The sequence below is a fragment of the Microbacterium meiriae genome (assembly GCF_040702565.1).
Classification (GTDB): Bacteria; Actinomycetota; Actinomycetes; order Actinomycetales; family Microbacteriaceae; genus Microbacterium; species Microbacterium meiriae.
The window spans coordinates 1,015,436-1,129,545 of record NZ_JBFBLJ010000002.1 but is presented as its reverse complement, the minus strand read 5'-3'; the positions used below and the strand labels follow the sequence as shown (position 1 = coordinate 1,129,545).

Sequence of the window (114,110 nt, the reverse complement as noted above, 5' to 3'; positions counted from 1 at the left end):
AGTGGGTGATGAAGGGTCGGGCGGATGCGCCGCCATGCTGCACCTGCAACATGGGAGTCTCCACCTCGAGGTAGCCGTGCGCGGCGAACGTGGACCTCAGGCTGGCGTTCACCGCGGCGCGTGCGCGCACGGTCGTCCGCGCCTGTTCCCGCACGATGAGGTCGAGGTAGCGGCTCCGCACCCGGCCCTCTTCGCTGAGCTCGGCGTAGGCGTTGGGGAGCGGCAGGATCGCCTTCGAGGCGATGGCCCAATCATCCGCCATGATCGACAGCTCACCGCGGCGGCTGGAGATGACCTCGCCGTGCACGAAGACGTGGTCCCCGAGGTCGACGAACTCCTTCCACTCGGCGAGCGACTCCTCGCCGACGTTGGCCAGCGAGACCATCGCCTGGATCCGGGTGCCGTCCCCGGCCTGGAGGGTGGCGAAGCAGAGCTTGCCGGTGTTGCGGCTGAAGACCACGCGGCCGGCGACGCCGACGATCACACCGGTCTCGGCTCCGGGCTCGAGGTCGCCGTACTCCGCCCGCAGGGCGGGGATGCTGTGCGTCACCGGCACGGCGACCGGGAACGCCCCGCCGCCCGCGTCCGCGCGCTTCTCGATCAGGCGCTCGCGCTTGGCGAGGCGGACGGCCTTCTGCTCGTGGATGTCCTCTTCGGCGGAAGAGGCGGCCGAGGCCGTTTCGGGCGCGGCGGGCGCGTCAGTCATGTGCGGGGCTCCTTGGAAGTCGTACCCAGTTTACCGAGATGGCGCGGCGGACTCCGGCCGGTCGGGCGGAGACCGACGGCGGGCGTTCTTCCCGCGGCGCGGGGCTCGGTAGCCTCGAACCATGGCCCCCACCCGGATCCTCCGCGCCAGCGCCGTCCTCGCCCTCGCCGTCATCCCGGTCCTCGCCCCCTCGGTCGCCATGGCCGTGGAACGCCCGGCGACGACGGTCGCTGCGGCCGCCGATGTCGACGACTTCTCGTACGCATCCTGGGATGCGGTCTACGACGTCGGACTCGACGACGATGGCCGGGCGCGCATGCAGGTGACGGAGACGGTGGTCGCCCGCTTCCCCGACGCCGACCAGAACCGCGGCATCGTGCGGGGCCTGGCGACGACGTACAAGGGCGCCGGCATCGACACCCGGGTCATCGCGGTCACCGACGAGGACGGGACCGCGGTCCCGTACGAGACCGAGGAGGACGACGGGACCCTCTTCGTCCTCACCGGGGACGACGACTTCGTCCATGGCCTCACCACCTATGTCATCGAATACGAGATGCGCGACGTCATCGTCGGGAGCGCACCCGACGCGTCCGGTTCCCGCGCCGCGGACGAGTTCTACTGGGACCTCCTCCCCCTCGACAGCACGCAGCCGATCGAGGCGTTCCGGGCCGACATCCGATTCGATGCAGCCCTGAGCAGCCATCTCACCGGGGCGACGAAGTGCTACATCGGTCCTTCCGGTTCCACGGAGCCCTGCGACCTCGAGGGACCGGTCGCAGACGGAGAGGCCACGACTTTCCGCGTCGAGGCCGGACCGCTGCCAGCGGCGGACGGGGTGACGGTGGCCGTCGGCTTCGACCCCGGCACGGTGGTCCAGCCATCCGCGCGGACCCCCGACCCCGTCGCCGATGTCGGGCCGGTGGTCGCCGCCGTCGGCGCCGTGGGTCTCGCGGCGACCGGCTGGGTGGCGACCGTGGCCGCCGACCGACGTCGACGCCGCGCCACCGGGATCATCGTGGCGCAGTACGACGTCCCCGATGACCAGCCGCCCCTGCTCGCCGCGGCGCTCATCCCCGGCGCGAAGGACGTCGTCCCGGCGGAGATCGTCCACCTCGCCGTCCGCGGCACGCTGCGCATCGAGGAAGGGGCGTCGGACGAAGCGCCCCGGCTGCGACGACAGCCCCAGGGCAGCGCGCCGAGTCCCCTCGACCAGGCTGCGCTCGACGCGCTCTTCCCCCACGCGGATGCGGACGGCGTCGTGGACCTGCCGGCCGAGAGCGAGGCCTTCGCGACGCGGATGACCGCGCTGACGACGAAGGGCCAGGAGGAGGCCTCCCGCCGGGGCTTGACGACCAGGGCGCGGAGCCGCGCTGCCGTCATCCTGCAGTCCGTGGCCATCGCCGTCGCGGTGGTGGGTCTCGTCGTCGCCATCGTCGCCGTGGCATCCGGTCGCCTGTCTGCGGGACCCGCGCTTCTGGCCATCTCCGTCGGGACGCTGCTCGTCGCGGCTTCGAGCTTCTTCACCTTCTCTCGGCACACGGTCCTCACTCCGGAGGGAGCGCAGGCGTACGAGCACCTGCAGGGGGTGCGCGAGTTCATCCGCGTCGCGGAGGAGGATCGGTTACGGATGCTGCAGTCCTACACCGGCGCGGAACGGCGCACGGAGGAGGGCGCGGACGTCATCCATGTGTACGAGCGCCTCCTCCCCTACGCGATGCTGTTCGGCATGGAGGATGAGTGGGGCCGGGTGCTCGAGACGGCGTACAGCCGGGAGGCGCACGGCCCGACGTGGATCGGCGACCCCACGTCCTTCGCTCTCCGCACGTCGCTCGTGGCGTTCATGAGCTCCTCCACGGCGGCCGCGACCTACTCGGCCCCGTCCACCGGCACGTCGTCCGGCACCGGCGGCTCGTTCGGCGGAGGCTTCTCCGGGGGCGGCGGTGGCGGCGGCTTCTCCGGCGGACGCTGAGCCGGGGTCACGGCGCGGGCGCGTGATCAGACGAGAGGTGGCGGGTCCGAGGCGTCGCGCAACGCCCGCTCGACGGTCGACTGCACCAAGGCCGACAGGAAGCCGCCCGGATTCTCGACCCCGATCTCCCGGAGCCGCGAGGTCGACTGTCCGATGATCGAACGGGAGAACTCCGTGGCCGTGGCGATCGCGTCGGCATAGGCGGCACGGTCGGCCTCCGCGATGACGACCGGTTCGCACCCCATCTCGACGGCCAGCGCCTGGGCGATCGGAAGCACGGCGGCGGGAGCGGTGACCGCCGCGAATCCTGCCTGCAACTGCCGGAGATCGATCGAGGTCCCGGTGAACGTGATCGCCGGATGCACCGCCAACGGGATGGCGCCGCGCTCCGCCGCCGGGCGCAGGACCTCGATGCCCTGTGCCGGATCGGTGTGGAGGACGAGCTGGCCGATCTGCCACCCGCCGAGCTCGGCGATGCCCGAGACCAGGGCCGACAGCTCAGCGGAAGGGACCGCGAGGATCACCAGTTCGGACCGCCGCACCACCTCCTGCGTCTCCAGCACCGGGACGCCGGGGAGCACCGCCGACGCACGCTCGTCGTCCGACCCGCTGGTGATCCCGACGATCGCGTGCCCGGCCCCGGCCAGCGCCGCGCCGATGACCGGTCCGACCCGCCCCGCGCCGATGATGCCGACGCCGAGACGGCCGTCGCGCACCACGCTCACTCCTCGCGCGGCGCGTCGGTTCGCGCCGGCGGCGCGGGCGGCGCGGTCGGCGCCGGCGGGGCCGAAGGCGCGGTCGTCTGCGGCGCCGGCGGAGCAGGTGGGGGTGCGACCGGGGGCGCCGTGACGGGAGGGGCCGGAGGCGGTGCGACCGGGGGCGCGGTCACCGGAGGCGCCGGCGGCGGCGTCACCGCAGGAGTCCGCACCGGCGGAGCAGGTGGGGCCGCCGAGCCCGGGGATGCGGAGGGCGGCGCGACCGGGGGCGCGGGTGCCACGGACGGGACTGATGCCGGGCCGCCGAACACGGGAGGCGCGGGAGGCATCGGAGCGGCAGGACCGCCGAACTGCGGCGGAGCGGGCGGCGCGACGGGAGCCGCGGCGTGCTCGCTCCACCGGTGGGTGTGGTCGCGGGATGCCGCTTCGGCGGCGGCGATGCTGACCTCGTCGAGCAATGCGAGGGCATCTGCCCGCTCGAGACCCGACAGGAGGCCGGTGATCGGTCCGGGCACGGTGTGCACCTGGGCTCCGGAGACCGCCTGAGCCCGGTCGATCGGCCCCTGACTGAGCGACACACCCTGGAGACGCGCCAGCGGGAAGACCGCGAGCTTGCGCCACACGATGCCGCGGCGCAGCAGCAGTCCGTCCGTCGTCAGCGTGTATCCGTGGCGCTTCCAGGAGACCGGCCGCCGCCACCACGCCCGGCGCGGCATCGTCCGGTAGGGGTCGTTCTCGGCCGGACCGACGACGCCCTGATCCCACAGCGCGGGGATGCTCTCCGCCGGGACGTCGGGCAGCACGAGCGACAGCACGCGCTCGACGTCCGCGCGCTTGCCGACGGGCAGCACGACGTTGAACTGCTGACCGCTGCTCGACGACTGCTGGGCGGCGCTCTTGCCGCTCATCCGGTTGATCTTGATGGTCCACCAGCCGAACGGCCGCCAGAGCAGGGACTGCGACACCTCGACCGCGAAGATACGGCCGGGCGGGAGGGTCTCGGTGACGGTGGTGAGCAGTCCGTAGGTGATGCGCACGCCGTCGGGGGTGGGCGCGATGGAGTACCGCAGCGACTTCGAGATCTGCGCCCAGGTGATACCGACGACCGCGATGAGCATCGGGACGCCCATGCCGAGACCGATGCCGAGGAGGACGATCCCGCCGTCGGGATCCCCGTCGATGAGGACGCCGATCAGGGTGCTGCCGATCGCGATGGCGAAGATCACGCCGAAGAACACCAGCCACAGCAGCCCGGAGATGAGCTGCGAGCCGATCAGTCGGCCGGCGGGGATCTTGACGACGCTCTCGGGCACGACGTCCTGCAGGTCCACTCCGGCGAGCAAGCCGTTGACGCCCTCGTTCATCGAGCCGACGAGCTGTGCGCGCGCGGAGGTCGGAGCGGACCCGTCGGGCGTCGCTGCGCCCTGAGGGTCGAGGGCGGCGTGCCGTGCGGCGCGCGCGCCCGAGGCGAGTCGGAGGATCTCGGCGCGCACCCCCTCGGCCCGCGGCGTCGCCAGGTACTCCAGCGCGACGTTCGCATCCGTGCCCGCGCCTACGACCTCGAGCTTCGCGAGGCCGATGATGCGTGCGGGGAACGGCCGCGTGAGGTTCACGCCCTGCACGCGGTCGAGGGGCGCGCGGCGATGGGAGCGGAAGATGATGCCCTTGCGCACCTCGACGTGGTCGCCGGTGATGCGGAACTGCTGGAAGCGCCAGACGAACCAGAAGACCGCCACGAGCACCACGACGAGCGCCAGGACACCCAGCAGCGCAATCAGGGCGAAGTTGTTCGCGAGCACCCAGTCCACCGGGTCGCCCCCGGTGTAGTCGTCGTAGTGCGCCTCCTCCGGCGCGAACTGCCCGACGAGCCAGGCGATGACCCGGTCGCGCATGTTCGCGATCACGATGCCGCCCACGATGATGAGCGCCAGGCCGCCCTTGAACAGCGGCGTCAGCGGATGCATCCGATGCCATTCGCCGTCCGCGAGGTGCGTCGACGGCGTGCCCGCGGAGGTCTGCCCCGGCGCGGCGGTGGGAAGCTGCGACTCGCTCACAGGCCGGTCCGGCGGGTCTCGGCGACCTGGATCAGCGTGTCGCGCAGCGCCTCGGCCGCCGCCTGGGTGAGGCCGGGGATCTGCACACCGGTGGTCGCCGCCGCGGTGACCATCTTGAGCTGGGAGATGCCGAACGCCCGGTCGAGCGGCCCCTGGGTGATGTCGACGAGCTGCATGCGCCCGTAGGGCACCGCGATCATGCGCTGCCACAGGATGCCCTTGCGGAACACGATGTCGTCCGCCCGCAGCATGTAGCCGATCGCCCGCGCCTGTCGCGGGAGGATGATCAGCGTCACGAGCGTGATGAGGATGATGACCCCGGCCGGGATCCACACCCAGTCCTGCTCGAGCACGATGTTCAGCACGATCGCGGCGGCCACGACGATGGCCAGGAAGATGACGTTCTGCACGATCTGCGACACGACGTAGCGCGGCGAGATCTGGTGCCAGGTGCCGTCGAGCTCGAGGCGGGACTCGTTGCGTGCCGTGCGCAGCCGCGTGTACGTGCCCTGGTCGAGGGCGTCGAGGTCAGTGCCCTCCGCCGGGTTCAGGGGCGCGGTCTCTGGGTTCTGAGTCATCAGGATCCTTCGGCAGGGTGCAGAACTGTTCGGCGACGAGAGCGGCGACGACGAGCACGACCGCACTCGCGATCAGCGCCACCATGGCCACAGTCGACCCTATCGGGGGATCGATGGGGCGCGTGAGGAGGAAGGCCAGCAGCCCGGCGCCGAAGCCGGCCAGGATCGCGCCCAGCAGGCTGGACGCCCGGGCGAGGGTCGCGGCCCGCAGGGCACGGAACGGGTCGATGCGCACCCCGGACCGGACGCTGCGCCGCACCGGCCAGGCCACCCCGAGCGATGCGCCGGCGATGAGGACGAGCAGCACCGGGAGGAACAGGGACGGCGTGAACGTGGCTCGACCGGTCGCCGTGAGCATCTGGTCGAGGATGAACCCCGCACCGGCGCCGACGAGCCCGAGGACGGCGAGCAGCCCGGCAGAGGTGCGCTTCATCCCTCGCCTCGCGCGCGGAGGTCCGCCGCCAGATCAGCGACGCGGCGCCCCGCGAGCTCGGCGTCGGGGGCGACGTCGAGCCAGGGCTCCAGGACGAACAGCCGCTCCGCCGCCCGCGGATGGGGCAACTGGATCCGGGGGTCGTCCGAGACGACGTCGCCGTAGGCGATGAGGTCGAGGTCCAGAGTGCGGTCACCCCATCGCTCGCCGCGGACGCGACCGTTCTCGTCCTCGATGGCGTGCAGCATGCCGAGGAGGATCTCCGGAGCGAGGCGCGTGGTCACCAGAGCCACTGCGTTCACATAGCCGGGGGCGTCGGGATCGGGGCCGTCCACGCGGAGCGCCACCGTCTCGAACAGGCGCGACAGGCGCACGTCGGAGACGAGCGGAAGACGCCCGATTCGTGCCGCCGCAGCGCGGATCGTGTCCTCGCGGTCGCCGAGGTTGGCGCCGAGCGCCACGACCGCCACCGTCTCCGGGCGTGGCGGCCGGGGGCCTGGCACCTCCGGCGGGCGCGTGAGGTTGCGGCTCATGTCGTGATGTCCTCCAGCGACTCCGGCGCCCGCGTCCGGTGCACCGTCACGGCCACGTCACCGAAGGTCAGCGCGATCGGCGCCTGCGGCTTGTGCACCGTCACGGTCACCTGCTGCACGCGGCGGTCGCCGAGGGCGACGTCCGCGATCCGCTCGGCCAGGGTCTCGATGAGGTTCACCGGCTCACCCGACACGACCGCGGCCACGCGCTCCGCGAGCTCGCCGTAGTGGACCGTGTCGGCCACGTCGTCGGAGGCGGCGGCCTGTTCGAGGGAGAGCCGCAGCCGGAGGTCGACCGTGAACTCCTGCCCGTTCTCCCGCTCGTGCGGGTAGACGCCGTGGTGGCCGAATACGGTCAGCCCTGTCAGCACGATCTCGTCGAGGAAGTCCATGCCTCTAGGGTACGGTGACGCTCCGACTCCGCAATCAGCCTTCCCAGGCGCGGGTGATCGCAAGGGCGTCGCGGGTCGCCGCGACGTCGTGCACGCGCACCGCCCAGGCGCCGGCGCGCATCGCGAGCGCACTCGTCACCGCGGTGGCGAGGTCCCGGCGCTCCTCGGAGACGCCGTCACTGCCCGGCGCCGCCGACTGCAGCACGTCGGCGAGGAAGCGCTTGCGCGACGTCCCGACCAGCACGCGGAAGCCGAGGCCCACGATCTCGTCGAGGCCCCGCAGCACATCCCAGTTCTGGCCGCCCGCCTTGGCGAACCCGATACCCGGGTCGACGATCACGCGGGACGGCGCGATGCCGGCGGCCGCCGCCTCCCCGATCCGCTCGCGCAGCTCGCCGGCCACCTCCCGGGCGACACGGCGATAGTCGGCGTTCGCGTACATGTCGGCGGAGAAGCCCCGCCAGTGCCCGATCGCGAAGTCGGCTCCCGACTCCGCCACCGCGGCGCGCATGTCGGGGTCGGCGAGCCCACCGGAGACGTCGTTGACGATGCGCGCCCCCGCACGGACGGCCGCCGCCGCGGTCGACGCGTTGAGGGTGTCGATGCTGACGACGACGCCGGCCGCCGCGAGCTGCTCGACGACGGGAAGGACGCGGCGCTGCTCCTCCTCCACCCCGACGCGCTCCGCGCCCGGCCGGGTCGACTCTCCCCCGACGTCGAGGACGGACGCCCCTTCGGCTCGCAGGCGAAGGCCGTGGGCGACCGCCCGGTCCGCGTCGAGGTAGCGCCCGCCGTCGCTGAACGAGTCGGGCGTGACGTTGACGATGCCCCAGATCCCGGTCATGCGCGCGACGTCCCGCCCCCTGGCACGGTCATGCCGATCAGGGTCACCAGTTCCGCACGTGCCACCGGATCGGTGTAGACCCCGCGCGCCGCGATGGTCAGCGTCGAGGCCTCGGTCTGCCGTCCACCTCGCATCGTCACGCAGCCGTGGCTGGCATCGAGCACGACGAGCACGCCACGGGCATCGAGGTTCTCGGCGATCGTGTCGGCGATCTGCTCGCCCAGCCGCTCCTGCACCTGCGGCCGCGCGGCGAGGATCTCGACGACGCGCACGAGCGCACCGAGACCGACGACCTGCTCGCCCGGAAGGTAGGCGATGTGCGCATGCCCCGCGAAGGGCAGCAGGTGGTGTTCGCACACCGAGCGGAAGCGGATGTCGCGCAGGAGCACCGCGCCGGAGGGCAGGGTGTCCGGCGCCGGCCCGCGGGTCACGCTGATCGTGTGCGCGAGCGGCTCGGCGGGATCCTCCCCCACCCCGGCGAAGAACTCCGCGTACAGCTCGGCCATCCGGGAGGGAGTCTGCTTGATCCCCGGGCGATCGGGGTCCTCGCCGATCGCCTCCAGGAGTTCCCTGGTGAGCCGTTCGACGCGTCCCTTGTCGACGGTCACGTCACGCCGTCGCGGGACGAGGGCTGCCCGCTCCGGCGGAGCCCTGCTGCGGGCGCGGCGGGGTCGTCGGCGCCTCGACGGAGGCGGCGAGCGAGACGTCCTTCTTCGGGACCTCGATCGGCGGCCGCTCCGAGACCGGGCGGTCCTCACTCGACAGCCACAGCGGACGCTCCGGGAGCTTCTTCACCTCGGTGAAGATCTCGGCGATGCGGTTGTGGTCGAGGGTCTCCTCCTCGAGGAGGGCCAGAGCGAGACGGTCGAGGATGTCGCGGTTCTCGCTGAGCACCGCGTACGCCTCGTTGTGCGCCTGCTCGATGAGCGCCCGCACCTCGGCGTCGACGCGCTCCGCGACCTTCTCCGAGTACTCGCGGCCGCGGCCCATGTCGCGGGCGACGAACATGTCGCCGCCCTCGGTGCCGAGCTTGACGGGGCCGACCTGCGTCGTCATGCCGTACTCGATGACCATCTTGCGGGCGATCGAGGTCGCCTTCTCGATGTCGTTCGAGGCACCGGTGGTGGGGTCGTGGAAGACGATCTCCTCGGCGACGCGGCCGCCCATGGCGTAGGTGAGCTGATCCTGCAGCTCGTTCCGGGTCACGGAGTACTTGTCGTCCAGCGGCAACACCATCGTGTAGCCGAGCGCCTTGCCGCGGGGCAGGATCGTGATCTTCGTCACGGGATCTGTGTAGTTCATCGCCGCCGCCGCAAGTGCGTGTCCGCCCTCGTGGTACGCCGTGATGAGCTTCTCCTTGTCCTTCATCACGCGCGTGCGACGCTGCGGACCCGCGATCACACGGTCGATGGCCTCGTCGAGGGCGCGGTTGTCGATGAGCTGCGCGTTCGAGCGGGCCGTGAGCAGCGCGGCCTCGTTGAGCACGTTCGCCAGGTCGGCGCCGGTGAATCCGGGGGTCTTGCGGGCGACGACCTCGAGGTCGACGTTCTTCGAGAGCGGCTTGCCCTTGCTGTGCACCTCGAGGATCTTCTGGCGACCCTTGAGGTCGGGGGCGTCGACGCCGATCTGGCGGTCGAAACGTCCCGGGCGCAGGAGCGCGGGGTCGAGGATGTCGGGACGGTTGGTGGCCGCGATCACGATGACGTTCGCGTTCGGGTCGAAGCCGTCCATCTCGACGAGCATCTGGTTCAGCGTCTGCTCGCGCTCGTCGTTTCCGCCGCCCATGCCGGCGCCGCGGTGGCGACCGACGGCGTCGATCTCGTCGATGAAGATGATGGCCGGAGCGTTCTCCTTGGCCTGGCTGAAGAGGTCGCGCACGCGGGAGGCACCGACGCCGACGAACATCTCGACGAAGTCGGAACCGGAGATCGAGTAGAACGGGGCGCCGGCCTCGCCGGCGACGGCGCGGGCGAGGAGGGTCTTTCCGGTTCCGGGAGGGCCGTACAGCAGCACGCCCTTCGGGATGCGGGCGCCGATGGCCTGGAACTTCGCCGGATCCTGCAGGAACTCCTTGATCTCGTGGAGTTCCTCGATGGCCTCGTCTGCTCCGGCGACGTCCGCGAAGGTGACCGTCGGGGTCTCCTTGTTGACGAGCTTGGCCTTGGACTTGCCGAACTGCATGACCTTGCCGCCGCCGCCCTGCATGGACGACAGGAGCCACCAGAACAGCAGGCCGAGCAGCACGAGGGGAAGCAGCAGCGAGAGGAAGCCGTCGAACCAGGTCGCGCGCGGCACGGCGTCGTTGAAGCCGTCCTTCGGAGCGGCCGCGTCGATCGCGGAGACCACCTCGTCGGCGCGGGCCTCGACGTAGTAGAACTGGACGTTCTCGGAGCCCTCGAACGGCTTCGACAGCGTCATGTCCACGCGCTGATCGCCATCGGTGGTGACGACCTCGGTCACGGTCTTGCCGGAGAGCAGCTCGAGCCCCTCCTGCGTCGTGATCTGCTTCGGCGCGCCGAGGTTGGAGATCAGCAGGAATCCGCCGAAGAGCAGCACGCCGATCAGAGCGACGTAGATCAGCGGATTGCGGGTGAGCTTCTTCACATCCATGGTCGGATCAGCGTATCGCCTCCGTGCTAGGGGGCCGCTGTGCGTTCACCCACGGCGCAACGCTCCCGCAGCTGTCGAAGCGTGAGTCGCTGAGCCTGTCGAAGCGTGGGTCGCTGAGCTTGCCGAAGCGTGGGTCGCTGAGCCTGTCGAAGCGTGGGTCGCTGAGCCTGTCGAAGCGTCAGCTGTACACGTGGGGCGCCAGCACCGCGACGTCCCGGAGGTTGCGGTAGCGCTCGGCGTAGTCGAGCCCGTAGCCGACGACGAATTCCACGGGGATGTCGAAGCCGACGTACTTGCAGTCGATCTCGACCTTCGCGGCCTCCGGTTTGCGCAGCAGCGCGAGCACCTCGATCGACTCCGCACCGCGGGACCCGAAGTTCTCCAGCAGCCAGCTCAGCGTGAGGCCGGAGTCGATGATGTCCTCGACGATGAGCACGTGCTTGCCGTGCAGGTCGGTGTCGAGGTCCTTCCGGATCTGCACGACACCGCTCGACTTCGTACTGGCGCCGTAGCTCGACACCGCCATCCAGTCCATCGGCGCGTGGAACGGCAGTGCGCGTGCGAAGTCGGCCATGACCATGACCGCGCCCTTCAGCACACCGACGAGGAGGAGGTCCTTGCCCTCGTAGTCCTTCGCGACCTGCGCCGCGAGCTCTTCGAGCTTGGCGTTGATCTCCTCCTCGGTGACGAGGATCTGTGCAAGGTCGTCCTGGATCTCCGCGGCGCGCATGGATCGATTTTAGGCGACGCGGCGGTGTGCTCCGGTCGCAGGCGCGTACCCTCCCCTGCGCGACGACACCGCACTACTCTGACGGTGACGCGGGCGCACGCCCCGACGGAAGGAGATCCCCATGGCGACTCACGACATCCTCAGCCAGGTGCCCCTCGACGACATCGCGCAGAAGCTCGGAGTGTCGCGTGACGAGGCCAAGGTCGCGGTCGAGCAGGGCGGCGCCGTGCTCCTCGGCGGACTCGCGAAGAACGCGGAGAGCACCGAGGGATCGGCGGCCATCGAGAAGGCCCTGGGCAAGCACCGCGGTGCGTCGAGCCCGGCGACGGTCGACGACATCGACCAGGAGGACGGCGAGAAGATCGTCTCCCACATCCTCGGCGGGAAGGAGAAGGAGGTCACCAAGGAGCTGACCGAGTCGAAGGCGACCCCGGGCATCGACTTCGGGAAGCTCCTCCCCATCCTCGCGCCGATCGTGATGGGTCTCATCGCCAACGCGACCAAGGACAAGACGGCGAAGGCGGATGCGGGCACGGAGGGCTCCGGCGGGATCGGCGACGTCATCGGCGGCATCCTCGGCGGCGGCGACTCCGGCTCCGGCGGCGGGTTGGGTGACGTGCTGGGTGGCCTCCTCGGCGGCAGCAAGAGCGGCTCCGGGGGCGGCATCGACCTCGGCGGCATCCTCGGCGGCCTCTTCGGCGGCAAGAAGTAGGACGTGACGCCGCTGCGGCCCGCGATTCAGCGGGTCGCAGCGGTGAACACGATTCGGCCGCCCTGGCGCACGGCGGCGCACCCCGGCAGGTCGATCGGCCCTTGACCCGACCAGTCGGTCACGAGGCGGGCGACCTCGATCGTCTGCGCACGGCTCAGGCTCGCCCCGAACTCGCTGTCGACCACGAGACGGATGATGCGGTTGCGCAACGCGGCGGGGTTGGCGGCGAGCGCGGCGACGCTCACGGAGATCCCGGCCTCGGCATGCTCGACGATGTCCTCGATCGTCTCGTGGATCATCTCGTCGAACGCCTCCGCGTCCTCCCGGAGCTGCTCGGCGGTGCGAGCCAGCGCCTCGGCGATGCCCGGGCCGAGCTGCGTCTCCAGCACGGGGAGCACGTGGTGACGCACCCGCACCCGCGTATAGCGGTCGTCGGTGTTGTGGGGGTCTTCCCACGGCTGCAGCTCCGTCGCGGCGCAGAAGGCGCGGGTGGTCTCGCGGCGCACGCCGAGCAGAGGGCGCAGCCAGCGGAGGCCGTGGTCGTCCTCCCGATCCGGCGCCATCCCCTGCAGGCTCGTCGCCCCGGAGCCGCGGGCGAGCCCGAGGAGGACGGTCTCCGCCTGATCGTCGAGGGTGTGGCCGAGCAGGACCGCCCGCGCGCCGATATCACCCGCCGCGTCCCGGAGCACGCGGTACCGCGCATCCCGCGCGGCCGCCTCCGGACCGCCGTCGCCGTCGACCTCGACACGGACGACGAGCGCCTCGAGCCCGAGCTGTCCGGCGATGCGTGCCGTCTCGGCGGCGACCTCGGCGGATCCCTGCTGCAGACCGTGGTCGACGGTGACCGCGGTCGCACGCACCCCGCGTTTCGCGGCCTCGAACGCGGTGGCCGCCGCCAGCGCGAGCGAATCGGCGCCGCCGGAGACCCCGACGACGACGGTCGAGCCCTCGGGCAGATCGGCGAGCGCGGTGCGCACGGCGAGGCGGATCTCGGCGACGGCGGGGGCGAGGGAAGGCATCCCTCCACGCTAGGGCACCGTCTCGTCCGTCACGGTCGAATCCGCGGCCCCCGAGTAGGCTGGTCCGCGGCATCCAACCGATCTTCCTGAGGAGCACACGCATGGGCGCACACGACGCCGTCATCGAGATCCCGCGCGGCAGCCGCGTGAAGTACGAGGTCGACCACGAGACCGGGCGAGTGCACCTCGACCGCGTGCTCTACACGACCTTCGGCTACCCGGCCGACTACGGCTACTTCGACAACACGCTCGGCGAGGACGGCGACCCGCTCGACGTGCTCGTGCTGCTGGACCACGCCATCTACCCGGGCGTCGTCGTCGAGGTCCGCCCCGTCGCGGTGCTGAAGATGAGCGACGAGGCCGGCGGAGACGACAAGCTCGTCGCCGTGCTCTCGAAGGACCCGCGCTGGGCCCACATCCAGGACATCGACGACATCGCCGAGTACACGAAGAAGGAGATCGCACACTTCTTCGAGCACTACAAGGACCTCGAGCCCAACAAGTGGGTCAAGGTCGACGAGTGGGGCAACGCCGCCGAGGCGCAGCGCATCCTCGACGAGGCGATCGTCCGCTTCGGCGAGCAGGGCCACTGACCCCAGATCGCCGACCTCACCTGGGTCCCTGACCTCATGGGTCACTGACCTTCACTGGGTCGCTGACCTTCACTGGTCGCTGACCTCATATGGGTCGCTGAGCCTGTCGAAGCGAAGACCCCCGGACGCCATGCGTCCGGGGGTCTTCCGCTGTCCAGCCGTCCGTCAGACGGAGATGCCCTTGCCCGCCATGAAGTCGATGGGGTTCGTGTAGCGGCCGTTGATGTAGACCTCGAAGTGCAGGTGGCAGCCGAAGGAACCGCCGGTGTTGCCCGCATACGCGATGACCTGGCCGGCCCGCACCCACTGGCCGTTCCGGACGGCGAAGCCGCCGGGCTTGATATGCGCGTATCCGGTGGCGATGCCGCCGCCGTGCTGGATCCGGACGTAGTTGCCGTACCCGCCGTTGTAGAAGGCCGCGTCCACCGTGCCCGAGTGCGCCGCGTAGATCGCCGCGCCGCAGCCGTTGGCGTTGCACTGCTGCGAGCGGGGGCCGTAGCCGGAGCTGCGGTAGCCGCCGTGCGGACGCACCCAGCCCCCGCTCCCCGGCGTCCCGCCGCCGCCGCTGTTGCCGCCGGCGTTCGCGGCGGCCTCGGCGGCTTCGCGGCGCTTGCGCTCCTTCTCGCGCTCCTCGACACCCTTCTGGTAGCCGGCGACGGTGGTCGCGGTGGTGTCCTTCAGCGCGGCGAGCTGCGCCTGCATGGTGGCGAGGTTCGAGGACTGCTCGTCGAGCGCGGCCTGCGCGGCGTCGGCGGCCTGCTGCGCCGCGACCATCTTCTCTTCGGCGATCTTCTGCAGGCGGTCGCGCTCGTCACGCGCGACGACGGCCTGATCGCTGAGGGATTGCGCGGAGTTCCGCGCGGCGACCGCGTCGTTGTAGACGGTCTTGTTGTATTCGAGGAGCTTGTCCATGGAGCCGAGGCGGGCGAGGAGTTCGTCAGCGTTGGCGGCGGAATCCGCGAAGAACAGCTCCAGCGAGGTGTCGTCACCGCCGTTGCGGTAGAGCTGGGCGGCGACCTGGCCGGCCTTGCGCGCGGACTCGTCGGCGACGGCGGCCTGCGCGTCCGCCTTCTCCTGCAGGGAGTCGGCCTCGGCGATCGCGGCGAAGTAGGCCTGCTGCGCGTTGTAGAACTCGGTCGAGGCGACCTCGGCGGCGGCCTGCGTCTCGGAGACCTTCTGCGTGAGCGACTGGATCAGCCCCTCGATGCGCTTCACCTCTGCGGCTTTGGAGGCCTCGTTCTGCTTGGCCTTCTGCACGTCGTCCCAGCTCGGATACGACGCGGCGTGCGCGGCCGTGACACCGGACGAGATGCCGAACGCGCTGAGGGCGACGACGCTGAGCGCGCCGAGTCCGAGAGCGCCGCGGCGGCTGATCCCGTCGCGGAAGAGGGTACGGCGCTCCGTCGGGGTGGGCGCACACCCGCAGTCCGCGGATGCCGCGAGTGCCGCATCCTGCGTGGTCTTCTCGTTCACACGGCCCCTTCCGCCGGTTTCACAGATGCCACAGTAACAACAACTTTCACACCAGCACCAGACTCCTGGAACGGCTCGAACGGCATCCCCGACTCCACCATCGTCCCGCTCGAACACGCCCGGGGGAAGCGGGTTCCGGCCTCGATTCGCGATTTGCCCGGATGATCCCTTATGCTTGAGCGTCGGCAAGGAAGTCCCCCGGGACTGACTCGGCCCCATCGTTTAGCGGCCTAGGACGCCGCCCTTTCACGGCGGTAGCACGGGTTCGAATCCCGTTGGGGTCACTCCATCCGATACAATTGAAAACACCAGTATGGCCCTGTAGCGCAGTTGGTTAGCGTGCCGCCCTGTCACGGCGGAGGTCGCGGGTTCAAGTCCCGTCAGGGTCGCTCCGTGCGACGAGCTCTTTCTTCGGAGAGGGCTCTTCGTCTAGGACGCGGCAGCATCATCGCCGCGCGGCTCTGTAGCTCAGTTGGTAGAGCGTTCGACTGAAAATCGAAAGGTCACCGGATCGATGCCGGTCGGAGCCACACGGCTGATCATTACAATCAGCCCAGAAACCCTCGCCTAGCTTCTACATGGCGGGGGTTTTGCTTTCCCCCGCGGCGACCGCGTGCGGCAGCGCGTGGGTCACGAGGCTCACGAGGAATTTCCCCGGCTCCTCGAACATGCACAGGTGTGCGGAGTTCTCGAACCAGACGACGTGCGTCGCGGGCGCCGTCACGGTCTCCAGCCAGCGGGCCACCGGTCCGGTGGGCGTCGTCCAGTCGTGTCGTCCGAGGAACTGGAGCATCGGCACCTCGAACGCCGTCTGATCGCGGGCGTCGAAGCCGAGCAGGGCCGGCAGCACCTCGGGCATGGTCGCGCGCTGCCCGACACCGATGAGGCTCAGGTCGGCGTCCGTGTAATACGGGGACAGCTCCTGCGAGTCGGTGAAGTAGGCGAAGTCGGAGCGATACGCCGAGAGGCCGCCGTAGTACTGCGCCCACCTCCGGCAGGTCACGATGCGTTCGACGGTCAACGGCTCCTCACCGGGGTACTCCCCGAGCGCCTGCAACTCGGAGATCGCCTGCTCGTTCCGGTCCGCGACAGCACTCTGCATCGCGTGGCGGAAGCTCGCCACCTCGTTCTCGGGTCTGGAGATGACCTGCCCGACGCCGATATACGCCCACAGCAGGTCGGGGCACCGCTGGGCCAGAGTGAGACCGAGGACCGTCCCCCAGCTGTGCCCGAGGACTCCGACCTTGTGCACGCCGAGCTCCCGCTGGAGCCACGCGATCAGCTCCGCGAGATCGTCGACGTACCGGTCGACGCTGAGGTCCATGCCTTCGGATACTGCGCTCGCGGACTTGCCGCTCGCGCGCTGGTCGTAGTTGACGACCGTGAAGTACTCCTCCACGCCTCGTTGCCAGATCCACGACGAGGGCAGCGACGGCAGGGCCGGGCCGCCATGGCAGACGACGAGCACGGGGTTCCGTGTGCTGCGCCCGCGGATCGAGACGAACTGGGAGACACCGCCGAGGTCGACGTACGCCGTCCTGTCGATCGACTCCGGGTTCGGGATCCGGCAGAGATCCGCGATCACTGCGCGGCCGAGGTCGTCACTCATATCGATCACCATAGGAGAATCACACCGGCGGAACGTCACCCGAGCGCGCGCTGCCACACATCCCGATGCGCGGTGACGTAGTCGAGCACCGCCTTCCAGTGCGCCCCGTGACCCGTGCGGTACATCGTCCCCCACGGCTCGCGTCCCGCCTCCGCGGACGAGCGCAGCAGATCGAGCATCGCCTGCGTGCGCTGGCGCATCATGTCCGGAAGCTCCGCGCGCAGCTCCTCGTCGGCACCGTATCCGTCGACGAAGGCCGCCAGGTCGTCGGCGGAGCGCTGCGGGTCGCGGGCCGGATCCGGAAGCGCGAACGTCTGCGCGGAGAAGGCGAGGTCCCAGGACCGGGTGCTCGGGGCGGCGCCGTCCCAGTCGATGAAGACCCAGCGGTCGCCGAGCATCAGGTTCCACGGCGCCAGGTCGTTGTGGCAGATGAGCTCCTGCGCCGGCGCTGACAGGGGAGGTTCCCAGACCGCATCGGTGGCGGGGACATGGCGCGCCGACACGTCATGGATCCGCCGGACCATCCCGCCCACGCGGCCGAGCTCGGCGGCGGAGAGCGGTGCGGAGTCCATCGCGAGCGTGCCGGGGACGAACTCGATGATCTGCCGCCCCTGCGCGTCTCTACCGCGCGGCTCGGGCGCATCCACTTCGCGGTCCCGCATCGCCTGCACATAGGCGATCACGTGCGGAGTCGCGGCCGTCCACGCCTTCCGGACGGTGTCCCCGACCCGCACGACGGGTCCGCTCGCGTTGCCGCCCTCGAGGACTTCCTCCCGCATCCTCCGAGGCTATCGGAGGCACCTCCGGGAGAGATCACTCCCGATGATGACGAGGGATACCTCCCCCGACGGACGCCGTTCGCCGCGCCCGTGAGCAGAGTGGAATCATGACACGACGCACCCTCCTCCCCGCTGCCGCCCTGCTCCTCGGTGGCACCCTGCTGCTCGGCGGATGCGCCGCCGTGGAGGGTCTCGTGCACAAGCAGTCGACCAGGACGTTCGATGACGTCGACGCCTTCCGCGCGGACGCGCCGGTCGATGCGGACTGGGTTCCGGAAGACGCGACCACGCTCACGCTCCGGACGTCGACGATCGAGGACGCCGACGACGCCGTCCTCCTGTTGGCGAGCACGGCCAAACTGCCGGAGGACTGCGTGGAGACGGAGCGCACCTCTGCCCCGACCTGGACTCTGGACGATGCCCCCTCCGCGTACGAGGCGAGCACCGTCTTCGTCTGCGGCGACTGGAGCGTCATCCCGTCCGACGACGGCTGGTTCGGATGGACGCCGAACTCCGACGAGGAGAAGACCGCCGCCCGAAGCTGACGCTCAGAGGCCGTCGAGGGCCTCGCGCGCTGCCTGCACGGCCTTGGCAGCGGTGTCCTTCTTCTCCACGGCCACGGTGCGCCTCTTCTCCGCGGCGGGACGGTCGCGGTCGACGCGGTCGGCCTCCTGACGCAGCTGCTCCAGCTGCGCTTCCAGCTCGGCGATTCCGTCGGCCAGCTCCTCGGCGCGGTCGTGCAGCGCCTGCACCGCCTCGTCCTCCTTCGCGAGGGCGCGCTCCGCCGCCGCGAGGTCCTTCTCCGCAGCAGCCACCCGACGTTCCGCGTCCCGACGTTTCCGGCGCTCCTGCAGTTCGTCCGGTGGACGCGGGGGTTGGGGCTGCAGTGCGGGGAGCGTTCCGGCCACCGCGTCGCGGATGTCGTCCGCCGTGCCCGAAGGTTCCAACGTCCGCACGAGACGTCCGGACGCCACGGCGGCCGCCGCGTCCGGGTCGAAGAACGCCGCGGAGATCGTCTGCTCGACCGCATCCCGCGTCGCCGCCGTCACTCGTTCTCCGCGGGAGCCCGCGAGGTCCGCGGCGGTCTCGGCGAGCCGCCGGGTCAGCGCGCGCCGCTCCCGGCCGAGCTTCGCCAACGCCGCAGCGTCCAGATCCGCCTGCGCCTCGCGCAGCTCCGCCGCCAGCGCCAGGGCCTCCCCGAGCTGCGCGGCACGCTCCTGCGCGAAGACGTTGACGACCCAAGCAGCCACTGCCGGCTTGCGCAGCGCCTTCACCTCCGCGGCGAGCGCACGATCGTCGAGGTCTTTCGCCCGCGCATTCCGGGCGGCGGTGAACTCCTCGGGCGGCCCGGCGTAGAGCGCCGCCGCGATGTCATCGAGGGTCGGAGCGGCCATGCGCCCACGATACGCGTCGGCGGGGGACGTTCACGCGACGGGGCTATTCGATCGCGAGGTAGTCCGCCGCATCCGAGGCCATGAGGATCCTGGTACCGAACCCTCCGGCGCCGTTTCCCGGATAGAGATAGAGCTGTCCTGCGGCCGTGCGCGCGACGAGGTCTGCACGGCCGTCCCCGTTGTAGTCCGCGCCGCCGGTGACCTCGGTGATCTCCTGCCACCCAGTCCCGGCCTGACGCCAGGTACGCAGGCCGGACGCGCCGGTGTAGAGCCTCAGCACGCCATCACCGGCGACCCCGATGAGGTCACCCCGTCCGTCGCCGTCGAAGTCTCCGGCGACGAGGTAGTGGAAACCCTCCCAGCCGTTGCCCACGGTGACGTTCGGAGTGCGGAAGCCGCCCGTCCCGTTGCCGGGGAAGATCACGAGGGTCCCGGTCGGGGACACCCCGATGACGTCCTGCCGTCCATCCCCGGTGAAATCCGCACCGGATGTGACGTGACGCATTCCGTACCACCCGGCTCCCGGGGTGGTCGCTGCGCGGAAGCCGCCGGCACCGTTCCCGGCGTAGAACTCCAGGGCGCCGTCGGAGCGCGCCACGAGGATGTCCGCATGGCCGTCTCCGTTGAAGTCCGAGTGGGTGATGTGCCGTCGGGAGTTCCCCCACCCGCCTCCGAACAGCGTGGTCGGGCCGGCGAGGCCGCTGCGCCCGTTCCCCGTCCGCAGCCGGAGGTCCCCGTTGCCTGCGACGACGAGAAGATCGGCCTTTCCGTTACCGGTGAAGTCAGCGGTGTCGATCCCCGCCGAATCGCTGGCTCCGAGACCGGGGAAGAACAGCGGGATCGTCCCACCTCGCGTGACGTTCGACAGGCAGGTGAAACCCTGGTTGATCTGGGAGTAGACCTTGCCGTTCAGCCACACCTCGAAGTGCAGGTGGTAGGCGGCGGAGTTGCCGGTGTTCCCGACGACGCCGATCTGCTGCCCGCGCAGGACCTTCGTGCCCGGTGCGTACCAGCCGGATGCCGCCATGTGGGCGTACCGGGTGACGTAGCCGCCCGGGTGCTGCACATCGACGTAGTTGCCGTAGCCGCCGTTCGACGTGCGGCTCTTGATCACACCGTCGTACGCCGCCAGGATCGGTGTCCCGCCGTTCCGGGAGATGTCGATGCCGTCGTGCGCGCGATAGTTGCCGAGGCAGCCGTCTCCGACCTTCGACTGGATGTTGCCCGAGGCCGGATAGACCATGTAGCCGTCGGAAGCGGCGACCGCGGAGCCGGTCGTGGTGAGGGCCGGCACCAGGGATCCCAGCACGATCGCGAGCACGGCGACGATCCCGATGCGACCAAGACGCAAGCGGGACGTGCGCTTCATCTCGAGGTTCTCTCTTGCTCGGCGGCCCCAGGGGACGTGGTGTCCTCCGCGGTCACCGTACCAAGGGCGGGCGTCCGGCGACGCGAACGCCACCCCCTTCGCTCCCGTTCCGCTGCTCTCGCGCCCCGGACGGGGTGAGACCCCGGAGGGGTGTACCGTCAGCATCATGGGAAGACTCCGGTACGACGGGCACTCGGATCCGATCCTCATCGACGATGAGACGCTCGCGCATCTGAAGATCGTCATCGCCACGAAGCTGCGCCGACAGGAGAGCTTCATGATGACGTGGCGGCCTCTCGAGGGCGGCATCGACCGGCGGGCGAGCGTGTGGATCCACCCCGCCATCCCCCTGCAGTTCGGCTTCGACGACGCGGAGCCGCCGACGGTGGACCCGCACCGCATCCAGCAGATCGTGCAGGCTCTCAACGCCTCCGGCGATCTTCACCTGGACCACCTCACCGACCCGCGCTGACGCGCTCCGACGTCCGGTACGGAAGGGGCGCTGCCCGTGGACACCGCAGTGATCCCGGCTCTCTTCGTGATCATCCTCGGCCTCATCGTCGGAGCGGCGTTCCTGCGGGGGTGGGTGCGGCGCAGCGCGTCGTCCGCGGGACAGCGTGCGGGCGATCGGTACACCGCCGCCCGCACGGAGGAGATCCTCGCCGATCTCGGCGCCACGCTGGTCGTCCGCGACTCCCCCGCAGCCGCGGCCGAGATCGTGCGCACGGTCATCGCGGACCGCGGCACGACCTCTCTCTGCTCCCCGACGACGTATTGGGCATCCGCTTCGTGGAACCGGACGACACGGTCGCGCGACTGGTTCCGAGTCCCGAGGGAACGCTGTTGCGCGTCGAGACCTTCCGCGAGTACCTCGGCTTCCCGCAGACCGCGCCGCTGTGGCGGGAGCTGCGGGCCCTGGTGGCCGCGGAGGCCGCTACCCGTCAGATCAAGGTGGCCGACGGACCCGTCTCCGTGTTCGAGCGGGGCTCGGTGCTCGACGACCGCAACGCGCGCTGGTTCCGCCAGGCCTGATCAGCGTTCACCGGCCCCCGCAGATGGGGGTCACGATTCTCAGGCGACGCAATTAGGCTAGACGCGCGCCGCGCCCCGCGGGGACTCGGATGACGACCCGGTCGTGGCGCATGCCGGAGGCCTCCTCCTCCGTGCTTGCGATCCCGTCCACGGAAACGAAGTCCGCTTCGTGTCGCGGACACGCCAGAAAGGCTTGAACCCATGAGCGAATCCTCGGGCACTCCCCGCGACGACGAGCGGTCGCCGGACTTCTTCGATCAGCTGATCGAGACGAATCCCCGCGACACGTCGCCCTCATCCTCGGCCGCATTCACCATCGGATTCCGCGGCTACGACAAGGGCGAGGTCGACGCCGCGCTCGCATCGATGCGGGCCCAGCTCCAGCAGGCGGCCGACGAGGTGGCCGAGGCGAAGGCCCGCGAGGCCGAGTCCGTCGACGCGGTCAAGGCGGAGGAGCGAGAGGCACGGGAGGCCCTCGAGGCCGAGCTCGCCGCGGCGAACGCCAAGGCCTCGGACGCGGAGCAGCAGGTGGCGACGCTCACCTCCGAGCTCGTCGACATGCCGCAGGCCGACGGTGAGGAAGCGCCGTCTCGCCAGCAGTTCGAGGCGATCCTGCGGGTGGCCGAGGAGCAGGCGAACGTCCTCATCCAGAACGCCGCCGTGCAGGCCGACCGCCTGATGACCTCTGCCCGCGAAGAAGTCGCCGCGCAGCGCGCCGAGGCCGAGGCGGATGCCGAGCGCATCATCTCCCAGGCTCAGCGCGACGCCGACCAGGTGCGACTGAAGATGGAGACCGAGTACACGGCCCATGAGGCGCGCATCGAGCGCGAGGCCGCACACGCCGCGGAGAAGGTCAGCCAGGCGTCGCAGGAGGCCACGGCGATCCGCACCGAGGCCGAGAAGGGGGCCGCCGCGCTGCGTTCCCTCGTCACGCGCGAGACCACCCAGCTGCGGGCCGACGCCGAGCGCGAGGTACGCGAGATGAACGCCCGCGTGCTGGAGTTCGAGGAGACCCTCACCCGCCGGCAGGACGACGCGCAGCAGGAGTTCCTGGTCCTCCACAACCAGGCCGTCGCCCACGCCGAGCGCATCACGACCGACGCCAACGAGCAGGTGACGGCCTCGCTGGAGCACGCCCAGCGCATCTCCGCGAAGGCCGACGGCTACGAGAAGCTCATGCGCTCGCAGGCGCAGGCGATCGAGGCCGACGCACAGGTCCGTGCGCGGGACATCCTCGAGCGTGCCCGCGTGAAGTCGCAGAAGATCGTCGATGCGGTGACCGGCCACACCTCCACCGTCCTCCGCGACGCCGAGGACCGAGCCCGTCAGCTGCGGTGGCAGCAGCAGCAGCTCACCAGCTTCATGGCCGAGGTGCGCGAGCTCATCCGGCCCGACGGCATCTTCAGCGACGACAGCCTCCCCACGGAGATCGCGGTGACCGAGGCCACGATCGACGAGGACGACGAGAACGAGGACGACGTCGAGGCGTCCGTCGAGAGCTTCCGCGGAGACGAGGTCCTCGACGACGAGCTCGACGACGACCGTCCGCTGGAGAAGATCACGATCGACGTCGTCGAGACGGACGACTCGAAGCGCTGATCCGCGCGGATACGACGAAGGGGCGAGCAGCTGTCTGCTCGCCCCTTCGTCGTCTCCGTGTGCGTCAGGCGCGACGGAGCTGTGCCGCCGCGGGGCAGTCGAACGGGTCGCGCGCCGCCAGGCCCACCCGGTTCAGGTAGGCGATGACGATCGCGTACGAGCGCCCGAGACTCGTCTCCGTGTACGGGATGCCGTGGGCGGCGCAGTAGTCGCGCACGATGCCGCGAGCCTTCGACAGGTGCAGCCGCGACATGTTCGGGAAGAGGTGGTGCTCCACCTGGTGATTGAGGCCGCCCATGAGCCCGGTGACCCACCATCCGCCGCGGATGTTGCGCGACGTGCGCACCTGCTTCGAGAAGAAGTCGAGCTTGGCGTCGGGCGCGATGACCGGCATGCCCTTGTGGTTGGGGGCGAAGGATGCGCCCATGTAGACGCCGAAGACCGCGAGCTGCACACCCAGGAACGCGAAGGCCATGCCGACGGGCAGCAGGAGGAACAGCGGCACGAGGAGGACGGCGAACCGCAGCACGATGAGTCCGAGCTCGATCCAGCGACCCTTCACGTTCTTGCGCGTCATCAGGTGCTTCAGACCCAGGAAGTGCAGGTTGAGCCCCTCCAGCGTCAGAAGGGGGAAGAAGAGCCAGCCCTGCTTCCGCGTGATGAGCCGGACGATGCCACGCGACTGTGCCGCATCCTCCTCCAGGAAGGAGATGGTGTCGACCTGGATGTCAGGGTCCTTGCCGACCTGGTTCGGGTTGCCGTGGTGGCGGGTGTGCTTGGAATCCCACCAGTGGTAGCTCATGCCGATGATGCCGGCGAGCACGCGGGCCAGGCGGAAGTTCGCCGGTCCTGTGGAGAGGATCTGGCGGTGCGCGGCCTCATGGGCGAGGAACGCGACCTGCGTGAAGACGATGCCCAGGGCGGCGGCGATGAGCAGCTGGAACCAGCTGTCACCGAGGAGCAGGAATCCGGCGACGCAACCGGCGAAGGCGACGACCAGCGCGGCGCCGACGAGCGAGTAGAACACGGGCGTCCGCTGCAGGAGCCCGGTCTCCTTCACGACCTGCTGCACGTCCCGGTAGGCCCGGGCGAGCGGCGGGAAGTCCGCGTTGCCGGCATAGGTCTGACGGACGGGCCCCAGAGTGGCGGTGACGGACGGGGAGGGTGAAAGGGAGATGATGCTCTCCTGCCGATCGGGAGCCCTTGAGCTGAGGTAGCCAAGGGCGGATGCCGATCGCTGTGGCCACACTAACCGCGCCCGCATACGCGAGCCGGCATACGAGTCAGGCTCGCGCCCGCCGCATGCGCCGACGGCGGGGGCGCGGGCGAGTCGGCGACGCCGCGGCGCGCTTCGGCTCGTTCGCCTCGGCGAGCGCACGGAAGGCGTCGTCGAGGGAGGGGAAGGATCCGAGATCGGTGCCACGCTCGTCGCGCAGTCGGTGCGCGGATCCGTCGAACTCGACGAATCCGGCGAATTCGCCGTTCCGGGTGGCGACGTGCACGTCGACGTCGGCCTGCTTCCAGGTGAGAGGGGTGGACGGAGGGATGGTGGTGGTGCTCATGCTCATGCTCATTGCTGTGGGGCGGGCGCGCTGTCGCGCTCCGCACGTGAAGAGACCGAGGGCGGATTCCGCGCGCGTCGATGTGCGTGGTCCGTGGATGGCCCTGATCAGTGGCGACGAGGCGGCCGAGAGGGGGCGAAACGCACACGTTGCACGATCAGTCTAGCAGATCCACGGAACCACGCTCCGACGACCTCAACTTCCCGGCGGGCGTCCGCTCCCGCTCCCGCCCGGTGCGGAACCGGCGCTCGGGGCGGTCGTGGTGTCGACGCCGATCACGAGCGTCGCCGTGTAGCCGCCGGCGACGCTCCCCGTCGTCGTCGCGAGTTGCGATGCCCCGCCGTCGTCGCTGAAGACGTTGTCGGAGGTCAGCGTGATCCGTGCCAGGTTGTCCGCCGATCCGGCGTATGCCGTCTCCGCGTAGACCGCTCCGCAGGCGTCTTCGGGCAGCGCGAGCTGGGATGTCGCGATCGCGTTCGATGCTTCGGTGATCGATGCCGCGTCCGGGTAGACCTCGAAGTGGATGTGGGGCCACCGCCCCGAATAGCACCCGGGGAACACGGACGTGAAGGAGACCCTGCCGTCGCCGTCAGCGACCTGCACCCCTCGGAGATAGGAGACGTCCTCGAGCCCCGACGAGTAGAGCGAGTACTCCCCCTGGGCGTTGCAGTGCCAGGCGTACACGGCGACGCCCGCGAACGGCACCCCTCCGTTCGCGAGGTCGAGGATCTGCAACTCGAACGAGAGCGGGACCCCGTCCGCGGTGGCACCGCCGTCGATGGACGAGCGGATGTCCTGGCGGATGATCCCCGCCTCGTCGAGGACGTCGGGACCGTTCGAGCCGTCGCCCGGGTAGGGGCCGGCGGTCTCATCCGGGATCTCCGTGATCGCGGAGTCCGATGCGGTGGCGCCGGCGCTGGGCGTGGGCGTGGCGGTCGTCGACGACGAGCCGGTGGCTGTCGGAGCGCAGGCGGCGAGGACGACGGCGCCGAGGCCGAGGCCGCCGCCGATCAGGAGCCCGCGGCGGCTCATCAGCGTCCGGAGATCGAAGGCGACGCCCTGGTCGACCACCTCTTCGTCCGCGCGATCCAGCGGTCGTCCTTCGTACATGGGCCCCTGCGGCGTCGACGTCGGTTCGGGGATTCGGCTCATGATGTGCTCCTCTCGAGCGTGGGCGGCGTTGCCCCCGATGCTCGACGAGTGAACAATCAGGGAGCTATGCGCGACCGATGAGGAGCCTAGAAGCGGGAGCAGAGCGGAGGATGCGGGGACATCGCTCCGCTCTGCAGCGCTGGCGCTCGAAGAACTCGGCGGACAACGCAGGGCCGGGGCGATGGGGGAATCGCTCGCGCGGCCACGAAGACGGCCGGCATGCAGGGGACATGCGCGGCCGTGGCGCATCCAGTGCAACACGCAGCTTGGCACCTGTCAAGTTTTTCCTGGACGTCTGTCCAGATCCGCGAGAATGCCATAGCATTGCCCGCACCGATCCCGAAGGGGACGAGACCGGGGGCACAGCATGACGACGGCGACCAAGCGGGCGGAACGCGCAGGGGTGGACAAGTTCGCGATCCGCCGGCGAGCGCTGGCCGAAGCGGCGCTGGAGGCGATCGCCGAGCGCGGGTTCGCCAGGACGGGACTCCGCGAGATCGCCCAGCATTCGGAGCTCTCGCACGGAGCCCTGCACTACTACTTCACCGACAAGAACGACCTCATCGCGGAGGCCGTGCGGATCTCCAAGGGCGGGCTCGGTGACCGCTACCTCGCCGTCATGGAGGAGGCGGAGACCGCGGAGGACCTGGCGGCCGGCGCCGCGGAGGAACTCGCCAGGAGCGTGCACGACGACGCCCGCCTGCACCGGCTCTGGTACGACCTCCGCAATCAATCGCTGTTCGAGTCCGGCTTCGGCGACACGATCGCGGAGGTCGAGGCGGACCTGCAGGAGGCCATCTGGCGCGTGGTCGAGCGCTACTCCGAGCTGCGCGGTCGGCCCTGCCGCTTCACGCCGCTCTTCGCGTATGCGCTGACGGACGGCATGATGCAGCACGCCCTCATCCGTCACCTCCGCGGTGACACCGAGGCGATCGCGCGCCTGCGCGTCGAATGCCTGGACCTGTTCGCCGCCAGCGTCTGACCGCGGCGCTCAGGCGTCCGTCGCCGCGGCGCCGCGGGGAATCGGCGGCCGCATCACCAGCACCGCCACGATCCCCACCATGACCGCTGCCGTCAGCGCCACCGGCACGGGCACGAACGGGTCGAGCAGGACGAGCAGCGCCCCCACGGGGATGACCGTGTTGACGACGCGGTCGGCATTGTCGCGGATGGCGACCCACCAGATCCCGATGAGGAACACCGCGATCGGGATGGACACCGTGAAGGTGGCCGCCACGGGAGCGAGATGGCTCTCCCCCGTCATCACGTCCAGCTCCACCTCGATGCCGGCGGAGAAGGCCGCGGCCGCCGCGAAGACGAAGTAGTGCGTGTAGCCGTAGCGCAGCGAACGGCCGAGAGTGGTGATGGCCCGGTGGTGGGGCGGCCAGAAGTAGATCCACCACAACGCCGCCGTCACGACGAAGGCGAGGGCCGAGATGGCCAGGAGCGGACCCAGGGCCTCCACCTCGTCCAGCGCGTCGATGATCGCGTTGGCGGAGGCGAGGAGGCTCTCGCCGAGCACGATGAGAGTGAACAGACCGTAGCGCTCCGTGATGTGGTGCGGATGCCAGGGTGTCTGGTGCCGGCGCTCGGCGAACACCGGGACCGCGATCTCGATAAGCGCGAAGACGACGAAGGCCGCGAGTTGCATGGGGCCGGACGGGATCAGCAGGAACAGAAGCCACAGCACCTGCACGACGGCGATGCCGAGGGCGTACCGCAGAGCGACGCGCCGGAGCGGGCCCTCGTTCCGCGAGGCGCGCAGCCACTGCGCCACCACCGCGATCCGCATGACGACGTAGCCCACCACGGGGAGCGTGAAGTCGCCCTCCTCGAAGGCCCCGGGGATCCCGGCGGCGAGGATGAGGACGCCCGCCATCTGGACGAACGTGGCGATCCGGTACGGCCAGTCGTCCGTGTCGAACGAGGTCGCGAACCAGGTGAAGTTCATCCACGCCCACCAGATCGCGAAGAAGAGCATCGCGTAGGAGGTGATCCCGTGGAGGAAGTCTCCGTGGCTCAGCGCGTGATGCAGCTGCGCCGACGCGATGCTCACCGCCACCACGAAGACGAGGTCGAAGAAGAGCTCCAGCGGACTCGCGGCCCGATGCGGCTGACCGGGGTCGCGCGGCCGCATGGGCTGCAGACGGAAGCGAGGACTCGATGTCGGGTGCGCGGTCACCGCGACAGACTAGCTCCGGGTGCACCCTCGCATGCGGTATTCCGGAACGGGTTTTCGCTCACCCTCGGGAAGCGCTTCCGTCGGGCGGCCGAATCCGCTACAGTGATGACCGTCTGCAGTGCCTGCTGCACGCCTCGTCGGTTTGGGACGACGAGGACACCTTCTCGATGTGGGATCGCGAAGCTTCAGCAGGACCCGAGGGGTCGGGACGCAGACGTGTCCGTGAACGTGGGGTTCATGGTCTGGGGAAAACTGGGGAAACGATGGCGCACTGGGGTTATCTGCGTACATTCACGGCTCAAGGGGCCTCGGCATGACTTCCGTCGAGGATGCTCTGAGCATCGCTCGTACGGGTTTCACGCCGATCACGGCTCCGCGGGCGACCGCGTCGGTGACGCATGCGGCGAGCACGCCGCGTGTCTCGGCGACGCTCGAACGACGCCTGCAGTGGGAGCGTCGCTATCGGATGCGACTGCGGATCACGGATGCGGCTGTCATCCTGATCGCCGTCGCACTGACGGCGACGGTCCAGCTGCTCACCGGCGTCACGGTGATCGAGGCCGTGCGCAACGCCGCATTGCTGGGTCTCGCCTGGTACCTGATGCTGTCGGCGCTCAACAGCCGAGCCGCCGCCATCTTCGGGTCTGGGGCCACGGAGTACCGTCGCGTCGCGCACGCGGCGGGTCTCGCCTTCGGCATCACCGCCATTGCGGGCGTGCTCCTGGAGTGGGAAGGGCTGCAGCCGCTGTTCTTCATCGCGCTCCCGGTCGGCATGCTCGGTCTCCTCTTCGCCCGCTGGGCCTGGCGTCGCTGGCTGCAGCGGCAGCGCCTGTCCGGACGGTTCGCGTCGAGGACACTGGTGGTCGGCGCCACCGAGGACGTCGAGTATGTGATCGACTCCCTGCAGAAGGGCGGGGAGAACGGCTACCACGTCGTGGGGACGACGTTGCTGGATCGCAATGCCGGCGCGCTCAGGATCGGGGAGAGCATCTACCCGGTCGTGGGCGATCTGGACACCGTCGCCCCCGCGGCGGCACAGCTCGGGGCGGACACCATCATCGTGGCGAGCCGCCCCGAGGGGTCCCCCGACTTCGTCAAGCAGCTCAGCTGGCAGCTCGAAGGCACCGCCGCCGAGCTCATCCTCTCGAGCCGCCTGACGGACGTCGCGGGTCCTCGCATCTCGCTCCGCCAGGTCGACGGCCTGCCGCTGATCCAGGTGAAGATCCCGACCTACGAGGGCGGCGTCCACCTGCTGAAGCGCGCCCTCGACGTACTGGTGGCCGCCATCGCGCTGATTCCGATCGCGCTGCTCACACCTGTGCTCAGCGCTCTCATCAAGCTCGACTCTCCGGGGCCCGTGTTCTTCTTCCAGGAGCGTGTCGGCCGGGACGGCCGTACGTTCAAGATGGTCAAGTTCCGTTCCATGCGCACCGACGCCGAGAAGCAGCTAGCGGCGCTGAAGGACCACAACGAGGGCGCCGGCCTCCTCTTCAAGATGAAGGACGACCCCCGCGTGACCCGCGTCGGGAAGGTGCTGCGCAAGCTGTCGCTGGATGAGCTCCCGCAGTTCTGGAACGTGCTGGTCGGCGACATGAGCGTCGTCGGTCCGCGGCCGCCGCTGCCCAGCGAGGTCACCGCTTACGACGGCACCGTGTTCCGCCGCCTGTACATCAAGCCCGGGATCACGGGTCTGTGGCAGGTCTCCGGACGCAGCGACCTGACGTGGGACGAGAGCGTGCGGCTCGACCTGCGCTACGTGGAGAACTGGTCCGTCATGAACGATCTGCAGATCATGTGGCGCACCGCGAAGGTCATGGCGCAGCCGAGCGGGGCATACTGAGCGGATGAGCACTACGACACCCCTCACGATCGCGATGGTGGGGACCCGCGGCGTGCCTGCGGCCTACGGCGGATTCGAGACGGCCATCGAAGAGGTGGGGCGACGGCTCGCCGACCGTGGCCACGACGTCGTCGTGTACACCCGCGGCTCCGAGCACCGCGAGAAGGAGTACCTCGGCATGCGCGTGGTGCACCTCCCCGCGGTCCCGGTGAAGCAGATCGAGACCCTCAGCCACACCGGGCTGTCGGCCCTGCATCTGCTCTTCCACCGCCGCCCCGACGCGACCTTCGTCTTCAACGCCGCGAACTCGCCGTTCCTCCCGCTGCTCCGGCTGCGCCGGGCGCCCGTCGCCCTGCACATGGACGGTCTGGAGTGGCGCCGGTCGAAGTGGGGTCCCCGCGGCAAGGCGTACTATCGCTGGGCCGAGCAGTTCGGCGTCCGCACCGCGGACGCGCTCATCGCCGACGCCCCCGGCATCTCCGACTACTACCGCCACCAGTTCGACGTGCCCACGGAGCTCATCCGATACGGCGCGCCGATCCTCGATCAGCCGCCGACGCACCGCCTGGCCGAGATGGACCTCACTCCGAACGGCTACCACCTCGTCGTCGCTCGGTTCGAGCCGGAGAACCACGTGCTCGAGATCGTCCGCGGATACCGCGCCAGCGCCGCGCGACTGCCGCTCGTGGTCGTCGGCTCCGCGCCGTACGCCGCCGGATACATCCAGGAGATCCGGAACGCCGCCGAGGGCGACGAGCGGATCCGCCTCGTGGGCGGCGTCTACGACCAGGAGCTCCTCGACGGGCTCTACGCCCACGCCGCCACCTACCTGCACGGCCACTCCGTCGGTGGCACCAACCCGTCGCTCCTGCGCGCCATGGGTGCGGGCACCGCGGTGATCGGCTACGAGGTGCCCTTCAACCGGGAGGTCCTCGGCGGCAACGGCTGGTTCTTCGCCGACGCGGATGACGTCGCGACCCACGTCGCGGCCGCCGAAGCCGACCCCACGACCCGCGACGCGCATGCAGCCGCGGTGCAGGAGATCGCCCGCACGCGCTTCCGCTGGGACGACGTCGCGGACGAGTACGAAGACCTCGCCCGCCGTCTGTCCGAAGGCTCCAGCGTCCACGCGTCCGCCCGGCGTGCGCGCCGACGGAGCGCCGACTGGGCCCCCGCCCCCGCGGACGCGACACGATGACCACCGGCGTGAAGCGCAAGACCGTCCTTCTCGTGCATCCCGGTGCCGAGATGTTCGGGTCGGACCGCATGCTCCTCGAGAGCGCGATCGGTCTCGTGGAGGCCGGAGCCCGTGTGGTGGTCGCCCTTCCGAGCTCGGGTCTGCTCGTCCCGCCGCTGCGCGCCGCCGGAGCAGAGGTCGTCATCCTGCCGATGCTCGTCCTGCGCAAGGTGCTGCTCACCCCGCGCGGTCTGCCCCGCCTGTTCCGCGACATGTTCCGGGGCCTCGGCGCCGCATGGCGTCTGATCGGACGCGTGCGCCCCGACGCCGTCTACGTGTCGACCATCATCATTCCGCAATGGCCCCTCGTGGCCCGACTCCGCGGCACTCGCGCGGTCAGTCACGTGCACGAGGCGGAGGCCTCCGGGAGCACGCTGGTGAACCGCCTGCTCTACATGCCGCACCTCGCCTCCGTCCGCACCCTCGTGAACAGCCGCTTCAGCCTCGACACCATCCGGCGCGCGCTGCCCGCTCTCGCCGACCGCACCCGGATCGTCGCCAACGGCGTCGCGTCGCCCCCGCACCCCGCGCCGCCGCGGCCCCGGATCGACGGCGCCCTCCGCGTGCTGTACGTCGGGCGGCTCTCGCCTCGGAAGGGTCCCGACCTCGTCATCGACGCCGCGGCGGCAGTGCAGGCGGAGGGGCGGCCCGTCGAGGTCACGCTCCTCGGGGCGGTCTTCGAGGGATACGAATGGTACGAGCGCGAACTGCGCGCCCGTGCCGCAGAGACCGGGGTCTCCGTCACCTTCGCGGGATTCCACGCCGACATCTGGCCGTTCCTCGCGGAAGCCGACGTGCTGGTCGTGCCCTCCCGGGTGGACGAGCCGTTCGGGAACACCGCCGTCGAGGGCGTTCTGGGGCTCCGCCCCGTCATCGCGAGCGACAGCAGCGGTCTGCGCGAGGCCGCGGGCGGCTACGCCACGGCGCAGCTGGTCGCACCGGACGATGCTCCGGCGATCGCCGCCGCACTCGACGACGTGTGCGCACGGTGGGACGACCTCGTGGGCAGTGTGGCCGAGAGCCGCGACGAAGCCCTGCGTCGGCACGCACCTGCGGTCTACCGCGCCGGCGTCACCGCCGGCGTCCTCGACTGACGACCCGCGGGTATCCGCACGGCGCCGGGCGCGCGCGACCTGGGCTCACGCCGAGACGGCGGCCTCGGCCGTGAGCCGCGCCCGATGACGAACGATGTAGATCGAGAACGGGATCAGCTGACAGACCAGGAGCGCGAAGGCGACACCGAGGAGCGGACCGGCGATACCGAGGATCGGTGTGAGGACGAACGCCAGGGTGACCCCGACCGCGGCCATGCTGAGGGTGGGGATCACCTGGAATCGGATCCCGGGCTTGTCCATGATGAACATCCCGAGCGGGTAGACAGCCGCCGTGAGCATGATCATGAGGCCGAACGCGAAGATCGTGGTCGGCCGGACCTCCAGCTCTCCCTGCGTGATGAACCCGAACAGCCACGGCCCGACGAGCCACACCACCACCGTCGCGAGGGCGACGGCCACGGCGAACAGTCCGGAGAGCAGGAATGGTCCGCGGCGGAGATCGCCCTGGTGTCGCATGCGAGCGAAATGCGGCCAGAGCGCGAGCCCACCGGCCATCACCAGACCGTTGAGCGCGAAGAAGACCTGCCCGGCCACACCGTACTCGGCGACGTCGGTCGGACCGCCGAGCTGGGCGATCACGTACCGCTGCGACCCCACCGCGATCGGATACGTCACCATCTGAGCCAGCATCGGCCATCCCACGTCCATCACCCGTACGCCAGGGAACCGTCGCGGGCGCAGGACCATGCGCGCAGCCTCGGGGATCAACGGAGACGTGGTCCGAGCGGTGATGAGGACGCCGAGGATCGAGACGATCAGCGAGGCCGCGAACGACGCGATCGCCGCGTAGGAATGCAGATTCTCGCCACCGAACGTCAGCAGCAGCCACACCCCGGCCAGCGTGAGCGGCGAGGTGAGGCCCTGCAGCAGGATCACGATGTGGTTCTTGCGCTGCCCGAGCATGATCCGCGCCCAGATGCCCAGCGGGATACCGAGACAGAAGATCGTCACGCAGAAGAAGGCGGCCAGCGACGCCCCCGGCTCTCCTCCGGCATCGCCGAACACGATCTCCCAGGCACCGGTGGCCAGGAGCACGGTGTTGATCGCCATGGCGGAGGCCGCGAACATCAGCAGCACCCGGCCGACCGACGTGAGCTGATAGCGGAGCTTCTCGTCCGTCCTCACGTCGTCGCTCGTGGCCACGGCGTTCACGAGCACGGCGCCGCTGCCGAGATCGGTGAAGGTCAGCAGCGACGGGATCGTCGTGAGCAGCGTGTAGAGGGCGAAGCTGCCGACGCCCGCGTCTCCGATGATCATCCGCGTCGTGAGAACGCCGCAGACCAGCGCGATGACCATCGTCAGCGCGCGGGCGCCGACAGCGAGAAGAGAACCCATACCTAGATCGTCACCGCGGCAGGGCTCCCAGCGTCGCGCTGTTGCCGGGGAGTCGCGATACCGAGGCGATATCCGCCGGCACCGGGACTGCCACTGCGGCCTGACGCTGCGCCTGCGCGGGCGCCAGCACGTACGTGGCGGACACCACGGAGGCTCCCTGCACGAACTGCGAGCGGCGGTCCTGACCCGTCGCCGCGGTGAACGCCGCGAGGGTGTCTGCCACCGCCGGATCCCGCGAGACGGATCCCTTCGACCAGGCTGAGAACCATCGGGGCGTGCCGGGGGCGGTGCGGTGGTAGAGGTTGCCGTTCACGCTCGACATCATCTGCGCACCGGTGAAGGTGGTCGAGTAGTCCTGTACGCAGACCAGGCAGTTGCCCGCGCTCTCCGCCATGACGTTGTTGGACATCACGGTGTTGCGCACGATCCACGGCGCCAGCGGTGCGAAGCGCGTGCGCGGATCGTGGCCCGCCGCGTTCGGGTCGGAGGCTCGGCGACCGTCCTGACCGATGCTGACGTTCCGGTTGGCGTTGCCGACGAAGGTGTTGTTCCAGATCTTCACGTTGCCGGAGTTCAGGACGAACAGCCCGAAGTCGCCGTTGCGGGCGATGATGTTGTCGGCGACGACCGCCCGCTCCGAGAGCTCGACCATGACACCGTGACCGGTGTTGCCGATCACGTCGTTACCCGTGAAGACGATGTCGATGACCGATTCGTCGAACCACGGACCACGACCGGCGTTACCCGTGAACGCGCTGTCGGTGACGGTCACTCCGCGCGTCCGGGTGACCTTGAACGCGCCGGACACCGGGGAGTGGTTGAAGCGCTCGGCGTTGTTCCCGACGGAGAGCATCTGCTTCACCTTCAAGCCGTCGGCCTGGGAGGCGCCGCCACCGAGGAGACCGTTGCCGATCAACGAGACGCGCGTCAACGTCGTCCTCGGCGCCCAGGAGTAGAAGCCGGTCGTCGAGTTGTCGCGGATCGTCACGTCGGCGAGCGTGATGTCGCTCGCTGCGGCGATGACGGTCCCCATCTGGGGCACGCTGGTGGCGTACCGGCGGATGCCGATGCCGCGCACCTCGGATCCGGCGGACCGGATCGAGAGCGCCTGGGTGAGCACGCTCGCCTCCACGGGCTTGCCCGTCGGGTCGGTGCCGATCACGAGCCGCTTCGCCCGATCGTCGACGAAGAAGGTCCCGGCGACGACCTGCGCGGCGGAGGCGACCTCCCGCAGCTGCACGCCCGCGACCCACACCTGGTCCGGATGCGCGGCCATCGGGTGCGCGGGATCGACGAAGCGCCACTCCGGCTGGGTGTTGTCGGGCGCTCCCTTCGTGTATGTGGGGCTCGAGTCGAGCGCGGTCCCCCAGCCGTCGACCGTCCAGGTCTTGCCTGCGGGCTTCCAGCCGGTGACGGTCTTCGCGCCGTCCATCCAGACCGCCTCGTTCGGAGCGGGCTGGATCGTGACGCGCTTCTGCGGCGGCACGACGATCTCCTCGTGGTAGGTGCCACCGCGGAGCACGATGGTGCCGCCGTTCGGTACCAGCCGCAGCGCGGCCGCGATCGTGCGCACCGGCGAGTTCTTCGTACCGGCAGCGCCGTCCGATCCGCCCGGCGCCGCGTAGATCGCGGTGGCGGGTGCCGGGTACGACAGCGACCCCGGGGCGGCGGCGCCCGGCTTCCCGCGGACACCGGCCGGGGTGGCAGGTGGAGCGGGTGTCACCGGGGTGGTCGGCGTCACCGGGGGAACCGGAACCGGGTTCGGCGCAGGAGCCGGGTTCGGCGCGGGGGCGGGCGTCGGCGTCGGCGTCGGAGTGGGAGTCGCCACCGGCGCGGGCGCGGCTGCGAGCACGTCGTCGATCGCGAGCGGGACGGCGGCCTTCGCTCCGGAGGACGTGTACAGCGCGAAGCCGTAACCACCCGCGGCCGTGATCCGCGTGGCCGAGGAATCGGCGTGCGTCACCTGCCACGCGGACGGCTCGTCCCCATCTGCCGCCCAGGCCTTGGCCGCGAGCGTCACCGGACTGGTCCCGGTCACGTCGAGGGCGACGCGCAGCGACATGCCCGTCGTCACCGGGAAGGGGAGTCGTCGCTCGCTCAGGTTCTGCACAGTGGTGAGGTCGGTCATCCGGACCACGGACACGTAGGCGGAGCCGTCGGGGTGCACGCGGAGACGCACACCGTAGGAGTCCTTGCCGACGATGCGGACGGCCTGGGCCAGGTAGAGCGGACCGCCGACGGGGAGGGCGGGGACCGTCACCGTGTAGCGGCTCGACACATCCGCCGCGGTCACCCCGGCCACGGTCGCCCGCGCCGTGATCCCGGGCTTCCGGCTGGCGAGCATCGCCTGCCCGTTCCCGACGCTCGACGCACCCTCGACGACACGCCAGGCCCCGACGGGAGAGGCGCCCCAGCCGGACGCGACGGTGCGGTTCATCGGGTCGGAGAGGAGGGGACCCGCAGACGCTGCCGCCGGTCGGGCCGAAGGCGAGGCGGCGGCGACCGCCGCGGAGGCCGGTGCGGCGATCAGCACTCCGGAGAGCGCGACGGTGACGCCCAGGGCACCCGCGAGCAGGCGATGGCGACGCCGTGGCGCCGCTGGCGATGAGAGACGAACAGGGAACGGAAAGGACACGATGTCACCGTTTCTGGGGTGGAATACACGATCACCCACGCTTCGCCGCAGTTTCAACCCCGGCGACAAAGTGCGAGCCCCCCTCGCAACCCATGAAGAATAACCGCCCGTCTGGACGATGGCAAACGATTCGAGCCCTTCCGCCGATATGCTGCACGCCTCCCCCGGGAGGACGGCGGGTCGCTCACTCGCTGTAGTACTCGCTGCGATGCCGGTCCGGACGCGCACGGTTGAGGACCGTGCCGAGGATGCGGGCGCCGCCCGATTCCAGCGATTTGATGCTCTTCGCCAGTGCCGCCCGCCGCGTCTTGGTGGCGTCGACGACGAGGATGACACCGTCCGTCTGGGTGGCCAGGAGGTTGGCGTCCGCGACGCTCAGCGTCGGGGGCGAGTCGATCACGACGTAGTCGTAGTCCGCCGCGGCGAAGTCGAGAAGCTGTGCCATGCGCGCCGACGTGAGCAGCTCGGCGGGGTTCGGCGGGATCGTCCCGGCGGGGAGGATGTCCAGCGTGGTGTCCGCGACGCGGTGCTTGGCCACCTCGAACTCCACCTCGTCGAGCAGGACGCTCGTGAGTCCGACCGAACCGTCGATGCCGGCGTGCTCGTGGGCACGCGGGCGGCGCATGTCGGCGTCGATGAGCAGGACGGAATTACGGAGCGCGGCGAGGGTCATCGCGAGGTTCACCGACACGGTCGACTTGCCCTCGGCGGGCATACCGGAGGTCACCAGCAGCACCTTCACCCGGGACGACACGTTCGCGTACGCGAGCGCCGACCGGATGCGGCGGAACTCCTCCGAGGTGTGGCCGAGCGGCTCCTGGGCGACGGCGATTCCCCGCGCCTCCAGCAGCGGCGACTTGGAGACGACGCCGAGCACGGGATCCCCGCCGGCCTGCGTCAGCGCCTCCTCGTTGCGGACACGGGTGTCCAGCACACCGATGAGCACGGCGGCCGCAAGGCCGAGCACGCCTCCGAGGAAACCGCCGAGGGCCGCGTCCCTGGGCTTGCTCGGAGTGAACTGGAACTCGGGGACGACGGCGTCGTCGATGACCTCGGCGGTGATGGTGGACTCGCCCTGCGGATCCTTCGGAGCGACGTCCTTGACGACCGTGATGAGCCGCTCGGCGACGGCGTTCGCGAGCTCGGCCGCAGCTTCCGGGTCGTCCGTGATGCCGGTGATCCGCAGGGTGACGGTGCTCTGCGGGATGGTCACCTCGATGTCCCTCGCGAGCGCGCGGGGCGTCGTGTCGAGCTCGAGCTCCTCGATCACCGGATCGAGCACGCGCGAGCTCGTCGCCAGCTGGGCGAACGACAGCATCTGGCTCTGGGTGTACACCGAGCCCTGGTTGAGGTCCGAGGCGCTCGTGCCCTGGTTCAGCGCGAAGTACAGCGAGGTCGTCGCCTGGAACAACGGCGTCTGCAGCGACGCGTATCCGTACGACCCCGCGGCGCCCACGACGCCGCACAGCACGATCAACCACCAGAACTTGCGCAGCGAGCCCGCGATGACACGCAGGCTGACCCGGCTCTCGGCCATGACTCCCCATTCCCCCTGAGGTCTCGATTCTAGAGGAGCCATCTGCACGGCCCGTTCACGTCTGCCGCACCTGTGGAGCGGGTCCGGTCGTCGCCGGCGGTGACGCCGTCCCGAGATCTCGCAGGAAGGCCTCTTCCGCGGTGGTGGATCGCGTTCCGGCGTCGCGCGCCCAGGTCACCGCGAGCCCGACGCAGAACCACAGGAACATGCTGTACTGCGTGATGAGGGCGACGACGACCAGACTCGGGAGCTGTCCGACGACGGCGAGGGCGGCGGGACTCCGCGTCGAGCGCCGCACGGCCATCAGCGCCGCGCAGACGACGGCCGCCATGATGAGCAGGGTCGGCACGTACCCGTACCGGAGGAGCGTGAGCACGAGGGCGTTGTCCACCGACCGGGCGAAGTATCCGAGGTAGTAGTCGCCGGAGACGAGGGAATGCCAGTCGCCGGGGTTCCCGAACAGCTGCACCTGTTCCAGGAGGACCAGCAGGTCCGTGCGGTAGTCGGCGCTGCCTCCGGCCTCGTCCCCCGCGGCACCGAAGACGGAATCGATGACGGGGATGACGATCGCGGTGCCGATCACCCCGGCGACGGCCACCGTCACCCGGAAGCGCGTCGAGACCCCGACGATGAGGAAGGTGGACAGGACGAGTGTCAACACCAGTGTGAGCAGGCCCGCCCGACTGAACGTGAAGACCGTGGCGGTGGCGATGAGCACGATGCCGGTGATCTTCGGGAACAGTCGCCATCGCGTCGCCACGACGAACGCGGAGGACATCGCCAGCGCGGCGCCGAGCGCGATCGAGTGCCCCCACGCCCCCTCCGCACGCAGCACCCCGCCGCGCTCCTGCAGCGGGCTCCATGTGTCGTACACCACGCCGGACCCGGGAATGAGGACGAAGGGGTTGAAGGAGGTGAGGAACTCGACGACCGCGAGAGCGGCGGCCACGATCGCCACGACCGCGATCGTCGAGGTGATCCACTCGGTCGTCATGCGAGCGAGCACCACGCGCCCCCAGATGTAGGGGATCACCCACTCGAGAAGCGATGCCACGAGGGAGGCCAGGTCGACCGCGCCGAACCCGTACAACCCGACGACGACGAGGACGAACGCGGCGACCCAGGCATCGGCCGCCCGCAACGGCACCACCGACCAGTTCACGATGATCAGCAGGACGGTGAGCAGGGTGATCGCCGCCCAGTAGAAGCTGATGTTCACCCCTACCCAGAGAGGCACGAAGAACAGCACGACCGCCCACACGACGAAGGCGGTACGCGGGAGCAGCCGGAGTGCGAACACGACGATGGCCACTGCCGCGATTCCACCGAAGGCGAGGAGCGCGATCGGGACAGCAGTGGCCATGCGTCAGGATCTTACTGCGGTGCGGTGACGCGGAACGAATCGAACGACACGCCGAGCGGCGCGGTCGCGCTGCCGGAGCGGTTGCCGCTCAGTCCCACCGCACCCGCACCCAGGGGTGCCGCGTCGGTCGTGGTGATCTGCCAGGCTGCCGGCTTCGTCGTCTCCGTCGGCCAGAACTTGGCGGAGAGGGTCGCCGACGTCGTCCCCGTCACGGACACCTCGAGGTTGTACGAGGTGTTCGCGGCCCACACCAGTCCGGGCACGGCCTGCGTGCGCAGGACGGTCCCTTCGCGGTGCACGACGAGCCAGACCGTGCCGTCAGGACGCAGCCAGGCGCGGACGAAGTACTTCCCGGCCGCCGACTGCCGCGCGATCACGCCGACATAGGCGCCACCCGCGGCCGGGGCCTGATCGACCCGGAACTGCGTCTCGAGCACCGCATCGGCGACGGACGTGGTGTTGAGCGTCGCATGCCGGGTGTCGCCGGCGATGAGGTTCAGCTTCGCCTGGCCGTCGGCGACGGTCGCCGCCGCCTGCGAACCGCCGGCGATCGTCCACGCCCCGCCGACCGTGGCGGTGCCCCAGCCGGGCCCCGCGGTGCGGTCGAAGCCGTCGTCCGCCACCGGAGCCGGCTGCGGCTCAGGTTCGGGTTCGGGTTCGGGCTGCGGGTCGACGGGAGGCGCCGTCACGGTCACCGGCTTGCTGGTGGTGTGCGTGGCGCCCTTGTCGTCCTTCACCGTGAGGGTGACGGTGTAGGTCCCCGCCGCGGTGTAGGTGCGGCTGGTGGTCGCACCGGTGCCGGTCGTCCCGTCGCCGAAGTCCCACGCGTACGAGGCGATCGTGCCGTCGGAGTCGGTCGAGGCGCTGCCGTCCACGGCGACCGTGAGGTTCGTCGCGGTCGCGGTGAACGCGGCGGTGGGAGCGACGTTCGCGGGCTCCGGTTCGGGCTGCGGCTCGGGCTCCGGCGCCGGCGTGCCGAGGTTCTTCAGCGTGAAGTCGTCGAAGCTGGCGAGGTTGGTGCCGGTGCCACTGCCCGACCGGTAGGAGAACACCGTCGGGGCACCGGCGACCTGCAGAGCCGGCGTCGCGTCCGTCGTGGTGAGCTGCCAGTTGGCGGGCTCCGCAGACCCCGCCGCCCACAGCTTGGCGCGGATGGTCGTGGTGGACGACCCGGTCGTCTCCATCAGGAGCGAGAACGAGCTGCCCGCGCTCCAGGAGAGACCGGAGACGGCGGTGCTGGCGATCGCCGTGCCGTTGCGGTGGATCACGAGCCAGGTGGTGCCGTCAGGACGGTGCCAGGCGAGAGCCCGGTAGCCCGAGGACCCGGAGCGCCGTGCGCCCAGACCTTCGTACGCCGCCCCGGAGGAGGGCCCGGAGGCGAGCGTGTAGGTGATCCGCGCGGACGTGTCGAGAAGGGACGTGCCCTGCAGCAGCATCTCCCTGGTGTCACCGGGTGCCAGGTTGACCTTGCCCACGCCGTCGCCGACGGAGAGCGCCGCGGCGGAGCCGCTCATCGGCGCCCAGGTGCCGCCCTTGTCGGCGGCGCCCCAGCCGCTGGACACGACACGACCGAACGCGTCGGACGCGGCGAAGACCTGCGCGGTCACGGTCACGGTCTTCGTGACGGCCTTGGACGCGCCGAGGCTGTCGGTCACGGTGAGGGTGATGTCATGCGCGCCGGCCGCGGCATACGTGTGGCCTGCCGTGGCCCCGGAACCGGCGGGAGACCCGTCGCCCCAGTTCCACGAGTAGGACAGCGTCGCGCCGTCGGACGCACTCGATCCGGCTGCCGAGACGTTGACGCTCAGCCCCGACGCGGTCGCGGTGAAGGCGGCGACCGGGTCGGCATGCGTCGCCTCGACCTGTCGTGTGGTCGACGCACTCCCGCCGCGGTCGTCGGTCACCGTCAGGGTCACCGTGCGGGTGCCCGGCGTGGCGTAGACGTGCGTCGCGACCTGACCGGTCGAAGTGGTGCCGTCTCCCCAGTTCCATGCGTAGGAGGCGAGGGAGCCGTCGGAGTCCGTCGAGGCGGACGCATCGGCCGAGACCGACAGCCCGTTCGCCGTCGTCTCGAAGGCCGCCGTCGGCAGGACGTTCGGTGCCTTCACCACGACCTGCTTCTCCGCCGTGGTGGCGAGTCCGTTGCTGTCCGTGACGGTCAGCGCCACCGTGTAGGTGCCGGACGCCTCGTACGTGTGGCTCGTCGTCTTGCCGGTGGCCGTCGCCGAGTCATCGCCGAAGTCCCACCGATAGCCGGCGATCGTCGCCGAGCCCGCGGGCGCCGAAGCCTCCGCGTCGAACGCGACGGCGAGGTCGGTCGGCGTGGCGGTGAAGGCAGCGGTCGGGGCCTGGAAGCCCTTGCCGATTCCGTAGTGCGTCTTCACCTGGGTCGCCGTGAGGGCGAACGGGTAGACCGCGACCTCATCCAGCGCCCCCTTGAAGTACTTGGAGCTCGGCTCGGACGGCCATCCGGCGAGGTTGTCTCCGCCGATACGCCAATATCCCGTGTAGTTCTCCGCCGTGGTGGCCCCCGCGAGCGACGACACGAGCTTGCCGTCGACGTAGAGCTTCATCCCCTCCGCGCTCTGCGACGCGACGGCGTGGTGCCACTCGTTGTCGTTGAGCGCGGCGTCGTTCTGGACGGTCTGCGTGCTGCCGTTGTACGTGCCGAAGACGAGACGCCCGTTGTTCGTCATATAGAGATGACGGTCGTAGCTGGTCGACTCACCCGACGCCGCGGCGCCGTAGCCCATCAGCTTGCCGCCGCTGGTGGTGTTGGTCTTGAACCAGAGCTCGGTCGAGAACTCGGACGGCGCGGCGATCTTGCTCCCGGAGGCCACGCGTCCCGCGCTCGTCCCGGTGAAGGTCGAGGCGCCCGTCGCCGTGTTCTCCACCCCGGAGGTCGAGGCGGTGACACCCGTGCCGAACACGGGGGTGTTGGACCCGGCCCAGTCCTGCGCGGCGGTGCCGAGCGGGTAGTAGAGCTGCGGGCCGTCCGCCGTGACGGCGTTGACGTAGTTCGACACGGCACCGGCCGCGATGGTCACGCTCATCGCCTGGCTGGAGACGGAGTTGCCCGCGCTGTCCTTCGCGACGACGGTGTACTCCTGCGTCGATCCGGGAGCTGCGGTCTTGTCCTCGAGGTTCACCGAGGGGCGGTCCCACCAGGTGCCGCGGGCGGTGGCGGTGGCCACCGGGGCGGTGGTGCCGGTCCGACGCAGTTCGTAGGTCAGCGTGAGGTCGTCACGGTCCCAGTTCGCGGGGATCGAGATCCGCGCGCGTCCAGGGATGAACGACTGCGCCGTGCCGGTCCAGTTCGCCCCCGACAGCCGAGGGCCGTCCTTCGCGCCGCCGGGCGGGTTGGTGGAGAACCGCACGAGTCCCTCGAAGCGGCCGTTGTTCACGGAGCGGAACTCGCCGCCGATCGAGATCATGTTCCCCGCACCGGTGATCGAGAGTCCGGCCTGACCCATGCCCGTGGTCACGCCCACGGCCCAGTCCGGCGTCCAGGCGTAGGCCGAGGGCGCCGGTGTCCCGGCCCAGTTCTTGTACGTGCCTCCGGCGGCGGGCTGGTTGCCCAGCAGACCGCGGGCGTCGGCGGTGTACGCCTCCGAGTAGCGGTGCGTGCGCGGGTTCTGCTCGGGGTGCATGCCCATGGTGCTGCAGGCGTGGGTGTGGCTGGTGGTGTACACCGTCTTGCCGGTCGAGTAGACGCCGTAGTGGTCGCCCAGGCAGTCCGCGATCCAGCGGACCTGACCGCTTCCGGCCTCGGCCGCGAAGGTGCCCTCCAGGTTGCCGGTGGCCGCATCCGCGTAGACCCAGCCGGTGCCGTATACGGCGTTGGCGTCGGCCGCGAGGCCGAAGATCCCCGCCTTGCCCGAGTTCGCGCCCGTGTTCGAGCCGTTCTTCACCGTCTGCGGCAGCGCCCATCCGCTGTCCACCGCGCCGGTCGTCTTGTCGAGCGCGACGGTGCCGCGCATCGTCAGGTCGCCGTTGACCTGGGAGAAGCGGCCGGCCGCGATGACGTTCTGACCCGCCGGGTCCATCACCATGGCGTCGACCTGGAGGTCGGTCTGCGGCGCCCAGCTGAGCAGCGCGCCGTTCGTCGCCGAGAAGGCCGCGAGGTTCTTGCGCGGGGTCGCGTTGCCCTGCGTGAAGAGACCGCCGACGTAGACGCTCGAGCCCGAGGTGGCGAGGGCGTACACGCCGCTGCCGCCGATCGAGGGCGAGAACCCGGGCACCAGCTGCCCGGTCACGGCGTCCAGCGCGGCGAAGTTCCAGCGCGTCTGGCCGTTGACGGAGTTGAAGGAGCCGCCGATGTAGATGCGGCTGCCGTCCGGCGAGGCGGCGACGGCCTTGATCACGCCGTTCACCTGCGGTGCGAACGAGAGCAGCTGACCGGTGTTGATGTCGTATGCGAGGACGTTGGACCGGGCGGTGAGGCTGGTCCCCGGTACGGCGAGCGGCGCCCTGGCGTTGTCGAACTTGCCCACCGCGTAGACGGTCGACCCGATCGTGGTCTGCGACCACACGTAGCCGTTGTCGATCTGCACGGTCGGAATCGGGTCCGACGTCACGACGTCGTCGTTCCGCTGCAGCAGCGGCGGCGGCGTCGACGGCGAATCCGCCGCCGCGGCCCCGGTCGCCCCCAGCGTGGTCATGCCCGTGATCAGCAGCGCCGCCGTCACGACCGACGCGAGTGCGCTCAGCGCCCGCCTCGAAGTGGATGTCTTACCCATGTTGCTCCCCAGCCCCAGATTTCTCTTCTTCGAAAATGTCACGTACGAGACGCGGTGAAAGTCGTCGCGCCCACGGCTCAGGAGAGCTCGCCCGCGAAGGTCGCCACCGGCTCGCCGGCGGCGTAGTTCACGCTGATCTTCACGGCGCGACCCTTCGTGGGGTCGAGCATGAAGACGTAGGTTCCCGTGGCCTCGTCGCCGGCGGCCAGCTCTCCATGGAGAGGTTCGTTCGGACCCGCGGTGGTGGCCACCCCGACGTCGCCGTCGTCCGTGACGAGGCTGACGACGGCGGAGTCGATGCTCTGCGCCCGCTTCGAGTCGTTGGCGACCTTCACGGTCACCACGACGGCGGAGCCGGCATACTCGCCCGGCGTCTCGGGGGTGACCTCGGTGGTCGAGATGTCGTCGACGGTCACGACCATGTCGGTGGACAGCGCGATCTCCGCGTCCAGCGCACCGCTCTCCTCGGTCAGCGCGGGGGCCTCGGTGGGCCCCTGGGCGTCGGGATCGGCCGGCGGCGTCCAGTCGGTCGTGCTGGTGCCCTCGGGCTCCGGCGACGCCGCGGTGTCCGGTGCCGCCGTGCATCCGGCGAACACGAGCGCGAGCGCCACGACGGGCGCGATGAAAAGCGCACGGCGTGCGCGTGATGAGCCGTCCCCAGAACGGCATGCTGAAACAGTGAACACTGCAGCTCCCCAGAACCCAGATCCCCAGCCGGAGCCCCCTCGGCTCCGGTTTCCCCCCAGCCATGCAGAACACGGCGTCGGCTAATGGTAGTGCGGACCGTGGAAAACCACAACCCTCCGGTCAGGAGGAGTGTCGGCGCTGTCTCCCGAGCTGCCCGCCGATCGCGTCGACGGCCTGCTCGACCTCGGAGAGGGTGCCGGCATGACCCCGACTCCCGTGCCGATCCGCGATGGAGGCAGGGTCCTCGACGGAGCGACGACCGAGGAGACGCCGGAGCCCGCCGCCGCGACCCGGCGAGCCGCTGAGGGGCACCGCACGCGTCCGTGCCCGGTCGAGGTGAGCGACGTAGTCGGCGATGACATCGGAGCCGCCGGGCGCGAACCCGACGCCGAGGTGCGCGGCCTCACGCAGCGTGAACATCCGGTCGCGGTGCTCCGGCGCCGCCCGCACCAGCTCCCCCCGGAGATCGCGCGAGGCGGTCAGCACGAGGTCGGCTGCGGCCAGCATCTCCGGGGTGACCTCGCGGGCTCGATGCGCCTGCGCCCGTGCCCGCCAGTCCTCGTCGGCATGCCGCGACGCGACGTCGGCGCAGATCGGGTCTCCGTCGTTGGCGCGCACGCCGGCGCTGCGCACCGAGAGCGAGGAGCCCTCCCCGAGCCGGCGCCGCAGCTCCAGCTCGGCCAGCGGCGACCGGCAGACGTTGGCCGCGCACACGATGAGGATCGAGCCGCCGGTCATGCCGGGTCACCGAGCCTTCCGATCTCGCGGAACCACTTCACCGCGGCGAGCGCGAGGAACAGGACCGCGGCGGCGCAGAGCGCGCTGTACGCGACGAGGAACCCCGGCGTCCAGCCCCAGAGGACGAAGACGAGGCAGACCAGCCCGAAGTCGGTCGGCAGCAGCACGAGCGAGCGTCGCAGGGTGCCTCCGCCGCGTTCATGGGTGGACGCGACGGCGTGCTTGCCCTTGAGGAGGTCGTTCAGGAGCATGCCCGAGAACGTGGTCGAGGCGACGATGCTGAACACGATCGGGATCAGCAGCAGCGCCGGCGACTCCGGAAGGACCCGGTACAGGCCGATCAGCACCGCGAGGTGCAGCGACGCGATCTTGAGCGTGTCGATGAAGTGGTCCAGCCACTCGCCCTGCGGGCTCCCGCCGCCGCGGAGCCGCGCGACCTGACCGTCCGCGGAGTCCCACGCATAGCCGAGGACGAGGAGGAGCGCGATGAGCAGCCCGAGCGGCACCGTGACCGGGGCGAAGGCGATGAGGCCGATGGCGGCGAACGAATGGACGGCGCTGATGATCGACACCTGGTTCGGCGTGAGGCCGAGCCGGAACGCCAGCGCGGCGAGCACGCGTCCGAGCCTGCGGTTCACGTAGACCGAGTAGGCGGGGGCGCCGCGGGCATGGCCCTTCTGCGCCCTGGCGAGCTGACGGTAGGCGTCTACGACCATGACGTTCCCTTCGATTCCGTGCCGGACAGGCGCGCGATCCGTCTGGCCTCGCGCACCCCGCGGACGTAGGCGCGCAGCGGAGCGGCGGAATGCAGCAGCTGTCGGCGGCCGCCGCGGAGGATCACCTCGCGGGCGGTACGGGGTATCGACCGGCGCCAGCGGTGCACGGCCTCGTCGTCGAGGTGCCGGACCGCGTACAGCATCCGGTTGCGGATGTTGTAGAAGTAGTAGCCCTCCGACTTCGCCCTCGCGAGCTGGGGTTCGGCGCGCTGCGTGCCGCCCTCGTCGTGCACGGCCGTCGCCTCCTCGACGAGCACGAGCGTCCCGCCGGCCGAGACCACACGGCGCGAGAAGTCGACGTCCTCCCAGTAGAGGAAGTACTCGACGTCGAAGCCGCCCGAGAGCGCCCACACCTCGCGGGTGATCCACAGGCAGGCACCGCTCAGCCACGGCTCGTAGGGGCGCGCGTCGTCCGCCCGGCGTTTGCGACGCGCCCGCATCGTGCCGTCGTCGAGCAGGAGGTCGATGCCGGCGAACCAGGTGCGTCCCTCGGAGTCGGTGATCACCGGCGAGGCGAGGGTCGTGCGCGAGGCCGAGGTGACCGAGGCCAGGCGCCCCAGAGACACACGGTCGATGTGCGCGTCCGGGTTGATCACGAGGACGTCGGTCGCGCCGTCGGCGAGCGCCCGCGTGACCCCGATGTTGACGCCGCCGCCGAATCCGCTGTTCGTCTCGGGGGTGATGAGGGTCCATCCGTGCGCCTTTGCGACCGCGACGGCGGCCTCGCGCTCCGCGGCACCGGCCCAGTTGTCGACGACGACCACCAGGGCCTCCTCATCGACGGCACGAGCCTCGCGCTCCACGAGCACCAGATTGCGCTCGAGCAGCCGCGCCGAGGCGTAGTTCACGACGACGACGGCCAGCCGTCCGTGCACGATTGACACGCGATCCTCCCCCCGGATCCGCCCACACGGTCCGCTCGGGTCGCCGGTCGAATTCCCCAGAGTCGCGACCGGCGTCGACTCCCAGGACACCGACTATACGCCAGAGGCGGCTCGGCGCACCCGTCGTTCACGGTACGATGAGCCGGCGCGGGGAGACAGGCGCACGACTGCCATGGGGATGAGGCGGATGACGAGGGGACCGGGGACGGGCGACGCGATCGCCGTGACGATCGGCGTACCCACCTACCGACGGCCGGAGCTGCTGGCGGCGCTGCTGCGCGCACTCCCTGACCGGATCGCGGAGTGTGCGGACCTCGGCGTGGACGTGGAGGTGCTGGTCGTCGACAACGACGCCGCGGGCTCCGCGCGCGAGGTGGCCGCGAACGCCGCCCTGCCCGTCCGGTACGTCGTCGAGCCGACGCCGGGCATCGTGGCCGCGCGGAACCGGCTGCTGGACGAGTGCGCCGACCGCGACCTGCTCGCCTTCATCGACGACGACGAGGTCCCCCGTGCCGGCTGGCTCTCGGCGCTGATCACCACCTGGCGCGCGTTCGACGCGGATGCCGTCATGGGCCGCGTCATCTCCGTGTTCGACGACGACGTCGATCCCTGGCTGCTCGCATCCGGCACGTTCCGTCGTCCGCCCCGCCCGACCGGGACCGTGCTCTCGGTCGCCGCGGCGGGGAACCTGCTGCTCGACCTCCGAGCGGTGCGCCGCTTCGGCGTGCGCTTCGACCCGTCCCTCGGGCTCGGCGGCGGCGAGGACACGCTCTTCACCCGCGAACTCGTCGGCCGAGGCGGCCGCATCGTCTGGTGCAACGAGTCCGAGACCGAGGACCTCGTCGTCGCCGCGCGCCTCAGCCGCGCGTGGGCGGCGCAGCGGGCGTTCAGCTCGGCCAATGCCGGTACCCGCATCGACCTGCAGCTCACCCGAGGGAGGCTGCGCCGCGGTCTGCTCCGGGTGCGCTCCCTGATCGGTGGGATCGCCCGGATCGTCGTCGGTGCAGCACGTCGAGCCTTCGGCGCCGCGACCTCGAACATCGCCCATCACGCCCGCGGCACCCGCCTGATCCACCGCGGCCGCGGCACCATCGCCGCCGCTCTCGGCCGCCGCTACGACGAATACCGTCGCCCCTCGGAGGACAACACGATGACCGAATCCGCGTCGAGCATCCGCGTGATGCAGTCCCTCGGCGCCCCGCGCCCCACGACGAATCCGTACAACAAGATGCTCGACGAGGCCCTGGGGACGACGGAGGGCCTGGAGCATCTCCGGTTCTCGTGGAAGACCGCCCTCTTCGGCCGCTACGACGCCTTCCACTGGCACTGGCCCGAGGCCAAGCTCCACGGATCGACCTGGTGGAAGTCCACCGGCAAGTTCCTCCTCACGGCGGCCCTCGTCGCCAGGCACCGCCTGTCTCGACGTATCGCCGTGGTGCGGACGGTCCACAACATCGAGCTTCCCGATGACAACGCGCCACGCTTGTGGCTGCTGCGGTCCATCGATCGGCACACCGACTATCGGATCGTCATCAACGAGACGACGCCGCTCCCTCCGGGCACGCCGCACAGCCTCATCCTGCACGGTCACTACCGCGACTGGTACGCCGCGTTCCCCTCCGCCGAGCGTGTGCCCGGTCGGCTGGGATCGTTCGGCGGGGTGCGTCGTTACAAAGGGCTCGAAGGGTTCATCGACGCCTATGCGGAGGCGGTGACGATCGAGCCGACGTTGAGCCTGAAGATCGGCGGTCGCCCCTCCACCCCCGAGCTCGGCGACGACCTCCGTGAACGGACGTCCGGTCTCCCCGCCGTCGAACTGCACCTCGACTTCCTGAGCGATGCCGAGCTCGTCCAGCTCGCCACCTCCTCCGAGCTGATCGTTCTGGCCTACCGCTTCATGCACAACTCGGGCAGCGTCCTCGCCGCCCTGTCCATGGCACGGCCCGTGCTGGTGCCGCGGAACGAGGCGAATGAGGCGCTGGCGCGCGAAGTGGGCGCCGAGTGGGTGCTCCTGTACGACGGCGACCTCGACGCCGCAGCGGTGGTCGAGGCCTGGCGGGCGGCATCGACGCTGACCGGGGCACCCGACCTCTCCCGCCGCGAATGGGCGGACGCCGGCCGTGCCCACCGGGACGCCTTCCGCGAGGGCGTCGCACACAAGCGTCGGCGCCGCCACCGCGTCTGACCCACCCTCCCACCCGCCCGCTCAATGACGAGAGGCTCCATCCATGTCCGCATCACTGAAGGGCGCGTTCTTCCGCGCCAAGGCCGCGACCGTACGGGCGAGAGCGGGAGCCTTCCACCGTGAACTCCTCTCGAACGAGCGCTTGGCCCCGGCCGAGTTCGCCGGTATGCAGAACAGGCTCGCTCGGGACATCACGGCGTTCGCCATGGACTCCTCCGCGTTCTACGGCGCCCGCTACCGGGAGCTCGGCGTCCGCCCGGATTCCCTGACCGATCCGGAAGCCTGGGCGTCGTTGCCGATCCTCGACCGGGCGACCGTCAAGCAGCACGCGGCGGAGATGCGCACGCCCGAGGCGACGGAAGCCAGTGCGCGACCTGCTCTGACGGGCGGCAGCACGGGAGAGCCCCTCGCCACCCTCCACGACGCCAGGGTGCCGGCGCTGGCCCTGAGCTGGAGGATGTACTCCTGGTGGGGGATCGAGCCGTACGACGACCTCGCCCGGGTCGGTCGCTGGAACTTCGGGCGGCTGGCGACCATCAAGAACGACCTCGCCTGGTGGCCCACCACTCAGGTCTACCTCGACGCCGGTCTGATCTCGGAGCAGACGATGGAAGCGTTCCATCGACGACTCACCGCGACGCGACCGCGCCTGATCGAGGGGTACGTCGGAGCGATGCTGGAGTTCGCCGATTTCCTGGAGCGCCGGAAGCTGAGCGTCCCCATCCCGAAGGCGATCGCGACGACGGCGGCGCCGCTCACGGCCTCCGTCCGCGCACGGCTCGAGTCGGTCTTCGGCGCTCCCGTCCACGACGAGTATCGCGGTTCCGAATTCGGATGGATCGCCGGGGAATGCGCTCATCGCGACGGTCTCCACGTCTTCGCCGACGTCCGCCGGGTGGAGGTGGTGGACGAGGACGGGGCCCCCGCAGCCCCCGGCCAGCTGGGTGACCTCGTCATCACGGATCTGCGCAACAGGGTCTTCCCGCTGATCCGGTATCGCACCGGCGACAAGGGCATCCTGCGATCGGAACCCTGCCGCTGCGGCAGTGCCCTCCCGCTCATGGAGCAGCCTCAGGGGCGGACGACGGACATGATCCGTCTCCCCAGCGGTACCGTGCTCGCGCACCGCCTCATGGGGATGTTCGCCGCACACCCGGAAGCCGTGCGTCTCTTCCAGATCCACCAGCTCGCCGATCACTCGATCACCATCCGCGTCGTGGAGGGTGACGGCGCGGAGGCGCGGAGTCAGATCGAGAGCGCGGTCGCCGCACTGCAGGAGCGGATCGCGAACGAGGTGCCGGTGCGCACCGACTTCGTCGACTCCCTGCCCTACACGGGCGGCAAGACGAAGTACATCATCAGCGACGTGCCCCCTTCGGTCTGAGCGTCGACGTCAGCCGTCCGCTCGGAGACCGCGGACGAGGGCGTCGACCATCGTCGCGGTCGTGAAGCGGCGCTCGACCTCGATCCGGCCCTGCCGACCCAGCTCGGCGGCGCGGTCGGGATCGTCCAGCATTCCGAGCAGCGCTTCCGCCAGCACCTCCGGCTCCTCCGGCGGGACGAGGACACCGGTGCGGGCGCTGACGTAATCGCGCATGCCAGGGGTGTCCGAGACCACCACGGGGCGGGCCGTGGCCAGAGCCTCCAGCGCCACCGTCATCCCTGACGCGTGCAGGTTGGGGCGGGTCGCGGTCACCACGACGCTCGCCGTCGCGTACAGATCGCGGAGCTCCGTGTGCGGCAGCCGACGCACGAGCCGGACGCCCTCCGGAGGCGGCAGCGCGGAGGGCGACTGCACGACGACATCGACTCCCGGGCGCGCAGCGAGGACCAGGGCGAGCGCGGCGTACAGCGTCGCGGGATCCCGGTCGCGATCGTTGCCGGCGCTGACGATCCGGGGTCGGGCGGCGGGTGGCTGCGCGCCGAAGAACTCGTGGTCGATCCCGAACGGCACGACGAAGATGCGGGGCGCGTCGGCCCCGAGGAGCCGTTGCAGGGGCACGACCTGTGCCTCGCTCAGCACCCAGAGCGCCGTGGCCGCCCGCAGCATCGCCACCAGTCGACCGGGTGCAGCGGCGGCCGCCGCCATGTCGGTGAGCCAGATGACGCCAGCGGCGTACCGCGTCCGCGGCCGCAGGATCTGCAGACGATAGGCGGTGTTCTCGTCCCACGCGATGGCGAACCCGGCACGGGGCCGCGGGCCGACGCCGGCGCGTGCGCGGAGCCGTGCGATCCGGCCGGGGTCGGGGAGCTCATCCACCTCCACGACGGCGTGGTCGCGAAGAGCGTCCAGCCCGTAGGGCCAGACGCTCGGAACCTCTCCCCTGGCGTGTGCGCGCGCCCAGGCGGATGCCGACTGCTCGGCACGGTGCGCCCAGGTGACGGACAGCGCCGGGCTGTCCTCGGATCCCACGAGGCCCACTATGGACCTCGGCCCCGGCGGTGTAAAGGGCGAGTTCTCCGCTAGAGTCGAGCGTACGACTGTGGGGGTCGTCGGACGGCAGGGGATGGCCGTCCTCTCAGTGACGCCGCCACGAGCATCGATGTTTCACGAGGGGGACATATATGAAGGGCATCATTCTGGCGGGCGGCTCGGGCACGCGGCTGCACCCCATCACGCTGGGGGTCTCGAAGCAGCTGATCCCGGTCTACGACAAGCCGATGGTGTACTACCCGCTGTCGACCCTGATGCTCGCCGGGATCCGGGAGATCCTCATCATCACGACGCCGCACGACGCCGCGCACTTCGAGCGGCTGCTGGGAGACGGCTCCCAGTTCGGCGTCTCCCTGTCCTTCGCGCAGCAGGAGTCGCCGGACGGCCTCGCCCAGGCGTTCACCATCGGCGCGGACTTCATCGGCGACGACAGCGTCGCGCTGGTCCTCGGCGACAATCTGCTCTACGGGCCGGGCCTCGGCACGCAGCTCAAGCGCTTCGCGGACATCGACGGTGGCGCGGTCTTCGCGTACTGGGTGGCGGAGCCGGAAGCCTACGGAGTCGTGGCGTTCGACGCCGACGGCCAGGCCGTCTCCCTGGAGGAGAAGCCCGCCGCCCCGCAGAGCAACTACGCGGTGCCCGGCCTGTACTTCTACGACAACGACGTCATCGAGATCGCTCGCAACCTGGCGCCCAGCGCTCGCGGGGAGTACGAGATCACGGACGTGAACCGGGCCTACCTCGAACGGGGCAAGCTCCAGGTCGAGGTCCTCCCCCGCGGGACAGCGTGGCTGGACACCGGGACCTTCGACCAGATGACCGACGCCGCCGACTACGTGCGCACGATGGAGCGCCGCACGGGGATGAAGATCGGCGTGCCGGAGGAGGTCGCCTGGCGTCAGGGCTTCCTCGACGACGAGGCGCTTCGGACGCGCGCGGAAGCCCTCGTGAAGTCGGGCTACGGAACCTACCTGCTCGGACTGCTCGAAAGGGGCGCTCGATGACCCGCCTGCTCGTGACCGGCGGCGCCGGCTTCATCGGATCGAACTTCGTGCACCACGTGGTCGCGCACACGGACGCGCACGTGACCGTGCTGGACAAGCTCACCTACGCCGGCAACCGCGCCTCGCTCGCTGGTCTCCCCGCCGACCGGGTCGAACTCGTCGAGGGGGACATCGCCGACGCCGCGCTCGTCGACAGCCTGTTCGCCCGGACCGACGCGGTCGTCCACTATGCCGCCGAGTCCCACAACGACAACTCGCTGCACGACCCGCGGCCGTTCCTCGACACCAACATCATCGGCACGTACACGCTGCTGGAGGCCGCCCGTCGGCATGATCGCCGGTTCCACCACATCTCCACCGACGAGGTGTACGGAGACCTCGAGCTCGACGACCCGGCACGGTTCACGGAGCAGACGCCGTACAACCCCTCGTCGCCGTACTCGTCCACGAAGGCCGGCAGCGACCTGCTCGTGCGCGCCTGGGTGCGCTCGTTCGGCGTGCAGGCGACGATCTCCAACTGCTCGAACAACTACGGCCCGTACCAGCACGTGGAGAAGTTCATTCCGCGCCAGATCACGAACGTGCTGCGCGGGATCCGCCCCAAGCTGTACGGCGCCGGACAGAACGTGCGCGACTGGATCCATGCCGACGACCACTCCTCGGCCGTCCTCACGATCCTGGAGAAGGGCGAGATCGGCCAGACGTACCTGATCGGCGCCGACGGCGAGAAGGACAACAAGTCCGTCGTCGAGCTGATCCTCACGCAGATGGGCCAGCCCGCCGACGCCTACGACCACGTCACGGACCGCGCCGGTCACGATCTGCGCTATGCCATCGACTCCACGAAGCTGCGCACCGAGCTCGGCTGGGCGCCGCGGTTCTCCGACTTCGAGTCGGGCCTCGCCTCCACCATCGAGTGGTACCGCGCGAACGAGGACTGGTGGGCGCCGGCCAAGGACGCCACGGAGTCGTTCTACGCCGCCCGGGGGCAGTGATGACCGCGTTCGGCAAGGCGCTCACGATCACCGAGACGCCGATCCCCGGCCTGCTCCTCGTCGACCTCCCGGTGCACGGCGATGCCCGCGGCTGGTTCAAGGAGAACTGGCAGCGCGAGAAGATGGTCGCCGCCGGCCTTCCGGACTTCGGCCCCGTGCAGAACAACATCTCGTTCAACGACGCGATCGGCACCACCCGCGGCATCCATGCCGAACCGTGGGACAAGTGGGTCTCCGTCGCCACCGGCCGGATCTTCGGCGCCTGGGTCGATCTGCGGGCGGGCGAGACCTTCGGGCGCGTCTTCACGGCGGAGATCGACCCGTCGCGCGCCATCCTCGTGCCTCGCGGCGTCGGCAATTCGTACCAGACGCTCGAAGCGGACACCGCCTACACCTACCTGGTGAACGACCATTGGTCGCCGGACGCGGCGTACTCCTTCCTCAATCTCGCCGACGAGACGGCGGCCATCGCGTGGCCGATCCCGCTCGACCAGGTCGAGATCTCCCCGAAGGACCGGGCGCATCCTCGACTGGCCGACGTGACCCCGATCGGCCCGCGGAAGACCCTCGTCGTCGGGGCGTCCGGTCAGCTCGGCCTGGCGTTGCGGGCGGCTCTCGGGGACGCGGAGCACGTCGAGTACACGACCAGGGAGACGCTCGACCTCCGCGACCCCGAGCTGGCCGTCGCACGGCGCTGGCGCGACTACGGGACGATCATCAACGCGGCCGCCTACACGGCCGTCGACCACGCCGAGACCGCGGAGGGGCGGGCCGAGGCCTGGGCGGCGAACGTCACGGGCGTGTCCGCGCTCGCCCGCATCGCGACCGAGAACGACCTCACGCTCGTGCACGTGTCCAGCGACTACGTGTTCGACGGCACGAAGGACGGCCCCTACACCGAGACGGACGAGGTCCGGCCGCTCGGTGTCTACGGGCAGACGAAAGCGGCGGGGGACGCGATCGTCGCGACCGTGCCCCGTCACTACATCCTGCGGACCTCCTGGGTGATCGGCGACGGCCGCAACTTCGTGCGGACGATGGCCTCGCTGGCGGAGCGGGGCATCGCGCCGCGGGTCGTCGGCGACCAGATCGGGCGGCTCACCTTCACGGCGGACCTCGCCGCGGCCATCCGGCACCTGCTCGACGTCTCGGCGCCGTTCGGGCTCTACAACGTGACCGGGGGCGGCGAACCGCGCTCCTGGGCCGACATCGCGCGCGCGGTCTACCGGCTGACCGGGCACGACCCGGCCGCGGTCACCCCGGTGACGACGGAGGAGTACTTCGCCGACCAGGCCGGACCGATCGCGCCGCGTCCGCGCAACAGCGTCCTGGACCTCGCCCGGATCACGGCCACCGGCTGGACGCCGAGGGATGCGGATGCGGCCCTCGCGGACTACCTGTCCGCCGACGACGCCTAGAGCTCGCCCGGCTTCATCGCCTCCGCGTCGATGGCGCGGATGATGCGCAGGGTCGCGGTGTCCGGCTCCGGCTCACCCGCCGCCTCCCGCTCCTCCCGTCGCCGACGGGGCGCGTACACGACGAGCGAGTGGAAGAGGAAGCGGGCGAAGAACGCCACGACGAGCGAGAGCGCCGTGGCGAGCACGCTGGAGATGTGCCACGTCTCGACCATGAGCGCCATCACCGGGATGCGCAGGGCTGCCTCGACGTTGTTGAACGTGAACGAGGCCGCGAAGCGTGCCGCGGCGCTGCGGGCGTCGGTGCGCATGTCCGCGAAGACGAACCGCTCCTGCAGCAGGAAGTTGCCCACGATCGTGACCTCGGCGCCGATGATCGCCGCCCACACGTAGGGCACGCCCGCGGCGGTCAGCGCCCACATGATCGCGAGGTTCGCGATGGCGCCGAGGACGCCGATCGCGGCGAACAGGGACATCTTTCCGAAGCGCAGCCGTGCCAGGTGGGCGATGAACGTGGCCCCCTGCCGGAGGCTCGCCTTCGAGGTACCGTGGCGGCGTTCGCCGAACTCCATCGGGACCTCCGCGATCCGCAGATCGGTGCGGGCGAGGATCTCCAGGAGGATCTTGAAGCCCTGCGGCCGCAGGGCAGCGAGATCGAGTCGCCGCCGGTCGACGAGGAAGAACCCGGTCATCGGATCGGTGCTCCGGGCGAGCCGCCGCGGGAACATCGCGCGGGTCAGCCAGGTGGCGGCGCGGGAGACGCCGAAGCGCACGGCCGTCCCGAGGCCGCTGGTGTCTCCGCCGCCGATGTAGCGGGAGGCGGCGACGACGTCCGCGTCGCCGTCCGCGTACCGGTCCAGCAGGGTCGGCAGGAGCTCCGGCGGATGCTGGAGGTCGCCGTCCATCACGATGCAGACGTCGCCGTTCGCGGCCCCCAGGCCGACGACGACCGCCCCGCCGAGGCCCCCGACGTTGTCCGCGCGATGGAGCACCCGGACCGCGATCGGGGCGTCGGCCGCGAGGCGCTCCACCTCGGCCGCGGTGTCATCGGTGCTGTCGTCGATGAAGAGGATCTCGGCGTCCCGTCCCGCCAATGCCGCCGCCGTCCGCTCCACGAGTTCGGCGACGTTGTCGCGCTCGTTGTACGTCGGCACGATGACCGTGACCCCTGCCCCCAACGTGGTCCCCTTCGTTCCGCAGCCCCATCGGCTCCGGCATCCATCGTTCCATGGGTTCCTATGGGCCGCAGGACATGTTCCTGCTAGAGTGTCGTCTGCGGCTGTGGGAGTCGCGACGAACGGGTGGGGATCCGTTCGACTGGGGAATGATCGATCTGGGGAGATCATGGGGACGCGTATCGGCTATGCCGTCGGAGCTTTCGACCTGTTTCACGTCGGGCACCTCAATCTGCTGCGGCACGCCAAACAGCACTGCGACATCCTGATCGCCGGTGTGGTGAGCGACGAGATGCTGCGTCAGGTCAAGGGGATCGAGCCGGTCATCCCGACCGCCGAGCGTGCCGAGATCGTGCGGCACATCTCCTTCGTCGACGACGTTTACGTCGAGACGACGCCGTCGAAGATGGACTCCTGGCGCGACGTGCGCTTCACGCACTTCTTCAAGGGCGACGACTGGCGCGGCACCGAGAAGGGCCTGCGGCTGGAGAGCGAGTTCGCGGAGGTGGGCGTCGAGGTCGTCTACTTCCCGTACACCGCGCACACGTCGAGCTCGGCGCTCCGCCGCGCGCTCGACGCGATCACCGCGAACGCCACGGCGTCGGTGGTCGGCGCGACCCGCTGAAGCCGGCGTCGGTCAGTTCGCGACGCCGAGGAGGCTGCGCGCCATCCGCGCCACGTGCGGCGGGGTGTGCGGGCCGAGCCACACCGTCCAGTGCTCCGGGGGCTCACTGCACGTCCACTCCAGGCACCACGCGTAGACGGCGTTCGCGAGACGCTCGCCGCGGGCATGGGCGCGCGGCCCCTCGGCGCGCAGGAGCCAGCGGACCGAGACCCCCTGGGGGACGTCGATGTGCCGGAACTGGATACGGGCCGCCGCCTCGATGAGGATGACGCCGTGCGCATCCCACGGGAGCCGGGACGCGACGCGGGCGATGGCTCCGACATCGGCGGCGTCCCCGGCGATGAGGACGGCTCCCTCCATCGCTTCCCAGTCCGGATCCTCGAGGTGCTCGCACGCGATGCTCATGCCTCCACTATAGGTAAGGCTACCCTTACCATCAAGAGCCGTTAGTCCTCCGCGACGGCGCTCGTCAACACCTTTACCCGGACGGCGCCACGCGTCATCCTGAGTCCGTGAGCAGTGAGAGGATTCGACGCACGCCCGCCGGACGCCGCCTGGTCGGCGCCCTGGTCGGCCTGATCGTGGCCGCAGCCCTGAGCGGGTGCGGAGCGACGGTCCCCGCAGACCCGGACGGCACCCTGGACCGAGTCACGGGCGGAGAGCTGCGGGTCGGCACCTCGCCCGACCCCGGCCTGGTCGAGACAGACGGCGGCCGGCCCCACGGGCCGGTCGTCGCCCTCGTCGACGGCTTCGCCGCGAGCCTGGACGCCCACGTCACCTGGACGGTCGCGACCGAGGAGAGCCTGGTGGGCATGCTGGAGACCGGCGACCTCGATCTCGTCGCCGGCGGCCTGACCCCGGACACCCCGTGGATCGACAAGGCGGGCGTGACCCGCGGCTATCCCGGGATCGAGGGCGCGGGCGATCGGGAGCTCGTGATGCTCGTCCCCCTGGGCGAGAACGCCTTCCTCTCGGCCCTCGAGACCTACCTCGACGGTGAGGTCGATCGATGACCGAGACGAAGCGGTTCGGGCGTACCGAGCTCCCCGACGAACAGCAGCAGGCGACCCGGAAAGCCGTGCGCTGGGAGATCTTCACGATCGTCTACACCTCGATCACGATCACCGTGATCGCGCTCGTCGTGGGCGAGTCCCAGGCGATGCGCACGGCGTGGATCGAGGACATGCTGTCCCTGATCCCGCAGTTCGCGTTCCTTCTCGCCCTGGTGTTCGTGCGGCGCCGCCCCACCCGGAAGCACCCCTACGGCCTGCACCGCGTGATGGGCGTCGGGCACCTCGTCGCCGGTGTCGCGCTCCTCGCGGTCGGCCTCAACCTCGCCGTCGAGGCCGTCGCCGGACTCCTCCGGGGGGAGCACCCGACCATCGGCACGGTGCAGCTGTTCGGGCAGACGATCTGGCTCGGTTGGCTCATGGTCGCCGTCATGGCCGTCGTGATCGTCGGACCGGTGTTCTTCTACGGTCCGGCCAAGGCCAAGCTCGCCCCCGTCCTGCACAACAAGCTGCTCTACGCCGACGCCGACATGGCGAAGGCGGACTGGCAGACGACGGTCGCCTCGATCGTCGGCGTGCTCGGTGTGGGCGCGGGAATCTGGTGGCTCGACGGCGCCGCGGCGCTCTTCATCTCGCTCGGCATCATCTGGGACGGCTTCCGCAACACGAAGACGGCCATCGTCGATCTCATGGATCAGCGGGCCCGCACCTTCGACAGCGCGGAGCCGCATCCGCTGGCCCGCGATGTCGTCTCCTACCTGCGCAGCCGCCCCTGGGTGGATCAGGCTGCCGTGCGCATGCGGGATCAGGGCCAGGTGTTCCACATCGAGGCGTTCGTGGTGCCGCATCACCGGGCCGTCCGCACGGCCGACCTGACCGCCGCGTCCGAGGGCATCGCCGACTTGGACTGGAAGGTGCAGGACGTCGTGATCATCCCGGTCGAGGAGCTGCCGGCCGAAGCGGACCCCGGGCGATGAGCGCCGCCGACGAGGCGCTGTTCCCCGGCTTCACGACCACTCGGATCCCGACCTCCGAGGCGGACATCCTCGTCCGTCACGGTGGCTCGGGACCGCCCGTGGTGCTCCTGCACGGTCACCCCCGCACCTCGGCGACGTGGCATCGGGTGGCTCCCCTGCTCGTCGAGCGCGGCTTCACCGTGATCTGCCCCGACCTGCGCGGCTATGGACGCTCCCGCGGCCCGGCGCCCACCTCCGATCACTCGGCCCATTCCAAGCGTGCCGTCGCCCGAGACATCCGCGCCGTCGCAGAGAGACTCGGTCACGAGCGCTTCCGCCTTGTCGGGCACGACCGAGGCAGCTACGTCGCGCTCCGGCTCGCCCTCGATCACCCGGAGACCGTAGAACAGGTCGCGCTGCTGGACTGCCTGCCGATCTCGGAGCACCTTCGCCGCTGCGACGCGACCTTCGCCGTGCATTGGTGGCACTGGTTCTTCTTCGCCCAGCCGGACATCCCGGAGCGCGTCATCGGCGCGGACCCGGAGGCCTGGTACGCCCCCAAGGCCGACCCGGCGACGATGGGCGCGGCGAACCATGCAGAGTTCCTGCACGCGGTGCGGCAGCCGTCGGTCATCCGGGCGATGCTCGAGGACTACCGCGCCGGTCTCACGATCGACCGCGCACACGAGGAGGCGGATCGCGCCGCCGGGCGCCGACTCGCGATGCCCGCGCTCGTGCTCTGGTCGGAACGCGACGATCTCGAAGAGCTCTACGGCGACCCTCTCCGCATCTGGCGGGACTGGGCCGACGATGTCCGCGGCCACGGCATCGACAGCGGGCACCACATGGCGGAGGAGGCGCCAGAACCTCTCGCCGCCGCACTGGCGGGCTTCTTCGGAGCCGCCCCTCCCCCACGGACGTAGGCTGGAGGCATGACCAACCCCGCCTCCGACACCATCACGATGTTCGGCGCCGACTGGTGCCGCGACTGCATCCGCACGAAGAAGCAGCTCGACGAGCTCGGCGTCGCGTACACCTACGTCGACCTGGTCGCCGACCCCGACGCCGCCGACATCGCGAAGGACATCTCCGGCCGCACGAACATCCCCGTCGTCGTCTACCCCGACGCCTCGCACCACGTCGAGCCGTCGAACGCCGACGTGGAGTCGAAGCTGCGCGAGCTCTCGCTCATCTGATCGTCTCGCCACTCGGCGGATCTCCGCGCGGACGCCTAAGCTGAAAGCCCGTTCGAAGGAGACGCCGATGACTTCTGCGCCCACGACAGCGCCTGCCGTTCCCGCTCTCGGGGAAGGCGAGGCGGAGCGGCTCGACGCCGCCGTCGCCGACCTGCAGACCGGGACGTCGGTGTGGACCGCGCTCACCGTGGCGCAGCGCGCGACGCTGCTCCGGCAGGTCCGCACGAGCGTCGCCGCGACGGCCGAGGACTGGGCGACGACCGCCGCCGCCTCCAAGGGCCTGGACGCGCGGCATCCGCTCCGCGGCGAGGAGTGGCTGAGCGGTCCGTACAGCGTCCTCGGGGCGCTCGACGCCTCGATCGCCACGCTGACCCGGATCGCGAACGGGGCCAATCCACTGGACGGCATCCGGGTCGACCGGGCGCCCGGTGGCCGGGCACGCGTGCATGCCTTCCCTCTCACCGGCATCGACCGGTTCCTGCTGTCCGGATTCACCGGCGAGGTCTGGCTCGAGCCGGGGACCACGCCGAACGCCGCCAGGGCGGGTGCGGGTCTGGCCCAGCGCACGCCGACGGTGTCCGGCGGCGTGGGCCTCGTGCTCGGCGCCGGGAACGTGACCTCCATCCCCGTGCTGGACGTGCTGTACGAACTGCTCGCCCACAACCGCACCGCCCTGCTGAAGGTGAACCCCACGCAGGACGCCCTGGTCCCCGTCTACAAGCGCGCGCTCGCCCCGCTCATCGAGCCCGGACTGCTGCGGATCGTGCGCGGGGGCCCGGCGGCCGGCGCGTATCTCACCCAGCACCCGGGCCTCGCGCACGTGCACATCACCGGCTCGGCGGCAACGTTCGACACCATCGTCTGGGGGCCGTCCTCCGGTGAGGGCGCGGCGGCGACGAAGCGCCGCCGCCGCGAGAACCGCCCGCTGCTGAAGAAGCCCATCACCGCCGAGCTCGGCGGGGTCTCCCCCATCATCGTCGTGCCCGGGAAGTGGACGGCCGCCGACCTCGCGTATCAGGCCGAGCACATCGCGACCATGCGGCTGCAGAACAGCGGCCACAACTGCATCGCGGGGCAGGTCGTCATCCTCTCCGCCGACTGGGACCAGGCCGATGACTTCCGCGCCGCGCTGCGCCACGCCTACGCCACCGCTCCGGAGCGCCCCATCTGGTACCCCGGCGCCCCCTCCCGCATGCAGGCCGCCACGGACGACTACCCGGACGCGCTCGTGCTCGGGGACCGGCTCCTCGTCGAGATCGACGGCGATGAGGACCCCGCCGCCCTGGAGAGCACGGAGTACTTCGCCCCGGTCCTCGGCGTGGTGAGCCTGCCGGGCACCGGCCAGGAGTTCCTCGACGCCGCGGTCGCCCACGCGAACGAGAAGCTGCAGGGCACGCTCGGCGCGAACCTGCTCATCGACCCGGCCACCGAGAAGGCGCTCGGCAGCGGGTTCGAGCGGGCGCTCACCGCCCTGCACTACGGCTCGATCTCGATCAACGGGTGGACCGCCTTCGGGTTCATCACGCCGACCCTCACCTGGGGCGCTTTCCCCGGCGGCACGATCGACGACGTCGGCAGCGGCATCGGCGTCGTCCACAATGCCCTGCTGCTGGATCGGGTGGAGCGCTCCGTGCTGCGCGGCCCCTTCCGACCGTTCCCGCGATCGCTGCCCGTGGCCAACGGCGGCGGACGCCTGACCATCCTCCCGAAGCCGCCGTGGTTCGTCTCCTCCCGCACCGGCGCGGCCGTGAGCGAGGGCCTCACCCGCCATCGCGCGGACGGCGGCGCCGTCGGCCTCGTGAAGACCCTGATGCGCGCGCTCCGCGCCTGAGGGGACGCGTCAGGCCTCGGGCCGGAACCGATCGGTCGCGGCGCGGAGAGCCGCGCGGATGCCGGGTTCGGCGGCGGAATGGCCCGCGTCGTCGACCACCTGGAAGTCGGCTTCCGGCCAAGCCCGGTGCAGGTCCCACGCCGTCATCATCGGCGTCACCACGTCGTGGCGGCCCTGCACGATCACGGTCGGGATGTGCCGGATGGCGTCGATCCCCACGAGCAGCTGTCCCTCGGCCCACCAGCCGCGGTGCACGAAGAAGTGGTTCTCGATGCGCGCGAAGGCGACGGCCCGGCGGGGATCGGCCATCGCCGCGATCTGCTCCGGGTCGGGGCGCAGGGTGACGGTCGCCGCCTCCCAGGCCGCCCACGCGAGGGCCGCCGGTTCGTGGACCGCCGGGTCCGGATCGAACAGCCGCCGGTGATACGCCTCGATCATCCGCGAGCGCTCCAGGACCGGGATCGGCGCGATGAAGTCCTCCCACAGGTCGGGGAACAGCGCCGCCGCCCCGCCCTCGTAGAACCATTCGAGCTCGGCGCGACGCAGGGTGAAGATGCCGCGCAGGATCAGCTCGGAGACGACATCCGGGTGGGCCTGAGCGTAGGCCAGCGCGAGGGCGCTCCCCCAGGACCCGCCGAACACCTGCCAGCTCTCGATGCCGAGGTTCTTGCGCAGGAGCTCGAGGTCGGCGATGAGGTGCGCGGTGGTGATGTGCCGGAGATCGGCATCGGGCTCCGCGGCGGACGGCGTGCTCCGACCGCATCCGCGCTGATCGAGCAGGACGATCCGGTAGGCCTCGGGGTCGAAGAACTGCCGCTGCCACGGCGACGTCCCGCTGCCCGGACCTCCGTGGAGGAACACGACGGGCTTGCCCTCGGGGTTGCCGCTGATCTCCCAGGCCACGCGGTGCCCGTCGCCGACGAGCAGCACTCCGGTCTCGTACGGCTCGATGGGCGGATAGAGCCCTTCGGTGTTCGTCATGTTCGGTCCCCCAACCGGTCGTGCGGTCCTGCCGAGTCCACGTTATCTGACAACGGCGGGATCACCGGGCCTACGGGTCGAGCTGATCGGCGGGGAGGGTGAACACCTGCCCGCACGCATCGAGCCCGTTCTGGTATCCCTCCGCGAACCAGCGCTGACGCTGCTCGCTGGAGCCGTGGGTCCAGGTCTCCGGGTTCACCTGCCCGGACTGCTCCTGGATGTGGTCGTCTCCGACCGCGGCCGCCGCGTTCAGGGCGTCCTCGATCTGCGTCTCCGTCGGCTTCTCCAGGTAGGGATCGCCGTCGGCGTCGGTCTGCTCGGTCATGCGGCCGAGCCAGCCGCCGGCGTAGCAGTCGGCCTGCAGCTCCATGCGCACGCCGTTGCTGCCGGGACCGGTGCCGTTGTTCGGGTACTGGTCCATCGTCCCGGTGATGTTCTGGATGTGGTGCCCCCACTCGTGCCCGATGATGTAGAGCTGCGCGAGGTTTCCGGCCGAGGCCCCGAACTGCTCCTGCATGAGCTGGAAGAAGGTGGGATCGATGTAGACGGTCTCCTCCGGCGGGCAGTAGAAGGGCCCCACGGCATTGGAGGCCGTTCCGCACTGCGTGGACGTCGCGCCGTCGACGACGATGTTCTGCGGAGCCCGGTAGCCCTCGACGTTGTCCCCCCAGAACGCGTCCAGTGCGAGCTGAGCGCCTGCGAGCCGGCACTCGGCGTTCGCGTTCGCGTCGGCACCGGTGTCGCAGTTCTCGATGGCCGAACCACCGGCGGGTTCGCTCCCGCCCCCGGGCGCGCCACCGATGAGTCCACTCAGGTCGATGCCCAGCAGGGGGCCGGCGATGAGGGCGAGGAGGGCGAGCACGCCGACGCCGGAACCGCCCGCGATCGCCGCCGTGCGTCCGCGGCGGCGCGTGGTGTTGCGGGAGAGGTCGGCGTCGGGATTGAACGTCATGCGTCGAGGGTACTCCGCGCGCCGACACCCTGACGGACGTAGGCTCGTGGCATGGCCACCACGATCACCATCACCGGCGCGGGCGGACAGATCGGCTACGCGCTCCTCTTCCGCATCGCCGCCGGCGACATGCTCGGTCCGGATGAGAAGGTGCGGCTGCGGCTGCTGGAGATCCCGCAGGGACTCGGCGCTGCGGAGGGCGCCGCTCTGGAGCTGCAGGACGGCGCGTTCGATCTGCTCGAGCACGTGGAGGTGACCGACGACCCCGCGGTCGGCTTCGACGGCTGCGACCTCGCGCTGCTCGTGGGCGCGCGCCCCCGCGGTCCGGGCATGGAACGCGGTGACCTGCTGGCCGCGAACGGCGGCATCTTCGGGCCCCAGGGCGCCGCCATCGCCGCGAACGCCGATCCCGGGGTCCGCGTGACCGTGGTGGGCAACCCCGCGAACACGAACGCCCTGATCGCCTCGGCGGCGGCCGACGGCGTGCCCGCCGACCGATTCACCGCACTCACGCGGCTGGACGAGAACCGGGCACGGGCCCAGCTCGCCCAGACGCTCGGCGCCCCCGTGCACACGGTGCGGCGGGTACCGATCTGGGGCAACCACTCGGCCACGCAGTTCCCCGACGTGTCGCACGCGACCGTCGGCGGGAAGCCCGTGCAGGACGCCCTGGAGCGGATCGTCGGCGACGTCCCGGCGTGGCTGGAGCAGACGTTCATCCCCCGGGTCGCCAAGCGCGGCGCCGAGATCATCGAGGTCCGCGGGTCGTCCTCCGTCGCCTCCGCCGCGAGCGCGACGATCGACCATGTGCGCGACTGGGTCCGCGGGACCGAGGACTGGACCTCCGCCGCCGTCGTCTCGCGCGGAGAGTACGGCGTTCCGGAGGGTCTCGTCTCCTCGTTCCCCGTGCAGTCCGTCGACGGCGAGTGGCGCATCGTGGAGGGCCTGGAGATCGACGACTGGGCCCGCACGCGCATCGACGCCTCGGTCGCGGAGCTCGTGGAGGAGCGGGAGGCGGTCCGTGCCCTCGGACTGCTCTGATCCGGTCGCCGCGGGACGCCCCGGCAGGGCAGAATAGAGGGCGGAGGTGCGGGATGAGCGACACGATGGACCCGGCGGGCACGACGCCGTCTCTCGACGATGCGCTGACGAGCCCGCTCCACCTCCCGCACGACGCAGCAAAGTGCCCGAAGTGCTTCACGGAGCTGCAGCAGAACCGCAACTTCTGGACCGCGCGTCCCGCGGGCTCCCGCCTGGTCGGCCTCGTCGTCGCTCGTGAGGGCATGCCGTCGGTCGTCGAGCAGCGCGCCGACCTCACCCGTTTCGGCGTGCCCATCGAGGGCTTCCGTCACCCGGCGCCGGACATCCTGGAGAGCTGGAACGACCGCCTCGCGCGGCTCATCTCGACGCTCCGGACCGGAGACGTGGTCGTGGTGGCGAACATCCGGGCCCTGGGGCTCGACGCCGAGGAGGGCGCCCGCACGGTCGCCGAGCTCCGGCGACACGGGATCATCGTGAAGGTCCTCGGCCACGAGGCGCGTCATCTCGCCGACGCCGCCGGCGCGCGCTGAGAGGCGCCGCTAGAAGTCCCCGGACCGCAGACGGGCGAGCGTGCCCGCGCCGATCTCGGCACGGACGTCGGGACGGTTCGCGTAGAAGGTGACGAGTTCGGCCAGGAGCACCGGGTCGCTGGCGAGATCGGCCGCCGCCCACGAGGACTGCTGAGCGGTCGACGTCCGCAGTACCACGCGGTTGCCTTCCACGCCGGCGCTGACGACCTCCTCCCATGCCACGGCCACGTTGTTGCGCGGGATCCGGAGCTGCAGCCCGTCGGGGCGCAGCGTCAGGCGATGGGCGGAGGGAGCCCGGAACCACGACCGGATGCCGGCGATCGTCATGATCAGCGCGACCACCGGGAGGAGGAGCAGGGTGAGGAGCGGCAGTCGGTCCGCGGGCACCGTGAAGATGCTCCATGCCCACGCCGCGAGGAGCAGGGCCCCCACCGGCGCGAGGGCGCGCAGCGGCCAGACGATCCCCGCGGCCCCGCCGAACGCGATCGCCGGACCGTCGACGACCGGCCGGACGACTCGGACCCGTGAGACGCGGGCGTGGGCCACCATCAGCCAGACGCCGACGGCGACGGCCGCGAGCACACCGATCCCCAGTGCCTTCATCGCCGGAGCCGGATCGGCGAACAGGATCAGGCTGAACAGCAGGACCACGATGGCGAACACGACGCCGAACACCGTGAGCGCCGTGGTCGCGCGCTGCTGCCCGTCCCACCCCGGATGACCGGGTACCCAGATCGTCTCCGGAGAGGTCGACTGCTGCTGACCTGTCACCCGAACAGTCCCTTCCACGCCTTGCCGATGTTGTGCCCGGCGTCGCCCACGAAGTCGGTCGTGTTCTCCCAGGCGTCCTCCGCGAAGTCCGTCGTGGCGTCCCACGCATCCGCCATGCCGGCGTCGATCGACTCCCGGACGTCTTGCGGGACCCAGTTCTCGTAAGCCCACACCGCACCGGCGCCGACCGCCACCGCGGCCCCGCCGACGACCACCGCCGTGCCCCAGACCGGGAGCGTGACGACACCGGCCGCCGCGAGCGCGGCGACACCGGCAGCCGCAGCCGCGCCACCCGCCGCGCCGCCGATGATCTCCACCGCGGTGGACGAGGGGTCGTCGCCCGACGACATCGCCGAGCCCAGATTCCAGGCGTCGACGCCCCAGCCGATGAACGGCACCGCCCGACTCGCGCGAGAGAGTCCGCGGGCCAGATCCTCGGCCTCGTCCGCAGCCCACCGCATGCCGGTGGGGTTGGCGGCCTCGGCAGCGGCCTTGACGGCGGGATTGCCGGAGCGCAGCTCGCGAACGAAGTCCGATGCTCCGAGACGCAGATCCTCCGCGTGGGAGGTGAGCTCGGCCGCCGTCTCCGCCCACGCCAGGCCCTGGCCCTCGAGGTAGATCTTCGGGACCTCGCCGCTCGCCTCTCGCAGACCGGACAGGATCCTGTCCGCCGTGGACTGGCTCGGCATGGTCCCGAGGAAGCCGTCGAGGTTCTCGCTGATCCAGACCTCGAGCTCGCCCCACCAGGAGCCGACGTCGGCCGCGATCTCGTTGTACAGCTCGATGCGGTCGAGGTGCTCCTGCCACTCGTCCCAGTAGGGGTCGTCCCTCGACGTGGGGCACACCGGGATCAGGGACACCGGCCGGCCGATGATCATGCCGTTCACCGGAAGCCCCGCCGCCCGCGCATTGTCGCGGTGCGTCGCGAAGTCCTCCTTCATGCGCCGCAGCTGCCCGGCGTACGACCGGAGCTTCTCGGCGGCGTCACGAGCGAGGTCCTTGATCTCCTTCGCGGCGTCCGTCGTGCGCGAGAGGATCGTGACGTAGTCGTCCGCCGACTCGCCGAACCAGTGCCCGCGCACGCCGGTCGGGATGAAGGTCGTGACGTTGGAGGACACGTCTGCGGCGTCCTTCAGGTCGGGGTCGAGCCAGTCCGCGGCCGCCTGTACCTGGTCGGCGTCGCCGTATGTGGTCGTGTCGATCGTCATCAGAGGTCCTCGACGATGGCCGCGACCGGGTCGAGCTGGTCGATCACGTCCTGTTCGTTCGTCTCCGCGTCGTCGGCGATGGCGCGGACGATCTCTCCCAGGGTGCCGTTGATCCGGTACAGGGCGTCGACGCCCTCCCCCACCCGCTGCATGATGGCGGCGACCGTGTCGGAGGCGAGTCCGCCGTCGACGGCCGTCGGAATGCCGGAGAGCTTCGTCTCGATGAGCTCGACCGCCTCCTCGTGCATGTCCGCATGGACGGCCATCACCTCCGGGTCCATCGCGATGCGGCTCATGCGATGGCTCCGTTCCGGCGGTAGGACGCGGGCACGTCGAGGTCGAAGATGACGACGTCGTAGGGCTGCGCCTCCTTGATCTGACCGAGGTCCTCGGTGCGCACCAGGACCCAGGGCTGCCGCTCGCCGGCGAGCTCCAGCAGCCGGTCCAGGGCGGTGTAGGCGAGCAGCGCACGCCGCCCGTCCTTCAGCTCCCGGATCTCGACGAGCTGCTCCTCCGGCGTCGACGTCACGCTCAGGGGCAGGTACAGCACGGGTGGGACCATCGGCGCTGCGGCCGGCGTCGGTTCGAAGGTCATCTCGGTCTCTCCTCGGTTGTCACTCGTAGCTCGGCGGCACCCACAGCAGCTGCGCGGAGACGAGGCCCCGATCGCGGCTGACGATCTGCGCACGGCCGGGAATCGCGGGAACCGCCTTCACCTTGCCGATGAGCTGGCCCTCCTCGGGGCTGCCGGAGAGCAGGATGCCGGTCGCACCCAGGTCGGTCATGCGCTGGATGATGGGATCGTACGCGGCGCGGCTCGCCCCGCCGGTGCGGCGGGTGAGGATCACGTGAAGGCCGAGATCGGCCGCCTGCGCGAGCAGCGGTGCGAGCACCGCGACCGGGTTGCCCTGCGAGGTCGCCACGAGGTCGTAGTCGTCGATGAGGACGAACCCTTCCGCGCCCTTCCACCACGATCGGCTGCGGAGCTGGTCGGGCGTGACGTCGGGTCCCGGGATGCGGCTGCGGAAGAACTGGGCGAGCTCGTTCATCCCGCCCTCCGTCATCTCGTGCGACGTGAGGTAGGCGCCGAGGTACTCCTGCGGGATCTCGCCCAGGAGGGCACGACGGTAGTCGACGACGAAGATCTTCGCCTCGGTCGGCCCGTACAGGCGCGTGATCTCGTGCACGACGCCGCGGAGCATCGACGACTTGCCGGAGTCCGCGTCGCCGTACAGGTACAGCAGCGGCTCGGCGACCGGATCGATCGAGAACGGGGCGAGGTTCGCCTCATCGATGCCCAGCAGGAGTTCGCGGGGCTCCGTGCCGTCCGGCGACTGCGCGGCCGCCACGGCGCGCAGATCGGCATGGCTGATGCGCGAGGGCAGCAGCCGCAGCTTGGGCCCTGCCGGTCCGTGCCACGCCGCCGCGACCCGTGCCACGAGGTCGTCGATCCCGTCGGCGAGGCTCGACGCGTCGTCCACCCCGTCGACGCGGGGCAGCGCCGTGAGCATCTGCAGGCCGCGGTCGTTGAGGCCGCGGCCGGGGATGGCCGTGACGTTCTCCGCCGCCTTGCGGTTGACCTCGGAGTCGGTCGGGTCGCCCAGGCGCAGCTCGATGCGGGTGCCGATGAGGTCCTTGATGTTCGCCCGGATCTCCATCCAACGCGCCGCCGTGATCACGACGTGGACGCCGTAGGTGAGACCCCGCGCGGCGATCGCCTGGATCTGCGGCTCCAGCATCTCGAACTCGGCGCGCAGCGTGCCCCAGCCGTCGACGATGAGGAAGATGTCGCCATAGCCGTCGTCGGTGAGACCCTGCGCACGGCGCTGGCGGTACGCGTCGATCGAGTCGATGCCGTTCTGCCGGAAGTACACCTCGCGGGCGTTCAGCAGGCTGGTGACCTCGGCGACCGTACGGCGGACCACGTCCGGCTCGGAGCGGGTCGCGACGCCGCTGATGTGCGTGAAGTCCTGCAGGCCGGTGAAGCTGCCGCCGCCGAAGTCGATGACGAAGAACTGCACCTCCTGGGGCGTGTGGGTGAGCGCCAGCGCGGCGACCGTCGTCCGCGCGAGCGTGCTCTTGCCGCTCAGCGGCGCGCCGACGATCGCCATGTGGCCGGCCGCGCCGCCGAGGGAGACCGCGAGGTTCTCGCGGCGCTGCTCCAGCGGCACGTCGACGATGCCGAGCGGGACCGTGAGCGCCCCCGCACCCCGCCAGCGCGGGGAGACGAGCCCGAGCGACGGGTCCTCGACGAGGTCGCCGAAGAGCTGGTCGAGGGTGGCCGGCGTCACCAGCGGCGGCAGCCACACCTGGTGGGCCGCGGGGCCGCGTCCCTTCATGGACTCGACCGCGATCTCGAAGGTGTTGCGCTTCTCCTCCGGTTCGGCGTCGACCATGACCTCCGGCTCGTCCACGGGTGCCTCCGCCCGCCACACCGGCGCGGCGGTGAACAGCTCGACCGCCGTCGAGCCGGTGCTCTGGCCGGAGCCGCCGGACGACGCCCTCCGGCGACGACGCGGCGGCGGGCCCGATACGTACGCGGCACGGAACTGCGTCATCGTCTCGGTGTCGGACTTCAGGATGCCGGCGCCCGGCTGGGTGGGCAGGTGATAGGCGTCCGGCACGCCGAGGACCGTGCGGGACTCGGCCGCCGAGAACGTCCGAAGACCGATGCGGTACGAGAGGTGCGTGTCGAGGCCGCGCAGCTTTCCCTCTTCGAGTCGCTGGGAGGACAGCAGCAGGTGGACCTGCAGCGAGCGGCCGAGGCGGCCGATGTTGACGAAGGTGTCGACGAACTCCGGCTTCGCCGACAGGAGCTCGGAGAACTCGTCGGCGACGATGAGCAGGGCAGGCAGCGGCGCCAGATCGGTGCGTCCGCCGCGACGCGCCTTCTCGTAGTCGGCCACGTTGGCGAACGGGCCGGTGGCCCGCAGCAGCTCCTGTCGGCGCACCATCTCGCCCTGGAGCGCGTCCTGCATGCGGTCGACGAGGGAGATCTCCTCACCGAGGTTCGTGATGATCGCCGAGACGTGCGGCATGTCGGCCATACCGGCGAACGTCGCACCACCCTTGAAGTCGACGAGCACGAAGTTGAGCTGCTCCGGCGAATGGGTCATCGCGAGGGCCAGCACCAGCGTGCGGAGCACCTCCGACTTCCCGGAGCCGGTGGCGCCGATGATGAGGCCGTGCGGGCCCATACCCTGCTGCGCCGATTCCTTGATGTCGAGGATGAGCGGGCTGCCGTCCTCGGTCTGGCCGATCGGCACGCGGAGGCGGTCGCGCTCCAGGCGCGGTGCCCACGCGGCGTCGAGGTCGAGGTCGCGCACGTCGGGCAGGCCGAGGAGCTCGACGAGCTCGGCCTGGCCGGTCGCGCTCTTCTTGCTGGCGATCGCGGTGCCGCCCGAGTACAGGGCGATGAGCCGACGGGCGGTCGCCTCCGCCTCGACGATGGTGATCGCATCGGCCTCGAACGGCCGTGCGGGCACCTGCAGGCTGACGAGCTCGGCGCGTGTGCTGGCACCGCCGGTCTCGAAAGCGATGCGCAGGGCGTTGGGGTCGTCGAGGTCGCCCCAGCGGGCGGGGAGGTCGATCACGGTCACGCCCTGCACGCCGTCGCCGGTGACGAGGGCGTCGTTGAACGATGTCGTGGCGCCGTCCGTGACGATGACGATGTGCGGCGTCTTCGGTCCGGAGCCGTCGCGGGCGAAGCGCGAGCGCTCCCGCACCTCGGGCGGCAGCATGTCCTCGAGCTCGGACAGCTGCGAGCCGATCATGCGGGCGGCGCCGAGGCCGTCCCGCACGGTGCGCGAATGCGTGTGCGGCAGCCACTTCGCCCACTCCCACTGCGGGAGCACGCCGGTATCCGCGGCGATGACGATCTGCAGCACGTCGGGGTCGTGCATGGTGGCCGCATGCAGCAGCATGGCTCTCGCCAGCGCGCGGGTCTCGTCCTCGTCGCCGGTGATCTCGATGCGGGCGTAGTCGCGGAGGGTGACGCCGAGCGGGAGGTTCTTCTGGACCTCGTGCGTCAGCATGAAGCGGTGCGCGGCCGAGGCGGCGACGGGGTCGAGCTGCGCCAGTGGCGGGAGCTCCGGGGCTTCGAGCGTGACGCACAGCGGCTGATCGGTGACGCCCACGCGGACCGACAGGAAGTCGGGGTCGTTGACGCCGCGCTCCCAGACGCGGGTGCGCTCCTCCGCGAGGTACGGCAGGGTCGACGGGGCGGGCAGGTGCCAGTTCGCGGAGCGGCGCTGCTGTCGGGCGGCGACGCGGACGGTCTGCCGCAACTCGGTCAGGTACGCCAGATACTCGCGGCGGGCACCGAGCGTGGCCGCCTGCCGTTGGGAGCGCTGCCGCCAGCCGTTGACGGCGACGAAGCCGAGCGAGGACAGCAGGAACATGCCGCCGGTGAGCAGACCCGTGACGGACTGGTTCGACATGGTGACCATGACGATCGCGCCGACGCTGCCGAGCATGGGCAGCAGCGACCCGAGGATCCCGATGCCGCCGTCGTTCGGCTGCAGCTCCGGCGGGGCCTGGACCGGGAGCCTCCCGGAGGGGACACGGGGCGGGGCGAGACGGGGTCCTGTCATGCTCTCTCTCCGGCGCTGCTGTCGGTGCCCAGCAGAAGGCTGATGGTGAAGCTGCGGTTGCCCATGCGGACACGGTCGGCGTCGTCGAGGAGCACGCGCTCGCCCGCGACCAGCTCGGTCGTCTGGCCGTCGTCGCTGCGGACGTCGGAGCCGTTCGTGGAACCGAAGTCGGTGACCCAGGTGCGGCCGCGGGAGTGCTCGATGCGCAGATGGGTCTTCGAGACCGACGCGTCGGGGTCGGTGACGACGATGAGGCGATCGTCATGGGCGCTGGCGACGGGGCCGCGCCCGAGGTTCGCGGCCACGGGGAGGGCGAGCTGCACCCGCTGACCCGTGTCGAAGATGAGCAGCAGCGCCCCGGTCTCGGGGGCAGGGGCCGGGGCCTCGGCACCCGCCTGCGACCCGGGCGCCGGGGCGACGGTGAAGAGCGGCCGGTCCGATCCGGGTGCCGCCGGTTCCGGGGTCTCGGTGCGGCGGGAGGCCGCGCGGGCGTCGGTGGGCTGGGAGTCCTCGTCCACGACGGACGGCGACGCCACCAGCGGCACGACCTGCGGCGGAGCGAGCGGAGCGGCCTCCACCGCGGCAGGAGTCGGCGGAGCCTCGACGGCCGCCTTGGCGGGCACGGCGACGACGACGGTGCCGGCCACGCGGTCGGCCCAGGACTGCCGTCTGCCGCCGCGATCCGAAGCGCTGGAGGCGACGACGACCCAGCTGCCGACAGCCACGAGGAAGCCGGCGCCGGTGATGATGCCGCGGACGAACTGGCGCCCGATCCCCGGGGACCACGGCCGGTCGGCGCGGGCACTGCGCAGGCGCAGCACGGCGTTGCCGAGGGTGAGGCCGGTCCGCGCCTCCAGCACCCAGAGGAACAGGGCGAGCTCGAAGACGGTGAGGCCCGCGAGCAGCACGCTCTGGGTCAGCACGAGGACGACGGCGGACGCGAGGAACACGGCGGCCGCGTCGAGGGTGAAGGCGGCGATCCGCTGGATCGTGCCGGCGGGTGCTCCACGGAAGGCGGGGCCGAGTCCCTCGGCGGGTCGCGGGACGGCACGTCGCGACGAGGCGATCGGCGTGGGCGGCGCGGGCGTCTGGCGGAGCGGCGTGCCGTCGACGCCCGGCGGCGCCGCGATCAGTGCGGGCGGCAGCGCGGGGATCTCCCCTGGACGGTCTCCGCCGGGCGCCATCGGCGGGATCGGACCCCCGCTCGGCCAGGACTGTGATGGGCCGTTCCCGCTCATCCGGCCATCATTCCACGAACCAGGGAGAGCGCATTCGCGTAGAGCAGGGCCGACGGTAGGGCGAGCGCGACGGCGAGCCACTCGAACGCGTCTCCGACCCGCGACCACACCAGCGACTTCGCGCCCTTGGACACCGGGATGACGACGGCCACCGCCGCCAACCCGACGAGGAACAGCAGGGCCGCTCCGAGCAGGTGGAAGCCGCTCCCGAGGGCCGCCGCGACCTGGATGCCGGCGACGAGGCAGACCACGGCAGCCGCGGCACGGGGGAACCACCGGAGGAGGCGCGAGGTGGTGTGCCGCGGCGTGAGCAGCAGGGCGAGCGCGAGGCAGCAGAGGAGAGCGATCCCGCCGGATACCACGAACGCGTCATCGGGCCAGGGCCGCAGGAACGCGACAGGAGCCATCGCCGCGGCCACGATGCTCAGCACGGCGGTGCCCGCGATGAGGCGCGCGGAGGAATCGTCGACCACGGCGGTGATGCGCTCCGGACGCAGCAGCCCGACCGACTCGGGGATGGCTCCGCGCACGGTCCACCGGCTGGTCATGAAGTGCTTGTAGTCGATGAAGTAGCCTTCGGGCAGGTTGACGAGGCTGCTCGGGAGGGCACGCAGGCCCAGCGGAACGAGGCCGAGCGAGACGGCGGCGGCCTCCGCCTCCCCCCACCGCAGGAGCAGGGCCAGGCCCCAGACGGCGGCGAGGCCCACGAGCAGCACCGTCGCCGTCCCGGCCGCGGCGCGCATCGGGCGAGCCCTGGCCGTGACGGCGATGATCGCGGTGGTGACACCCGCCGCGAGGAACCCGGTGGCGGTCGACAGGTGCGACGCGTCCTCCAGCCCGGCCGGGATGAGGAGAACGCCGGCCGCGAACGACAGCAGCACCGGCGCGAGCACCCCGAGGATGCCGCGCACTCCCGCCGCGGAGTCTCGTCGCGCCCACGCGACAGCGCCACCGATCGCACCGGCCGCGACGAGGAGGGCGACGAGAAGCCGGATCAGCGGATCGACGGCGCCCTGGGCGAAGACCGCGACGAGCAGCATCCCGCTCACGGCCAGCAGCCACCACCGTGCGCCGTGGTCGGCGCGCGTCTGGCCCGTCGCCTTCTCCGCCGGGCGCGCCTGCGGAGCCAGAGCCGTGCGGTCGATCAACGCATAGAGGCCACCGTCGACGAGGTCTTCGCACTCGGTGTCGCCGGGGATCTCGTATCCCCCGGGGCCGATCGTGACGAACCGGTCCGCGTCGGGGATCCCGCTCAGGATGAGGGCGTCCTCCAGCGTCTCGTCGAGCGGCAGGGAGAGGTCGATGCGACGATCTTCGCTCTGGAGGACGATCCGACGCCGCTCTACGATCTCGACTGACACACCTGCACCCTATCCACTGCGCGAGGCTCTCGCCGCGCGGCGCCGCCGCAGGCACTTCGGGGGATCACGATGCCCCCGCTCCGACGGCGTCGATGATCTCGCGTGCGCCGTCGGTCGTGAGCGTGACGTGCCCATACACAGACGTGTCGACGACTCCCGGGACCAGCCGCTCCATCATCGATTCGAGGTCGATGGCCGCACCGTCGACGTCACGGACCGCAAGCTCGATGTCATCGGTCGGCAGATCGTTCTCATCGATGATGATCTGAAGAACCGACGCGAGGTCCGACTCGGTGAACTCCGCATCATCGAGATAGACGCCGACCGACAGCTCGAAGGAGAGACCGCTCGTCGCCTTCTCTGCAAACGCCTCGGTGACTCCGACATCGGAGGCCAACAGCGCCGCGGGGATCTCCTCGACCTCGTCGTCCGCCAGATCGCCAGCTACGAGCGAGCAACCGGTAAGGGAAGAGACCGCCCCTGCGAGAAGCGCGGCGGCAGCAAGAGCGCGATGACGCCTCAATGCTCCACCCCCGAATACACCTGGTGGTCGATGACCTGCCCCCCGAGTCCGGCGAGATCCCAGGGGTCTTCGCGATCGTTCTCAGACCGATAGTGTCGTTCCCACGCGGCGACGGATTCCGCGTACGCATCATTGTCGTGCGCATCGAAAAGGTGCTTTCCTGGCGGGTCGGGGAGCGTGATCTGATGCATGTTAGGCGGCAGAACCGTGATCGGCGTGTGCGGGACGTCGATGGGGGCCAGCCCGGGTAGTCCGGGCACCGCCACCGCGCTTCCATCGGTCATCGGCACGACGTCCGATGCGTGTTGGAACGCATAGACGGGGACGTGCGGCGGCACCGCGAAGTTGTCGACGGGTGAACCGTTCGTCACCACCGCGAGCGGCTTGTAAGGGAAGGTCGGGTCGGCAGCGAGGTTGGCCGCCATGATGCCTCCCTGGCTGAAACCGGTCAGGACGACATCAGCGCCGGCGGGAATCCCCGCTTCCTTCATCGCCTGCAGGACCGCGCGCTCATACTGTCCACGGAAGACCGGGTTGTCCATCATGAGAGCCAGGTTGCTGTCGCGGTCGTTCATCGCACCGTGCGGCCCGTCGAACTCCCACGGCTGCGTCGAGGGCAGCGACACCACCCAGTGGGTCGAACCGTCCGCCGCCCGCACCTGCTTGATGTCGATGACCGTCGCGTCCTGACCGCCCATGGCGTCCGTCGTCGTGTTCACCGCGACGAGATCCGAGAGGGAGCGCAGGTTGGTGACTTCGTGCGCCTCGATCCACGCGAGGAGCGCCCTCCCGCTCAGGTCATCCGGGTCGATCTCCCGCACGTTCACATCCGTGTCGAGGAAGTCGTCCAGCACATTGCCGCCGAGCACTCCGAGCGGGCCGCCGAACAGCCCCCGAGCACGGGCATCATGTCGGCGATCACTCCGCGGAGCCGCTGCAGCGCGTCGCCGACCAGCTGGACGAGCTTGTACAGCAGCTCCGCGAGTGAGACGACGGCGCTGATGAGGTTCTTCACGAGCGCGCCGCCGACCGTGACGAACTCCGCGGCGGAGTTCGCGAACCGCTCGAGGTCCTTGAGCTTCGACAGCGGGTTCACCGACCATCCGAAGAGGTCCTCGGCGAATCGGCTGAGACGGCCGAGGAAGTCGCAGATCAGCACGCGGGTGGACTCGATGATGTGCGAGACCGCACGCACGGCGCTCGCAGTCGCGCCCGTCCACTGCACGCCGTCCTCGCTCACGGAGAGCACATCGGAGAAGCGCTCGCGCAACGCCCTGACCGTGCGGCCGTCCAGGTCGACCAGCCGACGATCAGCGTCGCTGAGCATCGCGTGCGTCCTCCCGAGCGCGCGCTCCGCGTCCTCCCAGCGCGCCGCGAAGGCGCCGACGGTGCCCGGGTCGCCGAGCAGATCGTCGAACCACTCGCGGAGGGGCTGGATGTACTGGATCAGCAGACCGGCGATGCCGGGGATGCTCGCACAATCGGCCTGCGCCGACGTGTAGCCCGCAGCGCCCGCTGCCCAGGACCCGGATCGCACCTGGCCGCTGATCGCGGCGACCGCGGTCACAGGGCCTGTCCTTCGATCGCGCGGAACGTCGTCACGGCGGTCTCCTCCACCTCGCGGAACTGTCCGACAGTGGCTGCGAGAGCCGCAGACGTCAGTGCCGAGAGCGCGCTCGCCGTCGCGAGCGTCGACCGGGATGCCTCTGCGAGTGCCGACACCGCCGGGCCGAGCAGGGGGGTGCACAGGGCCCCGAACGCCTCTCCGCCCACGCCGCCGGCCGCGTTCGCCGCGGCGCCGCGCAGGATGTCCGCGGCATCCGAGAGCGCCCGCACATGAGCCTGCAGCAGATCCGCGTCGACGACGATCTGCTGGTTCGCCGCTCCCGTGGTCATTTCCATCCTCCCGACATCGTCATGTTCAGTTACCCCCCGAGTGCGCGCTGGCCGGCCAGGTCCGTCTCGGAGTACGACGTCGCGAGATCGTCCAGGGTGGTCGCGATGGCCTCGACGAGGGCGCTGCGCTCCCGCATCGACAGGTCGAAGCGCCCGTGCGCGGAGTCGAACGCGGACTGGGCCTCCCCCGACCACGAATCCCGCAGCACGCCGGCGATCCCGACGAGCTGCTCCAGGGCCGCGTCGATGTTCGCGGACGCATCGCCGATGGAGCGCGCAGCCGCGGCCAGGCGGGACGGGTTGACCTCGATCGTCGCCATCAGCGGTACCCGAGGGTGTCGTCGCCCGGGGCCGGAAACGCGACCTGGACGTCCCGCCGGACAGCGTCGACCAGCCCGGAATCCGCACCGAGCGTCTGCGCCAGGGACTCGACCACGGCGTCGGCCGCCGCGCGCTGAGCCGCAGCGATCGTGTCGGTGATCGTCGCGCCGAGCGCGATCGCATCGTCGACGGCGCTCGACAGCCGTACCTCGGCGATCGCCCCGGTCGGCTGCGCCACCACCGTGACCCGACCGTCCGACGACGTGACCGTCGCCGTGGTCTGCGTCGCCTCGGCAGACACCCGCGCCGCTTCTTCCGCGAGCACACGCGAACGCGCGATCTGCGCATCGATCTTCGCGTTCAACGCCTCCATAGACGCGAGAACGTCATTTCCCTCCGGCATCTTCTTCCCCCTCCGTTCGGTCACAACGAGTCGAGTGACCGATTGCGCTTACTGCTCATGCTTTCCCCCTTGCGCGGCGGTCTGTCGTCGTGACGAGCTGGTCAGCACCACGGCGAGGACCACCCCGCCGATGACGAGCATGGCGAGCACCGCCCCACCGCCGATCAGCAGCGGCGCGAGATCTGTCCCGGCGGTACCCGAGCCGGATCCCGCCTCACTCGTCGGCTGCGGAGAAGCGCTCGCGGCGAGCAGCGCGGCTTCCTCGTCCACGTTGGCCTGCTGGGGAACAGCGTTCTCATCGTCGGCGTCCCAGAGCGGGTTCACATCCGGGTACTTCGTCGGATCGACAGCCAGCATGCCGGAGAGCGATATCGCCCCGTACCCGCCGCTGTTGTTCCACTTCGGTTCGTGCTCGCCCTTCGTCCCGGTGTTGTGGATCATGCTCTGGATGAGCTGATTGGACGTCGCCTCCGGGTACTTCTGCTTCACGACCGCCAGGAAGCCGGCCGCGATCGGCGTCGCCAATGAGGTCCCCGAACGCAGTTGCTGCGCGTCCCACGAGTCCGCGGTGCCCTGCGCGATGATCTCCAGCCCCGGAGACGCCACCTTCACGTCCTCACTCAGATTCGGCGAGGGCTCGGCGAGCACCGGATCGTACGTCGAGTACTGGATCTTGCCATCGGGGCCGAACGCCTGCACGGCGACGACACCGTTGTAGCTCGAAGGCCAGTCACCGACCCCGCCCACATTCGGCAGCGAACCCAACACCACGACTCCGGCCGCATGAGCCTTCGCCACCGAATCCGCGGCGTCGACCAGCCCGCCCAGCGAAACCGAGATGATATCCGCACCGTCGTCCACCGCCGCCGAGATCGCCTTTGCCAGGCCGGAGGGGCGGCGCATTCCTTCATCGCTCAGATCGTCATTGATCAGCTCGCCGTTCTCCTGCAGGCAGGTGGACTCGACGTCGTTCCCCTCCGGCGCGCTGGTGGTGATCATCGAGTTGTAATAGAGCACCGTCGCGCCCGGCGCCACACCCTTGATGGGGGTGCCGCCGACCGCCTCTCCCGTGCCCAGGATCATCGAGGCGACGTTCGTGCCGTGATTCGCCGCGACATAGTCCGAGGAGATCGCGTCATACCGCTTTCCCGACTCGTCGAAACAGAACGACTCCTCCCGCACCTGGAGGTCAGCGCCCCGCAGACCGGGAGCATCCGGATTCACCTGGGTGTCGATCACGGCGATCGTCACTCCGGAACCGTCGAGGCCGGCGTCCTGTGCGGCCTGCACCTCGCCCCGGTTGAAGTACCACAGCCCGCCCTCGGACTCATCCGATGCCGCCGCCTCACCGGAGGCCCGAGGCTCGGTATGCGGCTGGGGGACAGGGCCGTCGCAGGCGATCGATCCGGTCAGCTTCGCGGGGTACCGCTGGGCATCATCGGCCGTGACACTCACATCGTCACCGGGTTTCGAGATCGCAAGCCCGTGCGCACTGGTCGAGTCGCAGGTGATCTGGTCCGGCTGCAACGTCAGAGTCTGCTCTCCGCCGCCGGTCACGGAGGTCACCGTGAGCACCGTCGCGCCGCTCGACGCGCAGCCCGCAAGCGAAAGCGCGGTCAACGCCGTAGCAAGGGACGCTGCCGCCGCCCGCCGCATCCCGGACACGGCGCGCCGACGGGTCAGCTCACTGCGTCCACTCATCCCCATACTCGCCAGTCCGAACCACAGCGGCGTCATTCAGTTGGCAGGCTCGTCGCGGGATCCGGCGCGAGCACCCTTGGCGCGGGGGCCGGCTTCCTCTTCGTCCTCCAGCTTCGGCGCGATAGGACCACCGAGGCCCGAACGCTTCGCCTTCTCCTCCTCGTCGGCGCCACCGGCGCCGCCCATCATGCCCATGCCCGGACGGCCACCGGCTCCTGCCGCGCCGGAGGACCCGGTGCCCGAGGCACCCGCCCCGCCGACGCCGCCGGCACCGGCCATACCGCCGGGGCCTCCTGCTCCACCGACGCCGCCGAGACCACCGACGGCGGAGTTACCGAGCAGACCGCCACCGGCCTTGAGCCCAGCGCCTGCGCCCGGCCCCAAGCCGGCACCGCCGAGTCCGCCCATGCTGCCGAAGCCGGCGATCTTCGAGCTCGCCGCAATCGCCGCCGCACCGGCGCCACCGCCCACGATGCCGCCGAGGCCGCCACCACCCGCACCACCGCCCGGGACATATCCCCCGGGGCCGGTCGGGTATCCGCCACCCGTTCCGCCGCTGCCCGCGCCGCCAGGGCCACCGGGAAGCACGCCTCCGCCGGGAGAGTCGATCGACGGGTCCTTTCCGCCGGGAAGCCCGGGACCTTCGCCCCCCGGTACCACCGGGTCCCACCCGATCCCGGGTCCCCCCGGATTCGTCGGGGGCGTGGGGAAGCCGGGGTGCGCAGGAGAGGTCGGAACGGGCGGCTGATACGTGCCGACCCCGCCGCTGGGCGCCGGGGTACCGCCGACACCGGGAGCAGAGCCGGAGGGCACGCCGCCGATTCCCGGGGATCCGATCCTCGGGGCATCGATCTCAGGGCCACCCGTGGGTCCGTCGTCGATCTTCTCGCTGTTCGAGGAGTCGATCCGGACCTGATTGAGTTCCGCGGATGCCGCGCTCAGTTTCCTCGTCGGCTCCAGCAGCGCCTTCTCGACCTTCTCGACGATGGCCCGTGCCGCCTCCTCGCGCTGGTTCCCGAGGAAGTCCCCGATCACGTCCAAGGCCTTGTCGGCGGCGAGCGGTCCCAGCACGGGGTGGACCACGAAGGAAGCACCCTTCGCTGCGTTGGCCCAGAACGGATCGACTGCGGCCGAGGGAAGTTCCGCTGAGGCCGCCGTGCGCCGTGCTTCGTTGCCCTCGCCGACGGCCGAATCGATCACGGTCACGATGTTCCGGATTCGGGTGAACTTGTCTCGGATCTCGTCGACAGCGGCCGTAGCAGCTTCCGCCGAGCTCCCCGTCCAGTACTCCGACTTTCGGGCGTTCGCGAGCGCACCGTCCAGCGACTCCAGCGCGTGGATCAGCGCCGACGTCTTCGGGATGATTGAATCCGACAGGGCTCGAATGCGATTCAGTTCCGCCTCGTACCCGCCGCTCTGCTTACCGGCCATGGTTGCCCCCTTGTTCCGTTGTCTGTCGACGTGATGATCGTGTCAAGACGATCGCGAGAGTGATGCCGCCCACGACCAGCACAGCAACGATGACACCGCCGATCACCCACGGCATCGCCGACACATCCGATGGTTGCTCAGCCCCGCCGGGCGCGGAAGAGGGTCGTGGAATCGCTGTCCCATTTTCCCGATCCTGTGCCGCCTTGACCTCGTTCACCATCGCAAGTGACGGGGAGGCGTTCGGATCATCGGCATCGAAGATCGGATTCTCATCCGGGTACTTCGTTGGATCCACCGCCAGCATCCCGGCAAGAGACGCCGCGCCGTATCCCGTGCCGGAGTTCCATTTCGGCTCGTGCTCGCCCTTCGTGCCCGTGTTGTGGATGAGACTCTGAATCAGCTGCCCCGCTGTAGCTTCCGGATACTTCTGCTTCACGACCGCCAGCATCCCCGCCACGATCGGCGTCGCGTACGACGTCCCCGATCCGAGCGACTGCGCCTCCCACGAGTCCGACGCGCCCTGCAGCAACAGACCGATTCCCGGGGCGGCGGCGATGACGTCGTCACTCACGTTCGGCTTCCCGTACTGCCCGTTCTGGATCTTGCCGTCCTCACCGAACGCCTGCACGGCCACGACACCGTTCAGACTGGCCGGCGGGGAGGCGATCCCATCCTCGTTCGGCATACTGGCGACCACCACCACGTCGTTGGCGTAAGCCTCCGCGATGCCCTTCGATGCGTCCATGCCACCGGAGGAGATGGAGATGATGTCCGCCCCGTCAGCCACTGCGTCCGAGACGGCATGGTCCAGCCCTGTCCGGTTGTCCGCCGCCAACTTGCTGCCACCCTCCTGCAGACACTCAGCATCCTCGCCCTCGTCGTCGAGGACACCGTCGACCACCGGCGCAGTGTAGAACAGCATCTCCACCCCGGGCGCGACGCCCTTCACCGGGGCGCCGCCAGTGGGTGCCTCCCCCGTTCCCACGATCATCGATGCGACGTTCGTCGCATGATGGGAGGCCACATAATCTGTCGCGACCGACGGATACGGCGTCCCAGACGCATCCAGACAGTACGACGGCTCCCGGACCGTCACGTCCGCCCCGCGGAGACCGACCGCATCCGGATTGATCTGACTGTCGATCACGGCCACCTTGACACCGGAACCATCGAAGCCCGCATCGTGAGCTTCCTGGATCCGGCCACGATCGAACCACCACAGACCGGACTCTGCGGTGTCCGCAACCGCAGCCGCCGGCACGAGGGCCGCGAACGCCAGGCCGGTGAGACCGACGATCGCGGCAACCCCACGAAACGCACGCTGCATCAGAAGTCGGCGTCCTCGGGCTCGGTGGACTTGTCGGCGGCATCCGCCTTCACGCCATCGCTCAGACCACCCCCGACCGGAGTCATCGACTCGGTCTGCTCGACAGCCGAGTCCAGCAGAGAAACGATCAGTTTCGTCTCATCTGCCAGGGCGGCGTCCTGCTCCGCGAGCTGGAGGACCGCCGCACGGATGGTGTCGTGCGTATTCTGCAGCTTCTCGATGGCACGCTCTGTCGCATCGCCCATTTCGCGCGCGGCATTGGCGACAGCCTGATGGAACTCGCGAGTCGTGCTCGACGCCTCGCCTTCGACGACAGCCACCTCTGCAGGACTCGGAAACTCCTGCAGTTCGCGCAGAAGCCGCTTCAGCTCGGCGAACACTCCATCGAAGTCGACTGCGATGCTCATCGACGCCCCCTCTTCTTTCCTCCGGCGATCCCGTCACGCCTGCTGTACCGTCCGGTGGGTCACCGAAAAGCACAGCAGACGGCGCGGGCCCGACGCATCTCTGCGCCAGACCCGCGCCCCGGGTTCACGCGCCGAAGCGCCCCGCAGCCGACTTGTCGGTCTGCACGTACTGACCCGAGATCTCCTCGGTCTTCCCGGCGATCTGCGTGAGCAGCTGCTGCATCTCGCTCAGCGAGCGGTTCCACTTGGCCTGCGCCTGGTCGTAGGCCTGCTGCGCGGCACCATCCCACGCCGCACGCAGCTTGCCGACCTCGGACTCGAGGCGGTCCAGCTCGGACCGAATACCCTGCGACCCGCTGCGGATCTGCGCCGCGAGAGCGTTGACCTGCTCCGGGCGAACGGACATCGACTGCATCATGTTCTCCTTGAAATCTCTGCGGTCTGCGCTCAGGCGCCCATCATCGAGCCGAGGCCCGAGATGGTCTGCTGGTGAGCTTCTTCGGTCGCGGCCTGGTCGCGCTCGGTGCCGGCGAGGGCATCCTCGAGCGTCACGAGGACCTCGTTGAGCTGACGAGCCTGCTCGTCCCACCGCGACATCAGCGTGGTGAACGATGCGGCAGCCGCACCCGTCCAGAACCCGCGCAGCTGCTCGATCTCACCGCGGACCTTCTTGGTCTGCTGATCGATCCCGGACTTCGTCTCCCGCACGGCCTGGGCTCCGCGACGCAGAGCCCCCTCTTCTGCGGAGATGACATCAGCCATTACTCACTCCCTCCGGTCCCCATGAGGACACACGCGGGGGAGCGCCTTCCCGATACGGGACGACTTCGGAACAACCCCCGACCAATCTGTTTCCGCACATAGGCTAAGGCAGGTCGGTGCCCATTTCCAACGGCCTGGACAGATCCGTATGGAAATTTCTATGTTCGATCGATGAATGAGTGCCCTCACCACTCAGAACCCGTGCTGACGGACGAAGTCCGCGAATCCTTCGCCGGCTGAATCGCCACCGACGAAGGTGGGAACCTCGAGCAGGAACGTGTCGGTGAATCCGTCGCCACCCGGAACCACGACGTCGATCGGGTAGCTGCCACCGAACGCCAGCACGCGCGGTGTCCCTCCCGTGGCGGACGCATTCTGCACTGCCGCGACGATCGCCGCGGTCACGTCCACGCCGTTGATGCGGTACTCCGTGCCGTCGGGCAGCCGTTCCGCACCCGACATGTCCACCCCGACCGTCTCGGACGACAGATGGACGAGGCGATGCTCCGGGACCGTGCCCTCCTTCGGGATGCGGACGAGGTGCATGGTCTCGTCCCTGGTGTCGTCTCCGACCTGGTACCGCACCTGTACCTGCGCGCCGTCCGCGACCGTCTCCGCCCGGGTGACCTCGACGAGTTCAGGCCTCGAATCGACAGACGAGTACACCTCGTCGGCGAGCAGCAGCGCCTCGTCGGCGTCGATGTCGACGTCGAGGTCGGTCATCAACGCCGCCGATCGCGCATCTCCGTCCTCGAGGAGTTCGAAGAAGTTCTCGACCGTGGCTTCTGCCTGCAGGTCGTCGATGCTTGTCGCGATCGGCTGCACCGGCGACGCCGGAGCACACGCGCTCATGGAGGCGGCCAGGCAGAGGGCCCCCGTCCACGCGAGCAGTTTCCGCGCACGGCGGATGCGGGTTTCGTGCATGATCACCTCAGTAGATGACGGCAGCCGGCCAGGTGCCGTTCGGGAAGCCGTAGAGATTGGCCATCCCCTGCTTGAGCGAGTCGGCGGTGCTCTTCGATGCGGTGAAGTTCCGGGCCAGCTGCGCCGTCATGTCCACCGCGAGTTGCGCAAGGTTCGTGCAGACATTCACGATCTTCGGCACGATGTCGAGCCACTTCAGCGGGTCTGCCGAGATGAACTCGGACGCCGCGTCGACCTGGTCGAGCATGTAGGTGATCATCCGCTCACCGAAGTCGATCCACGCGTTGAGGATCTTCTCCGCGTACTCGTTGAGAAAGTCCATCATCGAGTCCGTGTACCCCGCCAGGGTGTCCATCGCGGCCTTCTGCCGTTCCGCGAGGTCACCGTAGCCATCGCCGGGGTCGCCCTTCCACGTGCTGTCCGCGCGCAGGTAGGAACCTTCGATCGTCGTCTTCGAGCCGGTGATCTTCTGTTTGACCGTGATCCATTTGTCGTGCTTCGCGTACATCGCGAACGGATTGCCGGGACTCAGATAGTCGGCGATCGTGGCGACGAACTCGTTGTACTTCTCGATGGCGTCGTTGAGACGTTCCCTGACCTCGTTCATGGTGTTCTTGAACCAGTCGAGGAACTTATCCCAGAGGCTGATGTCGCCCTTCTTGGCGTCGTACGCCTCGTTGCATTCCGTGAGCTTCTGGCCGGTCTCGGCGATGCCGTCGGTGACGTTGCGCACCAGGTCGTCGAACGAACCCTGGTCGGTGGGTGTGATGAACTCCATGTTGTTCCTCTCCGAGGCTCCGGCTCAGCCCTGATCCAGCAACCACTGCGAGTAGCCGTCGGCCGCCTCGTAGTTCCGCTTCGTCTGGACAAGCTTGTCCGACACGGCCTGGAGCGCGATCTTGGCATCGTCGACGAGCGTCGAGATCGTGTCCTGCGCCGTGTTGTAGTTCTCTTCGGCACCGACCATGTGTCCGATTCCGTCCATCTCGAATCGGGCCAGTGCGCACTCCTCGACGATCCCGGCCACTTCGCCGTACGTCGTGGACAGGTCGCTCCACACCTTCGAGTCCGCCTCGAGATCTTCGAGCGCCGCCTCATAGTCTTCGTAACTCATGGTCCTCCGTCGTCGCTATGCGGGTGCAGGGGTGGTCAGTGCGAGGGGTGGGTGCGGGCGCGGACGGATGACACGACCGCCTCGAGCTCCGGCAGGTCACCGAGCACGCGGTCACGCTGATCACGCAGCCAATGGTCCGCTTCCTGGAACAGTCCGACGATCTCGGACGCGAGAGTCTGTTCGGGCGTGAACTGGACGTTGTAGGGGTCGACGTCCAGGGCGCGAGGAGTCCCGCCGACCAGCTCGAGCGTCACGTTTCCCGACGGGCTGCGCAGCTGAATCGACTCGCGCGTCGCTGCTTCGACGGATCGCCGATAGTCATCGAGTTCGGAGAACGCGGCGAGAAGGTTGCCGAGCCGAGCGCTGAGGGCGGCGCGGCCCTGCGTTCTCGGCGTCTCCACGGTGGGAGCGGTCTCGCCCGCTGAGGCGCGGTGCCCCAGCTCCTCTTCCAGTTCCACCTTCGTCTGATTCCTGGACGCCTCGCTCGCACGGAACAGCCGCAGGATCAGCGGACCGACATCCTCCGCGCGCACCGATCGCCACCACTGCGGCGACAGGCGCAGCAGGTCGAACGCACCGTCGGCCCCGACCGACACCTGTACGAGCCCATCATCGTCGGACACTGTCCAGATCTCGGGGTCCGCCGCGCGCAGGGCTCCCAGACGCTCATGCGTCGAATCGTGATTCGTCATGCCTCACTCCACAAGCTCTTGGTGGACCGCTGTGCGTTCGCGAAGACGTCGTTCGAGTCCCCGGTCCGTCGCTGCACGCGGTCGAGCTCGTCCTGCATCTCCTGCATCAGTGCATTCCAGCGCCCCTGGGCGTGCGCATATGCGCGATAGGCCTCGCCGCTCCACTCACCTGCGAGCCGGTCCAGGCTCGCCTGCAGGTCGCCGAGCAGTCGCGCGATCTCGTCGCGCGCCCCACGGAGCTCACCGACCAGCGCCTCGATCTGCGAGCCGCCGATCTTCATCTCTTCCGACATCTCCCCCGCCTTCCTCCGGTCGCGCGACGCCGCCATCGCTCGTCCACGCGTTCGCAACAGATAGTATCTGGCCTGTCAACTAGAGTGAGTCCGGGCCGGACCCCCGCAACGCCTGCGGCGGGAGAGCATCGCACACGTGGGGGGACACCACCGATATGAGCCAGAGCGGCACCGTGGCAGGAACCGTGCTGCGGATCTCCGTGGTCAGCGACGACCGCAGGCTCGACGTGGGGGTGCCATCGCAGGTCCCCCTGGTCGAGATCATCCCCGGCTTCGCTCGGAGTCTGGGCGTGCTGGATCCGACCCTCACGCACGGCGGATACGCGCTGCAGCGGGCGGACGGCACACCCCTCGACCCCGCTCGCGGCGCCGCGGCCCAGGGCGTGCACGACGGCGAGCTGCTGACCCTGGTGCGCGGCGGGCTCATGCGCGAGCCGCGCATCTACGACGACGTCGTGGAAGCCGTGATCGACGCGACGGCGGAGCAGCACAACTCCTGGACGCCCGCGGACAGCTCCCGCACCGCCCTCTTCGTCAGCCTCACCTTCCTCGCCCTCTGCGCCGTGCTCCTCGTCGCGACGCCGCCGACGTCTCTGCTCCCGGTGATCATCGCGGGATCGGGCGCGGTCGTGCTCAGCGTCGCGGCCGCGGTGCTGATGCGGCTGCGGCAGCCGGAGGCCGGTCATGCGCTCGGACTCACCGCCGCGGCGTACGGCGGGCTCGCGGGCTACCTCGCGGTCCCCGCGCAGAGCATCTGGGGCTGGCCGCTCGCCGCTCTCGGGCTCGGACTCGTCGTCGTCGGGGGCCTCAGCCTGGCCGTCACCCAGGACAAGCCCGAGATCCACCTCGTGCCCATCGCCCTCGGCGCCTCGATCGGGATCACGGCTACGGCGGCCGCGGTCTTCGGCGATCCGCTCGCCTCGTACGCCCTGATGCTCGCGACCACGGCGCTGCTCGCGAACGGCATCCCGTGGCTGGCCCTGAGCTCCACCCGCATCCGGGTGATCTCGCCGCAGAGTGATGCCGACATGTTCTCCGCACCGCAGCCCATCGATGCCGAGGAGGTGAAGCGTCGCGCCGCGGCCGGTACCCGCACGCTGATCGCGCTCCGTGCCGCGCTCGGCCTCGCCGCCCTGATCGCGACCCCGCTCGTCGCCGCCAGCGGTGTCACGGGCGCCGTGCTGTGCGTGCTCGCCTTCGTCGGCATGATGTTCCAGTCGCGGCAGATGCACGCCCGTCTCGGGGTGCTCGTGCTGATGGCGATCGGGGCCATCGGCCTCGCCGCGACCGGTGTGACCGTCGCTCTCGCCCTCCCCGACGTGCGCACCTGGATGCTGCTCATCCTCGTGGTCGCGACCGTGGTCCTCATCGGCCTCACGCTGCTCACACCCAAGGCCCGCCTCCGCCTCACGCGGCTCGGCGACACGGTCGAGGTCGTCGCGCTCGCCCTCCTGCTCCCGCTCGGGGTCATCACGGCGGGGCTCGTCTGACCGATGGCGACCAAGAAGGACCTGATCGAGGCCCAGGGCTTCAGCCGACGACGACTCCTCTCCGCTTTCACCGGCGGCGCCCCCGGCGGCAAGGAGCTCGAACCCGCCAAGCCGCTGCGCGCCGTGATCGCGGGCATCGCCCTCACCGTCGGCGTGATCCTCGTCGGCGTGTTCTGGGGCATCATGCAGCCGGGCCTCCCGGGCGACTGGCAGAACAACCGCCTCATCGTCGCCACCGACACGGGCGCCCGCTACGTCTCGGTCGAGGGGACGCTGTACCCCGTCATCAACACCGCCAGCGCCCGCCTGCTCATCCCCGCTGGCGAGTTCAAGGTCGTGCGCACGGATCAGGCCGCCCTCGACGGCATCCCGGTCGGCGGCTCGATCGGCATCCTCGGCGCGCCCGACGACCTGCCCACCCCGAGTGCCCTGATCAACACGGCATGGACGGCGTGCGTCGACGACGCCGCCGGCACCGCCGTCTCGCTGTCGGGGACGCCGATCGCGGCACCGTCGACGGGCACGGGCGCTGTGGTGCAGCGTGGCGACGAGCTCTTCGTGATCGCCGGCGGCCTGCGATACGCCGTCCCCGCCGACGACGCCAACGCGGTGTTGCGCGCGGTCGGCCTCGGCACCAGCGACGTCATCGAGGTCGACGGGCGCTGGCTCAACCTCTTCGAGAGCGGCGCCGATCTGGAGCCGATCCGGCTGAACGCCGTCGGCGCCCGGGTGCCGGGGACCGACCTGACGGCGGGCACGATCGTGCACGTGCAGGGCAGCCCCGCGGACGAGCGCTACGTCGCGCTCGCGACCGGAGAGCTCGCGCGCCTCAGCCCGCTCGCGTACCAGCTCTACCTGCTCGGCAGTGCGCAGGAGGCCGGCACGGACGAGGAAGAGGTGTCGCCGGCGGAAGTGGCCGACGTGCCCACCGTGCCGAACGCCGGTGGCGACGACTGGCCCACGCTTCCGCTGACGCCGCTCGCATCCGACGAGACGCCGTGCGCGGTCCTGGGTGACGACGCCCGCACCGTCCTCGGGTCCACCAGCACCGAGCTGCCGGAAGGTCGCGACCGCGTCGGCGTCACCGTCGGCGGCGGGGCCCTCGTGCAGACGAGCGGCCCGTCCGATGAAGCGGTGGGCATGGCCGTTCTCGTCGACGAGTCCGGCACCGCCTACGTCATTCCGGGCGCCGTCCTGGACGAGTCGGCCGAAGACGCGGCGAGCGGCCCGCTCGCCCAGCTCGGCTACACCCCGGGCGACGTCGGACAGGTGCCGAGCGCGTGGATCGACTTCTTCGCCGCCGGGCCGGCGCTGACCACCGAGGCCGCGAGAGAGTCGCCCGGCTCCGGGGACGAGTGATGCGTCGCCGTGCCGCTCTCGCCACCCTCGTGGTGGGTGCTGCCGTGCTGGGGACGCCGGCCGCCGCGGTGGCCGCGCCGGCTGCCCCCACGACGATCGTGTCGATGGCGACCGGTGCCTGCGAGCCCGGCACCGTGGTGTTCGCTGCGGAGGCGCCGTCGGCACTCACGGCCCTCGGGGCGGAGGATGCGAACCGTCTCGCCACCGGGAAGGGCGTGGTCGTCGCGGTCGTCGACTCCGGGATCGACGCCGGCAATCCGCACCTCGCCGGCGTCGTCGTCGGCGGCGTGAACCTCGTCGGCGACGGCGAACGCGCTGACGGCCTGAGCGATCTGACCGGGCACGGCACCGCCATCGCCGGGCAGATCGCGGCGCAGCCCGTCTCCGGCTCCGGTGTCGTGGGCCTCGCCCCCGACGCGCGCCTGCTGTCCGTGCGCGCGTTCCGCAGCGATTCGCCGCAGGACGTCGACAAGGGGTGGGGCCCGAGCGCCCAGCGCCTCGCCGACGGCATCAACTGGGCGGCCGACAACGGCGCGGACATCATCAACGTCTCGTCGTCACAGGAGACGGACTCGCCTGCGCTCCGCGGGGCGGTAGAGCACGCTGCTGCCGTCGGAGCGCTCGTCGTCGCCAGCGGCGGCAACAGGGCCTCCGACCCCGAGGCGGAAGACGGAGCCCGGTATCCCGCCGCCTACGAACAGGCCCTCGGCGTCAGCGCGGCCGACGCCAACGGCCTCGCGACCGACAGCTCGATCCACGGGCCGCAGGTCGGCGTCACGGCCCCCGGCGCGAATGTCCTCACCGCGGCGACGGGCGGCGGCGACTGCCTGTTTGCCTCCGACGCCCCGGCATCGAGCTTCGCGACCGGCTACGTGAGCGCGGCGGCCGCGCTGGTCGCCCAGGCACACCCGGACGATCCTCCGGCGGGGTGGGCGTATCGACTGACGGCCACGGCACTCCGCGCCGATGCCGACAACCGCGACGACGTGAACGGCTGGGGCTTCATCCGGCCGTCGGCCGCCATCCAGCTCCTCCCCGACCCCACCACGCGCGGGCCCGTCAGCCCCTTCTTCGACACCGCGGAGAGCGCGGTGCGACCCCCGGTCGTGAGCGTCGACCCCGACCACGGCGTGCCGCCCTTCATCCTCACCCGCGAGGTGGCGCTGATCGCCGCGATCGCCGGAGCGACCCTGCTCGGGGTCCTCGGCATCCTCATCGTGCTCCGGCGACGCCGGGAGTCCCCGCCCGACGCGGCGGCCGACGTCGAACGACAGGGCGGCCTCCTCGACCGCCCCGAGCCCGAGGTCTGAGAGTCAGAGGCCGACTCACCGGCCGGCGGCTGCCGCCCGTCGCGCCCTGACGACCGCCCCCACGAGCACCGCACCGGTGATCATGACACCTCCCGCCAACGGGAGCAGGAGCAGCCCGACGGCCGCGCTCTGCTGGTTCTGAACGACCTGACCGTAGACGAAGGCCCCCATGCTGCCCAGCACACCGACGAAGAGCGCCGCCGCGACGAGCCAGAGCAGTGGGGTCATCGCGGTGAGCGTCGTCGACGGCTCCCGGACGAACCGGAAGGCTAAGCCGGCGAAGAGGAACGACACCGCTGCGACGACCAGAGCCACCAGACCCGCGAAGAGGAATCCAGGGTCGGTCCCCGCCGCGACGAGCGAGGGAATCGCGACGATCGTCGTCAGAGCACCGAACACAAGGGCGAACACGCCGGCGACACGTGGCCTGCGCGACGTGTTGCTCGTCGTCGCCGACCGCTTCACACCCTGATCCATCCGTCCGTCCCCTCCACCGACGTCCCACCCTAGCGAGGACCGCACGGCGCCTGCTTCCTCAGCCGAAGACGACGAAGCCCAGCACCACGAGACCGGCCACCGACACGACGCTCGCGCCGACGGTCGCAGCGAGGGTGAAGACGCTCCACCGCTGCGCCTGCTTGGCGACGGAGGGCAGCCCGGGCTCCACCACCCGCGTGGGTGCGGCCGCCCCGACGACGACGGGCGGGGCGACGGGGGTGCGGGGTGCCGGTCGGGGCTTGTAGATCGCGGGGGCCGGTGCACCGTCCGGGGCGGCGAAGGAAACGACCGTGAACCGCGGCCCGGCGGTCTCGGGTGCGATGCCGTCGCCTGCTGCGGCGGCACCCTTCTTCCGCCGCAGGCGTCGAGCCGGACGCGCGACCGCCACGGTGGCGTCCTCGGGGGCGTCGGCCGCCGGAGGTGCGGACCGATCGACGACCACGGTCGCGTCGTCGATGGCCTCACCCGCGGCGTCCTCGGGCCCGACATCGTCCGGCTCATCGGCGACGGTGCTTTCGGGCGCGTCCACTGCGGCATCGTCGGTCCGGTCGGGAGCCGGAGCCGTCTTCGCGCGATCCACCACGATGGTCGCCTCGTCGACGGCGGACGATGTGTCATCGGCCGCCGGGGGCACCGAGTCGGCGGCCGCTTCGGCCCGCCGGCGGTCCCGCCGCGTCAGGATGACGGTCTCCTCGACCTCGTCGCCGCTCATCGCGCCCGTACCGGGACGGTCGTGCCGTCGAGCGTCGAGTCGGTGAGCGCGGACACCGCGGCCCGTCCGCCCGTCGCGTCGTCGGGACGGGTCCGCGCGCCACCGGAGACGACGTCGATCACGAGGACCGAGACGTTGTCGCGTCCGCCGCCCTGCAGCGCGCGGCGCACCAGAGCCGACGCCGCTGTCTCCGGACGGCCGTTCATGGTCAGGGTCGCGCGGATGGCTTCGTCGCTGACCTCGCCGGTGAGCCCGTCGGAGCACAGCAGGAGCCGCTCACCGTCGACGACGGGGAGGAGCCAGCTGTCCGCGGTGCTGTCCGGAGCGCCGACCGCCCGCGTGATGACGTTGCGGCGCGAGAACGAGGCGAGGTCTTCGGGGCGGAGCTCTCCGGCATCGACGAGCTCCTGCCCGAGGGAGTGGTCGATCGTGAGCTGCGCCAGCTCGGTGCCGTGGTGCCGGTAGACCCGGGAGTCCCCGACGTTGAAGACGAGCCAGTGCGGCGCGCGCTCGTGCTCCACGAGGGCCACACCCGTCACGGTGCTGCCTGCGCCGCGCTTGTGCGCGGCGGCGATCGCCTCGACCACGGCCGTGGCACGGCTCAGAGCGTCGCTGATGTCGCCGACGTCGACCGCCCGCCCCCGCAACGGCTCGAAGGCCGCGACGACGGCCGCACTGGCGCGGTCACCGGCGTCGTGACCGCCCATGCCGTCGGCGACCAGGAAGACCGGGCGTGCGTCGAGCACCGCATCCTCGTTGGCCGTCCGCGTGAGCCCGGTGTCGGTCAGCGCGGCGACCCGGAGGACGACGGATTCCACGGTCACGAATCGCGCTCCGCGACGACGTGCATGCCCACTTCGCCCAGGATGAACCGGCCGGTGCCGACCACGCTCTCCCCGGCGTCCAGGAGGGTCTCCGAGCCGTCGTCCGCGACTACCACGACGCCGTTGGTGGCGTGCAGGTCGGTCAGTCGCCACTCGTCCTCCTGCACCACCAGGCGGGCGTGGGTCTTCGACAGCGTGCGCGTGGTGTCCGGGATGGCCAGCCGCTGCTCGCCCGGCTCGCCTGTGGGGTTCCGGCCGATCACGACGCTCGCACCGGACAGCGAGAACCGGCGACCGTCGTCCAGCACAAGGACCCGCCGCACGCCGCGCTTGCGGGCGACCACCACCGTGGCATCGAGGTCGTCGTCGGTCGGGCGCGGTGTCACCACGGTCTTGTCGACGTCGGGGACCAGACCGCCCGGGACCGCGAGCGCCTCTGTCGCGGGGGCAGGCGCCGGCGCGCTCTGCTCCGCCGCGGGTGCCGCAGCCGTCATCGACGGAACAGGGCGGATCGTGGGCATCTGCGGGGCCTCGGGCTGACCGCCGTCGCGGAACGAGGGCGGCACGGGTCGGACGACACGGTTCGCCTCCGGAGCCGGCGCGGGGGCAGCGGGCTCCTCGCTCGGCGGCGAGTCCACGGAGGGAGCAGGGGCCGGCGCGGGCTGCGGGGCGGCCGTCGGTACGTCGCCCATCGCGGCCATGATGCCGGTCGTCGGCTGCGCGGGAGCGGAGGGCGTCGGCTGTGCGGCCGGGGAGGGTGGTGTCGGAGCCACCGCGGGCGGAAGCACGGGCGCCGCCGGCGGAACCGGGGCAGCAGGCGGAATCGAGGCAGTCGGCGGAACGGGCGCAGCCGGCGGAACGGGAGCAGCCGCGGGCGACGGCGCGGGCGGCGCCGGTGGTGCGAACGACGGAGACGGCGTCGAGGACGACGGAGCCGGCGGCGCGGCAGGCGGAGCGAACACCGGCGGCGCGAACGACCTCGGTGCCGCGGGCTCGCCCTGCGGCGCACCCGCGGTCGGCGGGGCACCCGGGGGTGGGGTCGGAGCGACCGCGGGCGGCGCGGCGTAGTCCGGGAAGATCAGCGACGGCGCCTCCGGCGATCCGTTCCCCGCCGGAGCGAGGGAGGGGATCGTGTACCCCGAAGCGTCGCGCGCGGGAGCCGCGGAAGGCGGAGCACTACGGCGCGGACCCGGCTGGAGCGCCGCGAGTCGGTCCCCCTCCGGATAGGGCGCCGGGCCCCACGCGAGGATGGTCGCCCACACGGGCGGCAGGAGGATGGCGAGGACCGTCATCCCCGCGCCCCGTCCGAACCGCCGGTTGATGCGATGCGTGGCGACGACCTTGAGATAGATCCCGTAGAGCTGCACGAGCGGGATGAAGTAGAAGACCACCGACCAGGCCGGCACTCCGCCGCGGGCGAGGATCTCGGCCTCGTTGAGGACGGGCACCCACCCCTTCCACCCTTCCCCGTCGATGCGGGGGAACAGCCGCGACAGGGCGAGGGCGTACCAGACGTAGACGGCCAGGCCGACGAGCAGGCCGAGTCCGACGATGATGGCGAGCATCGTGGCCGGACCGGAGTCCGCGGGCGCGGTCATGAGTCCCCCTTCTTCCGGTCATCCAGTGAACCGGTCCCTCCGAGCGTACCGAGCGTGGGTCGCGCGCCGAAGCCGGGGAGGCGCAGGGAGCGCGCCCTCGCGACGAAAGACGTCGGCCGCACACGTGTGCGCAGGCGCTGCCACCGCGTCCCCGCCTTCGCCAGCTCCGCTCGCTCCGCATCCACGATCGTCCACGCGGCCGTCGCGTCGTCGGGAGTCGGCGGGTGCTCGGCGAAGACGGCGCGGTCCACGAGAGCGGCCAGCCGCTGCGCGGCCGCACGACCGCTCGACTGTGCGCGCTGCGTCCGGGTGCCGTGCGCGACCATGGGGACGTCGTGGTCGGCGTACACGTCGGCGAGCTCCTCCCAGGCGCCGGCGAGCCGGACTTCGGGGTCCGGGGCCGTGCGGCGCGCGTGGGCACGTCGGCTCTTCGCGACGAGGAGCACGAGCAACGGCAGGGCCAGCAGGAGCAGGGCGAGCAGCCCCAGTCCGACGCCCTTGAGGATCGGCAGCAGGAAGGCGAGGACCTCCGAGCCCGGCTCCTCCAGCGGGGGCGCGTCGTTGTTCGCGTCGCTCTGCGCCTGCGGCGGGTCCAGTGCCTCGGACCGCGGCTGCTCCGGAACGGTCGGGTGCTCCGGCAGCTGCTCTCCCTCGGTGATGGCGCTCGGCAGCATCGCGTACTGCGGCGTCGCATCGACCGGGATCCACTCGTCGCCCGACGCACGCACCTCGACCCAGGCGCTCATGTTCGCGCCGGTGCAGACCTCGGTGCAGGCCGGGATCCCCGGGACCTCCTCCGCCGTCGCGAGTCGTGCGCCCAGCACCACACGGGATTCGAGACCCCAGTGCTGCGCGAGGAGCGCCGCGGCCACGGAGAACTGCTCGTCGTCACCGACCGCCGACACGAGCAGCTCGGGGTCGGCGTCGGGACCGGCCCGCCGCTCCTGCTCCGTCAGCTCGGTGAACAGCTCCTCGATGCGCGCGGCCGAGTGTCCGGCGTAGCTGGGCGCGAACGCGTACCCCTCAGACGCCTGGAGCGCCGCGATCCACCCCGCAGCGGAGGCATCCTCGAGCAGCGCGTGGCTCAGGTAGCCCCGCGACCGGAGGCGATCGATCAGCTCGAGGTAGCCGGCGCCGGTGCGCGGCTGCTCCTGCATCTCCGCCCACTCGACGAGCGCGGGGTATCGATCGGCGTCGAGGGTCGACCGGCCGCCCTGGAGGGCCGTGATGTCGCCGGGCTTCTCCGGCGCATCGATCAGCACGGAGTAGCGGTCACCGGGCACGAGGCCCTCCCCGCCACCGGGCGCATCGGCGACGGTGATCGCGGTGTCGCCGTCGGCGTTCACATGGAAGCCGTCGGCGAGCGCATCGGCACGCTCCCCGGAGAATCCGGGCGCCTCCGCGAGTCCGGCGGGTGCCGGCACCCAGATCCCGCGGTAGGCGTCGCCGATCGTCACCTCCAGCGTCACCCGGCCGGAGCCCGGGAGGGCGGAGCGCGGCAGACGACTGAAGCGGTCGTCGGCGTCGATGTGGAAGTCCTCGCCGTCGTACGCGTCGAGGGTCACCAGGCGGAGGCGGTCCACGGCGCCGGGGTCGCCCTCCAGCTGCACCACGGGCGTGTCCAGCGTGTCGCCGGAGAACCAGGACCGGTAGGAGCTGAGCGGACTCGGCTGTTCCTGCACCACGACCATGGGTTCGATCTCGTCGCGGAGCACGGAGCGGTCGGACCAGCCGGCCGCGGCGGGGGCGATCGCGAAGCCCGCGGCCAGGGCGACCACGGCCAGCCCCGCCGAGAGGAGGTGGCGGCGCACGGTGAGCCAGGCGGGGGTCGCGCGACGGGAGATGTTCGCCGCCGCCACGCTGCGCAGCGCGGCGGCGCGCTGCAGGCGCGTGCGCCCGACGAGCCAGACCAGCGACACCACGAAGACCGCCACCCCGACCAGCCATTCGCGCGGCGCGGGGAGCTCGATTCCCGCCACCGTCACGGGAGAGGACGTCCCGCTCACACCGAAGGCGATGCCGAAGACGCTCATCGCCACCACCACCGGGACGGCCGCCGCCGCCCGCTTGCCCCCGCCCCAGACGAGCAGCGTGGCGACGAATGAGCCGAACAGCATCACCACGAGAAAGGGGATGAGGACTGCCTGGTACTCCCCCAGCGGCGGATTCAGCGTGAGCATCTGCTTCCAGCCCAGCACGACCCCGAGCACCGCATCCCGCACACCGCCGAGGAACGCGGGCACGGAGGTCAGGGCGGAGGGGATCGCGAGCGGCACCGCGACGAGCAGGTACACGCCGGCCGCGGCGACCGCGGCGAGCAGCGTTCCCCAGCGCAGGACGCGCGCGACGACCGCGACGGCGATGCCGAGGAGGCCGCCGATGATCCCGACGGCGAGGGCTCGGGACGACTCGTAGACGGGCCAGGCGGCCGCCGTGGCGAGGAGCACACCGGCCAGCACGTATCCCAGAGACCAGAGCAGAAGCGCCGACGGCACGAACCCCCGTCCGGATCGCGCGCGTCCGCGCTTCGGCCCGCCGGCGCTCACCGCAGCGCTCCGCGGGCGAGCATCTGGGGGAGGTCGCCGAGCGCACCGAGGGTCATCACCGCGAGCTCCCTGGCCGTCCGCATCGTCGGCTGCGCGCCGAGCTCACTGCGCACCGCGACGGCCTCCACGGCTGCCGGGAGCTTCACCGCCGCGTGACGCAGACGCTCGATCGGCAGGACGGAACCGGTGAGCAGGAACCCGATCGAGAGGTCGGGATACGACTGCGCCGTGAGAGCGGTGACGGCCTCGAGCCGCATCACCCGCGCCGTCTGATCGATCGTGGAGGTCGCGTCGAGGAGGGCCTTGGGGGTGACCGTGGGCAGCGTACGGATCGACAGCACCTCGGCGCGGCCGTGCTCCGGGATCTCGTTGCTCACCGAGAACAGCACGTCCCTGCCGTCCCGCACACCCTGCAGCGCCAGCGAGGCGGCCGCGCTGACGGTGTTCTCGAACTCGTCGTCGTCGGCGTACGACTCCGGGTCGAGATCCAGGATGACGGCGATGCGCGCGTGCCGGGACTCCTCGTACTGCCGCACCATGAGGGTGCCCGTCTTCGCCGTGGACTTCCAGTGGATGTGGCGCGGCGAGTCGCCGACGACGTACTCGCGCACCGCGTGGAAGGAGAGGTCCGCGTCCACCAGAGTGGTGCTCGGCGTGCCCTCGAGGTCGCGGATCAGTCCCGCGCTGGTGCTGGGGAGCCGCACGGTCACCGGGTGCACGTGGATGCGCTGCACGTCCGGCCACCGGAGTTCGCGGCGGAGGATGCCGATCGGGTCGCCGCGGGTGATGGTCATGGGGCCCACGTCGATGACGCCGCGGCGGTGCGCGGCGATGGTCAGCTCTTCCCGATGATGCGCCCCCGGCCGCAGCAGCGGGACGTGCGCCTCGACGAGGCCCTCGCCCACCGGCACGTCCACGACACCGGGGAGCGAGAGGCGCTCGCCGTTGTTGCGGACGTCCAGGGTCGCGCCGATCTCGGCGCCCGCGACGACGCGGTCGCGATCGAGCACGAGATCGATCCGGTAGTCATGGGCACCGAGGATGAACGGGACGCAGGCCACCAGCAGCACGAGCGCGATCGTGGCCACCGCCCAGGCCTCCACCCAGCCGAACAGCAGCCCGGCGAGCACACCGAGCACCACCGCGACGGCCACGAGCATGCCCGCCGTGGTCACCGTCTCGCGGACCCAGCCGACGGTGGCCCTGGTCGCGCGGCCCACGGAGCGGGCGACGCGACGCGCGCCGAAGACCGCGCCGCGCACGGGACCGCGGCGCGTGCGGTCGTAACGCGTGACGGTGGACGTCCGCGTCGACGTGCTCGTGCCCGCGGTCGTCCGCGTCAGGCGGGATTCGGTGCTGAAGGTCACGCAGTGCCGTTCTCGCGCGGGGGTTCGACGTCGAGGAGGATCTGCCCGACGACGGCCACGGCCGTCACCCCGTCGAACTCGGCCTCCGGCTCGAGGACCAGGCGGTGCGCGAGGGCGACGACGGCGAGTTCGCGCACGTCGTCGGGGGTGACGAACGTGCGTCCGTTCTTGGCCGCCCACGTCATCACCAGGCGGGACAGCGCGAGGGCGCCGCGCACACTGGCACCGAGACGGACCTCGGACGCCCGGCGCGTGGCATCGACGATGCGCATGATGTAGTCCGACACCAGCGGGTTCACGTACACGCCGCGCGACATCTCCGCCATCGTGAGGATCGTGTCGGTGTCCACGATGCCGTCGAGCACCGTCTTCGGGCGACCGGCGCCCTGCAGGATGCGCATGGTCGCCGCCTCGTCCGGGTATCCGATGGAGGTCTTGATCATGAAGCGGTCGAGCTGCGCCTCGGGGAGCCGGTAGGTGCCGCCCTGCTCGATGGGGTTCTGCGTCGCCATCACGAGGAACGGGGAGCCGACCGCACGGGTGACGCCGTCGACCGTGACCGTGCCCTCCTCCATGACCTCCAGCAGCGCGGACTGGGTCTTCGGGCTCGCCCGGTTGATCTCATCGGCGAGCACGATGTTCGCGAAGACGGGCCCCGCGTGGAACTCGAACGTGCCCTCCTTCTGGTCGTAGACCGTGATGCCGGTCACGTCACCCGGAAGCAGGTCGGGCGTGAACTGGATGCGGCTGCTCGTTCCGTTGACCGTCTGGGCGACGGCGCGGGCGAGCGCCGTCTTGCCCGTCCCTGGATAGTCCTCCAGGAGGACGTGGCCTCCGCTGACGGCGGTCGCGAGCACGAGCTCGACCACGTGGCGCTTGCCGAGGATCGCCTGCTCGACGTTGCCGGTCAGGATCGAGAACGTCTCGGCGAACCAGGAGGCCTGTTCGGGGGCAAGGGTGACGGGGGCGGCTGCGGTGGCTGGCATAGGGAAAGAGTATTCGTGTCGGGACGCTCGGCGATCAGGGGCACAGGCCCGTGACGCGATGCGTGATGGGGGTCAGGGTGGCGAAGGCGCCGGTCCACGTGAGCTTCACGTCGAAGGTGCCGGGGGTGTCGACCAGGGGCGTCACTTCGAGGATGTACGAGCCGCGTGCCGCGCCGGACACCGTCACGACATCACCCTCGACGACGGGCATGCAGGGCTGGAACACGGCGTTGACGACGGTCGGTGCGGTCGTCGCGGTGATGTTCACCTCTCCGGAGCAGGAGCCGGTCTGGGTGGCATGGCAGGCGCGTGCGCGGACCTGACCCGGGGACGAATCCGGGGTGAGCGCGAAGTCGCCGACCCACTGCCCGTAGAGGTAGTACTGCGGCACGAAGCCGTTCTCCACGTCGATGCGCGGCGCCGAGGCCAGGCCGTAGTCGTAGCGGTTCCCGTCGCGCCGCGGGTCCTTCGCGACCGTGTAGGTGGTGTCGCCACCGGGGCCGTCGACGAACGTGAACGTGAAGACGCTCGTGGGGGACGACTCCGCCACACCGTAGCCGTTCGACGCGCACGCCTTGACGTAGTACAGCTGGTACGGCCGCAACCCCTGCAGAGAGGGGGACTCGGAGCGCACCTCTCCGCCGGAGACCGACAGCGAGCCGTCCCCGTTCGCGGTGCAGCTGACGTTGCCGGACCGCCACGCCACGTAGGTGACCTGGACGCCCTTGGCGCTGCCGTTGGCCTGCGCGGCGATGCCGGAGACGTTCACCGCCGTGTTGGAGACCGCGGTCGCCTGTGTCGCCGCCGGGTCGAAGTACACGGAGCCGGCGACCGTCACGGACGTGCGGAAGCCACCACCCTCGTTCCCGCCGCCGGTCGGCGGCTGGAACTGGCTGATCGGGACGATCGTGAGGGTCTGCGCTCCCGGCGACAGCGCGATGTCGGCGGTGGTGGTCGCCCCCGTGCGGTTGATGACCTCGCCCGTCTCCTCGATCCGGAACGAGACGGCGTCGTCGGCGGCGTCGATCGAGACCCTGACCGCCCCGCGCCCGCGGTCCGAGACACCCGGTCGATACTCCGGCGTGGCCGTCGCGTTCGCGACGACCGGAGCCGCGTAGGCCCAGCTCGTGTGCGGCGAGGTGGACGCCGAGGTGCCGACGGCGTTGACCGCGGCCGCCGTGAAGGTGTGCGGGGCGCCGTTGGTCAGACCGCTGACCGTGCAGCGGTACACGGCACCGGCCGGACTGCAGGAGGCGTTGGCTGCGGCCCCGTCCTGAAGGATGGTCACGCCGGACACCCCGGGGTGGGCGCGCCGCGCCTCCCCGAGCGGCACCTCCAGCACGACGGTCGAGCGGGTGAAGCCCACGGTGGTCACGCTCGCCGGCGCCTGCGGGAAGCCCTGCAGGTCGAGCGTGAGGGTTCCCGTGCCGGTCCGCCCCTGGGCGTCGGCCACGACGAACGGGATGACGCACTGTCCTCCCGGAGCCTGGCCGCCGCGGGGCCAGCTCGCCGTGATCGTCTTGGTGCCGGTCGTCGAGATGGAGGCGACGTCGCAGCGCGCGCCTGCCCCGAGCGACATGAGCCGCAAGCCGGAGCCCGGCTTGCCGTCGAAGGGGTCGTACTCGCCGGCCACGTCGACGACGTCGATCGAGCAGTTGGCGCTGGTGACGACGCACTGCTTCGTGAAGGTGGCCCCCCGTGGAGCGTCGGGCGGGGCCGCGCCGACGACCAGGCGCACGGAGGCCGACGGCTGACCGTACTGCGGCACCGTCACGCTGACGTTCTCAGTGTTGCCGGGTCGTGCATCGGCGCGCGCCTCGATCGTCAGCTTCGCCCCGCTCTGCGTGACGACGAACGCCGACCCCGAGTACACGATCCGGTACTCGAGGGAGCCCGCGTTGCCCTCGCGTCCGCCTTCCCAGGCGGCCATGTTGGCGTAGAGGTCGACGCTCTCGGTGGCCCCTGGGGCGATCGTGTGCGAGATCGAGGAGAGCAGCAGCTGGGGCTCCGAGGGACGGATGCTGACCGGCACGTCGACGAAGGACCAGCGCTTCTGACCTTCCAGGCGCACCGGGATCAGGCAGGTGTCCGACCATGGCGCCTCGCGACCGGCGCGGTACTCCGCCTTGCGCGGACCGTCGGCCGCGCACGACGCTGCGGCCCGCTGAGCAGTGAAGGCGCCGGAGCCGATCTCCACGGCATCCGACGACGGCAGATCGAGGTAGTCCTGCACCGCGAACGACACGGACGCGTCCTCGTCGACGACGACCGGTGTCGCGCCGGGGACGAGCTGGACCTGCATATCGTCGAACGCCGGGATCCGCAGGAAGCCGTAGGCGGCCACGTCCCGTCCGCCCGCGGCGGTGCCGGTGAGCTGGAAGGGGACCAGCGCGCCCTCCTTCGGCGCCTCCCCGATGATCCGGTTGCCCCGCACCGTGTATCCGGACTGTTCACCCCACAGGCTCAGGCGCAGGGACGAGACGTCGCCGGACGGCCACCGCACCCGGTCCGTCACGACATCGACACCGCCGTCCGCGAGATCGTCACGGTCGCGCGCCGTGAGCACGGTGTCCGCGATGACCGGCTGATCGGCGACCGTGCCCTCGGTGACGGTCAACACGATGAGGCCCTGCGCCGTGCTCCCGGTCCGCGTCGATCTCACGGTGTAGAAGTACGAGTTCGTCCCCGCCGTCTCCCCGGCGCGCAGCACGACGCGGCCGTCCTTGAGGGAGGTGTCCGAATCGATCAGCGCGTTCAGCCGCTCGTACAGCGGATTGCCCTTGACGGGGGGCGCGTTCGGCACGAGCGCGGTGATCTCGAGCTCGCTCTGCGCAGGGTCGAGGTCGTTCGAGCGCGGGTCCAGCACGACCGGTGTGCGGGATCCTGCCTCGACGCGGACGTAATCGCTGAACGTCACCGGAGCGGCGTCGTCGACATCCGCGTCGAGGACGCCGATGCGGACAGCGCCGCTGCCCTCCTCGCCCTGCGGATCGCGCACGGTGTAGCGGAACGACACCTGTCCGCCGTCCACTCCGCCTGCCGGCGCCCGGTACACGATCGCCTCGCCGTTCGCCGAGATGGTCGCCGTGCCGCCGCCCTTCTTCGGCTGATCGACGCCGGAGAGGACCACGCGGTCCCCGTCGCCGTCCATCCCGGTCGTGGGCACGGGGACGGTGACCGTCTGGCCGCTGAGGACGCGACCGGTGAGGGTGATCGGTGTGGGAGCGCGGTTGGTTCCCGGCGGGACGACCGTGACCGTCACGACGCCGTCGTCGGACAGCGACGGGTTCCGTTCGAGCGAGACCGAATACGTCAGCCGATAGGTGCCGGGCGTCTTCGGTGCCAGGTACCGCAGAGCGTTGCGGTCGGCGAACACGAGCTCGTCCGGCTCGCCGGATCCCGTCACCTCCGGGAGCACGAGGAGCGGCTCCCCGCGTGGCGCGACGTCGTTCGCGGCGACCTCGATGCGCGTGAGCGAACCGGCGCGCACCGTCACCGCGTCCGGGAAGACGATCGGGCGGGTGACGGTGGACGGCGGGGTGAGGAACACGCTCACCGTGCCCTGCACCGCCCCGCCCGCGCCATCCGCGACCGTGACGGTGGCCGTGCCGATCAGACCGGGCTCTCCGTCCTCGGTCGTGCCGTTCACCCGCAGGCTCTCGTTGCCGACCACGCGCACGTTGAGCTGCGGTGTGGAGCTCACGGCGTCGGACAGCAGCAGCACGCGTCCGCTGGTGTTCTGCACGGCGCGGAGCACATCGACGGTCGTGTCCTCACCCTCGCGCACGAACGCGGTCAGGGGTGCCATGGCGAGCGCCGCGGAGCCGTCGACCGCCGTGATGCGGATGACGGCGGACTGCTCGGCTTGGGTCGTGACGTCCTGCACGGTGTAGGTCACCACGTACTGGCCCGGCTTCGCCGCGGTCAGCTCCACGGTGCCCGCGGCCGCGTTCGGGGTGACCTCGAAGCCCTGCGCGGTCGCGGCGGTCTGGACGGCGTCCAGGAGGCGATACGACCCGGAGCCTCCGGACAGGTGATCGGAGATCCGGATGGACTGCCGCTCGCCGACGCGCGCGGTCACCGCGACAGCCGATGCCTGGAGCGCGGGACTGCCGCTGACCTGGACCTCGAGGGTCTTCTCCGCGGTCGCGCCGTGCACGTCCTGCACCACGACCGTGATCGGGATCACGGCGTCCGCGGCGTTCGGATCGGTGTGCCGGATCGCGACCCGGCCGTCGTCCGTCGGCGCCACCATCACCGGCGCCGAGGAGTCCGTCTCGTAGGCGTCGCTCAGGATGAACGCATCGCCCTCGGGGTCCACCCAGCCGGAGAGCGCCGAGACGATCGTGCTGCCGCCGGCCAGGATCTGCGGCGCGGGCCAGTCCTGCGTGCAGGCCTCGACGCCACACCAGACCGGGGCCGAGTTGACGCCGGGATCGACGACCGTCAGCGTCACGGTCGCCGGCGGCGAGACGGCCGCGCCGTCCGTCACGGCGTAGGTGAAGCTCGCCTGGCCGGAGCCCGCCTTCACATCGACGACCAGGGACTGCCCGTTCGCCACGAGCGCGAGGTCCCCGAACGCAGGGTCGCTGAGTCCTGCCGAGACCGACTCGGGGTCGATCGTCAGGACGTCCTTCTTGTTCGGATCGTGATCGTTCAGCAGGACGGGCAGGATGACCTGCTCCCCCGCGCGCACGCCGAACGCGTCGTCGACCGCGACCGGCGGCAGCTGCTCCGCCACGTCCTCGACGACGATGGTGCCCTCCTGCTGCTCCGTGTCGTCCTCGATCTTCCACTGCTCGAGCGGGATCAGCACGCCGTCCGGAGCGGTCCAGATGAGCCCCGTCCCGGTCTCGACGAGCACCGCGCGGTCGCCGTTCCCCTGGAAGACCGGCTCGATGGCGGCCGCGTCGAGCGTCTCGTCAGGGACCTGCAGCGGGGTGGTCTCCCCCGCGCTCCAGAGCGTCCCGCCGCCGCTGTCGAGCCAGGCCGCGTAGGTCTCCCCGCGGACGGAGACCGGTGCGGCGGGGACGCCGGACGCCTCCGCCACGCGATCGGACTCGCCGGACGAGAGGTCAACGGACACGAGGCCGTCGGAATCGGCGACGAGCACCGCATCGCCTTCGGCGGCCCCGTGCTGCAGGTGTGCGTCCTCGGCGACGTCCAGGGCGACGACCTCATCGCGTCCGGAGAGCCACAGCTCCCCCGACCCCGGCTGCAGCATCGCCCAGCGCTCGCCGACGACCGCGATCGCCAGACCCTCGCCCGCCTCCGGCGCGTCGGCCACCGGCGACTCGTCTCCGAGGAAGCGGTGCTCGTCGATGTCGAACCGGCGGACAGCCCCCTCGTCCGCGGAGTAGAGGACGAGCAGGCCGTCCGGCGAGAGGCCGATCGCGTCGGCGGTGTAGGTCGGCGGGTCCTCCCCCTCCTCGACCTCGACCTCCGCGAACGGGTCGACGAGGGCTGTCCCCGCCCCGGCGGCCAGGGTCGACACGGACACCTGCCCGGTGTCGGTCCGGTAGGCCACGTAGACCCCGGCGGAGAGCACGTCGCGCGTCCCGGCGGGCGTCGGCTGCGAGGCGAGCGGCGTGCCCTCCTCCGAGCTGTCGGAGAGCAGATCGGAGGGGCTGGCCGCATCGACGTCCCACCGCTGCCGGTTCCCCTGGGCGAAGAGCACCGTACTGGAGCCGCTCTGCCACACCGCCTCGGGGTCGTCGACGTCGCGGACCGTGTCGATCTCGGCGAGCTCGGTGTTGACGCGGGCGTACTGTCCGCTGTCGCGCATGACCCAGACGGCCGGCTCGAGGCGCGGCACCTCCTGGGACTGATACCCCTGCGCCGTCACCGCGAGTGCCACGACGACCACGAGCGCGAGGATCCCCGAGATCAGCGCGATCAGCCTGCCCCGGGGTGGGGTCGTGGCATCGGCGCCGGTGCGGTTGCCTGCCGCCATCAGAGGATCCCCGTGAGGAACAGGGCCGCGGTGCCGATCCCCGCGATGGCGGCCGCGCCGATCACCGCGCCGACGATGCCGACGACCAGGGGCGACCGGGTCCGGCCGCGCGTGCTCGCCGGGACGTCGTCCCGCTCGCGGGGTGCCACCTGCGGACGGGCCGCACGCGCGGCCCTCCGGGAGTCGGGCGCGACCGTGGTGATGACGGGACCGCGGACGGTCGCGTCCGAGAAGTTCACCGGCGCGGCCGCGGCCCACTCCGCCGACGCCGCCTCGAAGACGGTCGGCGAGATGCCGAGCTCGTACTGCGCCCAGCGCAGCTTCTCCGCGAACTCCGCCATGCTCGCCGGCCGCTTCGCCGGGTCGCGATGCATGGCGCTCGCGAAGAGCTCGTCGATGATCGGCGGGATGCCGGGGACGGGCACCGCCGTGTACCGCGCCTTGATGATGCGGTCCGTGAGCTGATCGCGGGAGTTCGAGCCGCGGTCGGCGCGCTCGAACGGGCTGCGGCCGGCGAGCAGCGTGTAGAGCGTCGCGCCGAGGCTCCAGACCTCGCTGGGGATGGACCCGGACACGCGTTCCTGGAGGACCTCGGGGGAGCTCCAGGGCACGGACATCGCGATGGTCTCGCCCTGACCCTCCTCGATGACGGCGGCGGCGATGCCGAAGTCGGCCAGCACGGGCGCGCCGAGTGAGTTGATGAGCACGTTCGACGGCTTGATGTCGCGGTGCAGCAGCCCGGCCCTGTGCACGGTCTCCAGCGCGCCGGCCATGCGGACGCCGATGTCGAGCACCTCGGCGAGCGGGAGCGGGGCCTTCTTGTACCGCGCGCTCATCGTGTCGGGGCAGTACTCCATCGCGAAGTATGGCCGGCCGTCCGCCGAGATGGACGCCTGGTAGATCGTGACGATCGACGGGTGGGCGCTCAGTCGCGCCGAGATGTCGGCTTCCACGTTGAAGGTCTGCAGCACCTCGGGGTTCACGGCATCCGCGAGCAGGACCTTGACGGCGACGACGCGGCGCGGCATGTCCTGTTCGTAGAGGAACACGTCGGCGAACCCGCCGGACCCGAGTGGACGCACGTAGCTGTACCCCGCCAGCGTCGGCGGTGTCGCGGCCATGCGCGTTGCCACTCCTGCTCCTCACGGTCTGATGGGAGACCGCGCGCCTGCAGCCACCCGGCGTCGTGCGCCGGGAGATCCCCCGATGTGCCGAGTATATCGGGCGAGGGACCGTGGCCCCGCGCTCTTTTCCGTCGAGACGTCAGGCCTTCCAGCACCCCTCGATGTGGTCGTCCACCATGCCCGCCGACTGCATGAGGGCGTACATCGTCGTCGGGCCGACGAAGCGGAACCCGCGCCGGCGCAGCTCCGTGCTCAGTGCGGTCGACTCCGGTGTGACGGCGGGGACCTCGGAGAACGACCGTGGCCGCGTTCCGGTCGCCGGCGGGGCGAACGACCACATCAGCGCATCGAGCTCGCCGTCGGCCATCGACTGCACGATCCGAGCGTTGCCGATCGTCGCGAGGATCTTGGCGCGGTTGCGGATGATGCCGGTGTCGGCCATCAGCCGTTCCACGTCGGCGTCGTCGAACGCCGCCACCGCCTCCGGCACGAAGCCCGCGAACACCTCCCGGAACCGCGGACGCTTGCGGAGGATCGTGATCCACGACAGTCCCGCCTGGAAACCCTCCAGCGCCATCTTCTCGAACAGCGCCCGGTCCCCGTGCAGCGGCGTTCCCCACTCCTCGTCGTGGTACCGGCGGTATTCTGCGTCGTCGCCGACCCACGCGCAGCGCGCACGGGAGTCCGGCCCCAGGAGGAGGGAGGTCATCCCCTCACCGTATCCGCCCCCACCGACGCCCTCCCGCCCCGTCCCGCATCCCCTCGTGTGAGTTCAATTCCGCCCCTCCCCCCCCGCCTCCCCCGCCCGTTCCCCATCCCGCCACGACGCCCTCCTCCAACGGGGGATCAAAAAGGCCCTCCCGGAACAACCCCGCGGCACCTTTCCCATCCCGCACCGAGCGCGGAGGCAGTTCTCCGCAGGGGGCGCGCGGGACCCTCACGAGAGCAGCGCGGGATCAGAACTGTACCTGCGCGGTCCTCATCCGGAGACTTTTCCGTCCCGGCCCAGGGACTCGACGGTCGCGGGACGGAAGTCGCTCCTTATGCAGGCCGCGGAGGCGTGCTTTTGATCCCGTACTGGAGCGGACGGAGACCGTCAGCGGACGGACCCGGGACCGGGCGGGGTCAGTCGGCGAAGGTGGCGGCGTCGATGACGAAGCGGTAGCGGACGTCGGACGCGAGGACCCGCTCGTACGCCTCATTGATCGCTGACGCGGGAATGACCTCGATCTGCGCGGTGATGCCGTGCTCCGCGCAGAAGTCGAGCATCTCCTGGGTCTCCCTGATGCCGCCGATGTTCGAGCCGGCGATGGAGCGTCGTCCGGCGATCAGCGACCCCGCGTTCAGGGCGAGGGCCTCCGCCGGAGCACCCACGCACACGATGGTGCCGTCCACGTCGAGCAGCCCGAGGTAGGAGCGGAGGTCGATGACGGCGCTCACGGTGTTGAGGATCACGTCGAAGGAGCCGCGCAGGTCACGGAAGGTCTCCCGGTCGCTCGTCGCGAAGTAGCGGTCGGCGCCGAGGCGGAGGCCGTCGTCCTGCTTCGAGAGCGTCTGCGACAGCACGGTCACCTCCGCGCCGAGGGCGTGTGCGATCTGAACCCCCATGTGACCGAGGCCGCCGAGTCCGACCACCGCGACGCGCGTGCCGGGGCCGACCTTCCAATGCCGCAGCGGCGAGTACGTGGTGATGCCCGCGCACAGCAGCGGAGCCGCCGCGTCCAGGGGCAGGGCGTCCGGGATGCGCAGCACGAAGTCCTCGGTGACGACGACCTGCTGCGAGTAGCCGCCCTGGGTGATCGTCCCGTCGCGGTCGACCGCCCCGTAGGTGCCGACGGCGCCCTGCGTGCAGAACTGCTCGTCGCCGCGGAGGCAGTACACGCACTCCCGGCACGAGTTCACGAGGCAGCCGACGCCGACGCGGTCGCCGAGGGCGTGCTTCGTGACCTCGGCGCCCACCGCGGCGACCGTTCCGGTGATCTCGTGTCCCGGGGCGAGCGGGTACTGCTGCGGACCCCAGTCGCCGCGCACGGTGTGGATGTCGGAGTGGCAGATGCCGGCGAAGGCGATGTCGATGAGGATGTCGTGCGGGCCGAGCTCTCGACGCTCGATGACGGTCTTCTCGAGCGGGGCGGCTTCGGCGGGGGCGGCGTAGGCGGTGACGGTCGACATGATGCTCCTCGGGTCGGTACTCGCCGAGACTATCCGCCTCCGTCGATGAATCCGCTGTCCGGACGGCCCGGGCCGTGTGGGGACGGCCCGGGCCGATCGCTCAGCGCTTCTGCCGCTTGAGCGTCTTCTCCAGGACGGGCGCCTGACCGGTGGCCTCGAGGTCGGCGTAGTACGCACGGGCCTCGTCCTGCCGCTGCTTCTCCGCACCGCTCGCGATGGGAGCCCGCACGTGCTCGGGCTCGTAGCCGAAGGCATCCACGAGGTCGAGCGCGTACGGACGCAGCCGCGCGCACAGCCGATCGATGTAGCTCGACACCGCCGCCGCCCGCTGGGTGGAGAGCCGCCCGTGGATGAGGTGCCAGGCGAGGTGCTTCTCGATGAGCTGCAGACCGAAGAGGTCACGCAGCCAGGTCATGACCTTCTTCGTCTCGGCGTCGTCCATCGCGTGGACGGCGTCGGTGAAGGCCTCCCACTGCAGCAGCTCGCCGTGCGCCCTGGCCGCCTCGATGAGCTCGGCCTGGTTCTCGTTGAACAGCCGTGCCCCGAGCACCTTGTCCTTGCCGGCGGCACGCAGCCGGGTCGCGATGTCGGCGACCATCTGCTGTACGCGGCCCGCGAGGAGGTCGTGCTGCTGCTCCTCGCGCAGTCCGCGCTCCACCGACCGGGCGACCTGGCCGAAGTCGGTCACCGCCTGACCGAGCTGACGGAGGCCGGCGCCGTGGAACACCTTGCCGGCGGTCATCCCCACGGCGTAGCGCGCGAGCGCCGCGGCGTCCTTGCCCTGGAACTGCTTCGCGTAGTCGGTCAGCAGCCGCTTGCCCACGAGCTGGAGCAGGACGTTGTTGTCGCCTTCGAACGTGACGTAGATGTCGAGGTCGGCACGGAGCCCGACGAGCCGGTTCTCGAACATGAAGCCGGCGCCGCCGCACGCCTCACGGGCTTCCTGCAGCGTGTCGAGCGCATGCCAGGTCGACAGCGGCTTGAGTGCCGCCGCGAGCGTCTCCAGGTCCTCCCGGTCGTCCGGGGTGTCGGTGCGGCCGGAGAAGACGCCGTCGAACTTCTGCAGGAACTCGTCGTGCGCGAAGATCTGCGCGTACGTGGTGGCCAGGCGCGGGAGCAGACGGCGCTGGTGCTTGCCGTAGTCCATCAGCACGACCTCCTGCCCGTCCGCACCATCGAACTGGCGACGCTGCGTGGCATAGGTCATCGCGATGTGCAGACCGAGCGCGGAGGCCCAGGAAGCGGCGCCGTCGAGCGAGACGCGTCCCTGCACGAGGGTGCCGAGCATCGTGAAGAAGCGGCGGCCGGGGCTGTCGATCGCGCTCGAGTAGGTGCCGTCCGCGGCGACGTCGCCGTAGCGGTTCAGCAGGTTCGTGCGCGGGATGCGCACCTGGTCGAAGGAGAGCCGGCCGTTGTCGATGCCGTTCAGTCCGCCCTTGAGACCGTCGTCCTCGCGACCGATGCCCGGCAGATCCACGCCGTCCTCGCCGCGCAGGGGCACGTAGAAGCAGTGCACGCCGTGGTTGACGCCGTTGGTGATGAGCTGCGCGAACACCGTCGCCGCGATGCCGTGCAGCGCCGCGTTGCCGAGGTACTCCTTCACAGCTCCCCGGAACGGCGTGTGGATGACGAACTCCTCCGTCTCCGGGTCGTAGGTGGCGGTGGTGCCGACCGCGGCGACGTCGGAGCCGTGACCGATCTCGGTCATCGCGAACGCGCCGGGGATCGACAGATCCATGACACCGGGGAGCCACTTGTCGTGGTGCTCCTTCGTGCCGAGCTGCAGGATCGCGGAGCCGAAGAGGCCCCACTGCACGCCCGACTTGATCTGTAGGCTCGGGTCGGCGGCGACGAGCTCCTCGAATCCGGCGATGTTGCCGCCGTTGTTCTCCTCGCCGCCGAAGCGCTTCGGGAACGCCCGGTGCACGGCCTTGTTGTCGACGAGGAGGTGGAGCTGGCTGAGCACGCGCTCGCGGTGGTCGTCCTTGCCGAGCTCATCCTTCCGCCAGAACGCCGAGTCCTTGATCATCTCGCGGGCCTGGCGGCGCACGTCGCCCCAGGTGCCCATCAGGGCGTCGTTCAGGCGGGCGACATCGATCCGCGGGGCGGTCGCGCTCTCGCGCGGGTCAGGTGTCGTCGAAGGGCGGACGGCGGCGTCGACCATGAGCGTTCCTCTCGGAGAGACGAAGGTGGATGCCTCTCATGGTAGGTGTGCGACAAAACGACATGAAGTCCCCTGTCCGCATCCTCCAACCACCGGCCGCCCCGTCCGCGCCTGTCGTTGTCGGCTCGCGACAGGTTCGGCCCGTCGACCCACCCCCTTCCATGCGCCCCGGCCCCCTGCGGGCGTCCGCGAAGGGGGGGCTCGAACGGAAGGGGGTGGGTCGACGTCAGGAGGCGGCGATGACGGCGAGCACGCCGTCGCCGTAGGCCTCGCGCTTCTTCGCACCGATGCCGGTGATGCCGTCGAGGTCGGCGTGCGACGTGGGACGATGCTCCGCGAGAGCACGGAGCGTGGCATCACCGAAGACGATGTACGCCGGGACGCCCTGTTCCCTGGCGGTCTCGGCCCGCCAGGCCCGCAGCGCCTCGAACAGCTCCCGGTCTCCGGCGTCGAGGGCGTCGGCGGCACTCGCCTTCCGGGCGCGGGACGGCGAGGACGGGCGTCCGATCGTGTCTTTCCGGAGGGGCACCGCAGTCTCGCCGCGCAGCACCCCGGCCGCCGCCTCCCCCGGCGCGAGCGTGCCGTAGTCGCCCTGCGCGACGAGGATGCCCCGGGCGAGGAGCTGGCGCACCACGCTCCGCCAGTCCTGGTCGGAGAGGTCGGCGCCGATGCCGTAGGTCGCGAGGGCGTCGTGCCGCTGCTGGCGGATGCGCTCGGTCGAGGCACCGCGGAGGATGTCGATGAGGTGGCCCGCGCCGAAGGCCTGATTCCGCTCGCGCTTGAGGCGCACGATCGTGGACAGCAGCTTCTGCGCGGGGACGAGCCCGTCGAAGGTCGCCGTGTCGTCGAGGCACGTGTCGCAGTTGCCGCAGGGCTGCGAGTCCTGACCGAAGTACCCGAGGAGGTTCTGCCGGCGGCACTCCACCGTCTCGCACAGGGCCAGCATCGCGTCGAGGTGCTGCCCCATGCGCATCTTGAACGTGCGGTCTCCGGGACTCTGATCGATCAGACGGCGCTGCTGAACGACGTCGCCGAGCCCGTACGCCATCCACGCCACGGACGGCTCGCCGTCGCGGCCGGCGCGGCCGGTCTCCTGGTAGTACCCCTCGACCGATTTCGGCAGATCGATGTGGGCGACGAAGCGCACGTCGGGCTTGTCGATGCCCATGCCGAACGCGATCGTCGCCACCATCACCACGCCGTCCTCGCGGAGGAAGCGCGACTGGTTCGCCGCCCGCACCTCGGCGGGCAGGCCCGCGTGGTACGGCAACGCGTCAAGACCCTGCGCGGCGAGATAGGTCGCCGTCTGCTCGACGGACTTCCGGCTGAGCGCGTAGACGATGCCCGCCGCGCCCTCCGGCTGCGACCGGATGAACTGCACGAGCTGCTTGCGCGGGTCGACCTTCGGGACGATCCGGTACTGGATGTTGGGGCGGTCGAAGCTCGCAACGAAGTGCTTCGCCGCGTCGAGGTGCAGACGCTCGGTGAGCTCCTTGTGCGTGGCCCGCGTCGCGGTCGCGGTCAGGGCCATGCGCGGGACGCCGGGGAACCGCTCGCCCAGGTCGCCGAGCGCGAGGTAGTCGGGCCGGAAGTCGTGACCCCACTGCGACACGCAGTGGGCCTCGTCGATGGCGATGACACTGAGCGTGCCGCGCTGCAAGAGGGAGGTCGTCTGCGCGCCCGACAGCCGCTCCGGGGCGACGTAGAGGAGGTCGAGCTCTCCGGCGACGTAGGCGCGCTCGACCTCGCGGCGCTCCTCGATCGACTGGGTGGAGTTGAGGTACGCGGCCTTCACGCCGTTGGCGCGCAGCGCGTCGACCTGGTCGTGCATGAGCGCGATGAGCGGGCTGATGACCAGTCCGGTGCCCTCGCGGACGAGTGCCGGCACCTGGTACGTGATGCTCTTGCCGCCGCCGGTGGGCATCAGGACGACGGCGTCGCCGCCGCCGATGACCTGCTCGACGATGGCCGCCTGGTCGCCGCGGAAGTCGTCGTAGCCGAACACGGTGTGCAGTGCCTCGCGGGCCGTCGCATACCGGCTGGGCGTGGCACGGCGGACGGCCGGCGCGGTGGTCACCGCGGTCGTCGGGCCCGGACCCCAGTCGAGGGGCGGCTCGAAGCCCGCGCCCTGCGGCTCCCAGTCCATCGGCTCCGGCGGCTCGGTCGGCTCCCACCCGTCGTCCCAGGGCTGGTCGGATGCCGCGTCCGGCTCGGGGATCCATCCGTCGTACGGATCACGGGGAGTCTGCGGCATCCCTCCAGCGTAATCACCCCGACGGACAGCGGCACGGCGACGTCCACAGGCCCGCACCCCCGATCCCGGGCGTAGGTTGGTTCCAGACGCCGGAAGGAGCATCCGATGACCGACATCACCGTGACCCGCAACGACGAGGCCTCCCGCTACGAGATCCGTTCCGATGACGTGCTGGCCGGGTTCGCCGAGTTCGACACCCGCCCCGGCGCGATCCGGTTCCTGCACACCGAGATCGACCCCGCTTTCCAGGGCCAGGGCCTGGCCGGGAAGCTCGCCGCGGCGGCACTGACCGACGTGGCGTCGACGGGCGACGCGATCGTGCCGCTCTGCCCGTACATCGCGAAGTACCTCCAGACGCACGAGGTGCCCGGCGCCGAGATCCGCTGGCCGCAGCGTCCGGGCTCGACGGCGGACGCCCCGGTGCAGGAGGAGTCGGCCGGCGCGGACGAGGACCCCACGGGCAGGGCGGAATGATCGGGCAGCGCCGCCTCGTCCTCGAGCCGCGGGCGGTCCCGCTCGGCGGCGTGCGCGGCATGGAGGTGCTGCGGGTGCTGCCGCATCGCAACCTCCCCACCATCGGCGCGTGGTGCTTCCTCGACCGGTTCGGCCCGGCCGAGACCCGGATGCGTGTCGAGCCGCACCCGCACATCGGTCTGCAGACGGTGACCTGGCCGCTCGTCGGCGAGATCCGGCACCGCGATTCGCTGGGCAGCGACGCCGACCTCCGACGCGGACAGCTCAACCTCATGACCGCCGGCAACGGCATCTCGCATTCGGAGTACTCCGTCGGTGACGGCCCCGTCCCGCTCGACGCGCTGCAGTTCTGGGTCGTTCTCCCGGAGTCCGCGCGCCACGGCGACGGCGGCTTCGAGCGGCACACCGATCTGCCGACGACGACGCTGCCGTCCGCGACCGGATCGGACGCCACGGCCACGGTCGTGCTCGGCGAGTTCGCGGGCGTGCACTCGCCGGCGACCGTGCACACACCGATCGTCGGGGCGGAGATCGTCGTGCCGGCCGGAACCACCGTGCGCCTGCCGCTGCGGCCGGAGTGGGAGCACGCGCTGCTCCTCGTCGAGGGCGACGCCGCCGTCCCGGAGCACGCGATGACCCGCAACGACATGCTCTATCTCGGTGATTCCCGCGACGGCGTCGAGGTGACCAGCAGTGAGGGCGGCTTGCTGTTCCTCCTCGGGGGTGAGCCGTTCGAGGACGAGATCGTCATGTGGTGGAACTTCGCCGGGCGCTCCCACGACGAGATCGTCGCCGCCCGCGAGGACTGGGAGGCCGCGTCCCCCCGGTTCGGCGTCGTCGAGGGGCACGACCAGCGCATCCCCGCGCCGCCGCTCCCTCCGGTGCGCCTGATGCCGCGCAGCCGCACCCTCTGACCCCCTCCCGCTGAGGCACTCCCGCTGATTCAGGCACTCCCGCCAACACAGGCACTCTTGGTGCTCCCTGCCTGCTCTCACGCCAGTGCCTGCCCCCGCGCGGGAGCCTCCTGACCCCACCACACCGACCCTCCCCGCTCTT

At 70.6% G+C, this 114,110-nt stretch carries 101 protein-coding genes and 3 tRNA genes (1 of these 104 cut by a window edge); 32 read left to right on the top strand and 72 right to left on the bottom strand.

Annotated elements, in window-relative coordinates; translation table 11 throughout:
* A protein-coding gene (lysS, locus tag AB0310_RS12805; RefSeq protein ID WP_187663223.1) for a lysine--tRNA ligase crosses the window boundary here: on the bottom strand, positions 1–706 show its 5' portion. It extends 827 nt beyond the left edge of the window; the window shows 706 of its 1,533 coding nt (coding positions 1–706); the start codon lies at positions 704–706; the stop codon falls past the left edge of the window.
* 121 nt (positions 707–827) lie between these two features.
* On the opposite strand from lysS, the gene AB0310_RS12800 reads away from it, so the two are divergent.
* Entirely contained in the window at positions 828–2,678 is a 1,851-nt protein-coding gene (locus tag AB0310_RS12800) for a DUF2207 domain-containing protein (RefSeq protein WP_366237385.1), read from the top strand.
* A 26-nt stretch (positions 2,679–2,704) separates the two neighbouring features.
* Here the strand turns inward: AB0310_RS12800 and AB0310_RS12795 are convergent, their stop codons facing one another.
* The 10 genes from AB0310_RS12795 to hpt all read right to left on the bottom strand — a co-directional run bounded on the left by AB0310_RS12795 (position 2,705) and on the right by hpt (position 11,568).
* Positions 2,705–3,397 (bottom strand): DUF2520 domain-containing protein, encoded by a 693-nt coding sequence (locus AB0310_RS12795; RefSeq protein WP_259953614.1) that lies wholly within the window; start codon positions 3,395–3,397, stop codon positions 2,705–2,707.
* 2 nt (positions 3,398–3,399) lie between these two features.
* Positions 3,400–5,448: a PH domain-containing protein gene (locus tag AB0310_RS12790; protein WP_366237384.1), complete on the bottom strand. Its 2,049-nt coding sequence runs from the start codon at positions 5,446–5,448 to the stop codon at positions 3,400–3,402.
* Complete coding sequence (locus AB0310_RS12785) at positions 5,445–6,026, bottom strand: PH domain-containing protein (protein ID WP_366237383.1); 582 nt, start codon at positions 6,024–6,026, stop codon at positions 5,445–5,447. The genes AB0310_RS12790 and AB0310_RS12785 overlap by 4 nt, the downstream gene beginning before the upstream one ends.
* Complete coding sequence (locus tag AB0310_RS12780; RefSeq protein ID WP_187663219.1) at positions 5,977–6,459, bottom strand: DUF3180 domain-containing protein; 483 nt, start codon at positions 6,457–6,459, stop codon at positions 5,977–5,979. Before AB0310_RS12780 ends, AB0310_RS12785 begins: the two co-directional genes overlap by 50 nt.
* Positions 6,456–6,992: a 2-amino-4-hydroxy-6-hydroxymethyldihydropteridine diphosphokinase gene (gene folK / locus AB0310_RS12775; RefSeq protein WP_187663218.1), complete on the bottom strand. Its 537-nt coding sequence runs from the start codon at positions 6,990–6,992 to the stop codon at positions 6,456–6,458. Before folK ends, AB0310_RS12780 begins: the two co-directional genes overlap by 4 nt.
* Positions 6,989–7,384, bottom strand: a complete 396-nt coding sequence (folB, locus tag AB0310_RS12770) for a dihydroneopterin aldolase (RefSeq protein ID WP_187663217.1) — start codon at positions 7,382–7,384, stop codon at positions 6,989–6,991. The genes folK and folB overlap by 4 nt, the downstream gene beginning before the upstream one ends.
* A 34-nt stretch (positions 7,385–7,418) precedes the next feature.
* Positions 7,419–8,228, bottom strand: coding sequence for a dihydropteroate synthase (gene folP / locus AB0310_RS12765; protein WP_187663216.1), 810 nt, complete (start codon positions 8,226–8,228; stop codon positions 7,419–7,421).
* The gene (gene folE / locus AB0310_RS12760; RefSeq protein WP_187663215.1) at positions 8,225–8,836 is read right to left on the bottom strand and encodes a GTP cyclohydrolase I; all 612 of its coding nucleotides are present in this window, start codon (positions 8,834–8,836) and stop codon (positions 8,225–8,227) included. The genes folP and folE overlap by 4 nt, the downstream gene beginning before the upstream one ends.
* Position 8,837: 1 nt before the next feature.
* The gene (gene ftsH / locus AB0310_RS12755; protein WP_187663214.1) at positions 8,838–10,838 is read right to left on the bottom strand and encodes an ATP-dependent zinc metalloprotease FtsH; all 2,001 of its coding nucleotides are present in this window, start codon (positions 10,836–10,838) and stop codon (positions 8,838–8,840) included.
* Between the two features lie 178 nt (positions 10,839–11,016).
* Positions 11,017–11,568 (bottom strand): hypoxanthine phosphoribosyltransferase, encoded by a 552-nt coding sequence (hpt, locus tag AB0310_RS12750; RefSeq protein WP_187663213.1) that lies wholly within the window; start codon positions 11,566–11,568, stop codon positions 11,017–11,019.
* A gap of 121 nt (positions 11,569–11,689) precedes the next feature.
* Between hpt and AB0310_RS12745 the strand changes: the two genes are divergently transcribed.
* A complete protein-coding gene (locus tag AB0310_RS12745; protein WP_268777645.1) occupies positions 11,690–12,280 on the top strand; it encodes a DUF937 domain-containing protein in 591 nt (196 codons plus the stop codon).
* Between the two features lie 26 nt (positions 12,281–12,306).
* Here AB0310_RS12745 and tilS read toward each other — a convergent pair whose 3' ends face one another.
* Positions 12,307–13,299 (bottom strand): tRNA lysidine(34) synthetase TilS, encoded by a 993-nt coding sequence (gene tilS / locus AB0310_RS12740; protein ID WP_366237382.1) that lies wholly within the window; start codon positions 13,297–13,299, stop codon positions 12,307–12,309.
* Between the two features lie 101 nt (positions 13,300–13,400).
* Here tilS and AB0310_RS12735 point away from each other — a divergent pair, with 101 nt between their 5' ends.
* Positions 13,401–13,892, top strand: a complete 492-nt coding sequence (locus AB0310_RS12735; RefSeq protein ID WP_017204665.1) for an inorganic diphosphatase — start codon at positions 13,401–13,403, stop codon at positions 13,890–13,892.
* A gap of 165 nt (positions 13,893–14,057) precedes the next feature.
* On the opposite strand, the gene AB0310_RS12730 is transcribed toward AB0310_RS12735, so the two are convergent.
* Positions 14,058–15,365: a M23 family metallopeptidase gene (locus AB0310_RS12730; RefSeq protein WP_366237381.1), complete on the bottom strand. Its 1,308-nt coding sequence runs from the start codon at positions 15,363–15,365 to the stop codon at positions 14,058–14,060.
* Positions 15,366–15,576: 211 nt separating this feature from the next.
* Between AB0310_RS12730 and AB0310_RS12725 the strand changes: the two genes are divergently transcribed.
* The 3 genes from AB0310_RS12725 (at position 15,577) to AB0310_RS12715 (ending at position 15,895) form a co-directional block, all read left to right on the top strand.
* A tRNA-Glu gene (locus tag AB0310_RS12725) sits at positions 15,577–15,649 on the top strand.
* Between the two features lie 31 nt (positions 15,650–15,680).
* Positions 15,681–15,754: transfer RNA gene (locus AB0310_RS12720), tRNA-Asp, on the top strand.
* Between the two features lie 68 nt (positions 15,755–15,822).
* Positions 15,823–15,895 (top strand) — tRNA-Phe (locus AB0310_RS12715).
* 44 nt (positions 15,896–15,939) lie between these two features.
* Here the strand turns inward: AB0310_RS12715 and AB0310_RS12710 are convergent.
* Complete coding sequence (locus AB0310_RS12710) at positions 15,940–16,974, bottom strand: alpha/beta hydrolase (RefSeq protein WP_366237380.1); 1,035 nt, start codon at positions 16,972–16,974, stop codon at positions 15,940–15,942.
* Between the two features lie 35 nt (positions 16,975–17,009).
* The gene (locus AB0310_RS12705) at positions 17,010–17,753 is read right to left on the bottom strand and encodes a phosphotransferase (protein ID WP_268777649.1); all 744 of its coding nucleotides are present in this window, start codon (positions 17,751–17,753) and stop codon (positions 17,010–17,012) included.
* 107 nt (positions 17,754–17,860) lie between these two features.
* Between AB0310_RS12705 and AB0310_RS12700 the strand changes: the two genes are divergently transcribed.
* Positions 17,861–18,298: a hypothetical protein gene (locus tag AB0310_RS12700; RefSeq protein WP_268777651.1), complete on the top strand. Its 438-nt coding sequence runs from the start codon at positions 17,861–17,863 to the stop codon at positions 18,296–18,298.
* A 3-nt stretch (positions 18,299–18,301) separates the two neighbouring features.
* Here the strand turns inward: AB0310_RS12700 and AB0310_RS12695 are convergent, their stop codons facing one another.
* Both AB0310_RS12695 and AB0310_RS12690 read right to left on the bottom strand, forming a co-directional pair.
* Positions 18,302–19,147: a transposase gene (locus AB0310_RS12695; protein ID WP_268777652.1), complete on the bottom strand. Its 846-nt coding sequence runs from the start codon at positions 19,145–19,147 to the stop codon at positions 18,302–18,304.
* A 43-nt stretch (positions 19,148–19,190) separates the two neighbouring features.
* Complete coding sequence (locus AB0310_RS12690; RefSeq protein ID WP_280564752.1) at positions 19,191–20,516, bottom strand: FG-GAP-like repeat-containing protein; 1,326 nt, start codon at positions 20,514–20,516, stop codon at positions 19,191–19,193.
* Positions 20,517–20,682: 166 nt separating this feature from the next.
* Between AB0310_RS12690 and AB0310_RS12685 the strand changes: the two genes are divergently transcribed.
* The 3 genes from AB0310_RS12685 (at position 20,683) to AB0310_RS12675 (ending at position 23,147) form a co-directional block, all read left to right on the top strand.
* The gene (locus AB0310_RS12685; RefSeq protein ID WP_280564750.1) at positions 20,683–20,988 is read left to right on the top strand and encodes a DUF7882 family protein; all 306 of its coding nucleotides are present in this window, start codon (positions 20,683–20,685) and stop codon (positions 20,986–20,988) included.
* Positions 20,989–21,305: 317 nt separating this feature from the next.
* Positions 21,306–21,548, top strand: coding sequence for a hypothetical protein (locus AB0310_RS12680; protein ID WP_366237379.1), 243 nt, complete (start codon positions 21,306–21,308; stop codon positions 21,546–21,548).
* 201 nt (positions 21,549–21,749) lie between these two features.
* Positions 21,750–23,147, top strand: a complete 1,398-nt coding sequence (locus AB0310_RS12675; RefSeq protein ID WP_366237378.1) for a coiled-coil domain-containing protein — start codon at positions 21,750–21,752, stop codon at positions 23,145–23,147.
* A 64-nt stretch (positions 23,148–23,211) separates the two neighbouring features.
* Here the strand turns inward: AB0310_RS12675 and AB0310_RS12670 are convergent, their stop codons facing one another.
* The 3 genes from AB0310_RS12670 to AB0310_RS12660 all read right to left on the bottom strand — a co-directional run bounded on the left by AB0310_RS12670 (position 23,212) and on the right by AB0310_RS12660 (position 25,861).
* Positions 23,212–24,411: a fatty acid desaturase family protein gene (locus AB0310_RS12670; protein WP_522727338.1), complete on the bottom strand. Its 1,200-nt coding sequence runs from the start codon at positions 24,409–24,411 to the stop codon at positions 23,212–23,214.
* Positions 24,412–24,430: 19 nt separating this feature from the next.
* Positions 24,431–24,709 carry a hypothetical protein gene (locus AB0310_RS12665; RefSeq protein ID WP_187663200.1) on the bottom strand — a complete coding sequence of 93 codons (279 nt, stop codon included), beginning with the start codon at positions 24,707–24,709 and terminating at the stop codon, positions 24,431–24,433.
* Positions 24,710–24,904: 195 nt separating this feature from the next.
* Positions 24,905–25,861, bottom strand: a complete 957-nt coding sequence (locus tag AB0310_RS12660; RefSeq protein ID WP_280564743.1) for an intradiol ring-cleavage dioxygenase — start codon at positions 25,859–25,861, stop codon at positions 24,905–24,907.
* Positions 25,862–26,228: 367 nt separating this feature from the next.
* Between AB0310_RS12660 and AB0310_RS12655 the strand changes: the two genes are divergently transcribed.
* Entirely contained in the window at positions 26,229–26,843 is a 615-nt protein-coding gene (locus tag AB0310_RS12655) for a TetR/AcrR family transcriptional regulator (RefSeq protein ID WP_187663198.1), read from the top strand.
* A 9-nt stretch (positions 26,844–26,852) separates the two neighbouring features.
* Here the strand turns inward: AB0310_RS12655 and AB0310_RS12650 are convergent, their stop codons facing one another.
* Entirely contained in the window at positions 26,853–28,043 is a 1,191-nt protein-coding gene (locus tag AB0310_RS12650) for a low temperature requirement protein A (protein WP_366237377.1), read from the bottom strand.
* Positions 28,044–28,356: 313 nt separating this feature from the next.
* On the opposite strand from AB0310_RS12650, the gene AB0310_RS12645 reads away from it, so the two are divergent.
* Genes AB0310_RS12645 through AB0310_RS12635 form a run of 3 tightly spaced genes read left to right on the top strand, consistent with a single transcriptional unit; the run spans position 28,357 to position 32,214 of the window.
* Positions 28,357–29,883, top strand: a complete 1,527-nt coding sequence (locus tag AB0310_RS12645) for a sugar transferase (protein ID WP_366237376.1) — start codon at positions 28,357–28,359, stop codon at positions 29,881–29,883.
* 4 nt (positions 29,884–29,887) lie between these two features.
* Positions 29,888–31,081, top strand: a complete 1,194-nt coding sequence (locus AB0310_RS12640; protein ID WP_280564739.1) for a DUF1972 domain-containing protein — start codon at positions 29,888–29,890, stop codon at positions 31,079–31,081.
* Positions 31,078–32,214, top strand: a complete 1,137-nt coding sequence (locus AB0310_RS12635; RefSeq protein WP_259953564.1) for a glycosyltransferase — start codon at positions 31,078–31,080, stop codon at positions 32,212–32,214. Before AB0310_RS12640 ends, AB0310_RS12635 begins: the two co-directional genes overlap by 4 nt.
* Before the next feature lie 45 nt (positions 32,215–32,259).
* Here the strand turns inward: AB0310_RS12635 and AB0310_RS12630 are convergent, their stop codons facing one another.
* The 9 genes from AB0310_RS12630 to AB0310_RS12590 all read right to left on the bottom strand — a co-directional run bounded on the left by AB0310_RS12630 (position 32,260) and on the right by AB0310_RS12590 (position 46,929).
* Positions 32,260–33,570: an MATE family efflux transporter gene (locus tag AB0310_RS12630; protein ID WP_366237375.1), complete on the bottom strand. Its 1,311-nt coding sequence runs from the start codon at positions 33,568–33,570 to the stop codon at positions 32,260–32,262.
* A gap of 10 nt (positions 33,571–33,580) precedes the next feature.
* Positions 33,581–36,205 carry a right-handed parallel beta-helix repeat-containing protein gene (locus AB0310_RS12625; RefSeq protein WP_232089171.1) on the bottom strand — a complete coding sequence of 875 codons (2,625 nt, stop codon included), beginning with the start codon at positions 36,203–36,205 and terminating at the stop codon, positions 33,581–33,583.
* A 184-nt stretch (positions 36,206–36,389) separates the two neighbouring features.
* Positions 36,390–37,742 (bottom strand): tyrosine-protein kinase domain-containing protein, encoded by a 1,353-nt coding sequence (locus AB0310_RS12620; RefSeq protein WP_366237374.1) that lies wholly within the window; start codon positions 37,740–37,742, stop codon positions 36,390–36,392.
* A gap of 55 nt (positions 37,743–37,797) precedes the next feature.
* The gene (locus tag AB0310_RS12615) at positions 37,798–39,105 is read right to left on the bottom strand and encodes a hypothetical protein (protein ID WP_366237373.1); all 1,308 of its coding nucleotides are present in this window, start codon (positions 39,103–39,105) and stop codon (positions 37,798–37,800) included.
* An 11-nt stretch (positions 39,106–39,116) separates the two neighbouring features.
* Positions 39,117–43,844, bottom strand: coding sequence for a PKD domain-containing protein (locus AB0310_RS12610; protein ID WP_366237372.1), 4,728 nt, complete (start codon positions 43,842–43,844; stop codon positions 39,117–39,119).
* Positions 43,845–43,921: 77 nt separating this feature from the next.
* Positions 43,922–44,455, bottom strand: a complete 534-nt coding sequence (locus tag AB0310_RS12605) for a DUF4352 domain-containing protein (RefSeq protein WP_187663191.1) — start codon at positions 44,453–44,455, stop codon at positions 43,922–43,924.
* Positions 44,456–44,651: 196 nt separating this feature from the next.
* A complete protein-coding gene (locus AB0310_RS12600; RefSeq protein ID WP_187663190.1) occupies positions 44,652–45,269 on the bottom strand; it encodes an arsenate reductase/protein-tyrosine-phosphatase family protein in 618 nt (205 codons plus the stop codon).
* On the bottom strand, positions 45,266–45,985 hold the full coding sequence (locus AB0310_RS12595) for a CDP-alcohol phosphatidyltransferase family protein (protein WP_259953558.1): 720 nt from the start codon (positions 45,983–45,985) through the stop codon (positions 45,266–45,268). The genes AB0310_RS12600 and AB0310_RS12595 overlap by 4 nt, the downstream gene beginning before the upstream one ends.
* Positions 45,976–46,929 carry a glycosyltransferase family 2 protein gene (locus tag AB0310_RS12590; RefSeq protein WP_366237371.1) on the bottom strand — a complete coding sequence of 318 codons (954 nt, stop codon included), beginning with the start codon at positions 46,927–46,929 and terminating at the stop codon, positions 45,976–45,978. The genes AB0310_RS12595 and AB0310_RS12590 overlap by 10 nt, the downstream gene beginning before the upstream one ends.
* A 187-nt stretch (positions 46,930–47,116) precedes the next feature.
* Between AB0310_RS12590 and AB0310_RS12585 the strand changes: the two genes are divergently transcribed.
* Positions 47,117–49,114: a glycosyltransferase gene (locus AB0310_RS12585; protein WP_232089169.1), complete on the top strand. Its 1,998-nt coding sequence runs from the start codon at positions 47,117–47,119 to the stop codon at positions 49,112–49,114.
* A gap of 43 nt (positions 49,115–49,157) precedes the next feature.
* Entirely contained in the window at positions 49,158–50,498 is a 1,341-nt protein-coding gene (locus AB0310_RS12580) for a phenylacetate--CoA ligase family protein (protein WP_366237370.1), read from the top strand.
* A 9-nt stretch (positions 50,499–50,507) separates the two neighbouring features.
* Here the strand turns inward: AB0310_RS12580 and AB0310_RS12575 are convergent, their stop codons facing one another.
* Positions 50,508–51,527, bottom strand: a complete 1,020-nt coding sequence (locus tag AB0310_RS12575) for a glycosyltransferase family 4 protein (RefSeq protein WP_366237369.1) — start codon at positions 51,525–51,527, stop codon at positions 50,508–50,510.
* Positions 51,528–51,679: 152 nt separating this feature from the next.
* On the opposite strand from AB0310_RS12575, the gene rfbA reads away from it, so the two are divergent.
* From rfbA to AB0310_RS12560, 3 genes are read left to right on the top strand one after another with little or no spacing between them, the layout of a single operon-like run.
* Complete coding sequence (gene rfbA, locus AB0310_RS12570; RefSeq protein ID WP_187663186.1) at positions 51,680–52,552, top strand: glucose-1-phosphate thymidylyltransferase RfbA; 873 nt, start codon at positions 51,680–51,682, stop codon at positions 52,550–52,552.
* The gene (rfbB, locus tag AB0310_RS12565) at positions 52,549–53,547 is read left to right on the top strand and encodes a dTDP-glucose 4,6-dehydratase (RefSeq protein WP_187663185.1); all 999 of its coding nucleotides are present in this window, start codon (positions 52,549–52,551) and stop codon (positions 53,545–53,547) included. Before rfbA ends, rfbB begins: the two co-directional genes overlap by 4 nt.
* Positions 53,547–54,965 (top strand): sugar nucleotide-binding protein, encoded by a 1,419-nt coding sequence (locus tag AB0310_RS12560; RefSeq protein ID WP_366237368.1) that lies wholly within the window; start codon positions 53,547–53,549, stop codon positions 54,963–54,965. Before rfbB ends, AB0310_RS12560 begins: the two co-directional genes overlap by 1 nt.
* Here the strand turns inward: AB0310_RS12560 and AB0310_RS12555 are convergent.
* A complete protein-coding gene (locus AB0310_RS12555) occupies positions 54,962–56,140 on the bottom strand; it encodes a glycosyltransferase (RefSeq protein ID WP_232089168.1) in 1,179 nt (392 codons plus the stop codon). The two genes, AB0310_RS12560 and AB0310_RS12555, sit on opposite strands and share 4 nt — an antisense overlap.
* Before the next feature lie 166 nt (positions 56,141–56,306).
* On the opposite strand from AB0310_RS12555, the gene AB0310_RS12550 reads away from it, so the two are divergent.
* Complete coding sequence (locus AB0310_RS12550; RefSeq protein WP_187663183.1) at positions 56,307–56,762, top strand: FAD synthase family protein; 456 nt, start codon at positions 56,307–56,309, stop codon at positions 56,760–56,762.
* 12 nt (positions 56,763–56,774) lie between these two features.
* Here the strand turns inward: AB0310_RS12550 and AB0310_RS12545 are convergent, their stop codons facing one another.
* Positions 56,775–57,167: an SIP domain-containing protein gene (locus AB0310_RS12545; RefSeq protein ID WP_187663182.1), complete on the bottom strand. Its 393-nt coding sequence runs from the start codon at positions 57,165–57,167 to the stop codon at positions 56,775–56,777.
* Positions 57,168–57,274: 107 nt separating this feature from the next.
* On the opposite strand from AB0310_RS12545, the gene AB0310_RS12540 reads away from it, so the two are divergent.
* From AB0310_RS12540 to AB0310_RS12520, 5 genes are all read left to right on the top strand, one after another.
* On the top strand, positions 57,275–57,775 hold the full coding sequence (locus AB0310_RS12540) for a type 2 periplasmic-binding domain-containing protein (RefSeq protein ID WP_366237367.1): 501 nt from the start codon (positions 57,275–57,277) through the stop codon (positions 57,773–57,775).
* A complete protein-coding gene (locus AB0310_RS12535; protein ID WP_366237366.1) occupies positions 57,772–58,749 on the top strand; it encodes a cation efflux transmembrane domain-containing protein in 978 nt (325 codons plus the stop codon). Before AB0310_RS12540 ends, AB0310_RS12535 begins: the two co-directional genes overlap by 4 nt.
* Positions 58,746–59,651 (top strand): alpha/beta fold hydrolase, encoded by a 906-nt coding sequence (locus tag AB0310_RS12530; protein WP_187663180.1) that lies wholly within the window; start codon positions 58,746–58,748, stop codon positions 59,649–59,651. The genes AB0310_RS12535 and AB0310_RS12530 overlap by 4 nt, the downstream gene beginning before the upstream one ends.
* Positions 59,652–59,660: 9 nt before the next feature.
* Positions 59,661–59,924, top strand: a complete 264-nt coding sequence (locus tag AB0310_RS12525) for a glutaredoxin family protein (protein WP_071327714.1) — start codon at positions 59,661–59,663, stop codon at positions 59,922–59,924.
* 67 nt (positions 59,925–59,991) lie between these two features.
* Positions 59,992–61,755: an aldehyde dehydrogenase family protein gene (locus tag AB0310_RS12520; protein ID WP_366237365.1), complete on the top strand. Its 1,764-nt coding sequence runs from the start codon at positions 59,992–59,994 to the stop codon at positions 61,753–61,755.
* Positions 61,756–61,764: 9 nt separating this feature from the next.
* Here the strand turns inward: AB0310_RS12520 and pip are convergent, their stop codons facing one another.
* Complete coding sequence (gene pip / locus AB0310_RS12515) at positions 61,765–62,736, bottom strand: prolyl aminopeptidase (protein ID WP_366237364.1); 972 nt, start codon at positions 62,734–62,736, stop codon at positions 61,765–61,767.
* 70 nt (positions 62,737–62,806) lie between these two features.
* Positions 62,807–63,688 (bottom strand): KPN_02809 family neutral zinc metallopeptidase, encoded by an 882-nt coding sequence (gene ypfJ, locus AB0310_RS12510; protein WP_366237363.1) that lies wholly within the window; start codon positions 63,686–63,688, stop codon positions 62,807–62,809.
* A gap of 51 nt (positions 63,689–63,739) precedes the next feature.
* Between ypfJ and AB0310_RS12505 the strand changes: the two genes are divergently transcribed.
* Positions 63,740–64,729, top strand: a complete 990-nt coding sequence (locus tag AB0310_RS12505; RefSeq protein ID WP_292796904.1) for a malate dehydrogenase — start codon at positions 63,740–63,742, stop codon at positions 64,727–64,729.
* A 53-nt stretch (positions 64,730–64,782) separates the two neighbouring features.
* Positions 64,783–65,259, top strand: coding sequence for a recombinase family protein (locus AB0310_RS12500; RefSeq protein WP_101847531.1), 477 nt, complete (start codon positions 64,783–64,785; stop codon positions 65,257–65,259).
* A gap of 9 nt (positions 65,260–65,268) precedes the next feature.
* Here the strand turns inward: AB0310_RS12500 and AB0310_RS12495 are convergent, their stop codons facing one another.
* From AB0310_RS12495 to AB0310_RS12380, 24 genes are all read right to left on the bottom strand, one after another.
* Positions 65,269–66,030 (bottom strand): hypothetical protein, encoded by a 762-nt coding sequence (locus AB0310_RS12495; protein ID WP_259952731.1) that lies wholly within the window; start codon positions 66,028–66,030, stop codon positions 65,269–65,271.
* The gene (locus AB0310_RS12490; RefSeq protein WP_187663174.1) at positions 66,027–67,238 is read right to left on the bottom strand and encodes a hypothetical protein; all 1,212 of its coding nucleotides are present in this window, start codon (positions 67,236–67,238) and stop codon (positions 66,027–66,029) included. Before AB0310_RS12490 ends, AB0310_RS12495 begins: the two co-directional genes overlap by 4 nt.
* On the bottom strand, positions 67,238–67,534 hold the full coding sequence (locus AB0310_RS12485; protein ID WP_062635420.1) for a hypothetical protein: 297 nt from the start codon (positions 67,532–67,534) through the stop codon (positions 67,238–67,240). The genes AB0310_RS12490 and AB0310_RS12485 overlap by 1 nt, the downstream gene beginning before the upstream one ends.
* A complete protein-coding gene (locus tag AB0310_RS12480; protein WP_187663173.1) occupies positions 67,531–67,833 on the bottom strand; it encodes an SAV_915 family protein in 303 nt (100 codons plus the stop codon). The genes AB0310_RS12485 and AB0310_RS12480 overlap by 4 nt, the downstream gene beginning before the upstream one ends.
* Positions 67,834–67,852: 19 nt before the next feature.
* Positions 67,853–71,830 (bottom strand): type VII secretion protein EccCa, encoded by a 3,978-nt coding sequence (gene eccCa / locus AB0310_RS12475; protein WP_187663172.1) that lies wholly within the window; start codon positions 71,828–71,830, stop codon positions 67,853–67,855.
* Positions 71,827–73,068, bottom strand: a complete 1,242-nt coding sequence (locus AB0310_RS12470; RefSeq protein WP_366237362.1) for an FHA domain-containing protein — start codon at positions 73,066–73,068, stop codon at positions 71,827–71,829. Before AB0310_RS12470 ends, eccCa begins: the two co-directional genes overlap by 4 nt.
* Entirely contained in the window at positions 73,065–74,429 is a 1,365-nt protein-coding gene (locus tag AB0310_RS12465; protein ID WP_366237361.1) for a hypothetical protein, read from the bottom strand. Before AB0310_RS12465 ends, AB0310_RS12470 begins: the two co-directional genes overlap by 4 nt.
* Before the next feature lie 64 nt (positions 74,430–74,493).
* Entirely contained in the window at positions 74,494–74,952 is a 459-nt protein-coding gene (locus AB0310_RS12460) for a hypothetical protein (protein ID WP_232089166.1), read from the bottom strand.
* The gene (locus AB0310_RS12455; protein WP_366237360.1) at positions 74,949–75,650 is read right to left on the bottom strand and encodes an alpha/beta hydrolase; all 702 of its coding nucleotides are present in this window, start codon (positions 75,648–75,650) and stop codon (positions 74,949–74,951) included. Before AB0310_RS12455 ends, AB0310_RS12460 begins: the two co-directional genes overlap by 4 nt.
* A 125-nt stretch (positions 75,651–75,775) precedes the next feature.
* Positions 75,776–76,519 carry a hypothetical protein gene (locus AB0310_RS12450; protein WP_366237359.1) on the bottom strand — a complete coding sequence of 248 codons (744 nt, stop codon included), beginning with the start codon at positions 76,517–76,519 and terminating at the stop codon, positions 75,776–75,778.
* The gene (locus AB0310_RS12445; RefSeq protein ID WP_187663168.1) at positions 76,516–76,848 is read right to left on the bottom strand and encodes a hypothetical protein; all 333 of its coding nucleotides are present in this window, start codon (positions 76,846–76,848) and stop codon (positions 76,516–76,518) included. The genes AB0310_RS12450 and AB0310_RS12445 overlap by 4 nt, the downstream gene beginning before the upstream one ends.
* Before the next feature lie 29 nt (positions 76,849–76,877).
* Complete coding sequence (locus AB0310_RS12440) at positions 76,878–77,168, bottom strand: WXG100 family type VII secretion target (protein WP_187663167.1); 291 nt, start codon at positions 77,166–77,168, stop codon at positions 76,878–76,880.
* The gene (locus tag AB0310_RS12435) at positions 77,168–77,542 is read right to left on the bottom strand and encodes a YbaB/EbfC family nucleoid-associated protein (RefSeq protein ID WP_259952745.1); all 375 of its coding nucleotides are present in this window, start codon (positions 77,540–77,542) and stop codon (positions 77,168–77,170) included. The genes AB0310_RS12440 and AB0310_RS12435 overlap by 1 nt, the downstream gene beginning before the upstream one ends.
* A gap of 78 nt (positions 77,543–77,620) precedes the next feature.
* Positions 77,621–79,273 (bottom strand): S8 family peptidase, encoded by a 1,653-nt coding sequence (locus AB0310_RS12430; RefSeq protein ID WP_313366658.1) that lies wholly within the window; start codon positions 79,271–79,273, stop codon positions 77,621–77,623.
* Between the two features lie 36 nt (positions 79,274–79,309).
* Positions 79,310–80,704, bottom strand: a complete 1,395-nt coding sequence (locus AB0310_RS12425; protein ID WP_280568908.1) for a hypothetical protein — start codon at positions 80,702–80,704, stop codon at positions 79,310–79,312.
* Positions 80,694–82,031: a S8 family peptidase gene (locus tag AB0310_RS12420; protein WP_366237358.1), complete on the bottom strand. Its 1,338-nt coding sequence runs from the start codon at positions 82,029–82,031 to the stop codon at positions 80,694–80,696. Before AB0310_RS12420 ends, AB0310_RS12425 begins: the two co-directional genes overlap by 11 nt.
* The gene (locus AB0310_RS12415; protein WP_280568913.1) at positions 82,031–82,438 is read right to left on the bottom strand and encodes a hypothetical protein; all 408 of its coding nucleotides are present in this window, start codon (positions 82,436–82,438) and stop codon (positions 82,031–82,033) included. Before AB0310_RS12415 ends, AB0310_RS12420 begins: the two co-directional genes overlap by 1 nt.
* 124 nt (positions 82,439–82,562) lie before the next feature.
* Complete coding sequence (locus tag AB0310_RS12410; protein WP_136052373.1) at positions 82,563–82,844, bottom strand: WXG100 family type VII secretion target; 282 nt, start codon at positions 82,842–82,844, stop codon at positions 82,563–82,565.
* A 41-nt stretch (positions 82,845–82,885) separates the two neighbouring features.
* On the bottom strand, positions 82,886–83,200 hold the full coding sequence (locus AB0310_RS12405; RefSeq protein WP_187663161.1) for a WXG100 family type VII secretion target: 315 nt from the start codon (positions 83,198–83,200) through the stop codon (positions 82,886–82,888).
* 192 nt (positions 83,201–83,392) lie between these two features.
* On the bottom strand, positions 83,393–84,124 hold the full coding sequence (locus AB0310_RS12400) for a hypothetical protein (protein ID WP_259952754.1): 732 nt from the start codon (positions 84,122–84,124) through the stop codon (positions 83,393–83,395).
* 7 nt (positions 84,125–84,131) lie between these two features.
* Complete coding sequence (locus AB0310_RS12395; protein ID WP_187663159.1) at positions 84,132–84,902, bottom strand: hypothetical protein; 771 nt, start codon at positions 84,900–84,902, stop codon at positions 84,132–84,134.
* A 24-nt stretch (positions 84,903–84,926) separates the two neighbouring features.
* Positions 84,927–85,238 carry a hypothetical protein gene (locus AB0310_RS12390; RefSeq protein ID WP_187663158.1) on the bottom strand — a complete coding sequence of 104 codons (312 nt, stop codon included), beginning with the start codon at positions 85,236–85,238 and terminating at the stop codon, positions 84,927–84,929.
* Between the two features lie 35 nt (positions 85,239–85,273).
* Entirely contained in the window at positions 85,274–85,930 is a 657-nt protein-coding gene (locus tag AB0310_RS12385; protein ID WP_259952757.1) for a hypothetical protein, read from the bottom strand.
* Positions 85,927–86,223 carry a WXG100 family type VII secretion target gene (locus AB0310_RS12380; protein WP_366237357.1) on the bottom strand — a complete coding sequence of 99 codons (297 nt, stop codon included), beginning with the start codon at positions 86,221–86,223 and terminating at the stop codon, positions 85,927–85,929. Before AB0310_RS12380 ends, AB0310_RS12385 begins: the two co-directional genes overlap by 4 nt.
* A 155-nt stretch (positions 86,224–86,378) precedes the next feature.
* On the opposite strand from AB0310_RS12380, the gene eccD reads away from it, so the two are divergent.
* From eccD to AB0310_RS12365, 3 genes are read left to right on the top strand one after another with little or no spacing between them, the layout of a single operon-like run.
* Complete coding sequence (eccD, locus tag AB0310_RS12375) at positions 86,379–87,713, top strand: type VII secretion integral membrane protein EccD (RefSeq protein WP_366237356.1); 1,335 nt, start codon at positions 86,379–86,381, stop codon at positions 87,711–87,713.
* A 3-nt stretch (positions 87,714–87,716) separates the two neighbouring features.
* Positions 87,717–89,072, top strand: coding sequence for a type VII secretion protein EccB (gene eccB / locus AB0310_RS12370; protein ID WP_366237355.1), 1,356 nt, complete (start codon positions 87,717–87,719; stop codon positions 89,070–89,072).
* Positions 89,072–90,382, top strand: a complete 1,311-nt coding sequence (locus tag AB0310_RS12365) for a S8 family serine peptidase (RefSeq protein WP_366237354.1) — start codon at positions 89,072–89,074, stop codon at positions 90,380–90,382. The genes eccB and AB0310_RS12365 overlap by 1 nt, the downstream gene beginning before the upstream one ends.
* Positions 90,383–90,397: 15 nt before the next feature.
* On the opposite strand, the gene AB0310_RS12360 is transcribed toward AB0310_RS12365, so the two are convergent.
* The 13 genes from AB0310_RS12360 to recQ form a co-directional block, all read right to left on the bottom strand.
* Entirely contained in the window at positions 90,398–90,859 is a 462-nt protein-coding gene (locus AB0310_RS12360) for a hypothetical protein (RefSeq protein ID WP_363444833.1), read from the bottom strand.
* 58 nt (positions 90,860–90,917) lie between these two features.
* Positions 90,918–91,592: a hypothetical protein gene (locus AB0310_RS12355; protein WP_366237353.1), complete on the bottom strand. Its 675-nt coding sequence runs from the start codon at positions 91,590–91,592 to the stop codon at positions 90,918–90,920.
* Positions 91,589–92,416, bottom strand: coding sequence for a PP2C family protein-serine/threonine phosphatase (locus AB0310_RS12350; protein ID WP_366237352.1), 828 nt, complete (start codon positions 92,414–92,416; stop codon positions 91,589–91,591). Before AB0310_RS12350 ends, AB0310_RS12355 begins: the two co-directional genes overlap by 4 nt.
* On the bottom strand, positions 92,413–94,014 hold the full coding sequence (locus tag AB0310_RS12345; protein ID WP_366237351.1) for a DUF5684 domain-containing protein: 1,602 nt from the start codon (positions 94,012–94,014) through the stop codon (positions 92,413–92,415). Before AB0310_RS12345 ends, AB0310_RS12350 begins: the two co-directional genes overlap by 4 nt.
* Positions 94,011–96,509: a transglutaminase domain-containing protein gene (locus tag AB0310_RS12340; RefSeq protein ID WP_366237350.1), complete on the bottom strand. Its 2,499-nt coding sequence runs from the start codon at positions 96,507–96,509 to the stop codon at positions 94,011–94,013. Before AB0310_RS12340 ends, AB0310_RS12345 begins: the two co-directional genes overlap by 4 nt.
* A 47-nt stretch (positions 96,510–96,556) precedes the next feature.
* On the bottom strand, positions 96,557–97,927 hold the full coding sequence (locus tag AB0310_RS12335; RefSeq protein WP_268777671.1) for a DUF58 domain-containing protein: 1,371 nt from the start codon (positions 97,925–97,927) through the stop codon (positions 96,557–96,559).
* Entirely contained in the window at positions 97,924–98,913 is a 990-nt protein-coding gene (locus AB0310_RS12330) for an AAA family ATPase (RefSeq protein ID WP_187663146.1), read from the bottom strand. Before AB0310_RS12330 ends, AB0310_RS12335 begins: the two co-directional genes overlap by 4 nt.
* Positions 98,914–98,947: 34 nt before the next feature.
* The gene (locus AB0310_RS12325) at positions 98,948–104,866 is read right to left on the bottom strand and encodes an Ig-like domain-containing protein (RefSeq protein ID WP_366237349.1); all 5,919 of its coding nucleotides are present in this window, start codon (positions 104,864–104,866) and stop codon (positions 98,948–98,950) included.
* Complete coding sequence (locus AB0310_RS12320) at positions 104,866–105,999, bottom strand: serine/threonine-protein kinase (protein ID WP_366237348.1); 1,134 nt, start codon at positions 105,997–105,999, stop codon at positions 104,866–104,868. Before AB0310_RS12320 ends, AB0310_RS12325 begins: the two co-directional genes overlap by 1 nt.
* Positions 106,000–106,129: 130 nt before the next feature.
* On the bottom strand, positions 106,130–106,699 hold the full coding sequence (locus AB0310_RS12315) for a DNA-3-methyladenine glycosylase I (protein ID WP_259952775.1): 570 nt from the start codon (positions 106,697–106,699) through the stop codon (positions 106,130–106,132).
* Positions 106,700–107,115: 416 nt separating this feature from the next.
* The gene (locus AB0310_RS12310) at positions 107,116–108,162 is read right to left on the bottom strand and encodes an NAD(P)-dependent alcohol dehydrogenase (RefSeq protein WP_259952776.1); all 1,047 of its coding nucleotides are present in this window, start codon (positions 108,160–108,162) and stop codon (positions 107,116–107,118) included.
* A 100-nt stretch (positions 108,163–108,262) separates the two neighbouring features.
* Complete coding sequence (locus AB0310_RS12305; protein WP_259952778.1) at positions 108,263–110,326, bottom strand: acyl-CoA dehydrogenase family protein; 2,064 nt, start codon at positions 110,324–110,326, stop codon at positions 108,263–108,265.
* Positions 110,327–110,552: 226 nt separating this feature from the next.
* Positions 110,553–112,580, bottom strand: a complete 2,028-nt coding sequence (gene recQ, locus AB0310_RS12300; protein ID WP_259952779.1) for a DNA helicase RecQ — start codon at positions 112,578–112,580, stop codon at positions 110,553–110,555.
* A gap of 105 nt (positions 112,581–112,685) precedes the next feature.
* Here recQ and AB0310_RS12295 point away from each other — a divergent pair, with 105 nt between their 5' ends.
* Both AB0310_RS12295 and AB0310_RS12290 read left to right on the top strand, forming a co-directional pair.
* Positions 112,686–113,054, top strand: a complete 369-nt coding sequence (locus AB0310_RS12295; protein WP_315638086.1) for a GNAT family N-acetyltransferase — start codon at positions 112,686–112,688, stop codon at positions 113,052–113,054.
* Positions 113,051–113,968: a pirin family protein gene (locus AB0310_RS12290; RefSeq protein WP_366237347.1), complete on the top strand. Its 918-nt coding sequence runs from the start codon at positions 113,051–113,053 to the stop codon at positions 113,966–113,968. The genes AB0310_RS12295 and AB0310_RS12290 overlap by 4 nt, the downstream gene beginning before the upstream one ends.
* The last annotated feature ends 142 nt before the right edge of the window (positions 113,969–114,110 follow it).

Coding starts and splice junctions, on each gene's coding strand:
- AB0310_RS12800 (WP_366237385.1), top strand. CDS start 828: ATGGCCCCCACCCGGATCCTCCGCGCCAGCGCCGTCCTCGCCCTCGCC.
- AB0310_RS12785 (WP_366237383.1), bottom strand. CDS start 6,026: ATGACTCAGAACCCAGAGACCGCGCCCCTGAACCCGGCGGAGGGCACT.
- AB0310_RS12780 (WP_187663219.1), bottom strand. CDS start 6,459: ATGAAGCGCACCTCTGCCGGGCTGCTCGCCGTCCTCGGGCTCGTCGGC.
- folK (WP_187663218.1), bottom strand. CDS start 6,992: ATGAGCCGCAACCTCACGCGCCCGCCGGAGGTGCCAGGCCCCCGGCCG.
- folB (WP_187663217.1), bottom strand. CDS start 7,384: ATGGACTTCCTCGACGAGATCGTGCTGACAGGGCTGACCGTATTCGGC.
- folP (WP_187663216.1), bottom strand. CDS start 8,228: ATGACCGGGATCTGGGGCATCGTCAACGTCACGCCCGACTCGTTCAGC.
- ftsH (WP_187663214.1), bottom strand. CDS start 10,838: ATGGATGTGAAGAAGCTCACCCGCAATCCGCTGATCTACGTCGCTCTG.
- hpt (WP_187663213.1), bottom strand. CDS start 11,568: ATGCGCGCCGCGGAGATCCAGGACGACCTTGCACAGATCCTCGTCACC.
- AB0310_RS12745 (WP_268777645.1), top strand. CDS start 11,690: ATGGCGACTCACGACATCCTCAGCCAGGTGCCCCTCGACGACATCGCG.
- tilS (WP_366237382.1), bottom strand. CDS start 13,299: ATGCCTTCCCTCGCCCCCGCCGTCGCCGAGATCCGCCTCGCCGTGCGC.
- AB0310_RS12735 (WP_017204665.1), top strand. CDS start 13,401: ATGGGCGCACACGACGCCGTCATCGAGATCCCGCGCGGCAGCCGCGTG.
- AB0310_RS12710 (WP_366237380.1), bottom strand. CDS start 16,974: ATGAGTGACGACCTCGGCCGCGCAGTGATCGCGGATCTCTGCCGGATC.
- AB0310_RS12705 (WP_268777649.1), bottom strand. CDS start 17,753: ATGCGGGAGGAAGTCCTCGAGGGCGGCAACGCGAGCGGACCCGTCGTG.
- AB0310_RS12700 (WP_268777651.1), top strand. CDS start 17,861: ATGACACGACGCACCCTCCTCCCCGCTGCCGCCCTGCTCCTCGGTGGC.
- AB0310_RS12695 (WP_268777652.1), bottom strand. CDS start 19,147: ATGGCCGCTCCGACCCTCGATGACATCGCGGCGGCGCTCTACGCCGGG.
- AB0310_RS12690 (WP_280564752.1), bottom strand. CDS start 20,516: ATGAAGCGCACGTCCCGCTTGCGTCTTGGTCGCATCGGGATCGTCGCC.
- AB0310_RS12685 (WP_280564750.1), top strand. CDS start 20,683: ATGGGAAGACTCCGGTACGACGGGCACTCGGATCCGATCCTCATCGAC.
- AB0310_RS12675 (WP_366237378.1), top strand. CDS start 21,750: ATGAGCGAATCCTCGGGCACTCCCCGCGACGACGAGCGGTCGCCGGAC.
- AB0310_RS12670 (WP_522727338.1), bottom strand. CDS start 24,411: ATGCGGGCGCGGTTAGTGTGGCCACAGCGATCGGCATCCGCCCTTGGC.
- AB0310_RS12665 (WP_187663200.1), bottom strand. CDS start 24,709: ATGAGCACCACCACCATCCCTCCGTCCACCCCTCTCACCTGGAAGCAG.
- AB0310_RS12660 (WP_280564743.1), bottom strand. CDS start 25,861: ATGAGCCGAATCCCCGAACCGACGTCGACGCCGCAGGGGCCCATGTAC.
- AB0310_RS12655 (WP_187663198.1), top strand. CDS start 26,229: ATGACGACGGCGACCAAGCGGGCGGAACGCGCAGGGGTGGACAAGTTC.
- AB0310_RS12645 (WP_366237376.1), top strand. CDS start 28,357: ATGACTTCCGTCGAGGATGCTCTGAGCATCGCTCGTACGGGTTTCACG.
- AB0310_RS12640 (WP_280564739.1), top strand. CDS start 29,888: ATGAGCACTACGACACCCCTCACGATCGCGATGGTGGGGACCCGCGGC.
- AB0310_RS12635 (WP_259953564.1), top strand. CDS start 31,078: ATGACCACCGGCGTGAAGCGCAAGACCGTCCTTCTCGTGCATCCCGGT.
- AB0310_RS12630 (WP_366237375.1), bottom strand. CDS start 33,570: ATGGGTTCTCTTCTCGCTGTCGGCGCCCGCGCGCTGACGATGGTCATC.
- AB0310_RS12620 (WP_366237374.1), bottom strand. CDS start 37,742: ATGGCCGAGAGCCGGGTCAGCCTGCGTGTCATCGCGGGCTCGCTGCGC.
- AB0310_RS12615 (WP_366237373.1), bottom strand. CDS start 39,105: ATGGCCACTGCTGTCCCGATCGCGCTCCTCGCCTTCGGTGGAATCGCG.
- AB0310_RS12610 (WP_366237372.1), bottom strand. CDS start 43,844: ATGGGTAAGACATCCACTTCGAGGCGGGCGCTGAGCGCACTCGCGTCG.
- AB0310_RS12600 (WP_187663190.1), bottom strand. CDS start 45,269: ATGACCGGCGGCTCGATCCTCATCGTGTGCGCGGCCAACGTCTGCCGG.
- AB0310_RS12595 (WP_259953558.1), bottom strand. CDS start 45,985: ATGGTCGTAGACGCCTACCGTCAGCTCGCCAGGGCGCAGAAGGGCCAT.
- AB0310_RS12585 (WP_232089169.1), top strand. CDS start 47,117: ATGACGAGGGGACCGGGGACGGGCGACGCGATCGCCGTGACGATCGGC.
- AB0310_RS12580 (WP_366237370.1), top strand. CDS start 49,158: ATGTCCGCATCACTGAAGGGCGCGTTCTTCCGCGCCAAGGCCGCGACC.
- rfbA (WP_187663186.1), top strand. CDS start 51,680: ATGAAGGGCATCATTCTGGCGGGCGGCTCGGGCACGCGGCTGCACCCC.
- rfbB (WP_187663185.1), top strand. CDS start 52,549: ATGACCCGCCTGCTCGTGACCGGCGGCGCCGGCTTCATCGGATCGAAC.
- AB0310_RS12560 (WP_366237368.1), top strand. CDS start 53,547: ATGACCGCGTTCGGCAAGGCGCTCACGATCACCGAGACGCCGATCCCC.
- AB0310_RS12550 (WP_187663183.1), top strand. CDS start 56,307: ATGGGGACGCGTATCGGCTATGCCGTCGGAGCTTTCGACCTGTTTCAC.
- AB0310_RS12545 (WP_187663182.1), bottom strand. CDS start 57,167: ATGAGCATCGCGTGCGAGCACCTCGAGGATCCGGACTGGGAAGCGATG.
- AB0310_RS12535 (WP_366237366.1), top strand. CDS start 57,772: ATGACCGAGACGAAGCGGTTCGGGCGTACCGAGCTCCCCGACGAACAG.
- AB0310_RS12530 (WP_187663180.1), top strand. CDS start 58,746: ATGAGCGCCGCCGACGAGGCGCTGTTCCCCGGCTTCACGACCACTCGG.
- AB0310_RS12525 (WP_071327714.1), top strand. CDS start 59,661: ATGACCAACCCCGCCTCCGACACCATCACGATGTTCGGCGCCGACTGG.
- AB0310_RS12520 (WP_366237365.1), top strand. CDS start 59,992: ATGACTTCTGCGCCCACGACAGCGCCTGCCGTTCCCGCTCTCGGGGAA.
- pip (WP_366237364.1), bottom strand. CDS start 62,736: ATGACGAACACCGAAGGGCTCTATCCGCCCATCGAGCCGTACGAGACC.
- ypfJ (WP_366237363.1), bottom strand. CDS start 63,688: ATGACGTTCAATCCCGACGCCGACCTCTCCCGCAACACCACGCGCCGC.
- AB0310_RS12505 (WP_292796904.1), top strand. CDS start 63,740: ATGGCCACCACGATCACCATCACCGGCGCGGGCGGACAGATCGGCTAC.
- AB0310_RS12500 (WP_101847531.1), top strand. CDS start 64,783: ATGAGCGACACGATGGACCCGGCGGGCACGACGCCGTCTCTCGACGAT.
- AB0310_RS12490 (WP_187663174.1), bottom strand. CDS start 67,238: ATGACGATCGACACGACCACATACGGCGACGCCGACCAGGTACAGGCG.
- AB0310_RS12485 (WP_062635420.1), bottom strand. CDS start 67,534: ATGAGCCGCATCGCGATGGACCCGGAGGTGATGGCCGTCCATGCGGAC.
- AB0310_RS12480 (WP_187663173.1), bottom strand. CDS start 67,833: ATGACCTTCGAACCGACGCCGGCCGCAGCGCCGATGGTCCCACCCGTG.
- eccCa (WP_187663172.1), bottom strand. CDS start 71,830: ATGACAGGACCCCGTCTCGCCCCGCCCCGTGTCCCCTCCGGGAGGCTC.
- AB0310_RS12470 (WP_366237362.1), bottom strand. CDS start 73,068: ATGAGCGGGAACGGCCCATCACAGTCCTGGCCGAGCGGGGGTCCGATC.
- AB0310_RS12455 (WP_366237360.1), bottom strand. CDS start 75,650: ATGGGCGGTCAGGACGCGACGGTCATCGACATCAAGCAGGTGCGGGCG.
- AB0310_RS12445 (WP_187663168.1), bottom strand. CDS start 76,848: ATGACCACGGGAGCGGCGAACCAGCAGATCGTCGTCGACGCGGATCTG.
- AB0310_RS12440 (WP_187663167.1), bottom strand. CDS start 77,168: ATGGCGACGATCGAGGTCAACCCGTCCCGCCTGGCCGCGGCTGCGCGC.
- AB0310_RS12435 (WP_259952745.1), bottom strand. CDS start 77,542: ATGGAGGCGTTGAACGCGAAGATCGATGCGCAGATCGCGCGTTCGCGT.
- AB0310_RS12430 (WP_313366658.1), bottom strand. CDS start 79,273: ATGAGTGGACGCAGTGAGCTGACCCGTCGGCGCGCCGTGTCCGGGATG.
- AB0310_RS12425 (WP_280568908.1), bottom strand. CDS start 80,704: ATGGCCGGTAAGCAGAGCGGCGGGTACGAGGCGGAACTGAATCGCATT.
- AB0310_RS12420 (WP_366237358.1), bottom strand. CDS start 82,031: ATGCAGCGTGCGTTTCGTGGGGTTGCCGCGATCGTCGGTCTCACCGGC.
- AB0310_RS12415 (WP_280568913.1), bottom strand. CDS start 82,438: ATGAGCATCGCAGTCGACTTCGATGGAGTGTTCGCCGAGCTGAAGCGG.
- AB0310_RS12410 (WP_136052373.1), bottom strand. CDS start 82,844: ATGTCCGTTCGCCCGGAGCAGGTCAACGCTCTCGCGGCGCAGATCCGC.
- AB0310_RS12405 (WP_187663161.1), bottom strand. CDS start 83,200: ATGGCTGATGTCATCTCCGCAGAAGAGGGGGCTCTGCGTCGCGGAGCC.
- AB0310_RS12400 (WP_259952754.1), bottom strand. CDS start 84,124: ATGCACGAAACCCGCATCCGCCGTGCGCGGAAACTGCTCGCGTGGACG.
- AB0310_RS12395 (WP_187663159.1), bottom strand. CDS start 84,902: ATGGAGTTCATCACACCCACCGACCAGGGTTCGTTCGACGACCTGGTG.
- AB0310_RS12390 (WP_187663158.1), bottom strand. CDS start 85,238: ATGAGTTACGAAGACTATGAGGCGGCGCTCGAAGATCTCGAGGCGGAC.
- AB0310_RS12385 (WP_259952757.1), bottom strand. CDS start 85,930: ATGACGAATCACGATTCGACGCATGAGCGTCTGGGAGCCCTGCGCGCG.
- AB0310_RS12380 (WP_366237357.1), bottom strand. CDS start 86,223: ATGTCGGAAGAGATGAAGATCGGCGGCTCGCAGATCGAGGCGCTGGTC.
- eccD (WP_366237356.1), top strand. CDS start 86,379: ATGAGCCAGAGCGGCACCGTGGCAGGAACCGTGCTGCGGATCTCCGTG.
- eccB (WP_366237355.1), top strand. CDS start 87,717: ATGGCGACCAAGAAGGACCTGATCGAGGCCCAGGGCTTCAGCCGACGA.
- AB0310_RS12365 (WP_366237354.1), top strand. CDS start 89,072: ATGCGTCGCCGTGCCGCTCTCGCCACCCTCGTGGTGGGTGCTGCCGTG.
- AB0310_RS12360 (WP_363444833.1), bottom strand. CDS start 90,859: ATGGATCAGGGTGTGAAGCGGTCGGCGACGACGAGCAACACGTCGCGC.
- AB0310_RS12355 (WP_366237353.1), bottom strand. CDS start 91,592: ATGAGCGGCGACGAGGTCGAGGAGACCGTCATCCTGACGCGGCGGGAC.
- AB0310_RS12345 (WP_366237351.1), bottom strand. CDS start 94,014: ATGACCGCGCCCGCGGACTCCGGTCCGGCCACGATGCTCGCCATCATC.
- AB0310_RS12330 (WP_187663146.1), bottom strand. CDS start 98,913: ATGCCAGCCACCGCAGCCGCCCCCGTCACCCTTGCCCCCGAACAGGCC.
- AB0310_RS12325 (WP_366237349.1), bottom strand. CDS start 104,866: ATGGCGGCAGGCAACCGCACCGGCGCCGATGCCACGACCCCACCCCGG.
- AB0310_RS12315 (WP_259952775.1), bottom strand. CDS start 106,699: ATGACCTCCCTCCTCCTGGGGCCGGACTCCCGTGCGCGCTGCGCGTGG.
- AB0310_RS12310 (WP_259952776.1), bottom strand. CDS start 108,162: ATGTCGACCGTCACCGCCTACGCCGCCCCCGCCGAAGCCGCCCCGCTC.
- AB0310_RS12305 (WP_259952778.1), bottom strand. CDS start 110,326: ATGGTCGACGCCGCCGTCCGCCCTTCGACGACACCTGACCCGCGCGAG.
- recQ (WP_259952779.1), bottom strand. CDS start 112,580: ATGCCGCAGACTCCCCGTGATCCGTACGACGGATGGATCCCCGAGCCG.
- AB0310_RS12295 (WP_315638086.1), top strand. CDS start 112,686: ATGACCGACATCACCGTGACCCGCAACGACGAGGCCTCCCGCTACGAG.
- AB0310_RS12290 (WP_366237347.1), top strand. CDS start 113,051: ATGATCGGGCAGCGCCGCCTCGTCCTCGAGCCGCGGGCGGTCCCGCTC.